Below are 107,212 nucleotides of genomic sequence, written 5' to 3'. Positions count from 1 at the left end.
GTTTGACGGCGCCGAAGCCTGCCGACGCATCAAGGCGACCTATGGCGCTGCGGCGCCCAAGGTGGTGCTGGTCAGCGCCAAGCCCGAGTCGGCCATCCAGGAGGCTGTGGCCGCCTGCGGCGCCGACCTGTACATCCGCAAGCCCTTTGGCCCCGCCACGCTGGTGGAAAAGCTCTCAGCGCTGTACGCCGCCAAGCAGCCCTATCTCTGACGCGGACAGAAACCGCTCCACCCACCCGATCTGCTCGGCCGTGTTGAGGGCCGGCGCATGCCCGCAACCGGGCACGGTGATCAGCTCGGCCAGAGGCCCGCGCGTGCGCATGGCCTCGGCGGTGGTGGCGCTCAGCAAGCTGGAATCAGCCCCCCGCAGGCACAGCACGGGCAGACGCAGACGGTCCCAGGCGTCCCAGAGCAGGTAGTCGTCGGTCGCCCGCTCGAACTGCTGGACGATGCGCGGGTCGTAGTGCGGCGTGACGCGGCCATCGGGCAGGCGGCGCAGCGAGGTCTCGGTGAGCTGGCGCCATTGCGCGTCGGTCAGCACGCCGAAGGACGCGTAAATCTCGCGGAAGTAGGCCTCCAGCTCGGTCACCGTCGCAAAGGCGGGCGGCGCCCCGGCATAGGTGCGGATGCGCGCCACGGCGGCCGCCTCGATCTCGGGGCCGATGTCATTGAGCACCAGGCGGCGGATGCGCCCCTGCAGCCGGGTGGCTGCGCCCAGCAGGCCGATGGCACCGCCCATCGAGGTGCCGAGCCAGTCGCACTGGGTGAGCCCCAGCTGGTCGAGCAGGCTCTCGGCCAGCGCGACGTAGGCGCCCAGGTGGTACTCGGCGGCCGGGTCCTCGGCCCATTGCGACAGGCCCCGGCCCACGGTGTCGGGACAGATGACGCGCCAGCGGTCGCACAACTGGCGGGCCAGCACATCAAAGTCGCGCCCGCTGCGCGCCAGGCCATGCCAGGCGACCAGCACCGGAGCGTCGGGGGCAAGACCCGGCGCCGCCCACTCGGTAAGGTGGATCTCGCGGCCCAGGCACACGAGATAGCGCGACGTCATGCCTTTCATGTTTGGCAATGTACGTGCACGCGCAGGGGCAAAGCGCGCGCCGCTATCCTGCGCGGCATTCTTTGGAGACACCGCCATGCGCCACACCCTTGCCGCCCTCAGTGCCCACGCCGCCGGCCCTCAGCTCAAGGGCCAGGCCCCGGGCTGGTATCGCATGCCACTGGGCAGCTTCGAGGTCACCGCGCTGTCCGACGGCACGCTCGACCTCAACCCCGAACAACTGCTGCAAGGCGCCCAGCCCGGCCAGGTGGCCCGCGCGCTGCAGCACCGCTACCTTGGCGTCCCGCTGGAGACCTCGGTCAACGGCTACCTCGTCAACACCGGCACCAAGCTCGTCCTCATCGACACCGGCGCCGCCAGCCTCTTCGGGCCCACGCTCGGCCGCCTGCTCGCCAACCTCAAGGCCAGCGGCTACAGCCCGGAGCAGGTGGACGAGATCTACATCACCCACCTGCATGGCGACCACATCGGCGGCGCCACGGCGGAGGGCAAGACCGTCTTCCCCAATGCCGTGCTGCGCGTGGACCAGCGCGATGCCGACTTCTGGCTCAGCGAGGCCGAGATGGCCAAGGCGCCCGACTCGGCCAAGGGCTTCTTCATGGGCGCCATGGTGTCCGTCAAACCCTACAAGGACGCCGGTCGCTTCAAGCCCTTCACCGGAGCCAAGGACGGTGTCGAGCTGGTGCCCGGCGTCAAGGCCTTCCCCACCTACGGCCACACCCCCGGCCACAGCGTCTACGTGGCCCAGAGCGGCGCGCAGAAGATGGTTTTCTGGGGCGACCTGATGCACGTCGCCGCCGTGCAGTTCCCGGACCCCAGCATCACCATCGCCTTCGACAGCGACCCCAAGGCCGCCGCCCCCCAGCGCCAGGCCGCCTACGCCGCTGCGGCGACTGAAGGGCACTACGCTGCCGCCACCCACCTCGCCTTCCCCGGCATCGGCAAGCTGCGCGCCGATGGCAAGGGCTATGAGTGGATCCCGGTGAACTACTCGGCGAACCGCTGATCAGCCAGCGAGCAAGCGCACTCGCACCTGCCAGGGCCCAAGCTCGGGGAAGGGCGACATCACCGGCTCGGCCAGCAGCTCCAGCCGTGTGGTGGCGGCGAGCAGCTCCTCCAGCAGCACGCGCACCTGCAGCCGCCCCAGGGCGGCGCCGGCGCAGTAGTGGGCGCCGCGGCCAAAGGCGATGTGGTCCTTGATGTTGGGGCGGTCGAGGATGAATTCGTCGGGCCGCTCGAACACCGCTTCGTCGCGGTTGGCCGAGGCGTAGACCAGGGCGATGGCCTCGCCCGCACGGATCTGCCTGCCACCGAGTTCGACGTCGCGGTTGGCGGTGCGAGCAAAGCCGCGGTAGGGCGTGTAGAGGCGCAGGAACTCCTCGAGCGCGGCAGGCACGAGCGCAGGGTCGGCCTTGAGCTGCGCATGCAGCGCGGGATGCTGGGCCAGGTGGACGGCGACATTGCCCGTCATCACCAGCGGCGCCACGATGCCCACCACCAGCACCTGGCGCACCATGCCGATGGCCATGGCGTCGGGCACGGGCTCGCCATTGATGCGCGCGGCCAGGATGGCGCTGGTGGGGTCGCTGTCGGGGTCGAGCGGCTCGCGGTGGCGCAGCGCGATCAGCTCGCGCGCCATGTCGTAGAGCGCCAGGCTGGTGGCCTTCATGGCCTCGGGGTCGTTGGCCTCGACGGCGCGCACAAAGGCCGGGCCGGCGTCCATCAAGGCGGCCTCCAGCGGCGCGGGCAGCTGCATCCAGGTGGCAAACACCTTCACGGGCACCTGGCCCCCCACCACCTCGCAGATGTCGCCGCTGCCGGCGTCCAGCAGCTGCTTCAGATGCTCACGGGTGAGCCGGCGCACCGTGGGCTCCAGCAGGGCCACGCGCTCGGGTGACAGCAGGGGGTTGAGCACCGCGCGGTAGGGCGTGTGCTCGGGCGGGTCCAGGTGCAGCGGCGGGCGCCGGCCGGTGAAGGCCACCTTGGGCACCACGTTCTGCACCGAGGTGATGTAGGTCTCGGGCTCGCCCAGCACTTGCAGTACATCGGCATAGCGCGTCACGGCCCAGAAGCCGCCGAGCGAATCGGTGTGCGCCACCGGGCAGCGCGCGCGCAGCTCGGCGTACTGGCGGTGGGCGCTGCCAAAGCTCTCGTCAGCGTCGACGCGGAAGTCGACGGGAAGGGCGACCGGGCAGGTGGGAATGTCGTTGCTCATGCTCAGGACTCGGCGGTGAAGCCAATGCGTTGGATCAGGCCGCGCCACTCGGCGGCATCGGCTTGGATCAGGGCGGCCAGGCGCTCGGGGCCGGCGGGTGTCAGCTCCAGGCCAAAGCGCGCCAGCAGGGCGCCGGCCTCGGGGCTGTCGAGTGACTTCAGCAGCGCGCTAGCACTGCGCGCCACCACCTCGCGCGGGGTGCGGCCCGGCGCAAAGAAGCCGTACCACTCGCGCGCCGTCAGCTTGAAGCCCAGCTCGCGCCAGGTGGGCACGCTGGGCGCAAGCTGGCTGCGCGCCTCGCCCGACACGGCAAGCAGCCGGATCTGGCCCGAGGCCATGTGCGGCAGGAAGATGCCCAGCGGTGCGCTCAAGCTGGGCAGCGAGCCGCCGCGCAGGTCACCCACGGCCTGCGCGCCACCGCGATAGGGCACGTGCACCAGCGGTGCGCCACTGGCCTGCGCTACGGCTGCCGCCTGCAGGTGGGCGATGGAGCCCGAGGCCGGTGAGCCATAGCTGGCCTGCTGCGGGTGGGCCTGGGCCCAGGCGAGGAAGTCGGCAAAGCTTTTCACCGCCGCCGGCACGGCCGGCCCGACGCCAAAGGCCAGCGGCGAGTGCGCCACCAGGGCCACCGGCTGCAGGTCGGTCTCGACGCGGTAGGGCAGGCGCGCGTAGGTGAAGGGGTAGATCGACACCACGGACGAAGGCACCAGCAGCAGCACGCTGCCATCGACCGGCGCGTCCTTCAGCGCCGCCACGGCCAGCTGGCCACCGGCGCCACTGCGGTTCTCCACCACCACGGCTCGGGCGTGCTCGCCGCGCAGGCGCTCGGCCAGCTGGCGCGCCATCAGGTCGCCCGGGCCGCCGGCCGGTGCGCCCAGCAGCAGGCGCAGCGTGGCCAAGGGTTCGGCACGCCCGGTGCCCGGCAGGCTGGCCGCTGCCACCAGGGCGAGCAGGCCCCGCCGCATGGGGTCGGCACGGCCCATAAACAGGGGACGAAGCAAGGGTGGCGAAGGCATGGCGGGGGGCGTTTGCGGCCAAATATACGTTTGCCTGTGCGACCGTCATTCCTAGCGTTTGTCTGGATGCGAGATCGCGCAATATCGTTCAGTCTGTGAACCACTTTCGAGGCTATTGATGAGCACCCCGACGCGCAATCGCGAGACCAACGGCACCCAGTCCCTCGTCCGGACGCTGCTGGGCGACTACACCTGGGCCGACGCTGGCGGGCCGATCCCGGCCGGCGTCTTCACGCGTGTGCTGGCGGAGTTCGGCATCTCGGACATGGCGGCGCGGCTGGCGCTGGAGCGCGTGGCCGGCCACGGCTTCCTGATGCGCGACATGCTGGGCCGCGCGGTGCTCTACCGCCTGAGCGACTGGGCGCTGGCCCACCACCAGGAGCGCTTTGCGCGCCTGCTGGGCACCGACACCCAGCCCGCCCCCTGGGACGGCCAGTGGACGCTGGTGCTGGCCTCGGTGCCCGAGGCCCAGCGCGAGCTGCGGGCCCAGCTGCGCACCCGGCTGCTGGCGGCGCGCTTTGCGCGGTTCTATGACGCCGCCTGGCTACGGCCGGGTGCGGCTGGGGTGCAGACAGCGCGCGAAGTGCTCGATTCGCTCGGCGCGCCCGAGCCCCTGCAGGTCACGGTGCTGTGCGCGCGGCACGAGGCCGGCTTTGGCGGGCGCAACCCGCTGGAGGCCTACGACCTCGACACCGTCGCAAGCCACTACACGGCGTTCATCGAACAGTACGCCCCGCTGGTCAAGCGCGCCCGCGAGGGCCGGGTGCCCACCAGCGATGCCCTGGTCCGCCGCACCCAGCTGATGGACGCCTGGCGCAGCGCCGTGCGCAACGACCCCCTGCTGCCCACCGAGCTGCTGCCGGCCAACTTCCCGCGCGAGCAAGCCCGCGCGCTCTTCATCGAGGCCTACGACCACCTCGGCCCGCCCGCCGCTGAGCAACTGCGCCGCCTCGTGGCCAGCGTGCGCCCCGAGATCGCGCCCCATCTGCGCCACCGCCAGAGCAGCTACGCCGAACCCCGGCCCCCATCCCCACCCTGCCCCCCCAAGCACCGATAGAGGAGACCCCGTTGAAGCCTTCCGCATCCCTCACGCCCGGGCGCTCAAGCGCCATTGCCGCCGCTTGCGTGGCGCTCTTGTCAGCAGCCCCCGCGCTGGCCCAGGAGCAGCCGCAGCAGATGGACGCCGTGGTCGTCACCGGCACCCTGATCCGCGGCACACGCACCGTCGGCTCGCCGGTCGTGAGCCTCTCGCGGACGGACCTTGAACGCTCTCCCGCCGCCACCGTGGTGGACCTGCTGCGCGACCTGCCGCAGATCGCCAACCTCGGTGCCAGCGACACCCACCTCAGCACCACGCAGAACGCCAACCAGAACGTCACGGCCGGCTCAGGCATCAACCTGCGCGGCCTCGGGCCCGAATCGACCCTGGTGCTGGTCTCGGGCCGGCGCATCGCCCCCGGCGGCGTGGCCGGGCAGTACACCGACCCCTCCAGCATCCCCGCGCTCGCCGTCGAACGCCTGGAAGTGGTGACCGACGGCGCCTCGGCCACCTATGGCTCCGACGCCGTGGGTGGCGTGGTCAACCTGCGGCTGCGGCGCAACTTCAGCGGGGCCGAGGCCATGCTGCGCTACGGCAGCGCCGACGGCATGCACCAGAAGCAAGCCGGCCTGATCGTGGGGTCGCAGTGGACCGGCGGCAGCGCCATGCTGGCCCTGGACGGCAACAGCCGCAGCGAGCTCAACGCGACGAGCCGCCCCTTCTTCACCGACGACTTGCGCCCCTGGGGCGGGCCTGACCTGCGCGGCTTCAACGCGGCGCCGGGCAATGTGCAGATCGGCAGCACGCGCTACGCCATACCCGCCGGCCAGAACGGCATTGGCCTGGCCGCCTCGCGCCTGGTGGCCGGCACGGCCAACAAGCAAAGCGCCCACCAAGGTGTGAGCGTGCTGCCCGCGCAGGAGCGCAACGGCGGCGTGTTCAATGTCGTGCAGGAGCTGAACGACAGCGTCACGCTGACGCTAGAGGGCTTCTGGAGCCAGCGCCGGTTCGATCGCAGCATCAGCGCCGTCTCCGGCAACTACACGGTGCGCGCGACCAACCCCTTCTTCGTCACGCCGGTGGCGGGCGGCACCTCGGAAGTCATCAACTACTCGTTCTATGGCGACACCGGCGCAGCCAAGTCCATCGGCTTCGAGCGCTCGCAGCAGTTTGCCGCCGTGCTGGACTTTGACCTGCCTGCGCGCTGGAGGGGCAACTTCCACGTGGCCCACAGCACCACGCAGAACCGCAACCTGATCGACATCGTCAACAACAACGCGGTCAACACCGCGCTGGCCGATACCAACGCCGCCACCTCGCTCAATCTCTTCTGCGACGGCGCGGCCTTCAAGTGCAACAACCCGGCCACCATCGCCGGCCTCATCGGCTACCAGGACCGCAACGCCAAGTTCTCGATGCTGGACTTCGCGGCGCGCGCCGATGGCCCGCTCTTCAGCGTGCCGGCCGGCACCGTGCGTGCCGCCGTGGGCCTGCAGTCACACCAGGACAAGCTGCCCTACTTCGTCATCAACAACACCACCACGCCCACCACCGCCACCACGCGCAGCGTGGACAACGCCGCCTCCAACCCCGAGCGCAAGGTGCAGGGCGTGTTTGCCGAGCTGAACGTGCCGCTGGTGTCGGCCGGCATGCAGGTGCCGCTGGTGCAGCGGCTCGACATGGCCCTGGCTGGCCGCGTCGAGCACTACAGTGACTTCGGCTCCGCCAAGACCCCGAAGGTGGGCCTGAGCTGGGTGCCGCACGACGGGCTCGAAGTGCGCAGCACCTACAGCCGCGCTTTCCGCGCGCCCACCATGGGCGACATCGACCCCGTGCAAGGCGTCGTCAACGTGGTGGACCGCGTCGATGCCAACGGGACCACCTCGCTGCGCGGCTTGCTCTACCTGGGCGGCAACCCCTCGGGCCTCAAGCCCGAGACGGCCACCATCAAGACCTTTGGCCTCAGCTTCAAGCCGACCTCGCTGCGGGGCCTCACCGCCTCGCTGGACTGGTTCGACATCGACTACCGCAACCGCATCCTCACGCCCGGCAACGACGTGACCGTGCTGCAGCGCCCCGAGCTGGCCGCCTACGTCAACCGCGCGCCTACGGCGGCCCAGCTCGACGCCGCCAAAGCCAACCCGGTCTACTCGGGCTCGCAGGCCGAGAGCCTGAACACCATCAAGTTCATCGTCGATGGCCGGCGCCAGAACGCTGGTGCCGTGCGCCAGACCGGCATGGACCTGGCACTGCGCTACGTGACCCCCAGCCCCATCGGCCAGCTCACCGGCGGCTTCACGGCCACCTACCTGAGCAAGTACGAGCAGCAGTTCACCCCCACCACGCCGATGGTGGGCGGCCTGCTCAACACGCTCAACAACCCGCTGCGCCTGCGGGGCCGGCTGGAGCTGGGCTGGGCGATGGACGCGCTCGCCAGCGTCAGCCTCTTTGCCAACCACGCCAATGCCTACACCAACGCCTCGCTGGCCACGCGGCCCCAGGTCGCGGCGCTGACCACGCTGGACCTGAACGCTCGCCTGTCGCTCGCGAGCTGGCTGCCCAAGGAGCACATCAAGGACGCGGCGCTGACGCTCTCGGTCGTCAACCTCAGCGACAAGCAGCCGCCCTATGTGCAGAACGGCAATCTGGCCTTCGACCCGCAGACGGCCAGCGCCATCGGGCGCATGGTGTCGGTCGGCATCAACGGACGCTGGTGATGCGCACCCGGCTGCTTCTTGCTGCTTTGCTGAGTCTGGGCGCGTGGGCGGCAGAAATCCAGGCTCAGACCACTGATGGCGTGCAGGTCGATGAAGGCCGGCTGCCCAGCGGCGCCGTCTACCGCTTCGAGCGGCCGGCGCAGTGGCAGCGCGGGCCCCTGTTGGTCTACAGCAGCGGCTACTCGGCCACCCTGGGCGCGCCGCGCACCAGCCATGGCGAGGAGCGCACCGCCCTGCTGGCCCAGGGCTATGCGCTGATGGGCATCACCGCCTCACGCCCCGGCTGGGCGCTGGAGCAGGTGGTGCCCGAGCAGCTGGAGGCGCTCGACGCCTTCATCAAGCAGCACGGCCAACCCAAGCGCACCCTCGCCATCGGCACCTCGATGGGCGCGCTGGTCAGCACGCAACTCGTGGAGCAGCACCCCGCGCGCTTTGACGGCGGGCTCTTGATCTGCGGCTCCGTCGCCGGCACCCTGGCGATGATGAACCAGGCCTTTGACGCCACCTGGGCCTTTGCCACCTTGCAACCCGAGCTGGGCCTGCCCACGCGATTGCACGCCGCCGGTGACGCTGGCCGCCAGCAGCGCCAGGCCTGGTTGCAGGCCGTGGCCAGCGCGCGCCAAACGCCCCAGGGTCGCGCCCGCCTGGCCCTAGCCGCCACCCTGGCCCAAGCCCCCGCCTGGGCCGATGCCAAGAGCCCACCGCCCGCGCTGGACGACATCGACGCCCAGGCCGCCGCGCTGGCGCAGGCCTTCGCCCCTGCGTCCCTGCTGCCGCGCGACGACCAGGAGCAGCGCGCCGGCGGCAACTTCTCGTGGAACGAGGGCGTGGACTACGCCGACCTCGTGCGCCGCAGTGGCCGCGAGAACCTGCTGCGCGCCATCTACGAGCGCGCCGGCCACAAGCTGGACGACGACCTCGCCCTGCTCGCCGCCGCACCCCGCACCACCGCCGACCCTGCCGCCGTGGCCTATATGCAGCGCCACTACGTGCCTACTGCCCATCCGCCCAAGCCGCTGCTGACCCTGCAGACCACGGCCGACCCGCTGACCCTGACCGAGTTCAGCACCGCCTACGCACAAGCGGCCCAGGCCGCCGGCCAGGGCGAGCAGGTGCGCACAGCCCACGTGCGGCGCCTGGGCCACTGCGGCTTCGAGCCCGGTGAGGTGCTGGCCGCCCTGCAGACCCTGGAAGCCCGCATCGCCGGCCAGCCTTGGCAGGCCGACGCCGCCGCGCTCAATGCCCGTGCACGGAGCAGCGGTGTGCCCAGCCCCGCCTTTGTGGACCATCACCCCGCCCCCTTGCTGCGCCCTTGCTGGAACCAGCGCAGCGACCGCTGTAACGCCCCGATTCGAAAGTCGTCCCCGTGAGTTTGAAACTGAACCGCCGCCATGCCCTCGCGCTGGCCACCGCTGCTGCCTGCCCCTCGCTGCATGCACAAATCCCCGCCCAGGCTCGCCTGGTGGTGGGCTTCCAGGCCGGCGGCACCGGCGACTTCATCGCCCGCACCCTGGCCGACACGCTGCGCGCCAAGGGCTTTGCGCAGTCCGTCATCGTCGAGAACCGTGCCGGTGCCGGCGGCGTGCTGTCGGTGCAGACCGTCAAGGCCGCCACGCCCGACGGCACCACCTTGCTCTCGACCCCGGCCACCGTGCTGACCGTGCTGCCGCACACGCACCGCAAGCCGCCCTTCGACGTGTTCAAGGACCTCACGCCCCTGGGCGCCGTGAGCACCCTGGACATGGCCCTGGTGACGTCGAGCCGCAGCGGCGCGCGCACCGTCAAGGAAGCCCTCGACGCCGCGCGGCGCGACCCCTCGCTCGCCCCCTACGCCACGGCCGGCGTGGGCACCATGGCCCATGTGCTGGGCGCGCAGATCGTGCGCCGCAGCGGCGTGCCCCTGGTGCACACGCCCTACCGCGGCGGCGGCCAGGCGCTGCAGGAGCTGATCGGCGACCAGGTGCCGCTGGCCATCGTCTCCATCAGTGACCTGCTGCTGCGCGCCCAGCGCGAAGGCCGCGTGCGCATCCTCGCCACCTCGGGCCTGCGCCGCACGCGCTTCCTGCCCGAGGTGCCCACGCTCGTCGAGAGCGGCTTCGAGGGCGTGGTCGCCAGCGACTGGAGCGTGATCATGGGCCCGCCCGGCATGGCGCCCGAGCGCATCGAGCGCGTGGCCGCCACCATCACCGAGGCCGCCACGCAGCCGGCCTATGCCAAGGCGCTGGACCGCTTCTTCGTCGAAGCCCTGGCCATGCCGCGCGAGGCCGTCATCAAGCGCCTGCACGACGAGTACCAGGCCATGGGCCGCATCGTCCAGCAAGAGCGCATCACCGTGGAGAGCTGAGCATGAGCACCGAGTCCACTGACGGCGTTGACCGCCGCGCCGCCCACGACTTCGACCCCCGCGCCGAGGAAGACTTCAGCAGCGCCCACGCCATCTATGCCGACCTGCGCCAGCGCTGCCCGGTGGCGCGCAGCCAGCAGTGGGGCGGCTTCTGGGCGCTGACCCGGCATGCCGACGTCTCGGCCCTGCTCAGCGACCCGCGCTACACCACCAGCGTGCAGAACGTGGTGCCCAAGTTCGCCTTCACCGGCCGGCGCCCACCCCTGCACCTGGACCCGCCCGAGCACACCGACTACCGCGAGGTCATCAACCGCTTCTTCTCCAAGCCCAAGATGGCGCGGCTGGAGCCGCTGATCCGCCGCGACACCGTGGCCCTGCTGCAGCCCCTGATCGATAGCGGCGAGACCGACATCGCGCTCGACTTCGCGCACCGCATCCCGGCCTATGTGTTTGCCGAGTTCTTCAACCTGCCCCGCGAACTGGCCATGACCATCCGCGAGGTCACCAAGATCTATGTCACCGCCATCATGGACGTCGACGACGAGGTGGTGAAGCAGTACAGCATGCGGCTCTACGACATCGCGCGCAGCGTCATCGCCCAGCGCGAGGCCGAGCCCATGGACCCGGCCGAAGACCTCACCACCGCCCTGCTCGCCGCACGCCCGAACGGCCAGCCCCTGCCGCCCGAGATGGTGCTGGGCTGTGTGCGCCAGCTGCTCGTCACCGGCATGGTGGCGCCGGCCGTCTTCATCGGCACCATGTTTGCCCACCTGGCCGGCGACCCCGCGCTGCACCAGCAGCTGCGCGCCGACCCCAGCCTCATCCCCGCCGCGCTGGAGGAGTACCTGCGCCTCTTCACGCCCTACCGCGGCATGTCGCGCACGGCCAAGGAGGACGTCGTCCTGCACGGCCAGACCATCCGCACCGGCGAGCCCATCGCCCTCATCTACGCCTCGGCCAATCGCGACGAATCCGTCTTCCCCGACGGCGACCGCTTCATCCTCAACCGCCCCAACATCAACAAGCACATCGCCTTCGGTCGTGGCATCCACCAGTGCGCCGGCATCCCGCTGGCGCGCCTGATGCTCGGCATCGCGCTCGAAGAGTTCGTGATGCGCGCCGAGCACTGCGAACTGGCTGGGCCCGTGAAGATGGCGCGGTGGGCAGAGTGGGGGACGACCTCGGTGCCGCTGCGGGTGCGGGCCGCACCCATGGACGCGACCGCGCGGGCGTAAAAAAACCGGCTTGAAAGGCCGGTTTCCTTAGGCGCCGCTGCTGGCTTCAGCTGCGTCCGCCGTAGCCGTCCGTGCCGTAGCCGACATCGCGGCGGCTGGTGGCGCGGTAGCCCGTGGGGCTGTAGGCCCCCGGCGCGACACGGTCCTCGCGCGGCCGGGCCAGGCTCACGACGATGGTGCGGCCATCGACCGACATGCCGTGCAGGGCCGTGATCGCCGCCTGGGCCGCCTCGGCGGTCGTCATCTCGACAAAGCCGAAGCCCTTGGACTGGCCGCTGTCGCGGTCCATCATGACCTTGGCGGAGGACACGCCGCCAAACTCGGCGAAGTTGCTCTTGAGGCTGGCGTCGGTGACGGAATAGGGCAGGTTGCCCACGTAGATCTTGCTGCTCATGGTGGAGCCTTTCAGTGAATCAGCGCGCATCGTCGTGATGCACGCGTGTGTGAACAAGGGGGGTGCAGGTTGGGGTCTGCTGTGCGCAGCAGGGTCAGCACGCGGAGGGCTGGGGCATGCTGCTTTGCAGCCAGCCTTGGGTGACGGCAAACAGCTTGGCGGCATCGCGCGACGCAAACGTCGTGTCAAACCTGAAGACCCGGCAGTAGCTGCCGTTGCCTTGGGCGCGCTGGATTGCAAAGGAGGCGCGGAAGCGGCCGCAATGCGTCGGGTGTGTCGCGGGCGAGACGACGTACTTGCCCATGGAAATGGCGGTGTTGGAAATCGTGATCAATCAGGGTCACCGGCGTGGACCACGCCAGCTTGAGCAAAAAGGGCTCGGTTGGCTGCAGCTCTGCAAGCCAAAAGGGCGACGGGCGTCGCGCGACTCGGACGGCAATGGCGAGGTCTGCCACGCAAGCTGGGTTGCGTTGGGCCGGCAGATGCGGTCCCGAAGCCCCAATTATAGGGTTTTGGATATTTTGGCCGGCTTCAACATTATTTTTGGTTTTGTATGGCGGCCGATTTGCGGGCCCATCGGCCTTTTTGCGGCGGGCTGAATCCAAACGGCGGGGGGCGGCGCTCCAAGGAAGCACCATTGACCACTTCCTGACCGGAGCGACCCATGTTTCAGCCCTACATCACCCCGCTGCTCATCCCCATCCTGGCCCTGTTCATCCCCATCGTCGCCATCGTGGCGCACTACCTGGGCAAGGCCAACAGCGAGCGCCAGCGGCACGAGACCATCCGTGAGCTGGCCCGGGCCGGGCAGCCCATCCCGCCCGAGCTGCTGTCTGCCGTGCAGGACGCTGAAATCGCCCCCAAGCGCGAGGCCAACAACCCCAACCGCATCCTGGTGCCGGGCGTCATCAACATCGGCATCGGCTTCGGGCTGATGGGCATGTTCGCTGCCATGATGCCGGGCCAGTGGCTGTGGGCCATCGGGCTGATTCCGCTCTTCCTGGGCGTCGGCTTCGTGGTGATCTGGGCCGTGGTGCGCAAGCAACCTGACCCGCGCCTGTGAGCCCGCCCGCTGCCGCCGTGCCTGCGGAGGAGCGCCTGCTGGTCAGCCGCGCAGCGGCCGGTGACCGCACGGCCTTTGCTGCCCTCGTGCAGGCCCACCAGGGCTATCTGCGCAAGCTGCTGTGCCGCGTCTGCAAGGGCGACCAGGGCCGCGCCGACGACCTGGCGCAGGAGGCCTTCATCCGCGCCTGGCGGGCGCTGCCGGGCTTTCGGGGCGAGGCGCGCTTTCGCACCTGGCTGACGCGGCTGGCCTACTCGGCGCTCTCGGCCGAGCGCCCGCCGCTGCCGACACTCGCGGCCATGGACGAGCCGCCCCCCGAGCTGGGCGCGCACAGCGACTTTGCGCCCGGTGCCGACTGGCGGATGGACCTGGACCAGGCCCTCGCCACCCTGAGCGACGCCCAGCGCCACGCCCTGCTGCTTTGCTACGAGGCCGACCTCAGCCACACCGAGGCCGCCCAGGTGCTGGGCTGGCCGCTTGGCACCCTCAAGACCCATTTGCTGCGCGCCAAAGCAAAATTGCGCGAGCAGCTCCGCGCCTGGGAGCCCACGCCATGACCGATCTCCAGCACAACCACAGCCCCGACCCCATGCCGGACGCCTTCGACGCCCTGCTGCGCACGCAGCTCCACGCCGAGCCCGAGCCGCTGGATGCCGGCTTCAGCCTGCGCGTGATGGCCGCCCTGCCCACCCAGACACCCCGCCGCTTTGCCCCGCCGCCCGCGCTGGGCCGCTGGCTGCGCATCGCGCAGTGGTCGGCCACCAGCACCGCCGCCGCCGGCCTCTCGGCCGTGTTTGCGAGCCCCACCCTGCAGGCCGACCCGGCCCGCGCGCTGGCGGGCGCCTGCCTGCTGGGCCTGGTGGTGTTTTGGTCGATCCCGAGTCGGTGGAGTGGAAGCTGAGGAGATTCACGCGCCGGCCACGCCAGAATTGCGGCCTTGTGCCCACGTAGAAGTTCCCCATGCGCCACCCCGTCTTGAGCCGCTGTGCAGCAGCCCTGCTGGTTTCGATGTCCCTCGGCCTGTCCGGCCTGCCGGCCCAGGCCGCCGCGCCCGCAAGCACCGCCTCGGTGGCTTGGGTGACGGTGACGGGCGATGCCGACATGGACCGCCAGTTTGCCCAGGCCAAGGCCGAGAAAAAGCCCGTGCTGCTGTACTGGGGTGCCAAGTGGTGCCCGCCCTGCAACCAGCTCAAGGCCACGCTGTTCAACCGCGCGGACTTCATCGAGCAGTCCAAGGCCTTCGTGGCCGTGGGGCTGGATGGCGACGCGCCGGGCGCGCAAAAACTGGGCGAGCGCTTCAAGGTGAGTGGCTACCCGACGCTGATCCTCTTCAGCCCGGCGGGCCAGGAGATCACGCGGCTGCCCGGCGAGGCGGACGCGCCCCAGGTCATCAAGCTGTTGCAACTGGGCCTGGCCGGCGGGCGGCCGATCCAGGCGGTGCTGGCCGATGCTCAAGGAGGCAAGAAGCTCACGGCCAATGAGTGGCGTCTGCTGGCCTTTTACAGCTGGGAGACCGATCACCAGCAACTGATCGCGGCCAAGGACAAGGCAGCGGTGCTCGCACGCTTGGCCAAGGCCGCTGAGGGCGGTGATGCCGAGACAGCGTTGCGCCTGACGCTCAAGGCCCTGGCCACCGAGGGCTCGGCCCTCAAGCCCGATGCCGCCCTGCTGGCGCGCGTGCGCGCGGTGCTGGCCAGCCCGGCGCAAAGCCACGCCATGATGGACGTGCTGGTCAACGAAGCGCCCGACCTGGTGCGCAACCTGGCGCCCGAGGCCGGGCCGGCGCGCCAGGCCCTGGTGGCCGATTTCGAACCCGCGCTCAAGCGCCTGGAGATGGACCGCTCGCTCTCGCGCGCCGACCGCCTGGGTGCCCTGATGGCCCGCGTGGAGCTGGCCCGCATCGACGCGCCCAAGACCGAGCTCAACCCCAAACTGCCCGCTGCGTTGCAGCAGGAAAGCCGCGACGCCGCCCAGCGTGCGCACCGCGAGATCACGGACGGCTACGAGCGCCAGGCCGTGGTCACCAGCGCCGCCTACCTGCTGACCCGCGCGGGCCTGTGGAAGGACAGCGACGAGCTGCTCAAGGCCGCGCTGGCGCGCAGCCACTCGCCCTACTACCTGATGAGCCAGCTGGGTGGCAATGCGCGCAAGCAAGGCCAGAAGGCCGAGGCCCTGCGCTGGTACGAAGAAGCCTTCAACAAGAGCGAGGGCCCGGCCACGCGCCTGCAATGGGGCGCCGGTTACTTCACTGCGCTGGTGGAGCTGGCGCCCGAGGACGCCACCCGCATCGAGAAGGCCGCCAGCCAGCTCTTCACCGAAGCGGCCGGAGATCCCAGCGCCTTTTATGAGCGCAGCGAACGCTCGCTGGCCCGCGTGGCCACCCAGCTGCAAACCTGGAACAAGGACGGCAGCAAGGCCGCCGTGATCAGCCGCCTCAAGACCCAGCTCGACGGCGTGTGCGGCAAGCTCGACGCCGCCGAGACCAAGGCGCGTGCGGCTTGCGGCAAGTTGCTTAAGACATGAGTTCAGCCACGCACCACCTCGCCCCCTCGCACTGCCCCAACTGCGCCCAGGACCTCGACCCCCACGACCGCTTCTGCCGCCACTGCGGCCAGGACACGGCCAACCACCCGCCCACGCTGTTCGAGTTCGTCCACGAGTTCGTGGCCCACTACGTGGCCGCCGAGGGCGCGCTGTGGAAGAGCCTGGCCGGGCTGATGTTCCGGCCCGGCTACCTGACGCGCGAGTACCTGGCCGGCCGCAAGCAACGCTATGTGCTGCCCCTGCGCCTGCTGCTGACGCTGGGCTTGTTGTTCTTCTTCACGCTCAAGCTAGTGCCAGCCGGCGTCTCGGTGGAGGGCACGGCCAAGCCCACGGTTGCCACCGCCGCCGCTGCAGCCAGTGATGCCGCCAGCGCGCCCGCTTCAGGCGTCAACCTCGGCCTGTCCTCCGCCAACAAGGCCGTGAACTTCCAGGTGTCGAGCGACGTGGCGGACGCGCTCCCCGGCTTCCTGCAGGACCGCGCCCGCCGCGCCATCGCGCGTTGGCAGCGTGACGCCGACGGCGCCGCCCGCAGCACCATCTCCACCCTGCTGGCCTGGGCGCCCTATGCGGTGCTGGCTTCGCTGCCCTTCTTTGCCGGGCTGCTCAAGCTGTTCTACCGCCGCACGGCCTATGGCGCGCACTTCGTGTTTGCGCTGCATCTGCATGCCGCCTGGTACCTGATGCTCACCGCCCTGGTGCTGACGCCCTGGGGCTACGCACCCGCCGTCGTCATGCTCTGGGCCAGCGCCTACGCCTGGCTGGCGCTGCGCAAGGTCTATGGCGCGTCCTGGCTCGGCACCACCCTGCGGGCCATCCCGCTGGCGCTGCTGCACTGCGCGCTGGCCGCCGTGGGCTACACGGGCGTGGCCATTGCTGGGGCCTTGAGCGTGGGCTGAGGCTCAGGCGTCCACGGCCGGCAGCTTGACGAGCAGGTCGGTGACGCCGATGTCGATGCCGAGCTGTGACAGCAAGGTGCTGACCTGGCCTCGATGGTGGGTCTGGTGGTTGAAGAAGTGCAGCAGCACATCGCCGAGCCGCAGCGTCATGCGTTCGCCCGACATCCGGGCAAAGCTGAAGGAGCCGGCCAGGTGGTCGGGGCTGAGCTCATCGGCCCAGCGCAGCACCAGGGCGTCGAGCCGGGCGCGGTAGGCGCGCAGGCCGGCAAAGTCGGGCGCCATGGGCTCGCGCAGTGAGCGGGGGCTGGGCAGGCCAGCCATCTCGACCAGGCTGGCAAAGCCGGGCGGATGGGCGGCGAAGCGCTGCATCCAGACGGTGTCGGCCACGGCGATGTGGTTGAGTGTGCCAAGGATGGAGCCAAAGAAGGCGCCCCGGTCGGCCGCCAGCTCGGCTTCAGTCAGGCCGGCCGCAGCCTCGTAGAGGCGCTCGTTCATCCAGCGGTTGTAGTCGGCAAACAGGGCGATCTGCTGTGGGCTCATGGATGGGTCTGGGCGCTTGACGATGAGGGCGGCATCAGCTGCCTGCTGGGGGCTCCCAGAGTTCGAGCTTGTTGCCCTCGGGGTCGATCACCCAGCCGAACTTGCCGTACTCGGATTCGTCCACCTTCTCCAGCACCTGGCAGCCTTCGGCGCGCAGCGCGGCCAGCAGGGCGTGCAGGTCGGCAACGCGGAAGTTGATCATGAAGGGTGCGGTGCTGGGCGCGAAGTAGCCGGTGTCGTCCTTGAAGGGGCTCCAGATCGTGGTGCCGCTGGGGCTGTCGTCGGCCCATTTGAAGGCGACGCCGCCCCAGTCCTCGACCGCCAAGCCCAGGTGCTGCCGGTACCAGGCGGCGAGGGCTTGGGGGTCGCGGGCCTTGAAGAAGATGCCGCCGATGCCGGTCACGCGTTTCATGCACTCGCTCCTGAAGAGGCTGCCATCACTGGCAGACAAAAACGCTGATGTACCACTTGGTCAGCTGCATCGATTCGCGCAGGGTGGTCTGCACGCCGGCGTCGCTGATGCGCTGGGCCAGGAGTTTGGCAGCCTCCGTCTCGAGCGGCGCGTTGTAGCGGATCTCGTTGGCGGTGATGCCATAGCCCGGCTGCTGGTTGACGCTGTCGGGCAGGAAGCGCAGCCGCCAGCGGCCGGTCTCGCCGGGCTGCTGCAGCTGGAGCAGCTTGCGGGCGAGGGGCTCGGAGCTGGCCTGCTTGGCGGCGCAGTAGAAGACGTCGATGTCCATGCTGCCGATCGCGGTGCTGGCGGTGCCGGCGGCCTTGGTTGCAGCCGCTGGTGGCGGCGCCGCGTTCTGCTGTGCCAGTTGGGCCTGCACCTCGTAGAACTTGGAGCTTTCGCTGGCCGAGCGCTTGACTTCCGGCGCGGTGGCGCTGACGGCCAGCACGCTGAGCAGCTTGTAGCGGAAGGGGTCTTCGGCCAGAGACTCGATGAGCACGCGCAGGGCCTCTTCGTCCTTGGCGGTCTTGTCCTTGCGCTCGAGGATTTTGCGCACCTCCTGGTAGAGGTCGAAGCTGAGCTTGCGGCCGGACTCGGTCTCCTTGAGCCGGGCCTCGGCCTCCTTGAGGCGTCGATCGGTGTCCGCGAGCTGGATGTTCAGCTCCTTGAGCCTCTCGTCGAGGGGCAGGGCCTTCCAGGCCGCGAACACGGCGATCGCGGCGGAGGCGATGGCAATGGCTTTGGATGTGGCGTCGAGCGTGATGGGCATGGCGCGCCTCGAAGTGGTGGGTCGGGGGGGGGATCGCGCCGGATGCTGCAACAGCTGCCGGCCGGCCGCCAGCCCACATTTGACGAGCATCACACCCGCAGCAGGCGCGACGGCTTGCGCTCAGGCTGGCGGTGCTAGGCTGGCAGCCTGACACACCCTAAGGAGGACCCGCCCATGAAGACCCCCTTGATCGCCGCGGCCCTGACCCTGGCCCTGGCTGGCTTGGTGTCGCCTGCGCAGGCTCGCAGCCACCATGCGGCCGGTACATCGGCCAGCGGCCACGCACCCAGCCTGCAAGCCGCCAAGAAGGCGCACAAGAAGACCGGCAAGCACGGCAAGAAGCACGTGAAGAAAAAGGCCCACGCGGCGGACTGAGCGCCAGTAGTGCCAAGCGAAACGGGCCGCTTCGTGCGGCCCGTTTTTCATTTCAGCTTCAGTCCGCTCAGCCCTGAACTCAGCCCTTGAGCATGCAGAAAGCGTTGAGCTTGTTGCCGTCCAGATCGCGGAAGTAGGCGGCATAGAAAGGGCCGCCACGCTGGCCGGGCGCCCCTTCGTCGGTGCCGCCCAGTTCGAGGGCCTTGCTGTAGACAGCCTGGACGCGCTCGGGCGTGTCGCAGGCCAGCGCGATCATCGTGCCGTTGCCCACGGTGGCGGGCTGGCCGTTGAACGGGGTGAGCAGGCCAAAGCCCGGCTTGTCCATGCTCACACCCCAGGCGTAGCCGCGATCGAAGGTCATGGTGCGGTGGGCGCCCAGCAGGCCCAGCACGGCGTCGTAGAAGGCGGTGGCGCGGGGCAGGTCGTTGGTGCCGACGGTGGTGTAGCCGATCATGAAAACTCCTGAAGAAGAGGGCCGGAGCGCGCTGGATTCAGTGCGATTTAGGGCCGGCGGCGGACTGTAGATCGATACGCAGCACCGACTCGGGGTAGTGCTGGCGGAACTGCTTGAGCAGCTCGCCCTGGCGGATGGTCTCGGCCACGGCCCGCGCGATCTCGTCACGTTCGGCGCGCGGGATGCGCGCACGGGACAGGTAGACGCCCACTTCGATGGGCGCCATGCCGGCGATGGGGCGGTAGACCAGCGCGTCCTCGGGCCGGGGCGCAACGCTGTAGATCAAGGTGGCGGGCAGGATGGTGAAGTCAGCCCGGCCGCGCTTGAGCAAGGTGAGCACGGTGGGCAGGTCGCCCACGACCTCGATCCGGCGCTGGGCTTCAAGGCTGCGCACGAACTCGTCGTACTCGTCACCCCAGGAGTAGGTGCGCACGGTGACGAGGCGGGCCGTGGGATGGCGGCGCAGGCCATCCAGGTCGGCCGGCAGGTCGGGGCGGGCACGCAGGGTGGCCATGTGGGGCACCTGGCGCACGATGGGCACGAACTGGGCCTGCGCCTCGCGCTCGGCCTTGCGGGTGGCGGGGACGAAGGCGTCCGACTCCTGCACGTCGAAGAACAAGTAGAACTGCCGCGCCCGGGGCACGACGCGGAAGCCGAACTGGCAACCCGCCGCCGCCTGCGCCGCGCGCAGCAGGCCGGGGTAGACGCCGGACACCTCGTCGCCCTCGACGACGACGGCACGGCCCGTGGGCGCGACAGGGGTGTCGAGCACGCGGCTGCAGGCCGCATGGCCGGCCCCAGCCAGCAAGGCCAGGCCTAGGCACAGCAAAGTTTTGAGGTGGGCTGGCGACCGTGTCATGGTGCTCCGTGCGCGACCTGCGTCAGGCGGGTGCGCAAGGCGGCGATTGTGGCCCTGTGGCCGGGCAAGGTGCGGGTCAACCGCGCTCGAGCTTGAACACGGCCATGCTGGCCATCAGGTTGGGCTGCCAGCGCACGACGCGGCCGTCCTGCAGGCCAAAGCTGTCGAGCAGCCGCAACTGGTTCTTGCGCGCCAGGATCTCGAAGTCGGCAAAGGTGCCGACACGGATATTGGGCGTGTCGTACCACTCATAGGGCAGGGTGCGCGTGACGGGCATGCGCCCGGCCAGCACCTGCAGCCGGTTGGGCCAGTGCGCGAAGTTGGGGAAGCTGACGATGCCTGTGCGACCCACGCGCACGGTCTCGTGCAGCATGGCCTCGGTGTTGCGCAGGTGCTGGAGGGTCTCCAGCTGCAGCACCACATCAAAGCTCTGGTCAGCAAAGATGGACAGGCCCTCTTCGAGGTTGAGCTGGATGACGTTGACGCCGCGCCGCGCGCAGGCCAGCACATTGGCGTCGTCGAGCTCGATGCCGTAGCCGGTGCAGCCCTTGTGGCGGATCAGGTGCTCCAGCAGCTCGCCGGTGCCGCAGCCCAGGTCGAGCACGCGGGCACCAAAGGGGACGAGGTCGGCAATGGCGTGCAAGGTGCTCACGTCAGACCTCCAGCGATGCGCTCGAAGTAGGCCCGCAGCACGCCGTGGTAGCGCGGGTCGTCCAGCAAGAAGGCGTCGTGGCCGTGGGGCGCGTCGATCTCGGCGTAGGAGACATCGAGCCGGTTGTCGACCAGAGCCTTGACGATCTCGCGCGAGCGCGCGGGCGAGAAGCGCCAGTCCGTCGTGAAGCTGGCCAGCAGGAACTTGGCGCGGGCCGAGGCGAAGGCGGCGGAGAGGTCGCCGCCGTGCTCGCGCGCGGGGTCGAAGTAGTCGAGCGCGCGGGTGATGAGCAGATAGGTGTTGGCGTCGAAGTAGTCGCTGAACTTGTCGCCCTGGTAGCGCAGATAGCTCTCGATCTGGAACTCGATGTCCTGGGTGCTGTAGCCGAGCTGGCCGGTCTTCAGCTCGCGCCCGAACTTCTCGGCCATCACGTCGTCACTCAGGTAGGTGATGTGGCCGATCATGCGTGCCACGCGCAGGCCGCGCTTCGGCACCACGCCGTGCTCGTAGAAGTGGCCGCCGTGGAAGTCGGGGTCGGTGACGATGGCGCGGCGCGCCACCTCGTTGAAGGCGATGTTCTGCGCCGAGAGATTGGGCGCGGTGGCGATGGCGATGCAGTGATCGAGCCGCTCGGGGTAGCGCAGCGCCCAGTCCAGCGCCTGCATGCCGCCCAAACTGCCGCCCAGCACGGCCGCCAGGCGCGTGATGCCGAGGCGGTCGAGCACGCGCACCTGGGCATCGACCCAGTCGTGCACGGTCACCACCGGGAAGTCCGCGCCCCAGATGCGCCCCGTGGCCGGGTTGACGTGCATGGGCCCGGTGGAGCCGAAGCAGGAGCCGAGGTTGTTGACGCCGATGACGAAGAAGCGGTCGGTATCGAGCGGCTTGCCGGGGCCGACGAGGTTGTCCCACCAGCCTTCATTCTTGGCCTGGCCCGCATAGGTGCCGGCCACGTGGTGGCTGGCATTGAGCGCGTGGCAGACCAGCACGGCATTGCTGCGCGAGCTGTTCAACTGGCCATAGGTCTCGATGCGCAGCGCATAGGGGCCCAGGCTGGCGCCGCTGCGCAGCTGCAAAGGCTCGTCAAACTGCAGATCCTCGGGCGACACATCGCCCACGCTTCGGCCCGTCATCCTGGCTCCGAAAAAACAACACCGGCACCGCTGGAACGGGACGCCGGTGATCGGGGGGACGTCCGGTTTAGCGGCATTTCTTGAGCGCCCGCAATCGGGAACAAATCGGCGCTTGTCGGGCGGAAGTCTAGCCCAGCACTCACCCAGCGCTTCCCTAAACTCCCGCCCATGAGCTACTCGTTCATCTACGAAATGGCGCGCATCCACGGCCTGCTGGCCTGGGGCGCGGTGGCGCTCTTTGTGCTGCGTGGGGTGGCGGCCTTCCAGTTCGGGCGCGAGTGGGCGATGGACAGCCGCATCAAGCTCCTGGTGTTCGGGCTCTATGTGCTGCTGGGCGTGACGGGCCTGAGCCTCTGGGGCCTGCGCCACTACGACCCGCTGACCGACGCCTGGATGGCGGCCAAGCTGCTGGGGCTGCTGGCCTTTGCTGTGAGCGCCTACCGGGCCATGGCGGGCGAGCGCTTCCACCCCTGGGCCTACGGAGCGGGCCTGGTGTCGCTGGCCTACCTGATGGCGGTGTCGCTGACCCGCGAAGCCCTGCCGGGACTGTGACGCAATTGACGGCAGCCCTGAGGCTGCGGGTTGACGCGGGCATGCCAGACCCCGGGTGCCGGTGATAGGCTGACGGACTCGGCCCGCTTCATCGGTGCTCTTTCGGGACAACCGGATGTTTCTGCAGAACCTTCAAGAACTTTTGGGCGCGTACCTGATGCCCGTGCTGATCGCGATCCCGCTGGCGGTGATCGTGATCATTGCGGCGCTCAAGCGCGACGACTACCGCCGCCCCGAGCCGCCACGCGCCACCCGTCGCCCGCTGCCGCCCCGGCCCACGCCCGAGCAGCTGGGCATCAAGCGCGAGATCCCGCCGCTGCCCGACTTCGGCATGGCCAGCCCCCTGGTCACCGCGCCCACGCCCATGGCGCCGCCCCCGCCGCCGGCGCCTATCGTGCCGCCGCCCGGCCCGTCGGTGGTGGTGGTGGCCGACGACTCGGCCGTGGTGCGCACCAAGCTCAAGCGCCTGCTGGAGGCCAATGGCTATGAGGTGCTGGCGGTGAACGACGGCGTCGAGGCCTCGGCCGCCATCGAGGCCCGGCCCGAGGTGGCGGTGCTGATCACCGACCTGGAAATGCCCAACAAGGACGGCTTCGAGCTGATTGCCGACCTGCACGGCGGCCTGGCCACCGAAGACCTGCCCATCATCGCCATCACTGGCCACGACGAGCTGCATGGCCGCGTGGGCCAGATCGAGGGCGTGTTCGGCATCTTCAAGAAGCCCTGGGTGGACCGCGAGCTGCTCAAGCGCGTGGAGTCGCTCAAGCACCTGCGCCTGGCTGCCGCCCGCCGCAACCGCCGCGCCACCGACCTGCGCATGGGCTGAGCCCACAGCGGGGCGCACAACTCCGCGCACGGCCCGACGGACAATCCGGGCCCACCATGTCCCTCGACGTCCTGTACTGCGCCTCGGCCGGCTTTGAGTCCGCCTGCCGCATCCCCAGCCTGCCCGCCGGGCACCGCAGCCATGGCCTGCATGGCCACAGCTATTTCGCCACGCTGCGCACCCAGCAGGCCGCTGCCGAGTTTCGTGGCGCCGAGGTCGAGACCCTGCGCGAACGGCTGCAAGCGGTGCTGGCGCCGCTCGACCACGCCTACCTGAACGACCTGCTCACCAACCCCACGGACGAGAACCTGGCGCGCTGGCTGCGTGAGCGCCTGGCGCTTGACGACGTGCGGCAGATCGGCATCCAAAGCACCACCCACAGCGGCGTGGACCTCGACAACGCCGGCCATGCGCATGTGTGGCGGCGCTACCGCTTCCAGGCCGCGCACCAGCTGCCCAACGTGCCGGCTGGCCACAAGTGTGGGCGCATGCACGGGCATGGCTTCGAGGTCATCCTGCATGCCAACAGCGACCTGGGCGAGCGCGACCTGGCCATCGACTACGACCACCTCGACGCGCTCTGGGCACCGCTGCACTTCGAGCTCAACTACCGCTGCCTGAACGAGATCCCGGGCCTTGAGAACCCGACCAGCGAGATCATCAGCAGCTGGCTGTGGGCGCGGCTCAAGCCGGTGCTGCCCGAGCTGTCCTGGGTGACGGTCTACGAGACGGGCTCCAGCGGCGCCAACTTCAACGGCCGCGACTACCGGATCTGGAAGGAAATGACCCTGGACAGCGCGGTGCGCCTGCGCCAGGCCCCGGCCGGCCACCGGCTGGCGGCCCTGCATGGGCACACCTACACGCTGCGCCTGCACCTGGCCGCGCCGCTCGACGCGGTGCAGGGCTGGACGGTGGACTTTGGTGATGTGAAGACGCGCTTTGACCCGCTCTTCAAGGCGCTCGATCACCATCCGCTCTACGAGATTGCCGACCTGCCCGATGGCGACATCGCCTCCATCGCCAGCTGGGTGCTGCGCCATGGCGGCGAGGTGCTGCCCGAGATCGACCGGGTCGACCTCTACGAGACACGCGGCTGCGGGGCCATCGTGAGCCGCGCGGACTGCGAGGAACTGATTCCGGTCTGAGATGTATTCAGTCAAAGAACTCTTCTACACACTGCAGGGCGAGGGCGCGCAGGCGGGCCGCGCAGCGGTGTTCTGCCGCTTTGCGGGCTGCAATCTCTGGAGCGGCCGCGAGGCCGACCGTGCGAGTGCGGTCTGCCAGTTTTGCGACACCGACTTCATCGGCACCGATGGTGTGGGCGGCGGCAAGTTCGCCACGGCCGACGCACTGGCCGAGGCCATCGCAGCAGCTTGGCCAGGCGGGGGGCGGCCCTATGTGGTCTGCACCGGCGGCGAGCCACTGCTGCAGCTCGACGCACCCTTGATCGACGCGCTGCATGCGCGCGGCTTTGAGGTGGCGGTGGAGACCAATGGCACGCAGGCTGCCCCGCCGGGGCTGGACTGGATCTGCGTCAGCCCCAAGGCCGATGCACCTCTGGTGCTGACGAGCGGGCACGAGCTCAAGCTCGTCTATCCACAGCCCCTGGCGCTGCCGGAGCGCTTTGCCGGCCTCGACTTCCAGCACTTCTTCCTGCAGCCGATGGACTCGGTGCTGCAGCGCGAGCACACGCGCGCCGCCGTGGCCTATTGCATGGCACACCCGCAGTGGCGGCTGTCGGTGCAGATGCACAAGGTCGTCGGCATCGCCTGAAACAAAAAGGGAGCCACGCGGGCTCCCTGGGTCTGGCTTGCAGGCGAGATCAGAACCGATAGCCGATGCAGACCTTCAACGAGGTCGGGTCGAGCGTGGTCTCGATGGTCTGGCCGGTGGAGAGGCTGCCGGTGGTGCGCAGATAGGTCTTGGTGATGCCGGCCTCGACGGAGATGCGGTCCGTCAGATTGGCGCTGGCGCCGATCTGCAGCGTGGGCCCAAAGCCGCTCTTCATCGACAAGGTGGTGGGCTTGGCCGGGGTGCCGCCGGTGATGCCGGACAGCGTGCCCGTGGCACGCGAGTGCGAGAAGTGCGCATAGGTCACGCCCGCGCCGACAAAGGGCCGCACCAAGCTCTGGCTGGTGCCGAAGCGGTACTGCGCAATCGCGGTGGCCGGCAAGGCCTTGACGGTGCCCAGCACCCCGACGCCCTGGATCGCCCCGGCGCCGACGACCTCGTGCTTGAAGGGCGGTGCCAGCGGGATCTCAATGGAGATCGCGTCGCTCAGGAAGTAGGTGATGCCACCGGTCACCTGGCTGGCCTTGCGGACGTCGATCTTGGTGCCGACGAGGCTGGGGGCGGTGAGGTCGGCGCTGTCCACGTGGGGCGTGATCTGCGCACCGCCGAGCGAGATGATGACGCTGCCGGCTTGCTGAGCCTGCGCGAGGCCAGCAGCGCCCAGCAGGCTCGCGGCGACGAGAAGTTTGGTGTTCATGAGGGACTCCTGTGAAGACGGCGGGACATCACAGCCAGCCGCGCACGGCCAGCGCCTTGGCGATCAGCTGCTGGGTGAGCTGGTGGCCATAGGGCGTGGGGTGGAAGCCGTCGGAGAAGGCATAGCTCTTCCACCAGTCGGCACCGCCGCTGGCGCCGGCCTGGGGTGCTGCCGAGAGCGCCGTGCCGGTGCAGCTGGGGAAGTCATAGGTCGGCAAGCTGTCGCTGCCCACACCGACGATGGGGCAGGCCGGTGTCTTGACATTGCTGAGGCCGAACTGCGCCGGCATGGTGACCTGATCGTTGAAGGCGGTATAGAAGTCCACCAGCACGACACGATCATCCCCACCGACCTTGCCGGCCAGCTCGGCGTTGAAGGCGGTGATCCAGCTCTTGAAGAGCATCTCCGAGTCGTCACGCGCCTTGGCTCCGGCCGCCTCTGCAGCGGTGTCACTGGCACCCTGTGCCTTGGCGCCCGACACGGTGGCAGCCTTGATGCCGTCGAGCACCATCTGAAAGCGTGGCGTGTTGGTAATGCCGGGCATGTTGAGCAACACCACATGCGTGGCACCCTTGTCGAGCACCGAGGTCTTGATCTGGCCGTAGAACTTGCCGGCCAGGGCCTTCATGTAGTCGCCGCCAATGGCACCAGTGCTGGCCACGCCGCCCTGCAGCGCAGCGCCGATCTGGGCGGGCTGAAGCAAGGTGCCAAGCAGGGCCGAGTAACTGGCGGCCTGGTCAAACTTCGCCTTCAGGTAGGCAGTCACCAGGTCCGCCGCATCGTTACCGCCGCCATCGATGATGACCAGGTCCGAGGCCGAGAAAGCGCCCGCCGAGGCATAGGTCGCCATCTGGGTGCCGATGTTGAGCGGGTTGGCCGCGCCGCCTGCACCCGTGTAGGTGATGCGCCCGCCGCCGATGGCGAAGTTCGTGCAGCCGGCCTTGCTATTGGGTGCGAAGGTGGTGCCGGTGAAGACGAAGAAATTGCACAAGGTCTGGCCGTAGTTGGCCGCGATGCGCTCGGCATAGATCAGGTTGTCGGGCGTCTGGACGGTGAACTTGTAGCCAAAGGTGCCACTGTCCTGGATGCTGTCGCCAAACACCTTGACGGACGAGATGCTGAGGCGGGGTGTGGTGTCGGCCGTGCCGCTGCCACCGCCGCCGCAGGCGGCCAACAGCAGGGCTGCGGCAAGACTGGTGGCCGCCAGAGCGGCGCGCCGGGTACGAACAGGTTTCATGATGGATCTCCATAGCCCCGGGGCAAAGCCAGAGCAAAAACTGCGAGAGGAGCCGACTCTAGGCCTCGGCCTTTCTGGTAACCGTGCGTACTTCTCCCGGGGTGGGTGTCGGCGCGACTGGCTGACAGGCTGAAGACGGGCTGGGACAAGCCTGTGGACGGCGCATGAACAAGCCCCCGGTTGTCCACAGCAAACGGCTTGATTCCAAAGTTGTTGTCGGTTTGTCCGCCCCACTTCAAGGCCTCGGCACACAGACTTTGAGGAACGCCAAGTGGCTGACAGGACTCAGACTTTTGACCTTGTCCACAGCCAAGGCTGCCCTCTACTACTGCCACCAGACTTAAATATTCAATCTTGTTTTGAAGTCAGGGGACACTTCCCGGCATGGACCTTCACGCACTGCAAACCCGGCTCCGAGGCTTTGCCGCCGAGCGAAATTGGGAGAGCTATCTAAACCCGAAGAACCTGGCCATGGCTTTGACGGTAGAAGCCGCCGAGCTGCAGGAAATCTTCCAGTGGCTGACGCCCGAAGAGGCGGCCGACATTGCCTCCAAGCCCGAAGCCCACCAGCACCTGGGCGAGGAAGTAGCCGATGTGCTGATGTACCTGGTGCAACTGGCCGATCGCTCGGGCATCGACCTGGAAGCCGCCGTGGAGCGCAAGCTGCTGCTCAATGCCCGCAAATACCCGCCACCGCCCCAGGCTTGATGCAGACCATTGCCGTTGTTGACTTCGAGACCACGGGCCTGGCACCGGGTGGTGGTGGCCGGGCCACCGAGATTGCCGTTGTGCTGGTGCGCGGCGGTGCCATCGTGGACCGCTATGCCAGCTTGATGCAAAGCGGCGCCTGGGTGCCACCCTTCATCACCCAGCTGACGGGCATCAGCAACGAGATGCTGGCCGAGGCGCCGCCCTCCAGGCAGGTGATGCAGGAGGTGGCGGCCTTCACGGCAGGCTGCCCGCTGGTGGCGCACAACGCCTCGTTCGACCAGGGCTTCTGGCGGGCCGAGTGGGAGCTGGCCGACCTGACGCCCGACCCGGCGCACGAGTTCGCCTGCACGGTGCTGCTGTCACGCCGCCTGTGGCCCGAGGCCCAGCGTCACAACCTGGGCAGCATGGCCGAGTTCCTGGGTCTGGAATGGGAAGGCCGTGCCCACCGCGCGCTGGCTGATGCCGCCATCACCGCCGAGCTGTTGCTGCGCATCCAGCGGGAGGTGGAGAGACGCTTTGCGATGGACCTGGGCCACGCCGAGGTGGACCATGGCCTGCTGGCGCACCTGCAGCGCGTGAACGTGCGCGAGCTGAGGCGTGGGCTCAAGAGCTACCTGGCAACGGTGTCAGTACCCTGAAATTTCCTCCTGTCAAGAGCAGCGAATCTTTCGAATGCCCTCCACAATCGCGCGCTTTCGCGGTCCCGCCTTTCTCTTTCGTTCCCATGTCCCTGATCCAGGTTCGCCCCGCCACCTTGCGCGATGCCAAGGCCATCGCCGAGATCCACGTGGCCTCCAGCCAAGACGCCTACAAAGACCTGCTCCCGCGTAGCGCGCTTGACCTCTTCTCGGTGCAAAAGCGCCAAGCCTTCTGGCGCGAAGCCATCGACCTGTGCGAGCCGCAGGTGCAGGTGGCGCATCTCGACGGCCAGGTGATGGGCTTCGTTGGCTTTGACCGCTCGCGCGACAAGGGCACGCCGGCCACCACGGGCGAGATCTGGGCCTTGTTCGTCAACCCCATTCACTGGGACAAGGGCGTGGGCCTGGCCCTGTGGGACGCCGCGCGCGACGGTCTGCAGGAAGAAGGCTGCACCAAGGTCACGCTCTGGACCTATATGCGCAACGACAGGGCCATGAGCTTCTTCGAGAAGGCCGGCTTCAAGCGTGACCTGGGCAGCGCCCGCACCGCAGAGGTCGGCGGCGCACCGTTGGAAGAAATGCGCTTGTTCCGCTCGCTGGTCTGAGCGGCCTACAGGCCCAACAACAAAGCGCCCTGTGGGGCGCTTTGTGCTTTCTGGGTGGCCGAGCAGCAGGTCAGGCTGCCATCTCCGCTTGGTAGCCATGGTCGGCCAGGGCCCAGCCCTCGGTGGCCAGCTGCTTGCTGTGGCATTGCACATGGGTGGTGGCCAGGCCCTTGGCGGCGGCTCGTGCCACCAGCTGTTCGGCCTGCTCGGCGCTCAGTTGCAGCGCCCAGCGCTGCCAGCGCTTTTGCACCAGGCTCTGGCGCCAGGCGTCTTCCAGCGCCCAGCGGATCTGCTCGGGCGTGCTGAGTTTGACGGCCTCCAGCACGCGCGGGGCCAGTGCCAGCACCAGGCGATTGAAGTCGCTGCGCAGGCCATCGCTCGGCAGCAGCGCTTCCAGCCGCGCTAGGCGGGCGCTCCAGCCCGGGCGCGTGAGCTGCCGCGTGATCAAGGCTTGCAAGGCCTGGATGGGGTTGAAGAGGCGCAGTCGGTTGGGTGGCAACACCACCATCGGCAACGTGGCCGCCACCTCGTGCGGCAGCTCGGTCACATAGCTGGCCAGCACCGCCAGGCGCTCCCACTCAGTGGCGTTCAGGCCACCGATGTGGGTGATGGGGCCCAGCTCGCAGCTGCGGGCCATGGCCATCAACTCGGCGTGATCGCGGGAGCCCTTGGCGGCATTGGCCAGGGCGCTCATCACCACCAGGTTGCCTGCGGCATAGCCGGCGTCGTCACGCACGCGGTCGATGCTGCGGCTGCCTGCCTCCAGCGGGTCGCGGGTGATGGGGCAGTAGTCGGTGTCGATCTGCTGCAGGTAGTTGGGCGTGAGTTGCACGTCCTCAAAGGCGCGGCCCCGGGCCCAGGCGTGGGTGCGCAGGGCCAGCCATTGGGCGGTGTAGGCGTGGGCGTCAAGCAAGGGCAGGCGGCGTGCCCGTTGCGCCATCCAGCCGCGTTGCAGCGGCGACTGGGCGTAGAGGTGCTCGATGGGCGGCGTGATGCCATAGAGCGCGTAGTCGCGGCCCAGGGCCAGGCCGGTGGCTTCGTGACGGCTGGCCGTCGGCGTCGGTGCGGCATCGATGGCGAGCTCATACTGGGCCGAGCTGCTGTGCACCTGAGTTGGGTGAGCGAACGTGGTCGGGTGAGCGATCTGCATGGCAAGACTCCTGAAGCAACGAGGGCTGTGATGTGGCACAGTCTCGCGGCCATGTAGCTCATAGCGTGAGCCACTTAAAAATCGCGGGAAAACCATGGATCGCACCGAACGTTTCTACAAGATCGAACACCTGATCCGCCTGCGCGGCAGCGTCAGCTTTGCGGAGTTGATTGCCACCCTGGAGGTCTCGCCCGCCACGCTCAAGCGCGACCTGCAATACCTGCGCGACCGCATGGGGGCGCCCATCGAGTACGACGCCAGCAGCAATGGCTACCGCTTCGGCCAGCAATGGCGCGGCGCCGCGCATGAGCTGCCCGGCGTCTGGTTCAACGAGGCCGAGCTACATGCCTTGCTCACCATGCAGCACATGCTGGCCAGTCTGGACGACGGCGGCGTGGTGGGCCGCCACCTGCAGCCCATGTTCGACAAGATCACCCGCATGCTGGGCGTGGACGCCGACGAGGCGCGTGAGTTGACCCGGCGCGTCAAGCTCATCGCCACCGCGCGGCGGCGCTTGCAGAGCGATTGCTTCGAAACCGTGGGCAGCGCCGTGGTGCAGCGCAAGCGGCTGCGAATCCGCTACCGCAAGGCGGGCAGCAAAGAAGCGGCGAATCGGGTGAGTGAGCGCGAGGTCTCGCCCCAGCGTCTGGTGCACCACCGCAACGCTTGGTACCTGGACGCCTGGTGCCACGCGAGCGACGGCTTCCGGCGCTTTGCCCTCGATGGCATCGAGACCGCCGAGCTGCTCGACCAGGCCGCCAAGCCCATCGCGCTCAAGACCCTGGAGGCCGAGCTCGACCGCGGCTACGGCATCTTTGCCGGTGGCACGCCCCAGCAGGCCGAACTGTTGTTCTCCGCCGAGGCAGCCGCCTATGTGGCGCGCGAGGAATGGCACCCGGCCCAGACCACCGAGGCCCTACCCGACGGCCGCCTGCGCCTCAGCCTGCCCTATGTGGACGACCGCGAGCTGCTGATGGACCTGCTGCGCCATGCGGGGCAGGTGGAGGTGCTGGCTCCGGCAGCGCTGCGCAAGGCCTTCGCGCAGCGGCTGCGGACGGCAGTGGCCGGCCTAGCAGCCTAAGACCTTAGGGAGGCGCAAGCGGGTTTCCAGGAGGACCGCCTGGACAGCCGCGTCGACAAGCCGGGCGGCACCACGTTGCGCTTTGCGGTGGGGCGGCTGGGGCTGGTGTTTGCTTGATCAGCCGGCTCACTTGCAGAGGTGCTTGTACTTCGCCTGCGAGCAGGTGATGCCCGGTGCATAGACAACCAACGCGACACCGAGCAAGACGCCAGGAACGACAGCCCAGGCCTTGTGCCAACCACGCAATCTGCCGACTTCCACGTTGCCCATGCGGACGGGTAGTTCACGCGCGAAGCCACACCAAATGGCGGCGGTCGTGAAGAGACAGCCATGCAGCCTGTAGAAGCCGATCGGTCCGTACTTGAGGTCTACGAAGTAGTAGGCCGGCAAAACGATGACGATACCTAGGTACTTCCACATGTCGGTCAGTCCTCCGCCTCCATTCGCTTCAGCCGCTCACTCTGCCAGTACACGTCGTCCCCCCCTAGCCCATCCAGGTTGGCGCGGTTGAGCACGCGGGCCAGGACGAAGAGCAGGTCGGAGAGGCGGTTCAGGTAGTGGCGCACGGCGGGGCGCACGTCCTCGGCGCCGCCGAGCGTCACCACGCTGCGTTCGGCGCGGCGCGCGACGGTGCGGCAGACGTGAGCGATGGAGCTGCTGCGGGTGCCGGCGGGCAAGATGAATTCCTTGAGCCGGGGCAGGGCGGCGTTGTGGTCTTCCAGCGCCTGGTCCAGGCGCAGCAGGGCATCGTCCTTGAGCAGTTCGTAGCCGGGCATGGCCAGCTCGCCGCCGAGGTTGAAGAGGTCGTGCTGGATGGTGACGAGCAGCTCGCGCACGCCCTGCGGCAAAGGCTCGGCCAGCAGCACGCCGAGGTTGGAGTTCAGCTCGTCGGCATCGCCGATGGCCTGGATGCGCAAATCGTCCTTGGGGACGCGGCGGCCATCAGCCAGGCCGGTGGTGCCATCGTCCCCGGTGCGGGTGGCGATGGCGGAGAGGCGGTGTGCCATGGTGGAAGACGAGCCGTGGAAACGGCCCATTCTCCCAACAAGCTGGCTTGGGGTCAGAGGTTCCAGCCTAGCTGGAATGCCATCCACCACCGACGGTCATGCACATAGGGCAGAGCGCTGTTGCTGCCGACAAAGTCTTTGCCGATCAGCAGCCCCGCCACGAAGGGTTTCGCTTCGCGCGTGATGTCCACCAGCACGCCAGCAGCCATGCTGTAACCCAGGATGGAGTTCTCCTTTGTGGTCTTGCCCGGCTTGGCGGGGTCGGTGGAGTCGACCACGGTCGAGACCTTCATGGTCGCTGCACCCGCAGTGCCGACCAGGCTGATCCCGCGGTTGAAAGTGCTGATGCGGTAGCCGAGGTACATGCCCAGCGACTGTGAGGGCTCAATGCTGTGGTCGTGCATGAAGTATTTGAAGGGCACCACCATTGGGCCGTAGACCCAGCCGTAGCGCGTATGGGCCGATGCTTCGAGGGTGGCCGTCGGGACGACATAGATTTCGGCATCCTTCAGGTCGGTGTTGCTGTCAGTCTTTAGCTCCAAGCTGTGCTTGTGGGAATGGCACTTCGACCCCAGAGGCATGTCGTCGCTCTCGCGTATCACATGGGTCACGGTCTTGTCGGCGCTGATGGCGGTGATGCGCAGGCAGGTGCCGGCTGGCGCATTGGCGGTGGCTTCGCCGAGCTTGAAGTCCGTGGCGTTGGACTTGAGGCGGAGGCGATCCCCCACGCTGAACAGGGTGGGAACCTCGGTGGTGCGCTTGCCGGGTTCATCCGCAGCCCGTGCAGGGGCCAGCGCGGCAGCAAGCGTTGTGGCCGCCATCATGCGTCCGAGGGTTAGGAAGTGACGGTTATGCATACAGGTTCTCCTCGCCCCGAGCGGGCATGGTGGTTTGCATGGCGTTGAGGGACATGATCTGACGCTCAGACTAGGCGCATCGCGCAGCGGCATCGCCCCCTCGCGAGGGGGTTGAATCGCGCCGGGCTCGCCAAAGCTGTGGATCACACGGGCCGTCTTGATGCGCAAGATGTGCGGCATGGCCAACGCTGTTGCCGCCTTCACCACACTCAAGGAACTCTGTTGCCGTGGGCTGGCGCTGCCGCAATTTGCGCCAGCCTTGCTGGAGGCGCTGCATGACTGGGTTCCGAGCGCGCGCAACTTGCTGGATGTGACCGACGAGCAAGGGCGCCTGTTGACCTACTTCTTCGAAGGCCCCGTCGATCTCGACGTGGCCCGGCTCTACTTCGAGGAGTTCCACAACCGACGGGAAGTTGAGACCATGCCTGCCTTTGAGAGCTTGCGCTCGACCCCGGCCGGTGTACGGAGCGCCGGGGCCTTGAGCCAGCGAGGCTTCTATGAGTCAGCGCTCTACCGGGAGATCTGGCGTCCTCAGGGGTTGCATTCACGCATTGAGGGGGTGGTGCGAGACGGCCACAACCGGCTGTTGGGGTCGCTGGTGTTGTACCGGAGCTCTGGGGATCCGACCTTTGGGCCTGACGATGAGGCGCGTCTGGCGCAGGCTTTGCCCTGGGTGGCTCATGGCTTGCAGTTGGCGCAGCACTGCAGGGACCTGGTGCCCATGCGTCCGGCACGGGAGGCGCCGCACACGGCCCTGCTGGAGCTGGGTGGGCAGTTGCTTTTCAGTACGGCGGGCTTTGCCGGAGCCTTGGTGTCGGCCCTGCACGGGCTCAATGCCCGTTCCGTCCGGCAACCCTGGCAGGTGATCGTCAAGCAGGCTCTTGAGCGCTTGCAGCCGCAGGGCCAGTGGTCTTGGTCGGACGCGCCGCAGCGGGTCGATTTGGAAACCTCGGCGGGCCACTGGCGCCTGGAGGGTCGTGCGCTCGCGGGTGCGGGCGGTGCCCGTGCTGAGTCGTCAACCGAGGTTTTGCTTCTGAGTCTGCGGCGTTTGGAGCCCCAGGAGTGGGGCTTGGTGCGGGTGCTTCGGGAGTGGGCGTTGACGCCCGGTCAGATTCGCGTGGCGCAGGGCCTCTATGGCGGGTTACGGCACAAGGAGTTGGCCCGGCTGCTTGGTGTCTCGCCCTCTACCGTCGTTGATCACGTGCGTAAGCTCTACCGCAGCATGGAGGTCAATTCGGTCGGGGCGCTGTGTGAGCGCATTGACCAGCGATGGATGCTCACGGACACGTGAGCGCTCAGTGTCGCTTGCCCGAGCGGTGGATAGCCGGGCGCTGCACCGGCGCGGCGTGGGGGTGCATGCCTTCGCCGTGGGGTGGTGTCTGGCCGCCGCTTGAGTCCAGCGGCGCGGGCGGTGGGTTGAGCTCGCGCCAGCGGGCCAGCAGCACGTCAAAGCGCAGCACGGTCGCCGCAAAGACGACGACAACGAGCAGCAGCGCAAGCCAGGTCCAGGTGTTCATGGCGGTCTCCTTGGGGGCTATAGCCCATGCTGGCACGATGCGTGGCGGCCGACAATCGTGCGGCTTTGACGGAGATCAGCCCATGAACGCGCCCGACCCACGTTTTGCGCCCCCGGCCATGCCGGCGGCCTTGCTCGCCGCGCTGACCGAGCGTTTTGGTGCCCGCTGCTCCACCGCCCTGGCCGTGCGCGAGCAGCATGGGCGGGACGAGTCCATCTTCGACGTGCCACCGCCCCAGGCCGTGGTGTTTGCCGAGAACGAGGCCGAGGTGGCCTTTGTCGTGCAGCAGGCGGCGGCCCACCAGGTGCCGGTGATCCCGTTCGGCGCGGGCTCGTCGCTGGAGGGGCATTTGCTGGCCGTGCGTGGCGGCATCAGCCTGGACGTGAACCGCATGAACGCCCTGGTCAGCCTCAATGCCGAGGACCTGACGGTGACCGTGCAGCCCGGCATCACGCGCAAGCAGCTGAACGAGGCGATCAAGCACGAGGGCCTGTTCTTCCCCATCGACCCGGGCGCCGATGCCAGCCTCGGCGGCATGGCGGCCACGCGGGCCAGCGGCACCAATGCCGTCCGCTACGGGACCATGCGCGAGAACGTGCTGGGCCTGCGCTTTGTGAACGCGCGCGGCGAGGTGGTGCGCACTGGCTCGCGTGCCAAGAAGAGCAGCGCCGGTTACGACTTGACCCGGCTGCTGGTGGGCAGCGAGGGCACGCTGGGCGTGATCACCGAGCTGACGCTCAAGCTCTACCCGCTACCGCAGGCGGTGTCGGCGGCGATCTGCTTCTTCCCGAGCATCGACGCGGCCGTGCAGACGGCGATGCAGGTGATCCAGATGGGCGTGCCCATCGCGCGCTGCGAGCTGCTGGATGCCAATGCCATCCGCGCAGTCAACCTGCACGACAAGCTCGGTTTGCGCGAGGCGCCGATGCTGCTGATGGAGTTCCACGGCACCGAGGGCAGCGTGGCCGAGCAGGCCGCCACGGTGCAAGAGCTGGCCAGCGAGCACGGCGGCGAGGCCTTTGAATGGGCCACCACGCCCGAGGCCCGCACGCGGCTCTGGGCGGCGCGGCACCACGCCTACTTCTCGGCCTTGCAGACGCGGCCCGGCTGCCGCTCGATCACGACCGACACCTGCGTGCCCATCTCGCGCCTGGCCGAGAGCATCAATGTCTCGGTGGCCGAGGCTGACGCGGCCGGCCTGCCCTACTTCATCGTCGGCCACGTGGGCGACGGCAACTTCCACCTCGCCTACCTGCTCGACCCTGCCAAGCCCGAGGAGCGTGAGACCGCCGAGCGCTTGAGCCAGCAGATGGTGGCGCGCGCGCTGCGCCTGGGCGGCACCTGCACGGGCGAGCACGGCATCGGCCTGCACAAGCAGGGCTTCCTGGTGGATGAAACCGGCGAAGAGGCCGTGGCCATGATGCGCGCGGTGAAGGCGGCGCTGGACCCGCAAGGCCTCTTCAACCCGGGCAAGGTGTTTGCAACGCAGCCCTGACTCAAGCCGCCGGGTGCTGGTAGCGCCACTCCTGGGTGCGTCCGCCATAGCCATAGCTGGCCGCGCGCACGTCGTGCACGTGGATATAGCTCTCCTCGTGCACGGGCCCGAGCAGCTGGCATAGCGCCGCATAGGCCTCGGCCACAAAGGCGGCCTTCTCGGCCTTGGTGTTGGTCTCGTCGGTGATGCGGATGTCGAAGAAAAAGCTCTCGACCCCTTGCTCCGACAGCGGCTTGCCGCCGATGTACCAGTGGGCGGGCGAGACGAAGTCGATGGCGATGGACGTGACACGCGGGTCCTTGCCCAGCAGCCGGGTCGAGAGGGCCGAGAGCGTGTCGGCCACCTTGCGGCTGAGGGACACCGAGGCGGGCGATGAGAGCTTGACGTTGAGGATGGGCATGGTGGGCTCCTTTGGGTTGATGGTTAGCAATGCAACTATTTGGGGGTGGTGAGGGGGTTGGGCTTTGTCTGGGATGGAGGAGAGGGGCGGGCCGCGCGCTCAGTCGAGCGCCTGGCGCACCGTGCGGATCTGGCCGACGGTGGTGTCGAAGGTGGCGTCGCTCAGCACGGCGCGCAGCTGGGCGGTGACGAGGCCGCTGGCTTCGTCCAGGGCGGAGCGCAGGCGCTCGGCCTCGGGCGTGGGGTGCAGCACAGTCTCGCGGCCGTCAGCGCTGGAGGGGCTGCGCGTGACCAGGCCCTTGGCCTCCAGGCCGTCCAGCGCCCGCGTGGCCGTGGGCCGCGAGATGGCCATGCCCTTGGCCAGCTGGCCCTGCAACTGCCCAGGCTCGCGCAGCAGCGCCCGCAGCATGAAGGCCTGGGGCGGCGTGAGGTCGAAGGGCGCAAAGGCCTCGGCCCACAGCCGCTCCAGCCGGCGGGCCAGCGCGGCGGTGTTGAAGTAGAGGCAGGCGTCGAACATGGGCGCAGTATGCACTCGATTGGTTGCATGTGCAACCAATTTCGGGGGGCGGCGGCCGGGCCTCAGCGCGGCAGCGTCAAGCTGAAGCAGACGCCGTCAAGCTCGTTGCGCACCGCGATGGCGCCGCCCATCTTGGCCAGGTAGCCGCGCGCCACGAAGAGGCCCTGGCCGCGCTGCTGCTGGCTGCCGGCGTCGCTGGTGCCCAGCTCGAAGAGCGTGGCCAGGCGCTCGGGGGCGATGGTGGGGCCCTGGTTGCGCACCTCGATGCAGGCCTGCGCGTCGGTGGCTGAGAGCTGCAAGCTGATGGGCGTGCCGGGCACGCGGTAGCGCTGGGCGTTGGTGAGCAAGTGGGTCAGCGCGTCCTCCAGCTTGAGCGGGTCGGCGAGCACTTCACAGGGCGCCTCGCAGCCCAGGGCCTGCACGTTCTCGATGCCGGCATAGGGCGCGTTGGCAGCCACCTCGCGCAGGAAGGCGGCGAGGTCGAGCCGCTCGCGCTGGGCGCTGGCCTGGGCCACCGCCTCGCTGACCGAGGCCTGGCCATACAGAAGTTGCAACGCGGCCTGCATGCGCTCGAGATACCGGCGGCTGGCGTCCCCCTCGCGGCCGTGCAGGGCCAGCAGGGACTGCAGCGGGCTCATGATTTCGTGGCCCACGGCCTGCCATTGCTCGCGCTCCTGGTGGGCGCGCAGTTGCTCGGCGCGCAGGTGGTCGCGCGCACGGGCCAGCAGCTCGGCCAAGGTGGCGGCCAGGATGCCGAGCTCGTCGGGCCCGCGCAGGTCGGCCACGTCGAGCGGGGGCAGCTGGTCGGGCGCGGCTTGCAGCTGCTGCTTGAGCGCATTGGCGCGGCGCGTGAGCAGGGCCATGCGGCGCAGCAGGCCGATCTCGACGATCAGCCAGGCCAGCGCAATCGCCCCGGCCAGCGCGGCAAAGTAGGCCGAGTAGCGCGTGACGGTGGCGGCGAGCTGGGCGTCCACCAGGGCCAGGTCGCCTTGTAGCTGCAGGCGTTCGCCGCCGGGCAATCGGGCCTCGGCTTGCAGCGGGCCTTGCAGGCGGGCGGCGGGCAGTCGGCGGATCAGGCGGGTGACCCACGGCAGGGCGGTGGCGGCTTCGGGCGCGGCTTGCTGGGTCCAGTGCGCGCGGCGGGTGCTGCCGCGCCAGAGGCTGAGGCGCTCGCCGGCGTGCAGGCCGTCGAGCAGGCTGTTCAGGGCGGGGCTGGCGGGCGGGGTGGTGAGGCTGTCGAAGAGGCGCAGCTCGCCCGGGCCCAGCAGCTGCACGCGCACGCGCAGCTGAGTGAGGTCGGCCGGCGGCCAGGCCTGGCCCTGGCGGGCGGCGTCGCGCCAGGCGTCCACAGGGATGCGCAGGGACAGCAGGCTGTGGCGTTCGCAGGGTTGCGTGGCCCCTTCGGTGACGCAGGCGCCCTGCCAGAGCCAGCCGCGGAAGTCGCGGTCGGGCCGGGCGCGGCGGTCGAGGCTGTCGGCCTCGGTGACGAAGCCGGCCCACTGGCCGCGCTCCGGGGACAGCAGCTCCAGCGGCGCCAGCCAGCGCTGGGCGCGGCCACCTTGGCTCAAAGTGACGACCAGGCGGTGCACGTCCTCCAGCACGGTCTGGCCCGGCGCGCGGCCTTGCAGGGCGGCCAGCGGCAGGTGGGCGGTGGCGTAGACAAAGGCCCCGGCACTGGCGCGCTGGCCCACGGCCAGACAGGGGTCGCCGCAGGCCGTCAGCTCCACGGCGCGCTCGGCCTTGCTGGGGTCGTCAAAGTCGATGGCGCCGAGCGGCAGGCGCAGTGGGGCGGCGCCCGCGTTGTCGGGCGCGGGGTGGTCGAGGTTGAGCACGGCGAGCTGGCCGGCCGGGTGGCGCAGGCGCTCGGCCATCACATTGAGGCGGCCCAGGAAGCCGGCCTCGTACTCGCGCTGCAGGCGCTGGCGTTCTTCGGTCAGCAGCTGCAGCACCAAGAGCGCGCTGCCCGCCAGCAGGCCCAGGAAGACCAGGCGCAGCAGCGTGCGGCGCAGGAAGGCCGCGACGGGCAGCCTTGGAAGACTCAGCCGGTCCACCGGAAGCCCCGCATCGGCACGTTCTCCAGGCCTTCAAAGCCGGGGTCGATCTCGCGCAGCGCGTCGCGGATGGTGGCCACGTGCTTGCGCACGTTGTCCTTGCTGCGGCCGGTCTTGACGAGGTCGAAGAGCTGCTCGTAGCTGACCACCTCGCCGCGCCGCTCCAGCAGCACGGCGAGGATGCGCTGGGCGGTGAGTGGCAGGTTGAGCTTCTGGCCGCGCCACAAGGGGCTGCGCTGCCACAGAGGGTCGAGCGAGGGCGCGTCGTCCACCACGGCTGCCGCAGGGGCCGACTGGCGCAGCAGGGCCAGCACGGTGTCGATGAATTCGGCCTCGTCGAACTGGGTCTTTTGCAAATAGTCCCAGGCGTCCAGCGCCTTCATGATGGAGCGGTAGACGGCGGCGGGCATGGCGCTCACCACCAGCACCGGCGTGCCCAGCCCGCGCTTGTTGAGCAGGTTGATGAGGGCGATGCCGGCATGGCGCTCGCGGCCGAGTTCGAGGTCGAGGGTGACGAGGTCGAAGCGCTCGCGCGTGAGCGCGGCTTCGGCGCTGTCGCGGTCACCAAAGGTCTCGACGCGGGCATCGGGCCGCGCGGCGCGCAGCCAGCTGACGAGCTGGTCTCGGGTGGGCGGGTCGTCCTCGACGACGGCGATGCGAACGGGCATGCGGCCATGGTACGGGGCGGCTGGCGGCGGCACGCGGAAGAAAGCTTCCGAGGCCGGTATGGCGTGCTCTTGGGGGTGAGCGGGACAGTGGCCTCACCCCTTCACCGCGACCTCAGGAGGCGCACCATGGACACCCCGGAAACCATCCCCAGCATCCCGACAGCCCCGACCCCTGGCGAGCGCGCCGCTCGCTGGTTCACGACCGAGGCCCTGCCCCCGCTGCGCCGCGCGGCCGTGCCGCTGGCGGTGTTGGCAGTTCTCGGCGTGGGCCTGACCTGGCTGTCGCATCAGCGCGTGGAGGTGCCGCGTGGTGAGCAGCTGGTGCGCCGCAACACCTGGACCGATGGCGTGGATGTGCTGCCCGAAGGCACGGCCTGGGTGCTGCCCGGCATCCACACCGCGCGCCAGCTGCCGGCGCGTGACCTGCTGCTTCGCGCCACGCGCCTGGCCAGCTACCGCAGCCCGCAGGCCCTGCAGACCGTGGAAGGCCTCTCGGTGGGCCTGGAAGTGAACCTGCGTGTGGCGTTGGACGCCCGCCAGCTGCCGGCCTTGGCGCGCAAGCTGCCCGACCAGATCGGCCCTGACTTCGTTGAGCCGGCACTCGCGGGCATCCTCTACGCCGAGGTCTCGCAGCACACGGTGCGCGAGCTCTTCAGCACCCAGCGCGCCGAGATCCAGCGCCGTGTGCAAGCCGCGCTCACCACCAAGCTGGCGGCCGAGGGCCTGATCCTCAAGGACCTGCAGTTCGGCGCCATCGACCTGCCGCCCGACTACCGCAAGGGCCTCGACTCGCTGCTGTCCGAAGGCCTGGCCAGCGACAAGATGCGCTTCACGCTCGAGCTGCGTGAGAAGCAGGTGCGCGAGTCGGCCCTGGCCGCCCAGGCCGAGCGTGAGCGCCGCGAGATCCAGGCCGAGGCTGCCGCGCGCGAGCAGGTGATTGCCGCCCGCGCGCAGGAGGAGGCCATGAAGCATGTGCTGCCCTTCAAGCAACGCCAGATCGAGCAGCGCCAGCTGGAGGCCGAGGCCGAGCGTCAGTCGCGCATCAAGCTGGCGGAAGGCGCTGCGCAGGCCCGCCAGATCGAAGCCGCTGGTGAGGCCAAGGCGCGCCAGAAGCTGGCCGACGCCGAGGCCTACCGCGTGGCCGAGCTGGGCAAGGTCAATGGCGTGCAGATGGAGCGCGAAGGCCGCCTGATCAGCAAGCACCCGCTGCTGGTGCAAAAGGCGCTCATCGACAAGCTGGGCGACAAGATCCAGGTCATCGTCGCGCCCCCGGGGACCTCGGGGCAGCTGCTCTCCAGCATCGCTGGCAGGACGCCCGAGCCGGTGCAAGCCGAAGGCGCTGAGCCGCAGGAGGGCACGCAATGAAGCGCACCTGGATCGCCTTGGCCGTGGCGCTGGGCAGTGCCGTGCTCAGCGTGCGTGCCGACGCAGGCACGGGCCTCGTGCTGCAGGACCAAACCGCCCTGCGCGCCGCACCCAAGGAGGCCGCCCCATTGCTGACGCCGCTGTGGCGCGGCGAGGCGCTGGAGCTGCGCGGCCAGCGCGGCGACTGGCTGCAGGTGTGGGACCCGCAACGCCAGCGCGGCGGCTACGTGCGCCAGGCGGCCGTGATGCCGCTGGGCGAAGGTGACGCCAGCGTGCCCGAGCTGGCTGCGCAATTGCGCCTGGTGCGCCAGCAGCCCGGGGCCGAGGCACTGGGCCTGGGCCTCGCGGCGGCTTTGGTCGAGCGCGCCAGCCCCGCCTGGCTGGCCGGCCCTGGCGGCGCCGAGCTGCTGGAGGGCCTGGTCACCCTGCAAGACCGCCTGGCCGCGCGGGCCAACAGCCCGGGCTTGTCGAGCAGCCAGCAGGCCGCAGCGAGCGCCCACACCGAGGTGGCCGCGCGCTATGGCCACCCGCTGCGCAGCCTGGCGCGGGCCGATGGCAGCCAGTGGCTGTGCCCTGCCGAGGAACCTGCCCGCCTGCTGCGCGGGCACCCGGCCGCCAGCAGCGCGCAGCAGGTGCTGGCCGCGCTGCAGCTGACGCGGCCCGATTGCATCGCTGCCGACACACCAGCTATCGAGCTGCCGGCCCTGCACATCCGCCGCGCGCAGTGGCTGGATGGCATTGCCCTGCAGGCCCTGACGCCCCAACAACGCAACCGGCTGCTGCTGCGCCGCGCGGGCGTGCAGGCCAGCGTGGCCTTTGCGCGCCGCACCAGCCCTGAAGCACGCGGCGCGGCCACCGAGGCCCTGGCGGCGTGGACCCAGCTCATCCCTGCCGAGCTGACCGAGGACGACGCGCCGGCCCTGCGCGAGGCGGCGATTCGCATCGCGCCCATGCGCTGGCTGGCCAGGCCCGGCGCCCACACCCTGCCCGCCATGGGCGGCATGAGCCTCAGCCTGCAAGCCGGTGGTCCGGGCGAGAGCTGCCTGGTCGGCCTGGACCGTGACGGCAAGACCGAGCGCCTGCGCCGCTGCAGCCACGGCCTCATCCACACCGCCAGCGCGCGCCTCAGCCCCGGAGGCCGCGCCATGCTTGTGGCCGTGCAGCCGCTGGACGGCTGGACCGAGCTCTGGCGCATCGCGCAGGACGGCAGCGTGCAGGTGCTGCCACCCAGTGCCGAAGTGCCGGGCCTCGGAGTGGCCGAGCTGGCTGGCTTCCAGGGCGGGCAGATCCTCGTCGCCCGCGAGGCCGAGGCTGGCGGCAAGCTGCTGCGCCGCTTTGAGGTCTATGGCCCCGAGCTGGACGGCACGCCGCAGCGCTGGAGTGGCGAGGCGGGTTTGCTGGGCGCCTTCCAGCGCGGGGCCGATGCGGCCTGGAAGGCAGGCTCGCCGCTGGCGCGGTGAAGCGGTGGGTCAGCGCCGCTGTGCCTGGGCTTCTTTGACCATGGCCCGCAGCTCGCGGGCCACTTCGGCGGGCTGGTCCTTGTGGATGTAGTGGCTGGCGTCCTCCACGCGGCGCAGGGTGCTGCCTGGGAGGATGCGCAGCCAGTCCTGCTCCAGCTCATGGGCCATGGCCTTGAAGTCGTCGGTCTCGGTGAGGGCGTAGCGCGTGCGTGCCAGCACGCGGGTGGGGATGCCGTCGGCCAGGCGGCGCGGCGCTTCCAGGCAGCTGCCTTGGGCGTCGAACTCGGCGCGCATGGCGGGGGTGAAGGCGGCGGCGCGCAGGCCCGAGACCATGGCGGCGACGCCGGCGGCGCGGCGCTGCATCTGCGGCCAGTGGTCGGGATGGGTGGGGTCGAGCAGCAGCAGGCCGGCGACTTCACCCGGGAACAGCCGCGCGAAGGCGAACTGGTATTGCCCGCCGATGGAGTGGCCGACCAACAGATAGGGCGGCGCCAAGCCGGCACCGCGCAGGGTCTCGCGCAGCTCGGTGGCGATGACGCAGGGGCTGCGCGCAGCGGAAGGCAAACCGCCGCTGTCTCCATAGCCCGGCCGGTCGTAGGCAAAGACGCGCAGCTCGGGCGACAGCCGCTCGACCAGGGCCGCCCAGGGGCCCATGCCATCGCCGAGGCCTGACTGCAGCACCACGATCGGCGTGGCGCTGGCGGGGCCGGTCAGGCTGTAGGCGATAGGGGTGGCGCCGACCTGCACGTTGTGGCGATCCGGCAGGCTGCTGCAGCCGACGAGCAGGCCTCCGAACACAGAGGCCAGGGCGGCGAGAGCGGTGCGCAGGGGGCGGTTCATGGCCATGCAATCTACGCAGGCCCGCAGTGCCTGGCCGTTGGTCATGCCGTGGGTGCGGCGCGCTCAGCGCGGCGGCTTCATCAAGGCGCCGATGGGGATGCTGGATGTGACGGGCTCGCCCGCCTGCTGGATGCGCGGGCCGCTCGAAGGTTGGTTGCGGGCGCGCAGGCGCAGGTCGGTGGCGGCGGCGGTCACGGGCAGGCGCAGCACATAGACGGCCTCGGGCAGCCAGACCATCTCGTGGCCACGACCTGGCTCCAGCGGCGCGCGCAGCAGGCGAGGGTCGCTGACGCTGCCTTGGGCCAGCTTGCGGCCCTGGTCGTCGTGCAGCTGCCAGTCGATCAGCGGGCCGCTCGACGCGTCCATGGCGCCACCCGGCTGCTGGGGCACCTTGATGCGCTGCGCGTCTAGCAGCGTGTGCCCGGCGCTTGAAGCACGCAGTTGCAGCAACACATAGTCCTCGGCCGCGTGGGCGCTGCCGGCGACGAGCAGGACCGTCAGGGCCAGGGCGGCGCGCTTCATTGAATGCTCCCGTGTCATTGGATGCTCCAGCTGAGCGAAGCCACCACGCCCTGGTTCAGGCGCACGCGGCCGGTGAGGTCGACCAGGTCCACGCGGACCACGACGGGGATCGCGCTGAACAGCGGCAGCTGCGTAGCGCCGCGTTGGTCGGTGAGTTCCGTGTCGCCCACGTACCAGCGCGTCTCGGCGATCTTGCGGCCCATCAGCGGCGTGGCCTTGAACAGCCAGCCTTCGGCCGGCTGGGCCGTGCGCAGCAGGGGTGTCTTGGTGTCGGGCGCGCTGGCGGACCAGGCGCCGCCCTGGGCATAGACGTTGCGCGCCCAGGCCTCGCCGTTGACCGCGCCGAAGTTCCTGCCCAGGTTGCGCATGAAGCTGTCCAGGGTGGGGCGGAAGTAGCCGGCGGCGCGGTAGTAGCCGCCGTAGAACAGGCCGACGGCGTCGGGCGTCTCAGGGGGAGGCAATGAGGTGGGCACCGGCGTTTGTGGGTCGATCCACACGCGCCAGGGCACCTGCTCGCGGGCCGAGAAGGTGGTGATGTTGGGGTAGGCGCCTTCGACGTAGGCGTAGTTGATGTACTCGTCGACGTATTCGTCGGCCAAACCGGCAAAGGAGTGGCCGAGCTCGTGCACCGCGATATCGCGCGCGGAGGGCGCTAGCGAGACCGTGGAGACGACGCCACCGGCACCGGCGTAATCGGTGGTGTTGCCGATCACCAAGACCATGGTGTAGTGCGGCAGCAGCTGGGACGCCACCTGCAAGACCAGCTCGCTGTTGGGGCACAGCAGGCGGGACGTGTTTTGGCAACCCAGCACGGAGCCCAGGGGCGGCGCGACGGTGTTCAGGACGCCTGCGCGCGGGATGCCGCTGACGGCCGCATCGACGTTGCCGACATGGATGTTCCAGGCGTCCATGTGGGCGGCAATCTCGGGCTGGGAGTTGAATTTCATCAGCAGCTCGTAGGCGGCCTGATGGAACACCGGCTGCTCGGCGGCGGTGAAGCCGTCGCCGAGGATCAGCAGGTGCAGGCCGGCGCGGTCAGGCGCGCCGGCCAGGCTGCCCAGGCGGCCGCTCATGGCGCGCGACCAGATGATCACATTGCGCTCCACCAGGTCCCGCAGCCCCTTGGGATTGGTGGCCGTGATCTGGACCCCGCTCTGCCCGGTAGGCGCGGCGGTATCGACTTCGAGGCTGAGGGTGTCGCCATCCAGCTTGCACTTCAGCCGCGTGCCGCAGACCACACTCCAGGTGATCGCGCCGCCCTCGGGGTCGGTCGCCAGCAGCTTCATCTGCGCGGGGTGCGTGGCATCCAGGGCCAGGGGCCAGGCCAGCGTGCCGATCACCGGCGGCAGGACCACGGGCGTCACCACCGGCGGGTCCACCCGTGGGACCTCCGGTGTGGTGGTGGTGGTTGCGGGGCCTGACGAGCCGCCGCCGCAGGCCGACAGGGCCAGCAGCATGGCCAGCCCCCAGCAGGCCAGGGGGAGGGAGGGCCATCGGGGCAGCGGAGGTTTCATCTTCATCAGCAGCAGCGTCGACGCGGGGCCCGCAACATAGCACCGTTAGCGCGTGAGCTGCCGCGACCGCCTCAGGCCGCGCTCAACGCGGCGGCGTGGCGGGCTGCATCAAGGCACCCACCTTGAGTGTGGTGGTGGCCGGCTCCTTGGCCTCCTGGATGCGCGGGCCGCTCGTGGGGTTGGTGCGGGCGCGCAGGCGCAGGTCGGTGGCGGCGGCATTCACGGGCAGGCGCAGCACATAGACGGCCTCGGGCAGCCAGACCATCTCGTGGCCACGACCCGGCTCCAGGGGCGCGCGCAGCAGGCGCGGGTCGCTGACGGTGCCGGCACTCAGCGTGCGGCCCTGTCTGTCTTGCAACTGCCAGTCGATCAGCGGCCCGCTGGAGGCGTTGAGGCCAGCGCCCGGGAGCTGCGGCACCTGGATGCGCTTGGCGTCCACCAGTGCATGGCCGGCGGCGGTGGCGCGCAGCTGGAGCAGCACATAGTCGTCGGCGGCGTGGGCGCTGCTGGCCAGCAGCAGGGCGGTGAAGGTGATGAAGGCGGCGCGCGTCATTGAATGCTCCAGCCCCGGCCTGCCACCACGCCCTGGTCCTGCCGCACGCGGCCGGTGAGATCGACCAGGTCCACGCGCACGGTCGCGGGTTCTGCGCTGAGCAGGCGCAGCTGCGTGGCGCCGCGCAGGTCGGTGCGTTCGATGTCGTTCACATACCAGCGCGTCTCGACGATCTTGGGGCCCAGCAGCGGGGTGGCCTTGAACAGCCAGCCGCCCGCAGGCTGTGCGCTGCGTTGCAGGGTGGTGCCAGACGCCGGCTCGACGGCGGACCACGCGCCGCCCTTCAAGTAGACGTTGCGGGCCCAGGCTTCGCCGTTGACCGCGCCGATGTTCTTGCCCAGGGAGTACATGAAGCTGTCCATGGTGGGCCGGTAGTAGCCGGTGGCGCGGTAGTAGCCGCCGGGATACAGCCCAACAGCGTCAAAGTCATCGGGCGGAGGAAATGGGGTCGGGACGGGTCTGGCCGCATCAATCCACACGCGCCAGGGCACCTGCTCGCGCGTGGCGTAAGAGGTGATGTTGGGGAAGGTGCCCTCGTAGTAGGGGTAGTTGATTTGCAGGTCGGTGTACTCGTCGGCCAGGCCGGCAAAGGAGTGGCCGAGCTCGTGCACGCCCACGTCGCGGGCTTCTGGTGCGAGCGAAACCGTGGAGACATCGCCACCGGCGCCGGCGTAGTCGGTCGTGTTCCCGATCACCATCACCTTCGTGTAGTGCGGCAGCAGCTTGGCGGCCATGGGCAGGGCCAAGCCGGCGTTGGGGCACAGCAGGCGGACGATGCCTTGGCAACCGAGCTCGCTGCCCAAGGGCGGTGGCACCGGGGGGTGGTTGCCCGCGCGCGGGATGCCGCTGACCGCCGCATCGACCTCGCCGACATGGATGTTCCAGGCGTCCAGGTGGGCCGCAATCTCGGGCAGGGAGGCGAACTTCGCCAGCATGTCGTAGGCGGCCTGATGGAACACCGGCTGCTCGGCGGCGGTGAAGCCGTCGCCCAGGATGAGCAGGTGCAGGCCCGCACGGTCAGGCGCACCCGCCAGGCTGCCCAGGTGGTTGGCCACGGCGCGCGACCAGACGATCACATTGCGCTCCGCGAGGTCCCGCAGCCCCTTGGGATTGGTGGCAGTGATCTTGACCCCGCTCTGCCCGAGGGGCGCGGTGGCATCGACTTCGAGGCTGAGGGTGTCGCCCTCGAGCTTGCACTTAAGCCGCGCGCCGCAGACCACGCTCCAGGTGATGGCGCCGCCGTCGGGGTCGGTCGCCAGCAGCTTCATCTGCGCGGGGTGCGTGGCATCCAGGGTCATGGGCCAGGCCAGCGTGCCGATCACCGGCGGCTTGACCACGGGCGTCACCACCGGCGGGTCCACCCGCGGGACCTCAGGTGTGGTGATGGTCGTCGTAGGGCCTGACGAGCCGCCGCCGCCGCCGCAGGCGGACAGGGCCAGCAGCATCGCCAGCCCCCAGCAGGCCGGGTGGAGGGAGGGCCGTCGGGGCAGCAGAGGTTTCATCGGCAGCGGGGACAACATGGCTTTGTGAATACGACGGCGCAGTGTCACAAGACAGCCCACCGGGCTTACACCTTCACCATCGGCTGCCACTTGAAGAAGGTGGCCGAGCGCCACAGCCACTCCAGCGGCCCGTAGTGGAAGCGGCTCAGCCACCAGCGGCTGAAGACGACCTGGAAGGCAAAGATGCCGATGCACATCAGCGCATTGAGGCCCGGCGAGGTCTTGAGGAAGAGGGCGAGGCCGACTTGATAGAAGAGCAGCAGGCCGAAGAGGGTCTGCATCAGGTAGGAGGTCAGGGCCATCTTGCCGATGTCGGCCAGCGGCGCCAGGCGGCGGGCCCAGCGGGGCTTGTGCATCAGCAGCGCAATGCCGCAGATATAGAACACCGTGAAGGCGGCGTTGAAGGCGTCAATGGCGTACTCGCTGCACCAGTAGGCCCAGCTCTTCTCTTGCATGTTGGCGCCGAGGGCAACGGCCGCGCCGCCGATGGCCGCACCCAGCACCACGCAGAGCAGCGCCACCTGCCAGGAGCGCTTGAACAGGCGCTTGGCGATGGCGTCGCTATCGGCGCGCTCGAACCAGCCCAGGCGCCCGACCAGCATGCCGAGCAGGAAGAAGCCGAAGGTGATCCAAAGCCGGCCGCTGGTGAGCTGGTAGTCGATCTTGGTGGGCAGGGCGGCGAGGTTGCCGAGCAGCATGTCGACAAAGCCGCTGTCCTTGACGAAGTGGAAGTAGGCGTTGGCTTCGGAGACGTAGTCGCTGGCGATGAAATCAGCCTTGCCGGTGCGCAGCAGCGCCACCAGCTCGAAGAGCTTGGTGGGCAGGTTCAGCACCAGCACGGCGCCGAGGATCAGCAGCGCCTTGTTGCTGAGATGGCGCGCAAAGATCAGCAGGAAGCCCAGCGGCACGTAGATGCTGAGGATGTCGCCACGCCAGAGCGCGTGGTGGGTGATGCCCACCACGCCCAGCAGCGCGAGGCGCCAGCCAAAGCGCAGCGCCACGTTGTCGCCGCGCCGGGCCAGGCTGTTGATCTGGATGTAGAAGCTCAGCCCGAACAGGAAGGAAAAGATCGAGAAGAACTTGGCCATGACGAACACGCCATAGACCCCGAAGGCGACGCCGCTGAAGATGTCCTGGAACTTCCCCATCAGCTCCTGCGGCAGCGGGCCGGCCGTGTACCACATGATCATGTGGGCATAGAGGATGCCGAACAGCGCAAAGCCGCGCAGCACGTCCACGGTGGTGATGCGTTCGTTAGAGGAGGGTGCGTTGGCCATGGCGGTGCGCAAGGGGTTGAGTCGATGGGCAAGGCGCGCACGCTACCACCAGGCCCAGCGCGGCCAGCCAGGCGATGCGACGGGCGGCGAGAAGCGGGGGCTGAGTGGCGCCTGAGGCCCGTTTCAGCGCGGCCGGGTTTCGTCTTCCATCCACCCCAGCCAACGCATCGCCTGCTCGCGCGAGCTGCCGCACATGTCCTCGTGCGGAGTCAGCGAGAGGCAGACGGCGGGGCGCTCGGGGCGGCCGAAGAGCTTGCAGCGGTCCTCGTCGTCAAGCTGGATGCAGCGCACGCCGGCGGGCTTCCCCTCCGGCATGCCCGGGATGGCCGAGCTGATGGAGGGCGCGATGCAGCAGGCCGCGCAGCGGGGGCGGCAGGCAAAGGCGGGAGCGGCGCTGGACGATGCCATCCCGGCATTGTCCAAGGCGCCTCCTTCAACCTAGAAACGGCAGTTGGGCGCGCCCGAGGGGCTGTCGAAGCGGGCTCCGGGCAAGGCGTGACGACGCAGTGGGCTCGTTGCCCACCAGGAGGAACAACGCCGCCCGGGGCCCGAAGCGGCAGACCAGCGGGCGGGCAGCGGTGATCACCGAAGTGGTGAACGACGCATCAGCCGCAAGAAGTTGACCGCGCGAGACTTTCGATGAGTGACAAGCGGCCAACTGCCGCTTCTAGGTTCAATGGCTGATCATCCAGGGCCGTTTGCTCGGGAAGCTTTTCGCGCCGTTGGCGCCGGTGACGGTGGCGGTGCGCTTGGTGGGGGAGCAGCAGCCGCAGCCGGACGGGTGGCGCAGGCGCTGGTAGCTGCTGGAGTGCTGCGGCTCGTGGCGGGCGCGTTCGTTGAGGTCCATGGCGCGGCGCGTGTCGCCGGGTAGACAGGTCAGCCGCGGGGCGCTGACGAAGACGCGGGGCGCATCGCTGCCGCAGTCAGGGCAGCTGGCGGGGTCGTTGCGGTTGGCCAGGGTGCGAAAGGCCTCGAAGCCGCCGCAGCTGGGGCAGTCGTAGTCGTAGGTGGGCATGCGGCGGCTCCTGGTGGCGTCAGAGATCCGGCGAGAGCGGCATCTCGATGCCCTGCTTGACGGCCTGGATGGGGCCGCTGGCCGTGGGCCGGATGTCGAAGTCGAAGATCTGCGTGGGCAGCCAGAGCGTGGCGCAGGCATTGGGGATGTCGACGACGCCGCTGATGTGGCCCTGCACGGGCGCGGTGCCGAGGATGGCGTAGGCCTGGGCCTTGGAGTAGCCGAACTTGGTCAGGTACTCGATGGCGTTGAGGCAGGCCTGGCGGTAGGCGACGTGGACGTCGAGGTAGTGCTGCTTGCCGTACTCGTCGACCGAGATGCCCTCGAAGATCAGGTAGTCGTTGTACTGCGGGGTGATGGGGCTGGGCTTGAAGATGGGGTTCTTGACGCCGTACTTGGCCATGCCGCCCTTGATGAGCTCGACCTTCATGTGCACCCAGCCGGCCATCTCGATGGCGCCGCAGAAGGTGATCTCGCCGTCGCCCTGGCTGAAGTGCAGGTCACCCACCGAGAGGCCGGCGCCGTCCACGTAGACCGGGAAGTAGATCTTGGAGCCGCGCGAGAGGTCCTTGATGTCGCAGTTGCCGCCGTGCTCGCGCGGGGGCACGGTGCGTGCGCCTTCAGCGCCGATCTTGGCGGCCAGCTCGCCCTTGGCGGAACCGGGGTGCGAGGTCTTGGCAAAGGGCGGGTTGGCCAGCGGGGGCACGCGGTCGGGCTGGGTGGCGATGAAGTCCACCTCGCGCTCGTTCCACATGGCCAGCATCTTGGGGTCGGGCAGGCAGCCGATCAGCCCCGGGTGGATGAGGCCGGCGAACTTGACGTTGGGGACATGGCGGCTGGTGGTGAAGAGGCCGTGGAAGTCCCAGATCGACTTCTGCGCCTGCGGGAAGTGCTCGGTCAGGAAGCCGCCGCCGTTCTTCTTGCTGAAGAAGCCGTTGAAGCCCCAGAGGCTGTCGTCCTTGGCGCCGACGTCGAGCAGCTCCACCACCAGCAGGTCGCCGGGCTCGGCGCCCTTGACGCCGACGGGGCCGGAGAGGAAGTGCACGGTGGAGAGGTCGACGTCGCGCACGTCGTCGGCCGAGTCGTTGTTCTGGATGTAGCCGCCGGTCCAGTCGTAGGTTTCGAGGATGAACTCGTCACCGGGCTTGACCCAGGTGGCCATCGGGATGTCGGGGTGCCAGCGGTTGTGGATCTTCTCGTTCTCGTAGGGGGACTGTTTGAGGTCGACCTTGATCAGGGTTTCAGGCATGGCGGGGCTCCTAGGGAGAAGGTTGTCGGAGGGTGGGCGGTGGTGGTGAGACGCTCAGACGCTGAGGTACTGCTTGATGCGGGCGGCATCGGTGTCGGCGCGCGAGGTCTCGTGCACGAGGCGCCCGCCCTCGATGACGAAGAGGCGGTCGGCCACGTCGAGCGCAAAGGACAGCACCTGCTCGGAGACGACGATGGTGATCTCGCGCAGCTTGCGGATCTCGTTGAGCGCCTTGGCGATGTCTTTGATGATGGAAGGCTGGATGCCCTCGGTGGGTTCGTCGAGCAGCAGGACCTTGGGGTCGGTCACCAGCGCGCGGGCGATGGCGAGCTGTTGCTGCTGGCCGCCGGAGAGGTTGCCGCCCTTGCGGCGGCGCATCTCGAAGAGCACCGGGAAGAGCGCATAGATGTCGTCGGGGATGCGCTTGTCGCGGGCGTTCTCCAGGCCGGTCTGGATGTTCTCTTCCACCGTCAGGGTCGGGAAGATCATGCGGCCCTGCGGCACATAGGCGATGCCCTTGGCCACGCGGCGGTAGCTTTCATCGCGGGTCACGTCCTGGCCGGCCACGTGGATGCTGCCGCCCTTGGCAGGCAGCAGGCCCATCAGGCTCTTGAACAGCGTGGTCTTGCCCATGCCGTTGCGGCCCATGATGGCCACGGTCTCCTTGGGCGCCGCCTCAAAACTCAGGCCATGCAGCGCCTCGCTCTGGCCATAGGCGACGGTGAGGTCCTTCACGTTCAGCATGGCTGCGTCCTTCTGTGGTGCGTGTTGGTCATCGCGGGCCGAGCGCCGGGCCGCTCCCAAGCCGGCCCGGTCGGGCGATGGGCGTGCGGCTCAATGCCGCACGCATCGCCGTCCCCTCGGGGGACCGACCGGGCTGGCCCGCGTTCAGCGGGGCAAGACTGGGCGAGGGGCTTCATGTCAGTGGCCGAGGTAGACGTCAATGACCTTGGGGTCGTTCTGCACCTTGTCCATCGAGCCCTCGGCGAGGATCTTTCCCTGGTGCATGACGGTCACCTTGTGCGCGATCTGGGCGACGAAGGCCATGTCGTGTTCGATGACGATGACCGAGCGGTTCTTGCAGATGCGCTTGAGCAGCTCGGCGGTCAGCTCGCGCTCGCGGGCGCTCATGCCGGCAATGGGCTCGTCGAGCATCAGGAGCTCGGGCTCCTGCATCAGCAACATGCCGATCTCCAGCCACTGCTTTTGCCCGTGGCTCAAGAGGCCGGCCTCGGTGTCGAGCTTGTCAGCGAGGCCAATCTCCTCGGCCACCACCTGCACGCGGGCCAGGACCTCGTCGGTGCATTTGAAGAACAGCGAGCCCAGCACCGAGCGGCCGGCGGGGAAGGAGACCTCGAGGTTCTTGAAGACGCTGAGGTTCTCGTAGATGGAGGGCGTCTGGAACTTGCGCCCGATGCCGCGGCGCACACGGGCGTACTCGGGCAGGCGGGTGAGCTCTTCGTCCTTGAACTTGATGCTGCCCTGCGTGGCGCGGGTGCGGCCGCAGATGAGGTCGAGCAAGGTGGTCTTGCCGGCGCCGTTGGGGCCGATGATGACGCGCAGCTCGTTCTTGTCGATGTAGAGGTTGAGGCTGTCGATGGCCTTGAAGCCATCGAAGGAGACGCTGAGGTCTTCGATGTAGAGGGCGAATTCGGTGGCGGCCATGGCGTGCTCCTGTCAGTGACTCAGGCACCGCCGCCCACGGCGTGGCCGGGCAGCGAGGGCGTGGCGGTGCTTGCTGTGGCGGCCGTGGCAGCCGAGACGGCCGGTGCGTGGCGTGGGGGCGCTTTGGGTTCGCCCGCAGCGGGGCTGCTGCGACGGGCCCGGAAGCGCTGCCAGGCGGGCAGCAGCTTGTTCGTGACCAGGCCGGCCAGGCCTTCAGGGAAGGCCATGGTCACGCCGATGAAGAGCGCGGCCATGAGGAAGAGCCAGAGGTCGGGGAAGGTCTCGGAGAACAGGGTCTTGCCGGCGTTGACGAGCAAGGTGCCGACCACCGCGCCCACCAGGCTGGCGCGGCCCCCGACGGCGGCGTAGATGACCATCTCGATCGAGGGCACGATGCCGACGAATGTGGGCGACATGAAGCCGACCTGCAGCGTGAACATCGCGCCGCCGACGCCCGCGATGGCAGCAGCCAGGCAGAAGGCCGCGACCTTGAACATGGCCACGTCATAGCCCGAGAAGCGCACGCGGTCTTCCTTGTCGCGCATGGCAAGCAGCAAGGTGCCGAACTTGCTGCGCTGCATCCACAGGCCCACGGCGATGGAGGCCAGCAGGGTGAGCGCGCAGACGTAGTACAGCAGCACCCGGGCGCCGTCGGTGCGGATGTCCCAGCCGAGCAGGGTCTTGAGGTCGGTGATGCCGTTGACGCCGCCCGTGTAGCCCTGCTGGCCAATGATGAGCACGGTCAGGATGAGGGCGACGGCCTGCGTGATGATGGCGAAGTACACGCCGCCCACACGGCGCTTGAACATCGCAAAGCTGATCAGGAAGGCCAGCAGCGTGGGCACCAGCACCACGGCCAGCAGCGAGGCAGGCAGGCTCTTGAAGGGCAGCCACAAGCTGGGCAGGGCGGTGATCTGGTTCCAGTCCATGAAGTCGGGGATGCCCGGCGTGCTCTGGATCTTGGTGGTCTCGGGGTCGCTGGCCTCCAGCTTGAGGAACATGGCCATGGCGTAGCCGCCAAGGCCGAAGAACACGCCCTGGCCGAGCGACAGCACACCGCCCCAGCCCCACAGCACCACCAGGCCCACGGCCACGAAGGCGTAGGACAGGTACTTGCCCACCATGTTGAGGCGGAACACGTCGAGCACGGCGGGGAAGACGACGAGCAGCAACAGCGCCAGGGCGATCAGCGCGCCGATCGAGGGCTGGCGAAGCCAGGACTTGAGGGCGTTCATGGGCAACAACTCCGGGAGACGAGAAAGGGGGCGGCCTTCATTTGCGGACCTTGGCGGCGAAGAGGCCTTGGGGGCGCATCATCAAAATCAGCACGATCAGGCTCAGGGTCAGGACCTTGGCCATGGAGCCGGTCATGAAGAACTCGCTGATGGACTGCGCCTGGGCGATGCCGAAGGCCGAGGCCACGGTGCCGAGCAAGCTGGCCGCGCCGCCGAAGGTGACCACCAGGAAGGCGTCCACGATGTAGAGCGAGCCGCTGGTGGGCCCGGTGGAGCCGATGGTGGTGAAGGCCGCGCCCGCCACGCCGGCGATGCCGCAGCCGATGGCGAAAGTGAGGCGGTCGGTCCGCTTGGTGTTGATGCCGATGGCATTGGCCATGGGGCGGTTGCTCACCGTGGCCCGCACGCGCAGGCCCCAGCGGCTCTTGTAGAGGGCCAGCATCACGCCGCCGGTGACGAGGGCGGTGAGGGCCAGCACGAACATGCCGTTGATGGGGATGTCGAGGCCCTCCTTGGGCGCCCAGGAGCCCATCAGCCACTCCGGCAGCGTGGGGCTGACCTCCTTGGGGCTGATGAAGGTGCGGAAGCACTGCTGCAGCGCGAGGCTCAGGCCCCAGGTGGCAAGCAGGGTGTCGAGCGGCCGCTTGTAGAGGTGGCGGATCAGCGCCCACTCAGCCAGCCAGCCCGCAGCAAAGGCCAGCACAAAGGCCGCCGCGATGGCGAAGGGGAAGTAGGCCTGCATCAGCGAGGGCGCGAACTTCTCCGTCAGCGTGGAGCCGAGGAAGACGGTGTAGGCGCCAATGGCCATGAACTCGCCATGCGCCATGTTGATCACGCCCATCTGGCCAAAGATGATGGCCAGCCCCAGACCCATCAGCAGCAGCACCGAGAACAGGCTGATCCCGGCGAAGCCCTGCATCAGGGCGATGTTGAGCATGTCGGAGAGTTCCATGGCGGGGCCTCGTCGAGCGTGGTGCGAGCGTGGTGCGTGAAGTCGGGGAGAAATCCCCAGACAGCGCCCGAGGGCGACTGCCTGGGGCAAGACGGGCCAGGGGCGCCCGTCGCTTCGCCAACTACTGATATCCCTTGGGGAACGGGTCAGGCTCGATGAGGTTCGGGCTCTCGGCAATGAGCTTGACCTGCCCATCCAGCTGCATCTGGCCGATGCGCGCCTTGCTCCAGAGGTGGTGGTTCTTGTGGACCTTGACGTAGCCCTCGGGGGCTTCCTTGAACTCGATGCCCTCAGACGCGGCCGCGATCTTGTCGATGTCGAAGCTGCCAGCCTTTTCGACCGTGGCCTTCCACAGCCAGGGGCCGAGGTAGGCGGCCTGGGTCACGTCGCCGATCACGGACTTGTCGCCGTACTTGGCCTTGAAGGCACTCACGAACTTCTTGTTGTTCGCGTTGTCGAGGCTCTGGAAGTACTTCATGCAGGCGTAGAAGCCGTTGGCGTTCTCGCCGCCGATGCCGAGCAGCTCGTCCTCGGTGACCGAGATGGTCAGCAGGAACTGCTTGTCGGCCGTGATGCCCGCGGCCTTGAGCTGCTTGTAGAAGGCCACGTTGGAGCCGCCCACCACCACCGCGTAGATGCAGTCGGGCTTGGCGACCTTGATCTTGTTGATCAGGGAGTTGAAGTTGGTGTGGCCGAGCGGGTAGTACTCCTCGCCCACCACCTTGCCCTTGAGCTTGTTCTCGATGTGCTTGCGGGCGATCTTGTTGGAGGTGCGCGGCCAGATGTAGTCGGAGCCGATCAGGAAGAAGCTCTTGGCCTTCTTCTCGGTGTTGGCCCAGTCCAGGCCCCAGAGGATCTGCTGCGTGGCTTCCTGGCCGGTGTAGATGACGTTCTTGCTCTGCTCCAGGCCTTCATAGAAGGTCGGGTAGTACAGCATCCCGTTTTCCTTCTCGAAGATGGGCAGCACGGCCTTGCGCGAGGCGCTGGTCCAGCAGCCGAAGACGGCGGCCACCTTGTCGTTGACGAGCAGCTTCTTGCTCTTCTCGGCAAAGGTCGGCCAGTCGGAGGCGCCGTCTTCCTTGATGACCTTGATCTTGCGGCCGAGCACGCCGCCCATGGCATTGATCTGGTCGATGGCGAGCTGCTCGGCCTGGATGGAGCCGGTCTCGGAGATGGCCATGGTGCCGGTGGCCGAGTGCAGCTGGCCCACGGTCACTTCGGTGTCGGTGACGGCCAGCTTGGTGGTGTTGACCTGGGCGGTGGGCGGGGCGGCGGCGTGGGCGAGGCCGGGCATGGCGGCCAGGCCGCCCAAGGGCAATGCAGCGGCGCCTTGCAGCAGGCGGCGGCGCTGGAGTTGTTCGGGGCTCAGATCAGGCTTGCGGGACGACATGCGGTTCTCCTGCGAGGGGGTGGAGGTGGACGGTGAACATTCCAAGGGCGCGGCGCCCCGTGGGGCATCACGCTGAACACCGCATCGGGCACCACGCTTGTGCGTTGCGGGGTGGCCCCGGTGCTGTGTTGTTGGGGCCCATGGTCTGGCGCGAGGGGGGTGATTGCGAATACGTCATTCGACGTAGCAAGGCGTAGGCACCGGCTCGCCAGCTGCTGCGAGCATCACGAGCCACGCGGGATCGCTTCTTGCTGCGATGGGTTTGTTGCCCTCTTTCACCCCGTCTTTGCGAGCCCGCCCGCGTGTCTGCCACCGCCCCGCCCCAGAAGATCCTGCGCATCCGCCGTGACTACAACGGCTGGGTGGCCAATGAGACGCTGGAGGACTACGCGCTGCGCTACACGCCGCGCCACTTCCGCAAGTGGAGCGAGTTCCGCGTCGCCAACACGGCGTTCGGGGCCACGTCCTTTCTGGCGCTGGAGGCCATCGGCGGCGCCATCGCGCTGTCCTATGGCTTTGCCAATGCGCTGTGGGCCATCCTGGTGGTGGGGCTGATCACCTTCCTCACCGGCCTGCCCATCAGCTACTACGCGGCGCGCCATGGGCTGGACATGGACCTGCTCACGCGCGGTGCCGGGTTTGGCTACCTGGGCAGCACGCTGACCTCGCTGATCTACGCGAGCTTCACCTTCATCTTCTTCGCGCTGGAGGCCACCATCCTCGGGGTGGCCCTGCAGATGGTGAGCGGCTGGCCGCTGGGGCTGTGCTACCTCGTCGCGTCGCTCGGCGTGATCCCGCTGGTGATGCACGGCATCACGCTCATCTCGCGCCTGCAGTGGTGGACGCAGCCGCTGTGGATCCTGCTCTGCCTGCTGCCCTATGCGGCCGTGGCGGTGCAGGACCCGGGCAAGTTCCGCGAGTTCAGCTCGCTGGCCGGGCGGCTCTCGGGCAGCGCGGGCTTTGATGCGGTGATGTTCGGCGCGGCGGCCACGGTGGCCTTCTCGGTGGTGGTGCAGATCGGCGAGCAGGTGGACTACCTGCGCTTCCTGCCCGAGAAGACGCGCGAGAACCGCTGGCGCTGGTGGGGCGCGGTGCTGGTGGCGGGGCCGGGCTGGATCCTGCCGGGCATGCTCAAGATGCTGGGCGGGGCCTTCCTGGGCTTTCTGGTGCTGCAGGAGCAGCGGCCGGTGGAGCAGGCCATCGACCCCATGCACATGTACCTGGCGGGCTTTGCCTATGTCTTCCACGACCCGCGCTGGGCGCTGGGGGCGGCGGCGCTGTTCGTGGTGGTCTCGCAGGTCAAGATCAACCTCACCAATGCCTACGCGGGCTCGCTGGCCTGGAGCAACTTCTTCGCGCGGCTCACGCACAGCCACCCGGGCCGCGTCGTGTGGCTGGTGTTCAACGTGATCATTGCCGTGCTCTTGATGACGCTGGGCGTCTTCGAGGCGCTGGAGCGCGTGCTGGGGCTCTATAGCAATGTCGCCATCGCCTGGGTGGGCGCCCTGGTGGCCGACCTCGTCATCAACAAGCCGCTGGGCCTGAGCCCGCGTGACGTGCAGTTCAAGCGCGCCTACCTCTATGACATCAACCCGGTGGGCATTGGTGCCACCTTGATCGCGGCGGTGCTGGCGGTGGTGGCCTATGCCGGCCTGCTGGGGCCGCTGGCCCAGGCCTATGCCCCCTTCATCGCGCTGCTCACGGCGCTCGTCACGGCGCCGCTGCTGGCCTGGTTCACGCGCGGGCGCTACTACACGGCGCGTGAGGACACGGGCCGCTGGGCGCCGGGCGAGTGGGTGCGCTGCGCCGTGTGCGAGAACCGCTTCGAGTCCGAGGACATGGCCTCCTGCCCGGCCTATGGCGCGCCCATCTGCTCGCTGTGCTGCACGCTGGAGTCGCGCTGCCACGACCGCTGCAAGACCGACGCCCGCGCCGCCGACCAGGTGCGCCTGCTGCTGGCGCGGTTGCTGCCCGCGCGGCTGTCGGCGCTGGTCAACTTCCGCGTGGCGCACTACCTGGTGGTGGCGGTCTCGCTGATCGCGCTGCTGGCGGTGATCCTCGGGGTGGTCTACGACCAGCAGGAGGCCCTGCACGGTGGCGGGCCCAGCGCGTTGCGCAATGCCTTCTGGCAGGCTTTTGCCCTGCTCTCCCTGGTCGCGGCCGTGGGCGCCTGGGGCGTGGTGCTGGGCAGCGAGAGCCGGCGCCTGGCAGAAGAAGAGTCGAGCCGCCAGAACCAGCTGCTCACGCAGGAGATTGATGCCCACCGCCGCACCGATGCCGCACTGCAGGCCGCCAAGGACCTGGCCGAGGCCGCCAACGCGGCCAAGACCCGCTACGTGACCGGCATGACGCACGAGCTGCGCACGCCGCTCAACAGCATCCTGGGCTACAGCCAGATCCTGCTCAAGGACGAGCAGCTGCCCACGCCCACGCGCAGCGCCCTCGAGACCATGCACCACAGCGGCGAGCACATGCATGGCCTGATCGACGGATTGCTCGACCTCGCCCGCATCGAGGCCGGCAAGCTGCGGCTCGACATCGCGCCGCTGGCCATGCCCGAGTTCCTCGACGACCTGGCCCGCATGGTCGCGCCCCAGGCGGCGGCCAAGGGACTGCAGTTTGAGTTGGAGCGCATCGGCGCGGTGCCGGCCTTTGTGCGGGCCGACGCGCGCCGCCTGCGCCAGATCCTCATCAACCTGCTGGGCAATGCGGTGCGATTCACCGAGCGCGGCCGCGTCACGCTCACCGTGGACTTCAGCCGCGAGGTGACGCGCTTCCAAGTGACGGACACCGGCATCGGCATCGCGCCGCAGGACCTGGAGCGCATCTTCCTGCCCTTCGAGCGCGGCAGCGGCGGGCGGCGCAGCGGCGAGCCCGGCACGGGCCTGGGGCTCACCATCACGCACCTGCTCACCCAGCTGATGGGGGGCGACCTCAATGTGCAAAGCCAGGTGGGCCAGGGCAGCAGCTTCAGCGTGCGGCTCTACCTGCCCGAGACCAGCGAGCCCGCCGATGGCAGCCGCATCGCGCCGCGCCCGGTGTCGGGCTATATCGGCGAGCGCCGCACCCTGCTGGTGGTGGACGACCAACCCACGCAGCGCCAGATGCTGGCCGGCCTGTTGCTGCCACTGGGCTTCCGGGTGCGCGAGGCGGCCTCGGGCCACGAGTGCCTGGAGAGCGTGGCCCTGCAGCGCCCCGACGCCCTGCTGCTCGACATCTCCATGGACGACATGGACGGCTGGGAGACCGCCCGGCGCCTGCGCGCTTCTGGCGTGACCGACATGCCCATCATCATGGTCTCGGCCAGCGCCTTCGAGAACCAGGCCAGCAAGCTGGAGAGCGTCGGCTGCCAGGCCTTTGTCGACAAGCCCGTGATCGAGAGCGAGCTGCTGGTCGTGCTGCAAAAGCAGCTGCAGCTGGAGTGGGTGGCCGAGCTGGCCCTGCCCCAGTGGGCGCCGCCCCTGCTGCGCAGCGTGGACGACCTGCCGCCCGAGGCCGCCGCCGAGCTGGCTCACCTCGCGCGCCTGGGCCATGCCCTAGGCCTGCGCACGCTGCTGGCCCGGCTGCGCGAGACCCACCCGGCCTGCCAGGACAGCCTCGACCGCCTGGCTGCCGCCACCGAGCGCTTTGCCTGGCAGGAGCTGATCGACCTGCTGCAGCCCAGCCTGCGCGAGCTGGCCGACGATGAGGAGGGCGGCGCATGAGCCCGCAAGCTTTGCGCGAGATCGTGCTCGTGGTCGACGACGCCCCGCAGTCCCTGGGCGCGCTGTGCGCCGAGCTGGAGGCCGAGGGCTACACGGTGCTGATGGCGCCCGATGGCGAGTCTGCGCTGCAGCGGCTGGAGCTCGTCAGCCCCGACGCCATCTTGCTCGACGCGCTGATGCCCGGGCTCACCGGCTTCGAGACCTGCCGCCGGGTCAAGGCGCGGCCCGAGTGGGCGCATGTGCCCGTGATCTTCATGACCGGCCTGGCCGAGACCGAGGACATCGTGCGCGGCTTCGAGGCCGGCGGGGTGGACTACGTCGTCAAGCCCGCGCGCGCCGCCGAGGTGCTGGCCCGCCTGGCCACGCACGTGCGCAACGCCCGCGCCGTGCGCCAGGCGCGCGAGGCGGTGGACGTGGGCGGCCTCGGGGTGCTGGTGGTGGACGCGCGCGGCCGCATCGCCTGGCGCTCACCGCAGGCGCAGCGCTGGCTGCAGGAGGCGGGCTCGGCCGACGCCACCCATTGGCTGCAGGGCGAGGTGGCCAGCCAGCCCCTGCCCGATGGCCGTCGCCTGGTGGCCCGCCGCGTGGGCGAGGCCGGGCTCGGTGAGGCGCTGTGGCTGCTGCAGCCGCCTGCAACGGCCGCCGCCAGCCCCGACGCGCCCGCCAGCCGCATCGCCTCGGCAGCCCTCACCCCGCGCGAGAAAGAGGTGCTGAGCTGGGTCGCCAAAGGCAAGACCAACCGCGATGTCGCCGAGATCCTCGGCATGAGCCCACGCACGGTGAACAAGCACCTCGAACACGTGTTCGAGAAGCTCGGCGTCGAAACCCGCGCCGCCGCGGCCGCGCTGGCCAGCCGGGGCTTGGCGGGGGTGTGAGCCAGCGGCCCCCGAATTCGGATTCAGTTGACTAGCCCGTGGCGATTGGCTTGAAGTAGCCCTTGATGCAGCGCGGGTTGCGCACAGCGATCTGGATGTGGCTGCGCGCAGTGAAACCCGCTTGCGGGTACAACTCGCCGCCTTCCGGGAAGGCAGCACGGACCGTGTCGTAGTCAGGCAAACCACTTTGTTTGCGCAGTTCGTGCATGAATTCGATCACCGCCCGGTCGCGATAGCGCCCAAGGCGGTCTGGCGTGCTCCCTTTGTTCTCGGGAACGTCGGAGCCATCGGGCATTCCCAGGAGGCTCAAAATGTCCCAGGCATTTCGCAGCTCGTCCAGGGCGGCGCTGTCGAAGAGGTTGCAGCAGTTCCCGAGATCGATGATGGCGCCCACCACCGCTGGGTTTTGTACCCGGCGCGGGTTGGTGCTGGGGCGTTTTGCCATGTCCTCCGCCCATTCCATGGCGCGGTGCGGACTGGACTCCCAGAAGTACGCGCCAGTTCCTAGCCAGTCGTAGGGCTTATTGCTTTTGAGAACGTGCTCGGCGCCGGAGACGATGCAGTCGGCGATGGCTGCATCGCAGCCGTGAAACCCGAGCACAAAGGCGGGTTGGTTCTGGTAAAGGCCCCACATCAGCAGCGAAAGCCCAGGCGGGTCAACCGCCGAAGTTCTTGGTCAGCTTGCCGGTGGCATCCACGATGCCAGCCCCTTGCAATAGTTTCTTTGCAAAGGCAGGGTCAGTTTGCACGCGCTCACGCAACGCCTCCAAGGTGGGGCGCATCTCCGGGTCGCTCAAGCGCATATGCGGATTGCGCGCCAGGGCTTCGAGCGTCACCTTCGGGATAAAGCGTGGGGCGGTGGCCATGGTCCGATCCTCTCGAAGTAGAGGGCTTTTTTCGGTTCGATCCGCGACGGATCGAGGTCTGCTGGGCATTCTCTCATCATGCCCCACTGCTCACTTGAGCGAAGTTGACTAGACCGACAGTGCCAAGGGCAATGCAGGGTGTCAGTGTGCCGGGCCGCCGCCCTTACTTCATCGGGCAGGTGTTGAAGCCGAGGATCGAGTACAGCGGGCACATGCGCAGGCTGCCGGTGGCGAGTGGCACCACGCCGATATAGCCCCAGGGCCCGATCACGCCGGCCACGGCCAGGCCGATCAGGGCGAGGCCACCGACGATGCGGGCGATGCGGTCAATGCCGCCGACATTGGTCTTGAACATGCTGGGCTCCTTCAGAGTTCGATTGCGATGGACGCATGGTGCGCCGCACGGCGCCCAGCTTCAGTGACCGTGGTCACACAGGGCTTGAGCTATCGCAAGCCGCTTGCGCCTTGGGCCTGGACGGTGAGGGCCGCCGCGTCGGTGACGACCAGCTGCTCGCGGCCCAGCCGCACCCAGCCCTCGCGCTCAAAGCGGCGCAGCAGCCGGCTGACGATCTCGCGCACGGTGCCCAGCTCCTCGGCCAGCTGCTGGTGGGTGGCGTGGACCTCGGGCCCGCGTGCCAGCAGCAGGGCCGCCAGGCGCTGGTCGAGGCGCTGGAAGGCCACGGCCTCCACCAGGGCCATCAAGTCGGCCAGGCGCTCGGCCAGCAGGCCCATCACGAAGCGGCGCAAGGCGGGGTCGGTGTCGCACAGGCGCTCAAAGTCAGCGGGGCTGATGAGGCGCAGCTCGCAGTCGCTCCGCGCTTCGCCGTAGGCAGTGGCGGCACGCTGGGCAAACAAGCAGGTGGCCGAGACCACGCAGATCTCGCCCGGTTCGACACGGTAGAGCTCCAGGCTGCGGCCGTCGGGCGCGATGAGCCCCACGCGCACGCTGCCGGCCTCCACCACCGGGAAGCCCGGGCAGGGCTGGCCGGCATCGAAGAGCCGGGTGCCGGCGGGCACGCGCAGCAGCGGCGCCTGGGCGGCCAAGGCCCTGAGCGTGGCAAAGGGGGTGTCGGGCATGGCGGGATTGCAGCACGCCAGCCAAGCGCTCGGTTTGCGCCGCGTCAGCCCGTCAAGCCGACCCCGCGGAATGCTGTATTGAGCCCGCGTGACGGACCCGCTGCCTACACTCGGCCGCATGAAGCCGATCACCGTCCACCACCTCAACAACTCACGCTCGCAGCGCGTGCTCTGGCTGCTTGAAGAGCTGGGCCTGCCCTACGAGATCCAGCGCTACCAGCGCGACCCCAAGACCATGCTGGCGCCGCCCGAACTGCGCAGCGTGCACCCGCTGGGCAAGTCGCCGGTGATCACTGACGGCAAGCTCACGCTGGCCGAGAGCGGCGCCATCCTCGAGTACCTGGTGGACCGCCACGGCCAAGGCCGCTTCAAGCCCACCGACGAAGCCGACCTGCTGCGCTACCGCTACTTCATGCACTTCGCCGAGGGCTCGGCCATGCCGCCGCTGCTGCTCAAGCTGATCTTCGACAAGGTCGCCAGCGCCCCCATGCCCTTCTTCGCCAAACCCATCGCCAAGGGCATCGCGGCCAAGGTGCTGGGCACGGTGGTGCAGCCCAACATCGACGCGCAGCTCAAGTTCCTGGAAGCCGAGCTGGCCTCGCGGCCGTGGTTTGCCGGCGCCGCATTCAGCGCCGCCGACGTGCAGATGAGCTTCCCCCTCGAAGCCGCCGCTGCCCGGGGCGGGTCGATGGCGGCCTACCCCAAGCTGCGAAAGTTTCTGGACCGCATCCATGAGCGGCCGGCGTACCAGAGGGCGTTGGAGCGGGGTGGAAGGTATGAGTTGTTGAGTTGAGGGGTGAGGGACTTACGACTTCGGCCTTGATGCCGAGTTCCGTAGGCGGGCAAGCCGTCACAAGTACTTCTGACCCCTAAGCCAGCAGCGCTGCGCTGGCTGCTTGAAACGGACTCAACGCGACCACACAGATCCTTTGCAAGTGTCCATAGGATGACCTCGCTTCAAACTCTTTAGCGAGCGTCATATGTCAATCAATCGGCAAGGTCCACAGAAGACAAAAGGCTGGCTGTATCAGGGCCACCAAATGTGGGTCCGACCGTTTCTTCACGCCGATGGCACTTTCTCCGTCAGCGCCTGGGGATCAAAGAACGGCGGTTTCGTATTCCACTTGAGCAGATCTAGTCTCGACGACGCCCAGCCTACCCTTGAGGCTGCCATTCAAGAGGGGATGCGGCTGGGCCGCGAGGCTGTCTCGCTCTCCGGGAGCGCTGACCTCCCAATGTTCCACGAATGCGCCTTTGACGAGCCGCTCTCGCATTCGTGTTCGACCTAGGGCGATGGCAAGGCATGGGTACATATTGGCCGGCCATTTCTTTATACAAGCCCCCTGTCCCCGGCTGGCCGCAGGGGTGACTTATCCACACCCCCTCTCTAAAATTCGCCCCTTTTGCGACTGCCGCCTGGTCACCGGAGCGGAACCCCCTCCCCCATGCTCTATCCCAAGGAATTCGATGTCATCGTCGTCGGCGGTGGCCATGCCGGCACGGAGGCTGCGCTGGCAGCCGCGCGCATGGGCGCGCAGACCCTGCTGCTGACGCACAACATCGAGACCCTGGGGCAGATGAGTTGCAATCCGAGCATCGGGGGCATTGGCAAGGGCCACCTGGTGAAGGAGGTGGACGCGCTGGGTGGGGCGATGGCGCTGGCGACGGACGAGGGCGGGATCCAGTTCCGCATCCTCAACGCCAGCAAGGGCCCGGCCGTGCGGGCCACGCGGGCGCAGGCGGACCGCATCCTCTACAAGGCCGCCGTGCGCCGGATGCTGGAGAACCAGCCGAACCTGCAGCTCTTCCAGCAGGCGGTGGACGATCTGATGGTGGAAGGCGACCGCGTGGTAGGCGCCCTCACGCAGGCGGGCATTGCCTTCCGCGCCCGGGCGGTGGTGCTGACGGCGGGGACCTTTCTGGACGGCCGCATCCACGTCGGCCTGCAGAACTACAGCGCCGGCCGCGCGGGTGACCCGCCGGCCGTCAGCCTCTCAAGCCGGCTCAAGGAGCTGAAGCTGCCGCAGGGCCGGCTCAAGACGGGCACGCCGCCGCGCCTGGACGGCCGCACCATCGACTTCAGCCGCTGCCAGGCCCAGCCGGGTGACGGCATGCCGGGCGTGGACACACCGATGCCGGTGTTCAGCTTCATGGGCCGCGCCAGCATGCACCCCGAGCAGCGGCCCTGCTGGATCACGCACACCACGCTGCGCACGCACGAGATCATCCGCAGCGGCTTTGACCGCAGCCCGATGTTCACGGGCGTGATCGAGGGCGTGGGCCCGCGCTACTGCCCGAGCATCGAGGACAAGGTCAACCGCTTTGCGGACAAGGACTCGCACCAGATCTTCCTGGAGCCCGAGGGTCTGACCACGCACGAGTTCTACCCGAACGGCATCTCCACCTCCCTGCCCTTCGACATCCAGCTGGCCGCCGTGCGCAGCATCCCGGGCCTGGAGAACGCCGACATCCTGCGCCCCGGCTACGCCATCGAGTACGACTACTTCGACCCGCGCGAGCTCAAGAGCAGCTTCGAGACGCGGGCCATCCAGGGCCTGTTCTTTGCCGGCCAGATCAATGGCACGACGGGCTACGAGGAAGCGGCGGCGCAAGGCCTGTTCGCCGGCCTGAACGCGGCGCTGCAGGTGCGCGGTGATGCACCCTGGGTGCCGACGCGCGACCAGGCCTACCTGGGCGTGTTGGTGGACGACCTCACCACCCAGGGCGTGACCGAGCCCTACCGGATGTTCACCAGCCGCGCCGAGTTCCGCCTGCAGCTGCGCGAGGACAACGCCGACGCGCGCCTGACCGAGGTTGGCCGCCAGCTGGGCCTAGTGGACGACGCGCGTTGGGATGCCTACTGCCGCAAGCGCGACGCGGTTTCACGTGAAACAGAGAAGCTGAAGTCCACCTGGGTCCACCCCGGCATCCTGGCGGCTGCCGATGCCGAACGCCTGGTGGGCAAGGCGCTGGAGCGTGAATACAACCTGATCGACCTGCTGCGCCGCCCGGGCGTCGGCTTCGACACGATTGCCGAAGTCGTCCGCTTGGCCAAGCCTGAGATGACAGGTTCCGTCGCTGTTTCACGTGAAACCCTGGCCGCCGAGCTGGGCTCCGAGCTGGCCGACCTCGTCGCCGAGCAGCTGGAAATCAGCGTCAAGTACGCCGGCTATATCAGCAAGCAGGTGGACGACGTGGCCCGCGCCGCGCACTTTGAGCACCTCAAGCTGCCCGACGAGCTGGACTACAGCGCCGTCCATGCCCTCTCCTTCGAGGTCCGGCAGAAGCTGAACAAGCACCGGCCCGAGACCCTGGGCCAGGCCTCGCGCATCTCGGGCGTGACCCCGGCGGCCATCTCGCTGCTGCTGGTCCACCTCAAGAAGGGCAAGTTCAAGGGCTTTACCAGCAGCGCTACGCAAGCGTCGGCGGCTGCATGAGGGCGACGCTTGAAGCCGCGGCCCAGGCACTGGGCCTGGACCTCTCGCCCGCGCAAGTCGACCAACTGCTCGCCTACCTGGCCCTGCTCCAGAAGTGGAACAAGGTCTACAACCTCACGGCCGTGCGCAACCCGGCCGAGATGCTGACCCACCACCTGATCGACAGCCTCTCGGTGATCGGGCCGCTGCTGCGGCACGGAGCACCCAGCCGGTTGATGGATGTCGGGGCCGGCGGCGGTTTGCCGGGCGTGGTGATCGCCATCTGCTGCCCGGGGACTGACGTGACTTGCGTCGATGCCGTCGCCAAGAAGGCGACCTTCATCCAGCAGGTGGCGGCAGAGCTCAAGCTGCCCAATCTGCGCGGCGTCCACAGCCGGGTCGAGCAGCTGCAGGTGCCGCCCTTTGGTGTCATCACCTCGCGCGCTTTTGCCTCGCTGGCCGACTTCACCGCCCTCACCCGCCAGCACCTCACTTCGGATGCCGTCTGGATGGCCATGAAGGGCCAGCACCCGGCCGACGAGATCGCCGCCCTGCCGGCCGACGTCGAGGTGTTTCACGTGGAACAGCTGCAGGTGCCCGGGCTGGATGCCCAGCGCTGCATCATTTGGATGCGCCCAAAAGCCTGAGCCCAGGCCCAGTTTCACGGGTCAGCCCGAGCCCTCAGCGCCCGCTGCCCGGCTACGATGCCGGCTCACCGGAACCCCGCACCATGGCCAAGATTTTCTGCATCGCCAACCAAAAGGGCGGCGTCGGCAAGACCACCACCACCGTCAATCTCGCCGCCGGCCTGGCCAAGGTCGGGCAGCGCGTGCTGGTTGTCGACCTCGACCCCCAGGGCAATGCCACCATGGGCTCGGGTGTGGACAAGCGCAAGCTGGAGCTGACGGTCTACGACGTGCTGCTGGAGTCCGCCTCCATCGCCGAGGCAAAGACCCGCGCCGACAAGGCCGGCTACGACATCCTCGGCGCCAACCGCGAGCTGGCCGGGGCCGAGGTCGAACTCGTTGAGCTGGAGCGCCGCGAGGCTCGCTTGAAGAGCGCGCTGGCCGAGGCCGCCCCCGACTACGACTTCATCCTCATCGACTGCCCGCCCTCGCTGTCCATGCTCACGCTCAACGGCCTGTGCAGCGCTCATGGCGTCATCGTGCCAATGCAGTGCGAATACTTCGCGCTCGAAGGCCTGACCGACCTGGTCAACACCATCAAGCAGATCCACGCCAACCTCAACCCCGACCTGCAGATCATCGGCCTGCTGCGCGTGATGTTCGACCCTCGCATCACCCTGCAGCAGCAAGTCAGCGACCAGCTCAAGGCGCACTTCGGCAACAAGGTGTTCGACACGGTGATCCCCCGCAACGTCCGCCTCGCCGAAGCCCCCAGCTACGGCCTGCCCGGCGTCGTCTTCGACCCCAGCTCCAAGGGCGCCGTCGCCTTTGTCGAGTTCGCGAAGGAGATGGTGGCGCGCATCGGGTCGATGAAGTGAAGCTGCGCGCCTTGGCGCCAGACGACGCGCCCGCCGTAGCCGCCCTCCACGCCACCAGCTGGCGCAGCGCCTACCGAGGCATCGTGCCGGACGCCTTCTTGGATCACGACGTGGTCGCCGATCGGCAGGCGGTATGGGCCGCGCGCCTGCAGACCGACCCCTCGCCCCAAGCCTTGGGCCATGTGATCGAAGACGCCGGCACCGGGGAGCTGATCGGCTTTGCCTACGCGCTGCGCGGCCACGACCCGGTCTGGGGCACCCTGGTGGACAACCTGCACGTCCACCCTGCCCACAAGGGCCGGGGCCTGGGGCGGCAGCTGCTGCAGGCCGTGGCGCGCAGCCTGGCGCCGCCGCACAGCGCCCAGCCGCTGCACCTCTGGGTGCTCGACGCCAACGAACCGGCCAAGCGCTTCTACGCCCGGCTTGGGGCCGAGTTCGCCGAGCGGTCCATGAGTTCGCCCTTTGGCGGCGTGCCGCTGCCCGAGTGGCGCTGTGTGTGGCGTGATCCGGCCACGCTGCTTCTCAATGACTGACGCCCTCGCCCTCCGCGCCGAACTTGCCGGCCTCAACGCCAGCGCCCCGCCCCAGCAGACTGAGGTCGATGGCTGGCTGATCCGGCTCTCGCCCGGCAAGGCCAAGCGCTCGCGCTGCATCAATGCCCTGAAAGCGGGCAGCTTGCCGGTGGACGAGGTGCTGGCCCGCTGCCAGCGCAGTTTTGACGCTGCCGGCCTGCCCTTCATCGTGCGGCTCACGCCCTGGAGCCAGCCTGCGGACCTGGATGAGCGCCTCGCCGCCAAAGGCTGGGCGGCGTTTGATGCGGCCGATGTGCTGGTGCTGGAGCACCTCGTGCCCGACCCCGCGCCAGCCCGGCTCACGGCGCTCGACGCCGCCGCCTACGCCGCCACCGTGGGCGCTCTGCGCGGCTCGTCGGCCACCGCGATTGCGGCGCATGCCCAGCGCACCGCTAACGCGCCCGTCCCCTACCAGGGCTTCGGCCTTTTTGATGAAGCCGGCGAGCTGCTGGCCTGCGGCCAGATCGTGCTCGAAGGGCCGCTCGTGGGCCTCTATGACATCGCCTCAGCCCGCCCGCGCCAGGGCCATGCCGAGAGCCTGTGCCGCGCCCTCCTGGCCACGGCCTACGCCCAAGGTGCACGCGAGGCCTACCTGCAAGTCGGTTGCGACAACGACGCCGCGCAGGCGCTCTATCGCAAGCTCGGCTTCACCTGGGCCTACCGCTACCACTACCGCAGCCCGGCTGCCGTGGTGGATTGAGTGAGGCCTAACGCCCCAACGAGCTGACGTCGATCGCCTTCACGCCGGCCACCAATTGCTTCGCAAAAAAGGCCTGGGTGTGAGGCTCCTGCATATGACTCTGCAGCGCCGCTGCGCTCTCGAAGTGCTCCAACAGCACGAAATCCTCCGCCTCGCTCAGCGCCTGGAAGAGCGTGAAGGCCACGCAGCCGGGCTCGCGCCGCGTGGCGGCCTCCAGCGCCAGCAGGGCTTCGCGCAGCTCGGCCGCGCGGCCTGGGTGGCCCACGACACGGGCGAGCTTGAGGACGGGGGCGGTGCTGGACATCGGTGTCTCCCTGTAAGGCGCCCTGCGGCGCAGGACGAAGGGGCGCATGCTGTCACGGGCTGCGCTTGAGCGTTCACGGCACGGGGGCTTTCGGGAGCTGATAGGGCGTGTCCTTCAACCCGCCCAGGCCTGAGCCTGGATTGAGGGACGCCGCAACCCGCCTGCGGCCCTTGGCCTCCCACGTTTGCAGGTCGCCCCATCGCCAGGATGGCGCGTTGCTGGGCGACCATTTCTTGGCCCTTTTCTCGGCTCGTTCATGCCACCCGCTCATGACCCACCTTGCCCGTACCGCTCGCGCCGCCCTGGCCTTCTGCCTGACCCTGTCCTTCGCCGCTGCGGCTCTGGCCGCCGCACCCAAGGCCGATGTCTCGGGGGGCGCTGACCACCCCGTCCTCAAGCGCTTCACCGGCAGCGTGCTGGCGGGCTACGCCCAGCAGGACTGGGACCAGCGCAGCTTCCCCGACGCCAGCGGCGTGTCCAAGTCCGAGAGCAAATTTGCCAGCCCCGTCCAGCTGGAGGGCAAGGTGACGCGGCTCTTCTACGTGTCGCCCGTGGGCAAGAGCCCGCTGGAGGTGTTCCGCAACTACCAGCAGGCCTTGAACGGCGCCGGTTTCAAGACCACCTGGCAGTGCGAGAGCGAGGCCCAGGGCTGCACCAAGGCCTACTTCGCGCTCAATGGGTACGAGCGTGCCAAGGGCATGGCCTGGGCGGCCGGCGACCTGCCCTCGGCCGAACCCGGCAGCCGCAGCGCCTGGCCGCTGGCGATGTCGATCAGCCATGACCAGGCGCGCATGCTGGTGGGCACGCTGCAAAACGCCGGGCGCTCGCTGCACCTGCTGCTCTTCACCTCGGTGGCCAGCGTGGCCGAGACCCAGCGCGCCGTAACCTACATCGAGATCGTCGAGCCCAAGGCCATGACCACGGGCCAGGTCACCGTGGACGCCAAGGCCATGGCCAGCGGCCTGCTCGCCGAGGGGCATATCGCCCTCACCGGCCTTTACTTCGACACCGGCAAGACCGAGCTCAAGCCCGAGTCCCAGGCCCAGCTCGACGCCATGCTGGCCCTGCTCAAGACCCAGCCCGCGCTCAAGGCCTATATCGTCGGTCACACGGACAACGTCGGCAGCTTCGATGCCAACGAGAAGCTCAGCCAGGGCCGCGCCCAGGCCGTGGTGGCCGCACTCGTCAAGGCCGGCGTCGATGCCAAACGCCTGCAAGCCAAGGGTGTGGCCAGCCTGGTGCCCGTGGCCGCCAATGCCGACGACGCTGGCCGCGCGCGCAACCGGCGCGTGGAGCTGGTGGCGCAGTAAGACTCAGGCCGCGCGCAGCACCTGCTCGCGCAGGTAGCTAGGGCCAGTAGCGATGCGCTGGCCGTAGGAGCGCTCGGCGTCAGACCCCGCCGGCCAGCAGCTGGCAAAGCGTTGCGCCCAGCGGGCGGTGTCGTAGGCGATGCGGCACAGGCTCAGGTGCAAGCCCTGGGCGTTGACGCTGGCCAGCGTGGCGCTGGGGCCAAGCGGCGCGGTGGCGATGCGCGTGCACAGCCCCGTCAGCTCGCCAGCCACGTTAGGCATGCCGGCCGCGCCGTTGTTCAGCAGCCAGTGCTCGTCGCCCAGGGCCTGCATCACGGGCAGGCAGCTGTGGCTGCTGGCCCAGTGCTGCACGCCGGCCTCGGTGCAGGCCGCACGCGCGGCGCGTCGGGCGTCGGGCTGGCTAAGCGCCTCCTGCGAGAAGCTCCAGCCCGCCAGCGAATGCGCATCGCCGTGCACGATGCCGATGGGCACGCCGCCCACCTCGGCGCGCAAGAACGGCGGCAGCGCCGCCAGCTGCGCCCGCGTGCCCTCGGGCACCACGCCATGCAGGCGCTGGATGATGCGGTTGCTGTAGTCCACGGTGGCGTCGCCCACCCAGTCGGGGTAGCCACAGCCGCAGCCGTTGTCGGCCAGCTGGTCGCGCGCCAGTTCGGTCTCGACATTGCCGCGCGTGGCGTGGTGCTGCGCCACGCCGGCCTGGAGGGTGGCGAACCACGCAGGCTCGGCGTCAAACCAATGGAAGTCGCCATTGAAGACCAGCGCCTTGCGCGGCGCGGGGTCGGCATCAAAGGCGGCCTGCAGCGCGGCCAGCGCGTCCAGGTTGCCGTAGAGCCCACCCACCACCCAGAGCGCATCAAGGCCTTGCAGTGCGGGCCGCAGCGGCGCGACAGCGATGTCGCGGGGCTGGTAGCGGTAGTCGAGGGGGCAGCTGCGTCCGGCGGTCATGGGGTGGAGGGCGTCAACAAGGGGTGGAAGTTGTGCGGCGCATCGGCGGCGGCCGTCGCGTCGTCAGCCGGTGCAGCGCGGTAGAGCGCACGCAGCGCCTGCTGCAGGGCGGGGCTGTCGTCCACCGCCGCGTCCAGCACGATGCGGCCGTCGCGCAGCCCGATCACGCGGGTGGCCACCAGGGGCAGCAGCTCCAGCTGGTGCAGCACGGTGACGAGGGCGCCCGACCCTGCGGCCTGCTGCAGCCAGGCACAGGCCTGTTCGGCGGCGCGGGGGTCGAGCTGGGCGGTGGCTTCGTCAGCCAGCAGCAGCAGCGGGCGTTGCAGCGCGGCGCGTGCGATGGCCACGCGCTGGCGCTCGCCGCCCGAGAGCTTGTCGGCCCGCGTGTGCGCATGGCGGCGCAGGGCCAGGCGGTCCAGCCAGGCGTCGGCCTCGGCTTCGATGCTGGCCGGATAAAAGCCCCAGGCGCCCCAGGCACCGCAGCGCGCCAGCGCGCCGGTCAGTACGTTGTCACGCGCGCTCAGGCGGCCCACCAGGGGCGCGCCCTGCGGCACCACGGCCAGGCGGGCACGCTCGCGCAGCAACTGCGTGGGGGCCAGGGCTTGCCCGAGCAGCTCAACCCGGCCCTGCCAGGGCGCCGGGGCCTGGCCGGCCAGCACGCGCAACAGCGTGCTCTTGCCCGCACCGTTGGGCCCTACCAGGGCCACGCGCTCCTGGGCGCCGATGCGCAGCGTGGCAATGTCCAGCAGCCGCCGGGGCCCGAGCTGCAGTTGCAGGCCTTGGATGTCGATCACAGCAGGCGCTCCCGCAGTCGGTGTGAGACGCTGTCGAACACCGTGACCAGTGCGATCACCACCAACAGCAGCGTCGCCAGGCGCGGCCACTGGAAGAGGCTCACCGCCTCGCTGATCAACAGGCCCAGGCCGCCTGCGCCAATCAGGCCCAGCACCGTCGAGTCGCGGAAGTTGAACTCCCACAGGTAGAGGTGGTGGCTGACGAACTGCGGCGCCACCTGCGGCAGCACCGCGCGGCCAAACACCTGCAGCGGCGTGGCGCCGGTGGCGCGCACGGCCTCGATGGCCTCGCCGTCGAGCGACTCGATGCTCTCGGCAAACAGCTTGCCGTAGGTGCCCAGGCTGTGCAGCGCAATGGCCAGGATGCCCGCCATCGGCCCCAGCCCCACGATGCCCACGAGCAGCAGGCCGAACACCAGCGTGTGCACCGCGCGCGTGGCGCCCAGCAGGCCCCGTGCGGCGCGCTGTGCCCACAGCGGCGCGTGCAGCCGGCGTGCCGCCAGCAGGGCCAGCGGCAGCGCCAGCACCGCGGCGAGCAGCGACCCCAGCGTGGCGATCTGGAAGGTCGTCCACGCACCGCGCGCCACAGCCAGCAGGAAGCTGGCTTCGGTGGCGCGCGCATCGTCCACGCGCAGCAGCCGGCCATCGTCGCTGCGGTACTCGATGCGCTCGGGGCCCCACCACAGGTCCAGAAAACTCGGCCGCGCCAGCTCGCCCACGGTGCGCGTGAGGTTGGCCCAGGGCGCGCGGCCGAAGTTCAGCTCCGATTGCGCAGCCAGGCCGCCCAAGCACAGGGCCAGCAGCAGCACGTAGGCAGCAGTGAACCAGCGCAGGCGCACGTCAGTGCCCCTCCCCGCTGAATCGCGTGAGCAGTGCGTGCTTTGGGCCGAGCGCCGGGCCGCCCCAAGCCGGCCCGTTGGAGGCTGTCAGCGGCTCAATGCCGCTGACAGCCGCATCCCCTCGGGGGATCGGCCAGGCTCGCCCGCGTTCAGCGAGGCGCGAGTGGACGAGGGGCGAACTCATCGCTTTGGTGTGAGCTTGCCGGTGGCCAAGCCGGCGTCGCGGATGGGCTTGTAGAAGGCGTTCTCCGCCGTGACAAAGCCCGTGTAGCGCGCGGGCAGCAGCGCCGGTTGCTTGGCCAGCAAGGGGCCTACCTCCACCAGCGCGGCTTGCAGCTTTTGCACAAAGGCGCGGTCAGTGAAGAGCCCCGCGCGCACGGCCACTGCGTCGTTGGGCAGCGGGGGCGATTGCCAGATCACGCGGCTCTGCTCGGCCTTGATCAGACCCTGGTCGATCATGGCGTTGCGGTTGCGGTTGTAGTCGGCCCCGGCGTCGAGCTGGCCGGCGGCCACTTGGGTCTCGATGGCTTGGTGCTTGGTGTAGAGCACGCGGGCGAAGTGCTTCTCGGGGTCCAGCCCCTGCTGCAGGAAGAAGTGCAGCGGGATCAGGTAGCCCGAGGTCGAACCCTTGTCGCCAAAGGCAAAGGAGAGGCCCCGGCCCTTGGGGCCGGTCAGGTCTTGCGCGCTGCTGAGGCCTGAGCCCGGGTGCGTGACGATGAGCGCGTGGTACTCGGGCTTGCCTTCGTAGAGGATGGTGGCCACCGCCTGCGCGCCGGCCTCGTGGTTGGCAAGCACATAGCCCCAGGGGCCCATCAGCGCGATGTCGGTCTCGCCGCTGGCCAGGCTCTTGGCCAGGCCCTCCCAGGTGTCCACGGTGCGCAGCTGCACGGGCCGGCCCAGGCGCGCGGCCAGGTGCTCGGCCAGCGGGCGGTAGGTGGCGTCGTTCTTCTCGCGGTCGGGCTGGAACAGGCCCACGCCAAACACCAGCGGGGCCGGCGCAGTGGGCGCTTGGGCCCAGGTGCTGAGTGAGGAGCTGAGCGAGGCGCCTGCGAGCAGCAGGCCGGCAAAGAGGCGGCGAGTCAAGGTCATGGTGCTTGATGAGCGATGGATGAAAAGCGGTGCATGAAGCGGTGGTCCAGCCAGTCCTTCCACCAGCCCACGGCGCGGCCTTGCGCGGCCAGCCAGTGGCCACGGCTCGCAATGGCACGGCCATCGGGCAGGGCCAGCAGGGCGAGCGTGTCGCGCTGGGGTTGGTGGGCCTGGAGCGGCTGGCCGCGCACGGCGGCGCGCAGGTTGTGCGCCAGCGTGGGCGCCATGCGCACGGCGCGCACGCCGGACTTGCCGAGCGGCGGCGTGAAGGCGGCGCTGTCACCGGCCGCGAAGACGTTGTCGTGCGAGGTGGACTGCAGGCTGGGGCGCACGGCCGCATAGCCGTCCGCGCTCAGTTGCAGACCGCATTGCGCCAGCCAGTCGGGCGGCTCCGCCCCGGCGGCCCACAGCAGCCAGCTACCGGGGGCGCTGTCGCCCAGCTGCCAGCGTGTGCCGGCCTTGAGCTGCACACCGGCGCGCTGCAGCGCAGCCTCGGCGCGGCGCACCACGCCAGCGTTGTGGCCGGGCAGCAATCGCGCGCTGCTGCAAAAGAGGCGCGGTGTGACGGCCCTATCAGGCCGCAGCGTGCGTAGCCGGTGCAGGGCGGCCAGCATCACCTCCACGCCCGCTGCGCCGCCGCCCACCAAGTCGAGCGCGATCGGGCCTTCGCCCCGTTGCCACTCGGCCAGCCGCATGGGCCATTCGGCCAGCAGGCGCGGCAGCGGGCGCAGCGCCAGCACTGGGCCTGCGTGCGCCGGGGCGTGCAGGGTCGAGCCGGTGTTGATGGACAGCAGGTCGTAGCGCAGCGCGCCGGCGTGGGCGAGCATCAGCACGCGCCGATCGGGGTCCAGGCCGGTGGCCTCGTCGATCACGAGGCGCGCGCCGGCCGCGTGGCACAGCGCGGCGAGATCCAGCGTCAAGGCTTCCGGCGCGATGCGGCCTGCCAGCCAGGCCGGCACCAGGCCCGAGTAGCAGGCCTCGCGCTGCGGGCTGATGAGCACGACGTCCAGCCCCGCCATCGGGGCCCAGGCCAGCAGCGTCAAGGCATGCGCATGCCCGCCGCCCAGCAGCACGAGGCGCGCGGGGGTTGCGACTGTCATGCCAGCCATCCTTCAGGCAGGTGGGCCAGGTCGGTCGGCTCGTCGATGTCCGACACCGCCGGCAGCTCGTGCCAGCGCAGGCCCAGGCGCTGCAGGCGCGCGCGGGTGTCGGCCATCACGCGGTCGGTGCTCCAGGTCATGCCCTCAAAGAGTTCGGGCCAGCTGCGCCCGCGCAGGCCCACCAGCGCATAGCCGCCGTCCAGCGCGGGCACAAACACCGCGTCGTGTCGCAGCAGGGCCTTGGCTGCGCTGCGCAGCAGGCTGCGGTCGAGGGCCGGCGCGTCGGTGCCCACCAGCAAGGCCAGCGGGTGTGTGGCCAGCGCGTCGGACAGGGCCGTGTGCATGCGCAGGCCCAGGTCGCCGCTGGACTGCGCGCCCAGGCGCAGGCTCGCCGCATAGCCCTTGAAGGCCGGGTGCGTGGCGTCGGGCGCGCCTAGCAGACGCACTTCACCCAGGCCTGCGGCCAAGGCTTCGGTCACCGTGTGGTCGAGCAACTGCATGGCCACAGCTGCCGCTCCTGCAGGCCCCAACGCCGGGATGAGGCGCGTCTTGGCAAAGCCCGCGACCGGGGCCTTGGCCAGGATGGTGATGCTGGCGTCCTTCACCGGTACGCCTCCCAAAGGCTTTGGGCCGACGCGCCGCGCCAGTAGCGCCAGCGCAGCAGCCACATCAGCACGATGGTGCGCAGCGGCCCGCGCTCGTCCCAGCGGCGGCCCGAGGTGGTGACGCGCGCGCGCAGGCAGGCCGGGCGGTGGCCGGCGGCGAGCAGGCGCTTGCTGAGTTCGATGTCCTCCATCAGCGGCTGGCCGGGGAAACGGCCGAGCTTCTCGAACACCGCCCGCCGCACAAACATCGCCTGGTCGCCCGTGGCGATGCCGGTCCAGCGCGAGCGCAGGTTCATCAAGAAGCCGACGACGGGCAGCCAGCGCGAGCGGCCGTCGATGCGCACATCAAAGCGGCCCCAGGCCGCGCCGCTGGCCAGGGCCTGGGTGATCAGGCGGTCAGCATCCGGCGGCAGCGTCGTGTCAGCGTGCAGGAAAAGCAGCACCTCGCCCCTCGCCACCGCAGCCCCCGCGTTCATCTGCCGCGCGCGGCCGCGTGGGGCTTCGATCACGCAGTCCACAAACGGCGCCGCCAGCTCGCGGCTGCAGTCCCCCGACCCACCGTCGGCCACGATCAACTCCACGCCGCGTGTGCGCAGTGGTTGCAGGGCCGCCAGCAGCGCGGGCAGGCGTGCGGCTTCGTTCAGCGCCGGGATGACGATGGCGATCTGCATCACCCGCGCTCCCAGTCGTGGAAGCGCTTGATCCAAGCCAGCAGCTTCTCGGGCGCATGCGCGCGCTTCCAACTGCCGGCCGCGTACTTGTTGGCCTCGACCCAGGTGGGGTAGGCGTGGATGGTGCCAAGGATCTTGGAGAGGCCCAGGCCGTGCTTCATGGCGAGCACGAACTCGGCGAGCAGCTCGCCCGCGTGCGCGCCCACGATGGTGGCGCCGAGGATGGTGTCGCTGCCCGGCGCGGTGAGCACTTTCACAAAGCCCTGCGTGGCGCCCTCGGTGATGGCGCGGTCCAGCTCGTGCAGCTCGAAGCGGGTCACTTCAACGGCGATGTGCTGCTCGGCCGCCTCGGCCTCCGACAGCCCGACGCGGGCGACCTCGGGGTCGGTGAAGGTGACCCAGGGCACCACGCGGTAGTCCACCGCGAAGCGTTTGAAGCGGCCGAACAGCGCGTTCACTGCCGCGTACCAGGCCATGTGCGCGGCGGTGTGCGTGAACTGATAAGGCCCGGCCACGTCGCCCACTGCGTAGAGGTTGGGGTACTTGGTGGACTGCAGCTGCGCGTTGACGTCGACCGTGCCGCGCTTCGTGAGCGGCACACCGAGTTCTTCGAGGCCGAAGCCGGTGACGCGCGCCTGCCGGCCCACGGCCACCAGGATCGCGTCGAACTCCAGTGCCAGCTCATGCCCGGCGTGCTCGACCCACAGGCGCTGCACGTCGCATGCGCGGTCGGCCCGCAGCGCGCGGTGGCCGCACAGCACTTGCACGCCGTCGCGTTCGAGCTGCGCCTGCACGAGGTTTGAGACCTCGGCGTCCTCGCGGCCCATCAGGCGCGGCGCCATCTCTACCTGCGTGACGGCCACGCCGAGCCGCGCAAAGGCCTGCGCCAGCTCGCAGCCAATCGGCCCGCCGCCCAGCACCAGCAGGCGGCGCGGGGCCTCGGTCAGTTGCCAGACGGTGTCCGAGGTCAGCACGCTCACGTTGGCCAGGCCGGGTATGGGCGGGACAAAGGGCTGTGCGCCGGTGGCGATGACGATGTTGGGCGCGGTGAGGCGCGTGCGGCCGTCGATCTCGACCGTCCAGGGGTCCACGAGGCGCGCATGGCCGGGCACCACGTCCACGCCCAGGGCCGTGTAGCGCTCGACCGAGTCGTGCGGCTCGATGTCGGCCACCACGCGGCGCACGCGGGCCATCACGGCGGCGAAGTCCACCTGGGGCGTGGCCGGTGCAAGCCCAAAGGCGGACGCCTCGCGCAGCGCCTGCGCGGCGTGCGCCGAGCGGATCAAGGCCTTGCTTGGCACGCAGCCGGTGTTGAGGCAGTCGCCACCCATGCGGTGGCCTTCGATCAGCGTGACCTTGGCCTTGACGGCGGCGGCGATGTAGCTGGTGACCAGGCCACCGGCACCGGCGCCGATGACGATGAGGTTGCGATCGAAACGCCGGGGCCGCTTGAAGCCCGCATAGGCGCGGCGTGCCTCGATGCTGCGCATCACCGCCTTGGCGATCAGCGGGAAGAGGCCCAGCAACACGAAGGACGCGAGCAGCCCGGGCGAGAGCACGTCGGCCGGCCGCGCAATGCCGGCCAGCTGCGTGCCCGCGTTCACGTAGACGGCCGTGCCGGGCAGCATGCCAAGCATCGAGACCCCGGCATAGGGCAGCGCGCGCATGGGCGTGAGGGCCATCAAGAGGTTGACGAGCCAGAACGGGAACAGCGGCACCAGGCGCAGGCTCAGCAGGTAGACCCAGCCCTCCTTCTTGAAGCCCTCATTCAGCGCCTTGAGCCGCTCGCCAAAGCGGCGCTGCACGGCATCGCGCAACAAGTAGCGCGCAGCCAGGAAGGCCAGCAGCGCGCCCAGCGTCGATCCCACCGACACCAGCACCAGGCCGTGCGCAAAGCCAAACAGCGCGCCTCCCGCCAGCGTCAGCACCACGGCGCCGGGCAGCGAGAGGGCGGCTGCTGCCACGTAGATGGCGACAAAGACCAGGCTGCTCAGCAGCGGCTCGGCCGCCACGCGCGCTTGCAGCGCAGCCTGGCGGGCCTTGAGGGCGTCGAGGCTCAGCGCATCGGCCACGCCCAAGTGCCGCGCCAGCAGCCATGCCGCGAACAGCGCCGCGACGACGAGCAGCAAGCGCTTCATCACGCCGCCAGCGCGCCGCCGCAGCTGGAGCCCTGCCCGGCCGTGCAGCCGTAGCAGTGCTGCGCCACGCGGATGGCATCGCCCGCGTTGTCGGCCGTCAGCAGCTCGCGCAGGTGGCGGCGCGCGGCGGGCAGCTTGAGCATCTGGTTGAAGTCGCAGTCGTAGAGGTCGCCCTGGTAGTCCACGCTCACCAGGCTGCGGCACATCACCGTGTCGAGGTTCTCGGGCCGGTAGGCGTCCTGCAGCAGCTGCAGGTAGCCACGGAACTTGCCCTGGCTGATCAGCATGCTGCCGAAGCGCTGGATGGGCATGTTGGCCAGCGCAAAGAGCTGGTTGAAGACGATGCCGAAGTGCGCGCCCAGCTCGCGCTTGTAGTCCGCCTCCAGCGGGCCTTGTGCGGGCGGCAGGCTGGGGCCTTGGGGGTTGTAGACGAGGTTGAGTGTGAGGCCCGTTTCAGGCTGGCCATAGCCCAGGGCATTGAGCCTTTGCAGCCCGCTGATCGAGCGGTCAAACACGCCGTCGCCGCGTTGGCGGTCCACCCGCTCGGCGCTGTAGCAGGGAAGTGAGGCGGTGACCTCGACGCCCTGCGCGGCCAGGAAGTCGGCCAGGTCTTCGTAGCCGGGCTCCGAGAGGATGGTCAGGTTGCAGCGGTCGATCACGCGCACGCCGCGTGCCCGTGCGGCCTCAACGAGGCGACGGAAGTGCGGGTTCATTTCGGGCGCGCCGCCGGTGAGATCCAGCAGCGCGACGCGACGTGCCACCAGCACCTCAATGACCAGGTCCACGGTCTCGGCGTCCATCATCTCGGTGCGCTGCGGGCTGGCCGCCACGTGGCAGTGCACGCAGCTTTGGTTGCAGCGATAGCCGAGGTTGACCTGCAGGGTGTCGAGCGGGCGGCGGCGCAGGGCCGGGAAGTCGGTGGCTTGCAGCAGGGGCAGCGTGGCGTGCATGGCGGTGCGATCAGCAGCGTGAGGTGCCAACAAGTACGCACGGCCGGGCCGATTGGTTACCGACTCCTAGAATCTTTTTGCCCCCTCGTTCGCGTGTAACCCTTTTGCGCCCCTCGTCGTACTTGCATGTCGTCTGCCACCCCAGAAGCCTTTGAGGCCGAACTCCGGCCCTGCTGGGACCGTGGCCAGGCGGGTGACGAGGCGGCCTACCGGCAGGCCTTGACGCTCATTGCGCAGCGGCTGCGCGGCTATCTGCGCCGCCGCATGTTGGACACACCGGACGAGGTCGAGGACATGGTGCAAGAGGTGCTGCTGTCGCTGCATGCCCACCGCGGCAGCTATGACGGCTCTGTGCCGCTCAGCGCCTGGGTGCAGGCGATTGCGCGGCACCGCCTCATCGACCACTGGCGCCGCCAGGGCCGCCGGCCCGAGATGCAGACCTTGCCCGACGACGAGGCTGCCTGGGGCGAGCTGGCCGTCGATGCCCAGGCCCCGCAGCACGAGGCGCGGCGTGACCTGCGCCAGCTGCTCCAGACCCTGCCCGACGCCCAGCGCCGGTCCATCGAACTCGTCCACCTGGCCGGCATGACCCATGCCGAAGCGGCCACCGCCACCGGCGCCACCGAGGCTGCCGTCAAGGTGCAGGTGCATCGCGGGCTCAAGCGCCTGGCCGCGTGGGTGAAAGGCTCCGCATGAAGACCGACCAGCTCATCGCCCAGCTCGCCCAAGGCGCCGGGCCAGCACCGCGCGAGTCGCTCACGCGCCTGGTGCCCGGCATGCTCGCGGGCCTGCTCGTGGCGGCGGCCGTCACGGTCGGCCTCGTCGGGCCGCTGCCGGCCCATGAGTTCGCCACGCCGCTTCCGTGGATCAAGCTGGGGCCCGCCTTCCTGCTGCTGGCCCTGGCCTGGGCTTGGGTGCAGCGCAGCGCGCGGCCGGCCAGCCGGGTGCTGCCGGTGCGGCGCCGCGTGCTGGGCTGCTGGGCCCTGCTCATCGTGCTCGGCCTGCTCAGCCTGACGCGCCTGCCCGAAGGCGCGCGGATGAAGGCCCTGATGGGCGCCACCTGGTATGTCTGCCCCTGCATGCTGACCATGCTCTCCGTGCCGGGGCTGCTGCTGATGCTGCGTGCCGCGCGCGGGCTGCCCGCCGGCAACGCGCGGCAAACGGGCGCGGCGCTCGGCTTCCTGGCGGGCTGCATCTCGGCCATCGGCTACTCGCTCGCCTGCCCCGAGGCCAGCCCCGCCTTCGTGGCCCTGTGGTACTCGGGCGGCCTCGTCTCCACCACGGTGCTGGGCGCCCTGCTCGGGCCCCGCTGGCTGCGATGGTGAGCCTGGCCCTGCTGCTCGCCGCCCAGCTGGTGGCGGCGTCCTGGGGCGAGGACGCCGGCTGGCGCGAGGTGAAGTTCGGCTCGCTCAAGGGCAACCGCTTCGAGGCGCGAGCGGCCAGCGGCGACGAGCCCGCGCGCCTCGTCATCGACTCGCAGGCCAGCATGTCGCTGTGGGCTCGGCCCGTCAGCGTGGACCTGGCGCAGACGCCCGTCCTGTGCTGGCGCTGGCGTGTCAGCCATGCGCTAAAGAGCGCCGACATGGCCACCAAGGCGGGCGACGACTACGCCGCGCGCGTCTACGTGGCCTTCAGCCTGCCGCGCGAGTCGCTCGACTGGGGCACCCGCACCAAGCTCGCGCTGGCGCGCAAGATCTATGGCGACACCGTGCCCGATGCCGCCCTCAACTACGTCTGGGACAACCGGAACGCAGAGGGCCACAGCGCCCCCAATGCCTACACCGCCCAGACCCGCATGGTGGTGCAGCGCACGGGCGCCGCGCAGGCCGGCCGCTGGGTGCACGAGTGCCGCGACCTGCGGGCCGACGCCGCCAAGTGGCTACCGCCCGGCGCCAAGCCCGTGATGCTGGCCGTGGCGGCCGACACCGACAACACCGGTGAGCAGGTGACGGCCGAGTTTGCCGAGATCAGCCTGCACGCGGCCGATCCGCGCGCCGGTCAGCCTTAGACCAGGCCCAGGCTTTCCTCGACGCCCAGATGCACGTTCATGCTCTGCACCGCCGCGCCGCTGGCGCCCTTGCCGAGGTTGTCGAGCCGCGCGATCAGCAGCACTTGCGTGTCGGAGGCGAAGGTGAACACGTCCACCCGGTTGGTGTCATTGCAGGCCTGCACGTCGAGGAAACCGCCCTCCAGCGTGGCCGCATCGCGCAGCGGCATCACGTTGATGAAGCGCTCGCCCGCGTAGTGCGCGGCCAGGGCGGCTTGCACCGCCTCCGGCGTGGTGCCGGGCTTGAGCTGGCTCAGGTGCAAGGGCACGCTCACTGCCAGGCCCTTGTAGAAGCTGCTCACGATGGGCATGAAGACCGGCGGCGTGGCCAGGCCTGTGTGGGCGGCCATCTCGGGCAGGTGCTTGTGCTTGAGCGCCAGGCCATAGGGCCGGGGCGCGGTCAGGTGGGCCGGCAGCGGCTGCTGCTGGTACTCGGCAATCATGCTTTTGCCGCCGCCGGAGTAGCCGGTGATGGAGGTGGCGCTCACCGCCGCCTCGCGCGGCAGCAGGCCGGCGTCCACCAGCGGCCGCACCGCCAGGATGAAGGCGCTGGCGTGGCAGCCCGGGTTGGCAATGCGCTTGCTGGCGCGGATGGCGTCGCGCTGGCCCCGGGCCAGTTCGGGCAGACCAAAGGCCCAGCCGGGCACCGTGCGGTGGGCGGTGCTGGCGTCGATCAGGCAGGTGTTGGGGTTGGTCGTCAGCTGCGCGGCCTCGCGCGAGGCGGCGTCGGGCAGGCACAAAAAGGCCACGTCGGCGGCGTTCAGCAGCCGGGCGCGCTCGGTGGCGTCCTTGCGCTTGTCGGGGTCGATCTTCAAGACCTCGATGTCGCGGCGCGCGGCCAGATACTCGTGAATGCGCAAGCCCGTCGTGCCTTCCTGGCCGTCCACGAACACCTTGAAAACCATTTCCGCCACTCCTCAAGAACAAGGCCCAAAGGATAAGGGAAGACCATGACAAACCCCCTTCGTGTTTTGATCCTGCCCGGTTGGCAGAACTCCGGCCCCGCCCACTGGCAAAGCCGCTGGGAGGCGCTTTACGGCGACACCCGCGTCGAGCAGGCCGACTGGATGACCCCGCGCCGGGGCGACTGGATGGCCCGGCTCGACGAGGTGCTGCTGGAGACCGAAACGCCCGCCCTGCTCGTTGCCCACTCCCTCGGCTGCCAGCTGGTGGCCGCCTGGGCTGACCACTCCCAGCACACCGCCCGCGTCGCCGGCGCCCTGCTCGTGGCCCCGCCCGATACCGAGCGGCCCGACATGCCGCCCCAGCTCCACAACTGGAAGCCCATCCGCCGCCCGCGCCTGCCCTTTGCGAGCATCGCCGTCGTCAGCACCGACGACCCCTACTGCAGCCTGGAGCGCGCCACCGAGATGACCCAGGCCTGGGGCAGCCGCGTCGTCGTCGCCGGGCCGCGTGGGCACCTCAATGGCGACTCGGGCCTGGGTGACTGGCCCGAAGGACGCGAGCTGCTGGACGCCCTGCGCACCTGAAGCCGAGGCTGACTCCCCCGCAGCTGCGGGGGCCGGGCCTGCACCATGAGCTTCCGGGCAGTGCCGGGCGGCGTATCCAGGTATCTCGACCCATATTGCCTGGAGCCTCCCCATGCCCTCCCACAGCCTGTCCGCCCGCACCTGGCGCGCCGCCCTCTGGACGCTGAGCAAGGCCAGCGCCGTCTCCGTCGCCCTGGTGGCCGGCGTCAGCTTCTTTGGTGCCGCACCGGCCCACGCGCTCGACCTCACCACCCTACCCGCCGCCACCGCCACGGCCGGCAGTTGCTACCTGGGCTGCGGGCACGCGGCCTACGACGCCAGCAACATCCTCGACGACGACCGCGGCCTCAGCGGCAACACGGGGCTCAACAGCTGGAACAGCGGCTTCTACGGCGGCTGGGTGCAGGTGGACTTCGGCAGCGCCTATGTGCTCGACCGCATCGAGCTCTACGGCGGCACCAACTACTACAACCCCTTCAGCTTGTCGGCCAGTGTTGACGGCAGCAGCTGGACGGCCATCGCCACCGGCGGCTACCACTTTGAGTCCCAGCTCAGCCAGCCCGGCCTCAGCGGCCAGAAGTACGGCGCCGTCTACGACGTGAGCCTCAGCGGCGGCAACGCGCTGGCCAGTGGCATCGAGGCCCGCTACCTGCGCTACACCGTGGGTGGCGGCTCGCCGCAATGGGGCCATCTGTTCGAGGTCGAAGCCCAGGGCCACCTGGCCGCCGCCCCCGTGCCCGAGCCCTCGGGCTCCCTGATGGCTGCGGCGGGCCTCGGCGTGCTGGGCTGGCTGTCGCGCCGCCGCCGGGCGGGCTGAACAGGGTGGGCTTGGCGGGGCGGCCTGAAGGAGAATCCCCGCCCATGGTCACCAAGAAACCCAAAGGCCTCGGCCTCGGCCTCGAAGCCCTGCTCGGCCCCAAAGTCAGCGACGCGCCGACCGCCGCCCCCGAGGGGCTGCCCACCACGCTCAAGCTCGACCAGCTCCAGCCCGGCAAGTACCAGCCGCGCACCCGCATGGACGAAGGTTCGCTCTACGAGCTGGCCGAGTCCATCAAGGCCCAGGGCGTCATGCAGCCCATCCTGGTCCGCCCCGTGGGGGCCGCCGGCAGTGGCCGCTACGAGATCATTGCCGGCGAGCGCCGCAGCCGCGCCGCCAAGCTCGCCGGCCTGCGTGAGGTGCCCGTCCTCGTCAAGGCCGTGCCCGACGAGGCCGCCGCCGCGATGGCCCTCATCGAGAACATCCAGCGCGAAGACCTCAACCCGCTCGAAGAAGCCCAAGGCCTCAAGCGCCTGACCGAAGAGTTCGGCCTCACCCACGAGCAAGCCGCCCAGGCCGTGGGCCGCTCGCGCAGCGCCGCCAGCAACCTGCTGCGCCTGCTCAACCTCGCCGCCCCCGTGCAGAACATGCTCATGGCCGGCGACCTCGACATGGGCCACGCCCGCGCGTTGCTCGGCCTCGACGGCGCCCTGCAGATCACCACCGCCACCGAGATCGCCGCCAAGAAGCTCTCCGTCCGCGAGGCCGAAAAGCTCGTCGCCAAACACCAGGGCGCAGCCCGCCAGACCCCGCTGCTGCGCGTCAAGAACGACAAGACCCGCGACGTGCTGCGGTTAGAGGAAGAACTCTCCGACCTCCTCGCCGCCACCGTCGAGATCCGCGTCAAGAAGCGCACCAAGCGCGGCGGCCAGAGCGGCGAGCTGGCGGTGCAGTTTGCGTCGCTGGATGAGTTGTCGGGGCTGCTGGACAAGCTGCGCGGCTGAGGCTGCGTCGCCCTTTAGCCCTCCAAACAGCCTCACGCACGTGAGGTCGATGCGAATGGTGGTCGATCGCCTTCACTTCGACCACACAACCTCTTGACGACGAACCCAAGAATTGCTCTCACCCGGCATGGTGCCGAGAGGAGATCAACTGTGAACATCGTCAATTCGTCGGGATGGAGTATTGAAACTCCGCAACTTGATTGGGCGCCCGGGCATTGGGATGCCTTCCTAGTTGCCTGGCCAGGGGGGCGTAACCGAAATTTTGTCGGCACCTTTGGCTCAAAGAAGGAGGCGCTGTCTGCTGCCAAGGCAGAGCTTGAGCGACGCGATTCGTTGACCCGCCGAATTCAACGCAGGGCACTACCTCATGGCTACTGTTGCTGTGCCTACCGCTCAACCCACACGGCCGCCGCCGAACCCGCGCAAGCCTTCGTCGATCACGTCGCCCAGAGGCACTTCGCATCGGGCCAGTAGCTCTCCGCAGTTCAAAGCGCCACGGCTGAGCACGGTCTTGCAATGCGGACAGGGGCGGTTGCCGGCCCCGTCCGAAAACACGTAGGGCGGTGCCGCAATCACTTCTGCACCGCGCCGAGTGATCCAGCAATCGCACTCTGCGCAGATCAGCCACTCGCCGCTGCAATGCGAGCAGCGCAAGGCATGGATTTCGGGGGCATCGCAGCAAGCCGTGGAGCGCATGTGGGTTGCACGCTCAGGCCGGCTGCGCATGCAGCCGAACGCCCAGCGCACGTGCGACGCCGGAGACGTCATCTGGGGCCTCTTCGAGCCAGGCATCCAGGTAGGCGGCCATCTCCTCGGGCGTGCGCAGGTGCTCGGCCAGGTCGTACCGGGGCTTGGGAGCGGTTTTGCGCGGTGTGTTGGCCATGGCTGCGCCGGAGCGTAGTCGATGGGCTACACGAGCGGCAATCGTCCCAACGGGGAGCGACGGCAGCGACATCAAGCGCCCCGCAACCACCTCATCAAATGCCCCGCCACCGCCGCGCTTGAAAGCAGCTCCAGATGCCCGGTGTCCGGCACGATGGCCTGGTGGTCGGGGGGGAACAGCAGGCGGCGCGCAGGGTCGCGGTGGTGGCCGAGGGCGCTGTTGAGGGGCACGAGGCCGTCGCCGAGCAGGCGGCTCTTGACGCTGCTGGTTTCGGGGCCGAGGTGGGCGGCCACGGTGTAGCAGCGCACGCCGGTGGGCAGGGGCACGGTGGGGTGCGGGCCATCGTCGCCAGGGGCGGTAACGCTGCCGTGGCGCAGGTCGGTGATGCCGGCGCTGCGCACCTTGCCCAGGCGGGCCAGCGGGGCGGCGTAGGGGGTGGCGCCGAGCAGCTGGTCTACGCCGTGGCCGATGCGTTCGAGCGGCGCGCCGAGGTGGGGGGTGCCGAGGCAGACGAGGTGGGTAGCGAGGCCGGGCCAGCTCAAGCTGGGCTGGCCTTCGGTCTGGTGCAGGGCGCTGCGGGCCACCAGGCCGCCCATGCTGTGGCCCAGCAGCACGAGGCGCTCGATGGGCACGGGCCAGGCCTGCACCAACTGCTCCAGCAGCGCGGCCAGTTGCCGGCCGTTGTCGGCGATGTGCAGGCCGGTGTTGTAGTGCAGGTAGACGGAGGTGTAGCCCGCTTCGCGAGCCAGCGTTTGGCCATGATCTTGCTGGTCGTGCCGCCACTGCAGGTCGTTCATGCACAGGCCGTGCAGCAGCACCAGTACGCGGGGCGTGGCGCCGGGCAGGCGGGCGCGCAGGGCGGCGGGGTCCAGCGCCAGTGCGCGCCCCTCGGTGCGGAGCGACATCTGGATGGCCAGCGGGTTGCGCGTGGCGGCGAGGTGGTCGCCCAGCACGCCATTGAGCGCAGCGATGAGGGCTTCGCGCTCGGGTTGGGTGGCATCTGCCTCGGGCGCCAGCAAGGCCGGCCCCAGCCAGCCCAGCAGGGCCTCGGCGCTGCCGCCGACCACACGGGTCACGCCGCGCACCGTTTTGTAGACGAGCCCGGTGAGGCCGCCGGTCTGCTCAGCGCCTGGCGTGGTGGGCAGGCTGGCGATGCGGGCATGCAGGGCCTCGACCAGCCCGGTCAGGCCCAGCACGGCATCGGTGGTGAGCCGCGCGGCACCGCGCAGGTCGGTGGGGCGGAGCAGGTCTTTGGGCATGCCCCAGTGTGGACCTGATGGGGGCGGTGCGCACCTCTAATCGACAGGGCCGTCTGCTGATGCGGAATGGCGGGTTGCGCCTGCGGCTCAACCCGCCCTACGGTTGCTGGATGCCTTTGCCGGTCGCGGCCCAATAGATCCCGCCCCACAAGTGGCCGAGGTAGTTCGGGTCCTTGTACATCTCGGCGTTATGGCCCAAGGCGCTGACAAAGACGCGGGCGCCTTCGTGGGTGTGAGACCAGGCGACCGGGTGGTCGGCGCCCATGCCGGTGGCGGTTTGGCCGGGCCAGATCTTGGTGGGGTCGTAGCTGCGCTCGTCGACCTTGAGGATGGGGTGGATGCTGACGCCGTGTGGGTTGGTGAACTCGTACCACTCGTCGCTCCAGATCCACTGCGCGGGCAGCGCGAAACTGGCGGGGTGGCTGGCGTCGGCCTTGGTGACGACGGCGCTTTGCAGCATGGGGTGGATCTTGAAGGAGCGGCCCACCAGCTGCTCGTACCAGGGCCAGAGGCCCGGCTTGCTGATGATGGCGCGGTGCACGATGACGGCGTTGCCTCCGCGCTGCTTGCCGTCGCCCTTGATGTAGGCCTCGACACCGCGCCGCTGGGCCTCGTTCAGCTCCTCGCCCGAGGTGTTGAGAAAGACGATGGCGGCGTACTTGCTGAGGTCGCCCTCCAGGGCCTGGAGCTGGGCGGTCCAGACCATGTCGAAGGCATGCAGCTTGGCCATGCGCTCAAAGCTCTCGCGCGCCACGGGGATGTACTCGTAGTGGTAGCGCGTGGGGATGGCGAGCACGAGGACGCTGAACTGCGCGTCAGCGTGGCTGACGATGGGCGCGAGCGCAGCGGTGGCGAGCAGGAGCTTGGCGAGGAGTTTCTTCACGGGCAGTGGTCTGTAGTGCTGGCCTATAGAGATGGCCTGTAGTGCGGGCCGATTCTGGCAGCGCGCCACCTGCGAACATGCGCACCTCGACAAAAGCGACTCCTATGCGCCCACTCTTGAAATCCGCCGCCTGGCTGCTGGCCACCACCCTGTCCACCGCAGCGTGGTCGGGGACTGACACCATCCAGGTGGACGCCCAGGGCGCCATCCACACCGCCGCCGGCGAGCGCCTGGTGATGCGCGGGCTGAACGAGATGTTCGTGTGGTCGCACGACCCGCTGGGCCAGACGCTGATCCCGCAGATCGACCAGACCGGGGCCAACAGCCTGCGCCTGGTGTGGGACCACAAGGTGGGCAGCAAGGCGGACTTGCTGAGGCTCATCGACGCCACCATCTCGCGCAAGATGGTGGCCATCCCCGAGTGCCACAACGCCACCGGCAAGTGGGGCGAGGCGCTGCAGGGCTGCATCAACTTCTGGAACGACCCGATGCTGATCCAAGGCATCGAGGCGCAGCGCCGCTGGACCATCCTCAACATCGCCAACGAGGCGGGCGATGGCCGCATCACGGACGAGGACTACCTGGCCACCTATGGCGCGGCCATCGAGTCCCTGCGCCGCTGGGGCTACACCGTGCCCCTCATGGTGGACGCCGCCGGCTGGGGCCAGAACCTGGACCAGCTGCTGCGCGTGGCGCCCGCGCTCTTGAAGCGCGACCCGCTGCGCAAGCTGATCTTCTCGGTGCACTCGTACTGGTCGCCCGACAAGGCGCTGGACAACTACCGCAAGGTGGCCGGTGCCGCCAAGGCTTTGGGCGTGGCCGTGGTGGTGGGCGAGGGCCCGTCGGTCACCAAGGTGGGCCAGTGCGACGACCCCAAGCCACTGCCGTATCTCGAAGGCATGCAGATCCTGCAAGAGGCGGGCGTGGGCTGGCTCAACTGGTCCTGGGGCGGCTGGCCCAATGGCGATTGCAACAACTTCAAGTACTTCGACATCGCCGATGGTGGCGTGTTTGGGCGCTGGCCCCACGAGCCCGGCGCGCAGATCGTGGCGCTCAGCCCCCACGGCCTGATGCAAAGCTCGCAGCGGCCCGCTTCGTTTTACGCCGACGGCATCGTCCGCCCCTCGGGCGTGGTCGTGCACGTGGCCAAGCCCATGCTGAAGGTGGGCGAGACCACGGCCATCAGCGTGGTGGTGGCGCCGGCCAATGCGGCCACCAAGGCCTTCAACCTCAAGCTCAGCGACGGGGGCGTCGCGCGGCTCGACCTTGAGGGCCGCCAGCTGACCGCGCTGAAGCCCGGCAAGGTGCGCCTGGTGGCGACGACGCAGGACGGGGGCTTGAGCTGGGCCACCGAGATTGACGTGAAATAGCCGCTGCCGGCAGCAGCCCGGGAAAGGCCTCTGTGCGGGCCGGCTCGGGCCTCGGCATGCTCTTGGCTGTGTTTCAAGGGCGCCTGACGCGCCCGTTTTGCAAAGGACCTCACCGCATGATTGCCCGCCTCGCCCATCTCTGCATCCATGTGCAGGACGTGAACCGCTCCATCGATTTCTACTCCCGCCAGCTGGGCCTGCCGGTCAAGTTCACCTTTGAGAAGAACGGCAAGCTCAACGGCGCCTACTTCGGCTGCGGCAACAACAGCTACATCGAGATCTTTGAAAAGCCGTACGCCGAGCGCATCAACACCTCGCTGCAGCACTTCTGCTTCGAGACCGAGGACATCGACGCCTTCATCGCCGACGTGCGCTCGCGCGGCGTGAGTTGCACCGACAAATCGCTCGGCTGCGACGAGACCTGGCAGGCCTGGATGGAAGACCCCGACGGCAACAAGTTCGAGGTCCACCAGTACACGCCGCGCAGCTTCCAGCACCAGGGCGGCGTGGCGGTGGTGAACTGGTAGGCCGTCATGAACAGTTCGAACGGTTCAACACGACGACAGCTGCTGCAAGCGGGCTTGCTTGGGCTGACGGTGGTGCCCGCCGTGCAGGCTGCTCCCGCTGTTCCTGCTGTTTTTGCCGACGGGCCGCCCGAAGCTGCGCCCCAGCGCGTGGGCCTGCGCCTGGCCGAGAACTTGCTGCGGCGCGAGCACTTCCTCTACCCCAACCAGACCCTGCACTACGCCGAGGTCGTCACTTGGCTGGGCGCACTGCAGCTGGCGGCCAGGCTCAAGGACACGGCCTTGCAGGCGCGCCTGGCGCAGCGCTTTGCGCCCCTGATGCAGCCCGGCCACGCGCTGGTGCCACCGGCCAACCATGTGGACTTCAGCGTCTTTGGCGTGCTGCCGCTGGAGCTCTACCGCCAGACGGGCGACGCCCGCTACCGACTGCTTGGCCTCGCCTTTGCCGATGCGCAGTGGGACCGCCCGGTGCCTGGCGGCCTGACGAACCAGACGCGCTTCTGGGTCGACGACATCTACATGATCACGGCCCTGCAGGGCGCTGCCTTCCGGGCCACGGGCGATGCCAAATACCTGGACCGCGCGGCGCTGCAAACCACCGTCTACCTGCAGGTCTTGCAGCAGCCGAATGGCCTCTTCCACCACGCCGAGAACGCGCCCTTCTTCTGGGGCCGGGGCAATGGCTGGTATGCGGCCGGCATGGCCGAGCTGCTGCGCTTGCTGCCGGCCGAGCACCCGCAACGCGCGCCCATCCTGCAGGGCTATCGCCGCATGATGGACGCGCTGCTGGGCCTGCAAGGCGAGCAGGGGCTGTGGCGCCAACTCGTGGACCGGCCGGCCTCCTGGGTCGAGACCTCGGGCTCGGCGATGTTCTGCTTTGCTTTTGTCGTCGGCGTGCAGCAGGGCTGGCTGCCGGCTGAGCGTTTTGGCCCCGCCGCGCGCAAGGCCTGGTTGGCGCTGTGCGCGCAGTTGACCGACACGGCCGACCTGCGCGAGATCTGTGTTGGCACCGGCGCTGCCAACGACGAGCAGCACTACATCGATCGCCCGCGCGCTGTGGGTGACCTGCACGGCCAGGCGCCGATGCTGTGGGCCGCAGGGGCTTTGCTGGGTGAGATGAAGGCATGAAGCGCCGAGGGCTGGTCAGCGGTCTGCTGCTGGGTGGCGTCGTGCCCGCGCGGTTCGCGCATGCCGCCCAGCCCTTCGTCAATGCAGGCGTGGTGCTGCTGCAGCCCGAGGCCGTGCTGGCTCAGCGCATTGCCGATACCGAACGCTTTGCCGCCTATATGCAGCAGGTCGAGGCCGCTGCCGGGCAAGCGGCCGAGGGCGTGTTCCAGCGCACGCCGGCCGGGGGCTTCCTCGTGCTGGCGCTGCGCCCGGGCGGCCGCTCGCGTGTGTGGCTCGATCTCGACACGCCCCCGCCAGAGGCCACGCAAGCCGCCATCCGCAGTCGCATCGAGGCTGTGCCGGCGGCCGAGGTGAGCGGGCTGGTGGTCGTCAGCCTGCATGCCAGCTTTTGGGGTGGCCGCCCCACCCAGCGCAAGGCCCCCGCCCCCCAGGCCTGGAAGGCTCACGCCGCCAAGTCTGGCGGCCCGCTGCCGCTGGAGGCCCTGGTCGAGGCCGTGTGGGACGAAGCGCCATGACCACGCACACACTCACCCGCGCCGAGGTCGAGGCGCAATTGCAGATCGAGCGCCGTGGGCTCAGCGCCACCGGCGAGCTCACGCTCGGGGTGTCGGGCTGGGGGCGTAGCTTCCGTGTCGTGATCGAGCTGCGCGAAGGCGCCGCCAGCGTGTCTGACAAAACCGTGCAGGCCCTGGCCGACCTGCAAGCCTTGTCGCCCGAGGCCGTGGTGCGCATCCGCGAGCTGATGTTCGAGGACCTGCAGCGTGCCTCGCACGACCACGTGGGCTATGTGCCGCTGCCGCCACCCGCGCCGCCGCCGGGCTTCTGGCAACGCCTGTTCTGGCGCGCACCGCCGGCGCAGTTCGTCGAGATCCCGCTCGACGACCCGAGGCACCCGTGCCACCTGGCCCACGGCATCGCCTCGCTCGACGCACAGATCGACTGGCAGTACGCGCGCATCGACGAGAACGAGGCCACAGAGCACCGCTTTGTACTGCTCGACGCCATCACCTGCTGGGAGCCCGAACACGGCGTGACCGTCGTCATCCGCGACGGTGCGCCCTGCGCGGTGGCTGACTACTTTGTGGACCTGGCTGAGTACGACGACGACCACGACGGCGCGTGAGGCCCGGCCCCTTGGCAAGCCAAACCGCTAGCCTTGCCAAATTTTGCCAAGCCTCCTAAGCTCCCCGCCATGAGCACCATGAACGTTTCCCTGCCCGAGGGCCTCAAGTCCTTCGTTGACGAGCAGGTCAGCCAGCGCGGCTATGGCACCAGCAGCGAGTACGTGCGCGAGCTGATCCGGCGGGACCAAGACCGGCAGCAACTGCGCCGCTTGCTGATGGCTGGTGGGCAGTCTGCTCCTGCCGTGGCCGCCGACAGTGCCTACTTCGACGCGCTGCGTGCCCGTGCCGGCAAGCCAGGTCCGCGCACTTCAACGCGCCGCAAGCCTTGAAGCACTGGCCTGCTGCGCTGCGCCAGCTGGCGCAGCAAGACGTGGACGATGCCCTGGCCTACTACCTGGCAGAAGGAGGCGAGGCGACGGGCCTGGGGTTCATCGACGCGCTGGAGCAAGCCTTGACGCACCTCTCGCGCCAGCCCGCTACCGGGTCGCCGCGCTATGCCCACGAGTTGAACCTGCCGGGCTTGAGGTCTTGGCCGCTGACGCGTTACCCCTATCTCGTTTTCTACGTTGTCCAGAGCGACCATGTCGATGTGTGGCGCATCTTGCAAGCCCAGCGCGACATCCCGGCCTGGATGCAGGACGGCGATAGCCTCTGACCCCACAAGGAGCCTTGCCATGCCCACACGCCGCCGCCACCTGATCACCCTCAGCAGCCTGGCCCTGCCCACCGCCAGCCGCGCCTTCAACCTGAGCGAGGGCGATGCCGCCGGCGGCGTGCGAGCGGCGCTGGAGCGCGGCGCGCTGGCGGCCGTGGCGCAGCTGGGCCGCACGGGTGGGTTCTTGGACCACCCGCAACTGCGCATCCCGCTGCCCGGCGCGCTGGAGAAAGCTGCCAAGCTGCTCAAGGCCACCGGCCAGGGCAAGCGGGTGGATGAACTCATCACCGCCATGAACCGCGCCGCCGAGCAGGCCGTGCCGGCTGGCAAAGACGTGCTGGTGCAGACGGTGAAGCAGCTCAGCGTCGAGGACGCGCTGCAGCTGGTGCGCGGCCGGGGTGACGACGCGGTGACGCGCTTCTTCGAGACCAAGACCCGCGCGCCGCTGGGCGAGCGCTTCCTGCCCATCGTGACCCGCGCCACCGAGAAGCAGGCGCTGGCCGACAAGTACAACGCCCTGGCCGGCAAGATCTCTGGCCTTGGCCTCGTCAAGGACGAGGACGCCAACATCCAGCAGTACGTGACACGCAAGACCCTGGACGGGCTCTACTGGATGATCGGCGAGGAAGAAAAGAAGATCCGCCAGGACCCGATCGGCACTGGCAGCGCGATCCTGAAGAAGGTGTTTGGCGGGCGCTGAATTGCGCCCAACGCATCGTTGTTGCCGTGGACGGCGTAGGAGCCCCAGATCAGCGGGATGCCCCGACGTGGCATTGCGTTTGGTGCCCGACCGGCCGGATGCCGCCGATCCCGGGCCCGTATAGGGGTGGGGTTCTGCCCCAGGACCGCGCTGTCCCGCCTTGACTCACAATGCGCCGCACCCCGGCATCCAGGGTGCCCGGCCCGCAGTTTTTGGAGATGTTCACTTGACCCGCCCGAACCTTCGCCGCCTTGCTGTTGCGGCCACGCTTGCGCTCTCAGCCGCCCTGCCTGCCCTCGCGCAGACCAAGGTCGAAGTCATCCATTGGTGGACCTCGGGCAGCGAGGCCGGTGCCATCAAGGCGATCGCCGACGCCTACCGCGCCACGGGCGGCGTGTGGGTGGACACCTCGGTGGCCATCTCCGAGCAAGCGCGCGCGGTGGCGGTGAACCGCATCGTCGGCGGCAACCCGCCGGCCGTCGCGCAGTTCAACACCACCAAGCAGTTCCATGACTTGGTCGAGGAAGGGCTGCTCGCGCCTATCGACGACGTGGCCAACCGCGAGGGCTGGGACAAGTTCCTGCCCGAGCTGGTGCTCAATTCCATCCGCGTCAAAGGCCACTACTACGCGGCGCCGGTCAACATCCACAGCACCAGCTGGTTCTGGTTCTCGATGCCGGCGCTCAAGAAGGCCGGCGTGGCCGAAGTGCCCACGACGTTTGACGACCTCTTCGTCGCGCTCGACAAGCTCAAGGCGGCCGGCCTGATCCCGCTGGCCCACGGCGGCCAGACCTGGCAGGACGCCATGATGTTCACGACCACGCTCAGCAACGTGGGCGGCAAGGAGCTCTACCTCAAGGTGCTGCGCGACCGCGACCCCAAGGCCATCCTGGGCGAGGACCTGAAGAAGGTGCTGCTGAGCTACAAGCGCCTTCAGTCCTACACCGACCGCGGCGCGCCGGGGCGCAACTGGAACGACGCCACCGCCCTCTTGATCGCCGGCAAGGCCGGCGTCCAGGCCATGGGCGACTGGGCCAAGGGCGAGTTCCTGCTGGCCAAGCAAGTGCCCGGCAAGGACTACGCCTGCCGCGCCGGCATCACCGGCAAGGGCGCCTACGTCGTGCAGGGCGATGTGCTCGTCTTCCCCAAGAACAAGGACGCGGCGGTCAGCAAAGCGCAGCAGCAGATTGCCAGCATCGCGCTCAACCCGACGGTGCAGGTGGCCTTCAGCGCCAAGAAGGGCTCGGTGCCCGTGCGGCCCGATGTGGACGCCAGCAAGCTAGACCCCTGCGGCCAGGAGGGCGTCGCCATCCTGCGCGACAAGACCCGCCTCGTCGGCAACCCCGAGATGTACCTCTCGCCCGACGAGAACGGCGCCATGGTCGACGTGCTGACCAACTACTGGAACCGCAACATCCCGGTCGAGAAGGTGCAGAAGGACCTGCTGAACGCGCTGGCCAAGCGCTGAGGCGGCGGCGATGAAACGCGGAGGTCTCACCGCCTGGGCTGCGTTGCTGCCGCTGGCGGTCGTCGTGATCGTGGCCTACCTGGGCTCGGTGCTCTGGACGCTGCGCATCTCGCTGTCCAGCTCGCGTGCGCTGCCGCGTGACGACTTTGTCGGCATGGAGCAGTACGTGCGGCTCTTCGAGAGCGAGCGCTGGCAGCAGGCGGTGCACAACATCGCGCTCTATGGCGTGCTCTACGTCAGCACCGTGGTGGTGCTGGGCTTCTTGCTGGCGGTCTTCATCGACCAGAAGGTGCGTGGCGAGAGCCTGCTGCGCACGACCTTTCTCTACCCCTATGCGATGAGCTTTGTGGCCACCGGCCTGGTCTGGCAATGGGTGCTCAACCCCGAGAGCGGGCTGCAGGGTGCGGTGCAGGCGCTGGGCTGGCAGGACTTCCAGTTCGAGTGGATCGTGGACCAGGACATGGTCATGTACTGCGTGGTGTTTGCCGGCGTGTGGCAGGGCTCGGGCCTGGTGATGGCCTTGATGCTGGCCGGCCTGCGCGGCGTGGACGAAGAGATCTGGAAAGCCGCCAAGCTCGATGGCATCCCGACCTGGCGCGTCTACGTCTCCATCGTGCTGCCCATGATGACGCCGACGCTGGCGACCGTCTTCGTGCTGCTCTCGATGGGCGTGATCAAGCTCTACGACACCGTGGTGGCCATGACGCAAGGCGGCCCTGGCACCGCCAGTGACGTGCCGGCCAAATTCATCATGGACTACCTGTTCGCCCGCTCCAACCTCGGCCTCGCGTCGGCCGGCGCCGTTGTGCTGCTGCTGTCGGTGGTGGCCATCGTGGCGCCGCTGGCCTACTGGCGCAGCCGCGTGTCGGCCCGGGGGGCGGCGGCATGAAGACGCGCAGCCTCGCCCGCCTCGGCGTCTATGGCTTTTTGCTGTCGGCAGCGGCTTTCTTTTTGGTGCCGCTCTACGTGATGCTCACCACCTCGTTCAAGAGCATGGACGAGATCCGCGCGGGCTCCATCTTTGCGTTGCCGCTGGCACCCAGCCTGGACGCCTGGCGCGCCGCCTGGAGCGAGGCCTGCACGGGCGTGGACTGCGGCGGCGTGAGCGTGGGCTTCTGGAACTCGGTCACCATCGCCATCCCGTCCGTGGTGCTGCCGTTGCTGCTCGCGGCCATCAACGGCTATGCGCTGGCCTGGTGGAAGCCGCGCGGCGCCAACTGGCTCTTCGGCGCGCTGATGGTGGGCGCCTTCATCCCCATGCAGGTGATGGTCTACCCGCTCGTCAAGCTGCTCGCGGCGGTGGGCCTCTACAGCAGCTTGCCTGGCATCGTGCTCGTGCACCTGGTGTTCGCGATGCCGGTGATGACCCTGCTCTTCCGCAACTACTACGCCGGGCTGCCGATGGAGCTCTTCAAGGCCGCGCGCATCGACGGCGGCGGCTTCTGGCGCATCTTCTTCCAACTCGTGCTGCCTATGTCCACGCCCATCCTGATCGTGGCGGCCATCATGCAGATCACGGGCGTGTGGAACGACTACATCATGGGCCTGACCTTCGCCGGCCGCGAGCACCAACCGATGACCGTGCAGCTCAACAACATGATCAACACCGTGACGGGCGAACGCCTCTACAACCTCAACATGGCCGCCACCATCCTGACCTCGGCCGTGCCACTGGCCGTCTACTTTTTGTCCGGCCGCTGGTTCGTGCGCGGCATCGCAGCAGGTGCAGTGAAATGAGCGGCGTCAACATCCAGCAGCTGAGCATCCGCTTCGGCAGCAACGAGGTCATCAAGGGCCTGGACCTGCAGGTCCACGAGGGGGAGTTCCTGGTGCTGCTCGGCCCCTCGGGCTGCGGTAAGTCCACACTCCTGCACGCCATCGCGGGCCTGATCGACGTGAGCGGTGGGCGCATCGAGATCGGCGGCCAGGACATGACCGAGGCCGAGCCCTCGGCGCGCGGCATCGGCATGGTGTTCCAGTCCTATGCGCTCTACCCAACCATGAGCGTGGAGCGGAACCTGTCCTTCGGGCCGCGCGTGTCGGGGGTCCCGAAGGACGAGATCGCACGTCGCGTGCAGCGCGCCGCGCAGATGCTGCACCTGGAGCCTTTGCTCGACCGCAAGCCGGCGCAGCTGTCTGGCGGCCAGCGCCAACGCGTGGCCATCGGCCGCGCCATCGTGCGCGAGGCGGGCGTCTTCCTCTTCGACGAGCCGCTCTCCAACCTCGACGCCAAGCTGCGCGCCGAGCTGCGGCGTGAGCTCAAGCTGCTGCACCGGCAGCTCGGCAACACCATGATCTACGTGACCCACGACCAGGTCGAGGCCATGACCCTGGCCAGCCGCATCGTGGTGATGAAGGCCGGCGTGATCCAGCAGATCGGCACGCCGACCGAGGTCTACGAGCGGCCGGCCAATCTCTTCGTGGCGGGCTTCCTGGGGGCGCCGTCGATCAACCTGGTGCCGGCCAAGGTCACGCTGGCTGGTGGCACCGCGCAGCTCGACGGCGCCCTGCCCGTGCAGCTGCCGGCGGCCGGCTTGAGTGATGGCCAATCCGTAGTGCTGGGCATCCGTCCCGAGCATGTGAACCTGCTTGATGACGGCGCCTACAGCGGCGTGGTCGAGCTGGTCGAGCCCATGGGCAACCACCAGGTGGTGTGGCTGCAATGTGGCGGGCAGACGCTGGCTGTGCTGGTGCACGACGGCCGGCATGTGGCGGCGGGCGCCACGCTGCGGTTTGGCGTGCAGGTGGGCCAGCTGTCGGTCTTTGACCAGGCCAGCGAGCAGCGCATCGATCTCGCCTGATCGCCCCGGGGGGGCGCGCACAGCCGTGCCTGTCTCGTCCGACATACACCCCATGCCGCGAGGTGTGAGGCTTGGCACGGACGCGTGCGCCCGGTGCGTCCGGTGCATGTGGCGGCTCGGCCTGCGCCCTATATTCGGCCGGCGGCGCTGAGGCAGTCTGGCGCCGGTTTGGTCCTGACAACCTTGCCTTGAGAAGCCTCCCCCGGAGACGACCCCTCCGGCGCGGGCTCACGCACGCACCCCCCCACCCATGAAACCCTACGACAAGCATCTGGGCATCTGGCGCTTTGGCATCACGCTGGCGCGGCGCTTTCGCTTCTCGGTCAAGCTGGGCGCGTTGACGCTCCTGCTCGTCCTGCCCATCCTGGCGTTGACCTTGGCCCTGGTGCAACGCCAGAGCAAGGAGCTGGCCTCGGCCCAGGCCGAGGTGCAGGGCCTGATGCTTGAGCGCGCGGTGCTGCAGCTGCTGCAGGGCGTGCAGGAGCAGCGGGTGCAGGTGCTGCGGGCCGAAGCGGGTGGTGCTGCGGCGTTGGAGGCCGCGCGCAAGCAGCAGGCCGAGGCGCAGCAACGCATCGAGACGGCGGTGGCCGGCTCGGGCCAGGCCGACCTGAAGCGCGCCTGGGCATCCGCCAGCAAGGCGCTGGAGCGCCTCAGCACGGAGGGCAAGGGCGCTGATGCCGCCACCAGCGCCGTGCTGCACGCCAGTGCCGTGCGCACGCTGCGTTCCTTCCAGGGCGTGGTGGACACCGAATACGCGCTGCGCCTCGACCCCGATGACGCGGTGCAGGCGCTGACCCAGTCGCTGGGCGCGGCGCTGTCGGCAGCCGATCAGGTCTCGCTGCTGCGCGCGGCGCGCGTGGCCAAGGCCGACGAAGTACCCGGCGCCGCGCTGCTGCTGCCCTTTGGCCAGGCCATGGACGAGCTGGCGACCCAGCGCGAGCGCCTCGCAGCCCAAGGCCTGACGGGCCTCGGCCTGCAAGCGGCCATCGACGCCGCAGAGACCCTGCGCCAGGCGGTGAAGGACGCCGCCGGTGACCCGAGCAGCTTTGACGCGCGCGGCGAAGTGGCCGCTGCCGGCTTCAAGGCCCTGCAAGACCACCTGGTGGCCGCGCTGGCCACCCAGCTGGACGCCCAGGCCCAGCGCTATGCGACGCGCCGCAACCTGATGGCCGGCGGCGCCCTCGTGCTGCTGCTGTCGCTGACCTACCTGCTGGTCACCTTCTACAAGAGCTTCACCATCGACATGCGCCGCCTCAGCTACGCGCTGCGCGAGGTGGGGCACGGCAACCTGCGCGTGATCTGCACGGTGCGGGGCCAGGATGAGCTGAACGACCTGGCCGAGCTGCTGCGCCGCATGGTGGCCGACGTGTCTGCCATGGTGGCCGCCGTGGGCAGCGATGCGGCCCTGGTCGCGCACGTGGGGCGCGACCTCTGCGAGGGCAATGAGGAGCTGTCGGCCCGCACCGAACAGCAGGCCGTCAACGTGGCACAAACCACCGGCCGCGTGCGCGACCTGGCCAGCACCGTGACGCAGAACGCCCAGGCAGTGGCCAGCGTCAACGACCAGGCCGTCACCGTGCGCGACGTGGCCGAGGCGGGCGCTGGGGCGATGGAGGAATCCATCCGCTCGGTCGAGGCCATCCAGGTCACCGCGCACCGCATGAACGAGATCATTGGTGTGATCGACATGCTGGCCTTCCAGACCAACATCCTCGCGCTGAACGCCGCCGTCGAGGCGGCCCGCGCGGGCGAGCAAGGGCGCGGCTTTGCCGTGGTGGCTACCGAGGTGCGCACGCTGGCGCAGCGCTCGGCCACGTCGGCCAAGGAGATCCGCTCGCTGATCCAGTCGTCGTCGTCCCAGGTCGAGACCAGCGTGGCGCTGATCAAGTCGGCCGGCGAGGGCATGGCGCGCATCGTCGGTGGCATCCGCTCGGTGTCCGACGGCGTGGGCCATATCTCTTCGTCCAGCCGCGAGCAAAGCGCCGGCATCGGCGATATCTCGGGCGCGATGGCGCGGCTCGACGAAATCACCGGCCAGAACTCGCAGATGGTGGTGCGCGCCGTCGAGCAGACGCGTGGGCTGGAGGCGCGGGCCTCGTCGCTCTCGCACGCGATTGGCAACTTCAAGCTCCAGCAGGGCGTGGCCGACGAGGCCATGGAGCTGGTCACGCGGGCGCTCGACTTCCGCCGCCGCTGCGCCTCGCGCGACGACTTCCTCAAGGGCCTGACCGACAAGGACAACGCCTTCTTCGACCGCGACATGTACGTCTTCGTGCTCGACACCGGCGGCACCTACCGCGCCTTTGGCGGCAATCCCGCCAAGGTCGGCACCCGCGTGCAGGACATCCCCGGCGTCAAGGGCCAGCAACTGCTCGACGACATCCTGGCCCAGGCCGCGCGCGGCACCGGCTGGGTCGAGTACGACATCGCCAACCCCACCACCGGCGTGGTGCAGGCCAAGATGTCCTACGTCAGCGCGATCCCGGGCTTTGAGGGCCTGGCCCTGGGCTGCGGCGTTTACAAGAACCTCATCGCGAGCTAAGGCAACGCTGAACAAATCCCTCGCGCGCAGCGCATCCCTGCTTTGGGCGGCCTGCGGCGTTGCAAATCCTCGCCATAGCTCAGGCTATGGCTGCGGTTTGCGCCTAGCAGGCCATCCCAAACCAGGGCGCGCTGCATCGCGGGGACTCATTCAGCGTCGCCCTGATTGGGGTCCAATGGCCGGGCTATGACCCAGCCGCCCCCCATCACTGACGCCACGCCGCCTGCCAGCAGCCTGCTGGCCGCCGTGCAGGCCGAGCGCCGCGCGTTTGCCGATGCCTACTGGCTGGACCACCCGGGTCCCGCCGTCGAGTTGGCCGCCTTCGTCGAGGCCTTCTACACAACGCGGCTCTTCAAGCTGGAGCGCCTGGTGCTGCGCCTCGCGGGCCTGCCCTCGTCGGACGCAGGCGCCCGTGCCGTGGCGCGCGGTGAGACTGAGCGTTTTGCCGCCTGGCGCGTGCAAGATCGGCGTGGGCGGCGCGAGCCCGAGCTGCTGCTGATCGACGTCCACGCGCGCACCTGTTCGTGGTTCCAGGCCGAGCCACTGGCCAGCGGCGGCACGCGGCTGTGGTTCGGCTCCGCCGTGATCCCGGCGCGGCTCTCGGCCTCAGGCGAGCCAGAGATGGGCTGGCTGTTTGACGCGCTGCTGGGGTTTCACCGGCACTACTCGCGCGCTTTGCTCAAAGCCGCAGCCGTCAGGCTGTCCAAAAAGCGCTGACGCTGCGCCCGCAGCCCGGCGGCGATGCGGTCCCAGATGCGCGCCGGGAAGCTCGCTGGCAGCAGCGGCTCCACCTGCGCCAGCGCGGGCTCCACGCGCTCGACCAAGGCCAGCATCTGCGCCCACACCGCCGGCCCACCTGCGCGCGCCGCCAGCGCCTGCCAGTGCCGGGCCTGGATGCCCGACAGCGCGTAGTGCACGTTCTTGCCGCGCAAGGCCATGGCCAGTTCAGCCTGCCGCCAGCGGATCTGTCCGGGCCCGTCGCCCACGTAGGGGTGGATGGACAGCACGTCATAGAGCGGCGTGCTGACGTAGCGGCCCCCGGGGCGCAGGAAGATCGAGAAGTTCTTGGCGTGCCCGTCGGTGGCCGCCAGCAACCAGAAGGTGAGCTGGGTGAGCGCAAAGCCGGTGCGGTCGGTCGTGTCCTGGCTGCCGGCCAGCAGGCGCAAGCAAGCCTCGATGCCGGGGCCACCGTCCTGCTCGTACTTGCGGGTCGGGGGCAGGCCAAAGGCCTGGCAGAAGTCCTCCTGCGGCAGCCGCACGATCCAGCCCTGGCCGGTTTGCGGGTGCTGCTGCAGGGCTCGATCAAAGCGCGAGACGGCGAGTGCCTTCTGGTCCTCAAAGTGCCAGATCTCGGCCGGCGCCACAGGCAGGCCCAGCGCGTGGCAGAGCAGCGCACAGAGCCACTCGTTCTCGACCGAGTCGGTCAGGTCAACGCGGCGGTTGCCACCCGCCAGGCCCAGTGGCAGCTTCAGGATGTGGGTGGTGGGCGTGGCACCGAGCGGGCGTTGCCAGCGCCCTTGATGCCGCAGCAAGGCCGTCTTCTCCTGAGCGCCGGCGAGTGACAAGCGCAGCGCATCGGCCGGCCGGCCCATCGGGGCGTTGTCTGCAACCCCGCGCAATAGCGCGGCAATCTCAGCCTCAGTCAGCGGGGTGCTGTCGATGCGATCCCAGCCCTCGGGTTCGGCGCCGTCGGGCAGCAATTGCACGGCGCCTACGCAGTCGCGCCCGATGGCCTGAAGCAGCTCAAACGCCGCCGTGGAGCCCGTGCGGTAGCGCGCGGCGATCCGCTCCCGGATACGCGGGTTGTCCGGCAGCAGGTTGTCGAAGTAGTTGGCGACAGCCGGGCCGCGCAGGGCTTGCGTGGCCGTGAGAGGCAGCGACACCGAGAGCGCCCGCCCGCGCGCCGAAGCTGCCCAGGCCGGGTCATAGGCCAGGTGGTGCTGGCCGCGCTCTACGTACCAGCGGCCCACATGCTCGCCATTCATCCAGATGCTGAGCGCCTTGCCGATCACCACTCACCCCGCTTCTCCTCGGCACGCAGCGGGGGTGATGCGGTATCGATGCTGTAGCTCAAAGGGTTGGTGCGCACCACCAAGCTGGCGCCCAGCAGCTGCAGCACTTGCAGGATCTGCTGCAGGCTCACAGCCCCTGGGTTGGCTTCGATCTCGACCACCCTGGCCTGACTGACGCCCAGCATCGCGCCCAGCTGCGCCTGCGTGAGGCCACGCTGCTTGCGCAGGGCCTTGAGCTGCGGGCGGAGTTGCTCGGCCAGGGCGAGGGGGTAGTCCATGGCCCCGCAAGGTACTTGCTCAAACTTGTATTGTCAATAAACAAGACCAAGCATGTTTTTGCCAATTACAAGACAAAGCAAATAATGTGGGCTACCTCGCCACCGCTCCGCGCATCGACCGCGCCACATAGGCCAGGCCTGCCGCCGTCATCACGGCGCCGACGATGAAGGTGGGCAGCACCTGGCCCCAGCGCAGGGCCTCGCCCTTGAGCACCAGCAGCATCAGCGCGTTTTGCCCCAGGCCGGGCACCCAGTAGTGCCAGGGCGCTTCCGCGCCGGGGTTCATGATGGTGACCAGGGGCGTCAGGCTCACGGCCATCATCACGAGGGAGCTGCCGGCCTGGGCTTCCTTGAAGGTCTTGCTGCGGATGGCAAAGGCCATCAGCACGGCCGAGATGCCCGCAGCCATCGGGATCTGCAGCAGCCAGAAGGCCAGCGCCTCCCACCAGCCGAACTGGAACATCGCCTGCAGGCTGTCGCTGCGGATCAACCACTGCGCGGGGATGAAGCCCACGCTGGTCAGCGCCGCCACGGCCAGCCCCAGCAGTGCCACGGCGCCCCATTTGCCCAGCACCAAGGCACCGTGCGGGACGGGGTTCATCAGCAGTGGCTCCAGCGAACCGCGCTCGCGCTCGCCGGCCGTGCTGTCCAGCGCGGCGGTCAGGGCGCCATAGAGCACCGCCATCATCACGAACATGGGCAGCATGCCGGTGATCTGCGAGGCCCGGGCCTGGATGCTGGCGAGGTCGCGCTCCTCGATGTCGAGCGGGGTCAGCATCTCGCCCGACACGCCGCGCAGCATCAGGGTCAGCGCGGCGCGCTCGTGGTTGAAGGCGTAGAGCAGGCCCTTGACGCTGCCCACGCCAGCCCGGGCACGCTGGTTGGCGCTGTCACTCACCACTTCGACCACGGCGGGCTCGCCGCGTGCGATGGTGGCTTCAAAGTCCTTGGGCAGCACCAGCACGGGCTCGGTGATCTGGCTCTTGCGCAGCTGCTGCTCGTAGTCGGCCGGGGCCGCCTTGATGGTGTAGTTCTGGCGCTCGATGAAGTTAATGAGGCTGGGCGCTTGGTCCATGCCGGCCACCATCACCTCGCGGCGCTCGGCCTGGGCCTCGAAGCTGGCAATGAGGCCCGAGATCACGGCCAGCATCAGCGGGCCGGTCAGCAGTGCTGGCAGCGCGAGGCGCAGCAGCGTGCGGTGGTCACGCACCGCGTCGCGCAGCTCTTTGAAGAAAACAATGAGCGCCTGATTCATGCGGCCTCCTGTTGTGCGGGGAAAGCCAGCGTCACAAAGGCATCTTCAAAGCGCGTGGCACCCGCCATGTCGAGCAGCTCGGGCACGCTGCCGCGCGCCACGCTCTTGCCGTGGGAGATGACGACGACCTCGTCGCACAGCAGCTCCACCTCTTGCATGATGTGCGTCGAGAACACGATGCACTTGCCGCCGCCCTCGGGGCTGCGCAGCCAGCGCAGCGCCTCACGCAGGCCGCGCGTAGCCAGCACGTCGAGGCCATTAGTGGGCTCGTCGAGCACGATGTTGGCGGGGTCGTGCACCAGGGCGCGCGCGAGGGCCGTCTTCATGCGCTCGCCTTGGCTGAAGCCGTCTGCCCGGCGGTCGAGGATGGCCTTCATGTCGAGCAGCTGCGACAGCGATTCGGCGCGGCTACTTGCGGCGTCCTCGTCCATGCCTTGCAGGCGGCCGAAGTAGACGATGTTCTCGCGCGCGGTGAGGCGCGGGTAGAGGCCGTGCGCATCGCCGAGGATGCCCATGCGGGCCAGGGCGGCACGAGGCTGCTGCAGCACGTCGATATCGTCCACGCTGATGCGCCCGGCATCGGGCGGGAAGAGCCCGGCCAGCATGCGCAGCGTGGTGGTCTTGCCGGCGCCGTTGGCGCCGAGCAGGCCGGTGATGCGGCCGTTGCCGGCGTGCAGGTTCACGCCGTGCACGGCTTGCACCTCGCGGCGGCCCTTGCGCTTGAGGGCGCCGGTGCCGGGCACGACGAAGCGCTTGTGGAGGTCGTCGATGTGGATCATGGTGTCGGCAGCTTGAAGTCCAGCGGGCGGGGCGTGCGGGTCGCGCAGGCGGCGTCTTGCGGCAGGGCCTCAGCGTCCTGCTTGGCGTCGATGAAGCGGAAGACGACGTCCTTCATGCAGGGCAGCGCCGTCACGCCATGGCCGGCCTCGGGCACGACGACGTGCTGCACGCGGGACTTGTCCTGCGCCGCCAGGCGGGCGGTGACGCTCTCGCCGTGGCGCGGCGGGGTCACGGGGTCGGCGCCACCGCTGAGCACGAGCACGGGGCTGGGCGCGGGCGGCACGTCGTAGAAGGCTTCAGGCACCGTGCCGCGCGGCCAGGTCTTGCAGACCTCGCGGTACATCTGCTGCGTGTCGGCGCCGAAGTCGGCGCCAGGGCGGTCAGCCGCGGCGTCGAGGCGGGGCATGTCTTCGGCGCAGATGACCGAGAAGTGCATGCCGGTGGCCAGCTTCATCCCCTTGCCGGAGCCCAGGCCGCCAGCCAGGCCGAGCAGGCCCTCAAAGCGGTTCTGAGCCACGGCCAGATCGATGGCTTCGGGCAAGGCGGCGGCCAGGGCGGGCGCATAGAGCGGGCCGCGCACGGCGCTCATCAAGAGCCGGCGGTCGAGCGTGAAGCGCTCGGGCTTGCCCGACACCGGGTGCGCTACCGTCACGCTGCGGGGCAGCGAGGCCAGCAGCGCCTGCCACTGCGCGCGCAGCTGCGGCCGGGTCTTGGCATGGGCCTCGAAGAGGCCATCGAGCGCGGCCTGCGCGTCGGCCGACATCGTGGCCGGCAGCGCCATGTCGGGCGGGGCAATGCCGTCGATGACCGTGCGCCGCACTTTGGATGGGAACTGCCGCAGGTACTCCAGCGCCGCACGCGTGCCGTAGCTCGCGCCGATCAGGTTCCACTGCGGCACGCCGAGCTGCTCGCGCACGGCTTCCAGGTCCTGCATGGCAAGCGAGGTGGTGAAGAAGCGCAGGTCGCCATAGGGCAACTTTTGCAGCGCATCGCGGCAGGCCAGCAGGCGCTGCATCTGCGCGGCCGGATCGAGCTGGTCGGCCACGGGCAGCTTGCGCTCGTCGGGGCACTCCAGCGGCGCAGACTTGCCGGTGCCGCGTTGGTCGATGAAGACGAGGTCGCGCCGGTTGCCGAGGCGGTTCAGGCGCTGCAGCACCTTGGGCGCGATGTCGATGGCGCTCTGCCCAGGCCCGCCTGCCAGGAAGAGCACCGCATCGGGCCGCTTGTTGCGCGCCATCGCGGGCACGACGAGGTAGTGCACGTCGATCTGTGGGCCGTCGGGCCGGGCCGGGTCGAGTGCGCGTCGGACGCTGCCGCACTGCAACTCGTTGGGCACGCCTTCAACCCGGCAGGGCTTGAGCGGCGGGGGCGCCGCGACGGCGCTGCCAGCGGCGCCCAGCAGCAGGGCTGCGGCGAGAGAAGAAAGAGGCAAGAGCTTCATGCGGCGCATTGTGGACACGTGCCGCAGCCCGTGCGCACCGCCAGGGGCTGAATCGACGATGGGGCCGACGAATGGAGGCGGGCGGCGGCGGCTGGGGGTGGGTGGCTTGCGGCCAGCGGCAGCGCCTTGCCGTCAAGGACTGCCGAAGAGCGCGTTGTAGATGTCGGGCCGGAAGGCGTGGGCGACCGGGTCGTAGACGCCAAAGCCCGAGGCCAGCTCCCAGTACATCCACGAGAGACCCCGCTCGGCCGCCAGGCTGCGGAAGGCCTTCACATAGCGCACGCGCGCGGCCATTGCGGCCTTGCTGTAGGCGCCAAACTCGCCGATGAAGATCGGGTAGCCCAGGCGCTTGGCCTCAGCAACGGCCGTGTCCATGGGGCCCCGGATGGCGGCGAGCTGCGTCGCATCGCAGCAGTCCAGCCCGATGGGCAGGATGGGGCTGATCCAGTCGGCCCCCTGGTGCGTGAACGTGAAGGGCTCGTAGTGGTGGACGGTCAGCACCAGGTGGGCATCAGCCGGCAGCACGAGCTTGGGCAGCTGGCTGGCGTTGTTCCAGCCCACCGGGCCGACGACGACGATGCGGTCGGGGTTTGTCTCGCGGATCACGCGCAGCACGCGGGAGAACAGCTCGTTCCAGCCGGCCTCCAGCGTGCCGTGGGGCTCGTTGTAGAGCTCGAAGATCAGGTGCTGCTTGTCGGCGTTGGCAAAGCGGGTGGCGATCTGCTTCCACATCGCCAGGAAGCGGGGCTTGACCAACTCGCCGGCCACCATGCCTTCGCTCGCGGGCGGTGCATCGCCGTCGAGCTGGGCGTAGTGGTGCATGTTGAGCACGACGGTGGCGCCACGTGCCAGCAGCTTGTTGACGACGCTCTCGACGCGGGTCAGGAAGACCGGGTCGATGGTGGCGGCGGCGTCCTTGCTGGCGTGGGCGCTCCAGCGCACCGGCAGGCGCACGGCTTTGCTGATGCCACCCGTGCCCCCAGTCGCGCCGACGAGGTTGATGAACTCATCGTCGGCCTTGAGACCCCATTCGCCTTCGGTCGGGGCTTCGAGCATGTTGCCGAAGTTGATGCCGCTGGCCAGGGCTGCTGCGGCTGCCTTGGCGGCCGCTGAGGCGCCCGGCGCCGTGCCGGCCGGCGTGGGCGGGTAGGCGTCCATGGGGTCGCTGCTCAGGGGCACATTGGGGCTGGCCATGGAGCCGCTGCTGCCGCCGCCGCCTCCGCAGGCCACCAAAAGACTCAGGGCCAAGGAGGCCAAC

General features: G+C 69.1%; 115 protein-coding genes (2 of these 115 only partly in view). 54 read left to right on the top strand and 61 right to left on the bottom strand.

Features of this window, described 5'->3' with window-relative positions:
• Positions 1–211, top strand: the 3' portion of a protein-coding gene (locus ABDJ85_RS03395) for a response regulator transcription factor (protein WP_347703325.1). 176 nt of this gene lie to the left of the window's left edge; the window shows 211 of its 387 coding nt (coding positions 177–387); its start codon lies off the left edge, out of view; its stop codon occupies positions 209–211.
• On the opposite strand, the gene ABDJ85_RS03390 is transcribed toward ABDJ85_RS03395, so the two are convergent.
• A complete protein-coding gene (locus ABDJ85_RS03390) occupies positions 176–1,060 on the bottom strand; it encodes an alpha/beta fold hydrolase (protein WP_430765510.1) in 885 nt (294 codons plus the stop codon). The genes ABDJ85_RS03395 and ABDJ85_RS03390 overlap by 36 nt on opposite strands.
• A gap of 76 nt (positions 1,061–1,136) precedes the next feature.
• On the opposite strand from ABDJ85_RS03390, the gene ABDJ85_RS03385 reads away from it, so the two are divergent.
• Positions 1,137–2,066 (top strand): MBL fold metallo-hydrolase, encoded by a 930-nt coding sequence (locus ABDJ85_RS03385; RefSeq protein WP_347703324.1) that lies wholly within the window; start codon positions 1,137–1,139, stop codon positions 2,064–2,066.
• Here ABDJ85_RS03385 and ABDJ85_RS03380 read toward each other — a convergent pair whose 3' ends face one another.
• Positions 2,067–3,275 carry a cytochrome P450 gene (locus ABDJ85_RS03380; protein ID WP_347703323.1) on the bottom strand — a complete coding sequence of 403 codons (1,209 nt, stop codon included), beginning with the start codon at positions 3,273–3,275 and terminating at the stop codon, positions 2,067–2,069. It abuts the gene before it with no gap.
• Positions 3,276–3,277: 2 nt separating this feature from the next.
• Positions 3,278–4,276 (bottom strand): tripartite tricarboxylate transporter substrate-binding protein, encoded by a 999-nt coding sequence (locus ABDJ85_RS03375; protein ID WP_347703322.1) that lies wholly within the window; start codon positions 4,274–4,276, stop codon positions 3,278–3,280.
• 133 nt (positions 4,277–4,409) lie between these two features.
• Between ABDJ85_RS03375 and ABDJ85_RS03370 the strand changes: the two genes are divergently transcribed.
• The 5 genes from ABDJ85_RS03370 to ABDJ85_RS03350 are packed head-to-tail and all read left to right on the top strand — an operon-like array spanning position 4,410 to position 11,626.
• Entirely contained in the window at positions 4,410–5,348 is a 939-nt protein-coding gene (locus ABDJ85_RS03370) for a PaaX family transcriptional regulator (RefSeq protein WP_347703321.1), read from the top strand.
• An 11-nt stretch (positions 5,349–5,359) separates the two neighbouring features.
• Positions 5,360–8,047, top strand: a complete 2,688-nt coding sequence (locus tag ABDJ85_RS03365) for a TonB-dependent receptor plug domain-containing protein (RefSeq protein ID WP_347703320.1) — start codon at positions 5,360–5,362, stop codon at positions 8,045–8,047.
• Positions 8,047–9,417 (top strand): alpha/beta fold hydrolase domain-containing protein, encoded by a 1,371-nt coding sequence (locus ABDJ85_RS03360; RefSeq protein ID WP_347703319.1) that lies wholly within the window; start codon positions 8,047–8,049, stop codon positions 9,415–9,417. Before ABDJ85_RS03365 ends, ABDJ85_RS03360 begins: the two co-directional genes overlap by 1 nt.
• Positions 9,414–10,391: a Bug family tripartite tricarboxylate transporter substrate binding protein gene (locus tag ABDJ85_RS03355; protein WP_347703318.1), complete on the top strand. Its 978-nt coding sequence runs from the start codon at positions 9,414–9,416 to the stop codon at positions 10,389–10,391. Before ABDJ85_RS03360 ends, ABDJ85_RS03355 begins: the two co-directional genes overlap by 4 nt.
• Before the next feature lie 2 nt (positions 10,392–10,393).
• Complete coding sequence (locus ABDJ85_RS03350; RefSeq protein WP_347703317.1) at positions 10,394–11,626, top strand: cytochrome P450; 1,233 nt, start codon at positions 10,394–10,396, stop codon at positions 11,624–11,626.
• A gap of 46 nt (positions 11,627–11,672) precedes the next feature.
• On the opposite strand, the gene rbp is transcribed toward ABDJ85_RS03350, so the two are convergent.
• Positions 11,673–12,020 (bottom strand): RNA-binding regulator, encoded by a 348-nt coding sequence (gene rbp / locus ABDJ85_RS03345; RefSeq protein WP_347703316.1) that lies wholly within the window; start codon positions 12,018–12,020, stop codon positions 11,673–11,675.
• Between the two features lie 94 nt (positions 12,021–12,114).
• Positions 12,115–12,324, bottom strand: coding sequence for a hypothetical protein (locus tag ABDJ85_RS03340; RefSeq protein WP_347703819.1), 210 nt, complete (start codon positions 12,322–12,324; stop codon positions 12,115–12,117).
• 360 nt (positions 12,325–12,684) lie between these two features.
• On the opposite strand from ABDJ85_RS03340, the gene ABDJ85_RS03335 reads away from it, so the two are divergent.
• From ABDJ85_RS03335 to ABDJ85_RS03315, 5 genes are read left to right on the top strand one after another with little or no spacing between them, the layout of a single operon-like run.
• Positions 12,685–13,083, top strand: coding sequence for a DUF6249 domain-containing protein (locus tag ABDJ85_RS03335; protein ID WP_347703315.1), 399 nt, complete (start codon positions 12,685–12,687; stop codon positions 13,081–13,083).
• Positions 13,080–13,640, top strand: a complete 561-nt coding sequence (locus tag ABDJ85_RS03330) for an RNA polymerase sigma factor (RefSeq protein WP_347703314.1) — start codon at positions 13,080–13,082, stop codon at positions 13,638–13,640. Before ABDJ85_RS03335 ends, ABDJ85_RS03330 begins: the two co-directional genes overlap by 4 nt.
• On the top strand, positions 13,637–13,984 hold the full coding sequence (locus ABDJ85_RS03325; protein ID WP_347703313.1) for a hypothetical protein: 348 nt from the start codon (positions 13,637–13,639) through the stop codon (positions 13,982–13,984). Before ABDJ85_RS03330 ends, ABDJ85_RS03325 begins: the two co-directional genes overlap by 4 nt.
• 59 nt (positions 13,985–14,043) lie before the next feature.
• Positions 14,044–15,606, top strand: coding sequence for a thioredoxin family protein (locus tag ABDJ85_RS03320; RefSeq protein WP_347703312.1), 1,563 nt, complete (start codon positions 14,044–14,046; stop codon positions 15,604–15,606).
• On the top strand, positions 15,603–16,523 hold the full coding sequence (locus ABDJ85_RS03315) for a DUF3667 domain-containing protein (RefSeq protein ID WP_347703311.1): 921 nt from the start codon (positions 15,603–15,605) through the stop codon (positions 16,521–16,523). Before ABDJ85_RS03320 ends, ABDJ85_RS03315 begins: the two co-directional genes overlap by 4 nt.
• A gap of 3 nt (positions 16,524–16,526) precedes the next feature.
• Here ABDJ85_RS03315 and ABDJ85_RS03310 read toward each other — a convergent pair whose 3' ends face one another.
• The 3 genes from ABDJ85_RS03310 to ABDJ85_RS03300 are packed head-to-tail and all read right to left on the bottom strand — an operon-like array spanning position 16,527 to position 18,283.
• The gene (locus ABDJ85_RS03310; protein ID WP_347703310.1) at positions 16,527–17,063 is read right to left on the bottom strand and encodes a DinB family protein; all 537 of its coding nucleotides are present in this window, start codon (positions 17,061–17,063) and stop codon (positions 16,527–16,529) included.
• A 34-nt stretch (positions 17,064–17,097) separates the two neighbouring features.
• A complete protein-coding gene (locus ABDJ85_RS03305) occupies positions 17,098–17,475 on the bottom strand; it encodes a VOC family protein (RefSeq protein WP_347703309.1) in 378 nt (125 codons plus the stop codon).
• Between the two features lie 25 nt (positions 17,476–17,500).
• Positions 17,501–18,283 (bottom strand): hypothetical protein, encoded by a 783-nt coding sequence (locus tag ABDJ85_RS03300; RefSeq protein ID WP_347703308.1) that lies wholly within the window; start codon positions 18,281–18,283, stop codon positions 17,501–17,503.
• A gap of 174 nt (positions 18,284–18,457) precedes the next feature.
• Between ABDJ85_RS03300 and ABDJ85_RS03295 the strand changes: the two genes are divergently transcribed.
• Positions 18,458–18,658 (top strand): hypothetical protein, encoded by a 201-nt coding sequence (locus ABDJ85_RS03295; protein WP_347703307.1) that lies wholly within the window; start codon positions 18,458–18,460, stop codon positions 18,656–18,658.
• Between the two features lie 79 nt (positions 18,659–18,737).
• On the opposite strand, the gene ABDJ85_RS03290 is transcribed toward ABDJ85_RS03295, so the two are convergent.
• From ABDJ85_RS03290 to metX, 4 genes are all read right to left on the bottom strand, one after another.
• Positions 18,738–19,112, bottom strand: a complete 375-nt coding sequence (locus ABDJ85_RS03290) for a VOC family protein (RefSeq protein ID WP_347703306.1) — start codon at positions 19,110–19,112, stop codon at positions 18,738–18,740.
• A gap of 37 nt (positions 19,113–19,149) precedes the next feature.
• Positions 19,150–19,971, bottom strand: coding sequence for a type 2 periplasmic-binding domain-containing protein (locus ABDJ85_RS03285; protein ID WP_347703305.1), 822 nt, complete (start codon positions 19,969–19,971; stop codon positions 19,150–19,152).
• A gap of 76 nt (positions 19,972–20,047) precedes the next feature.
• Positions 20,048–20,623, bottom strand: a complete 576-nt coding sequence (gene metW / locus ABDJ85_RS03280; protein ID WP_347703304.1) for a methionine biosynthesis protein MetW — start codon at positions 20,621–20,623, stop codon at positions 20,048–20,050.
• Positions 20,620–21,756 carry a homoserine O-succinyltransferase MetX gene (gene metX / locus ABDJ85_RS03275; protein ID WP_347703303.1) on the bottom strand — a complete coding sequence of 379 codons (1,137 nt, stop codon included), beginning with the start codon at positions 21,754–21,756 and terminating at the stop codon, positions 20,620–20,622. Before metX ends, metW begins: the two co-directional genes overlap by 4 nt.
• Before the next feature lie 168 nt (positions 21,757–21,924).
• Between metX and ABDJ85_RS03270 the strand changes: the two genes are divergently transcribed.
• The 4 genes from ABDJ85_RS03270 (at position 21,925) to queE (ending at position 24,907) form a co-directional block, all read left to right on the top strand.
• Positions 21,925–22,308 carry a SirB2 family protein gene (locus ABDJ85_RS03270; RefSeq protein WP_347703302.1) on the top strand — a complete coding sequence of 128 codons (384 nt, stop codon included), beginning with the start codon at positions 21,925–21,927 and terminating at the stop codon, positions 22,306–22,308.
• A gap of 163 nt (positions 22,309–22,471) precedes the next feature.
• Positions 22,472–23,134 (top strand): response regulator, encoded by a 663-nt coding sequence (locus ABDJ85_RS03265; protein WP_347703301.1) that lies wholly within the window; start codon positions 22,472–22,474, stop codon positions 23,132–23,134.
• 56 nt (positions 23,135–23,190) lie between these two features.
• Positions 23,191–24,279, top strand: a complete 1,089-nt coding sequence (locus ABDJ85_RS03260) for a 6-pyruvoyl trahydropterin synthase family protein (protein WP_347703300.1) — start codon at positions 23,191–23,193, stop codon at positions 24,277–24,279.
• A 1-nt stretch (position 24,280) separates the two neighbouring features.
• Positions 24,281–24,907, top strand: a complete 627-nt coding sequence (gene queE, locus ABDJ85_RS03255; protein WP_347703299.1) for a 7-carboxy-7-deazaguanine synthase — start codon at positions 24,281–24,283, stop codon at positions 24,905–24,907.
• A 49-nt stretch (positions 24,908–24,956) separates the two neighbouring features.
• Here the strand turns inward: queE and ABDJ85_RS03250 are convergent, their stop codons facing one another.
• Entirely contained in the window at positions 24,957–25,622 is a 666-nt protein-coding gene (locus tag ABDJ85_RS03250; RefSeq protein WP_347703298.1) for an OmpW/AlkL family protein, read from the bottom strand.
• A 28-nt stretch (positions 25,623–25,650) separates the two neighbouring features.
• The gene (locus tag ABDJ85_RS03245) at positions 25,651–26,859 is read right to left on the bottom strand and encodes an SGNH/GDSL hydrolase family protein (RefSeq protein WP_347703297.1); all 1,209 of its coding nucleotides are present in this window, start codon (positions 26,857–26,859) and stop codon (positions 25,651–25,653) included.
• A 384-nt stretch (positions 26,860–27,243) separates the two neighbouring features.
• Here ABDJ85_RS03245 and ABDJ85_RS03240 point away from each other — a divergent pair, with 384 nt between their 5' ends.
• The 3 genes from ABDJ85_RS03240 to ABDJ85_RS03230 all read left to right on the top strand — a co-directional run bounded on the left by ABDJ85_RS03240 (position 27,244) and on the right by ABDJ85_RS03230 (position 28,813).
• Positions 27,244–27,567 (top strand): nucleotide pyrophosphohydrolase, encoded by a 324-nt coding sequence (locus tag ABDJ85_RS03240; RefSeq protein ID WP_347703296.1) that lies wholly within the window; start codon positions 27,244–27,246, stop codon positions 27,565–27,567.
• The gene (locus ABDJ85_RS03235) at positions 27,567–28,208 is read left to right on the top strand and encodes a 3'-5' exonuclease (protein WP_347703295.1); all 642 of its coding nucleotides are present in this window, start codon (positions 27,567–27,569) and stop codon (positions 28,206–28,208) included. Before ABDJ85_RS03240 ends, ABDJ85_RS03235 begins: the two co-directional genes overlap by 1 nt.
• A gap of 86 nt (positions 28,209–28,294) precedes the next feature.
• On the top strand, positions 28,295–28,813 hold the full coding sequence (locus ABDJ85_RS03230; RefSeq protein ID WP_347703294.1) for a GNAT family N-acetyltransferase: 519 nt from the start codon (positions 28,295–28,297) through the stop codon (positions 28,811–28,813).
• 70 nt (positions 28,814–28,883) lie between these two features.
• Here the strand turns inward: ABDJ85_RS03230 and ABDJ85_RS03225 are convergent, their stop codons facing one another.
• Entirely contained in the window at positions 28,884–29,963 is a 1,080-nt protein-coding gene (locus ABDJ85_RS03225; RefSeq protein WP_347703293.1) for a hypothetical protein, read from the bottom strand.
• Positions 29,964–30,057: 94 nt separating this feature from the next.
• On the opposite strand from ABDJ85_RS03225, the gene ABDJ85_RS03220 reads away from it, so the two are divergent.
• The gene (locus ABDJ85_RS03220; RefSeq protein WP_347703292.1) at positions 30,058–31,044 is read left to right on the top strand and encodes a helix-turn-helix transcriptional regulator; all 987 of its coding nucleotides are present in this window, start codon (positions 30,058–30,060) and stop codon (positions 31,042–31,044) included.
• Between the two features lie 126 nt (positions 31,045–31,170).
• Here the strand turns inward: ABDJ85_RS03220 and ABDJ85_RS03215 are convergent, their stop codons facing one another.
• Genes ABDJ85_RS03215 through ABDJ85_RS03205 form a run of 3 tightly spaced genes read right to left on the bottom strand, consistent with a single transcriptional unit; the run spans position 31,171 to position 32,875 of the window.
• A complete protein-coding gene (locus ABDJ85_RS03215) occupies positions 31,171–31,464 on the bottom strand; it encodes a hypothetical protein (RefSeq protein WP_347703291.1) in 294 nt (97 codons plus the stop codon).
• Between the two features lie 5 nt (positions 31,465–31,469).
• Positions 31,470–32,051 (bottom strand): cob(I)yrinic acid a,c-diamide adenosyltransferase, encoded by a 582-nt coding sequence (locus ABDJ85_RS03210; RefSeq protein ID WP_347703290.1) that lies wholly within the window; start codon positions 32,049–32,051, stop codon positions 31,470–31,472.
• A gap of 53 nt (positions 32,052–32,104) precedes the next feature.
• A complete protein-coding gene (locus ABDJ85_RS03205) occupies positions 32,105–32,875 on the bottom strand; it encodes a hypothetical protein (RefSeq protein ID WP_347703289.1) in 771 nt (256 codons plus the stop codon).
• A gap of 211 nt (positions 32,876–33,086) precedes the next feature.
• Between ABDJ85_RS03205 and ABDJ85_RS03200 the strand changes: the two genes are divergently transcribed.
• Positions 33,087–34,199, top strand: a complete 1,113-nt coding sequence (locus ABDJ85_RS03200) for a helix-turn-helix transcriptional regulator (RefSeq protein WP_347703288.1) — start codon at positions 33,087–33,089, stop codon at positions 34,197–34,199.
• A 4-nt stretch (positions 34,200–34,203) separates the two neighbouring features.
• Here ABDJ85_RS03200 and ABDJ85_RS03195 read toward each other — a convergent pair whose 3' ends face one another.
• Positions 34,204–34,425, bottom strand: a complete 222-nt coding sequence (locus ABDJ85_RS03195; protein ID WP_347703287.1) for a hypothetical protein — start codon at positions 34,423–34,425, stop codon at positions 34,204–34,206.
• Between the two features lie 82 nt (positions 34,426–34,507).
• On the opposite strand from ABDJ85_RS03195, the gene ABDJ85_RS03190 reads away from it, so the two are divergent.
• On the top strand, positions 34,508–35,920 hold the full coding sequence (locus ABDJ85_RS03190; RefSeq protein WP_347703286.1) for an FAD-binding oxidoreductase: 1,413 nt from the start codon (positions 34,508–34,510) through the stop codon (positions 35,918–35,920).
• Between the two features lies 1 nt (position 35,921).
• Here ABDJ85_RS03190 and ABDJ85_RS03185 read toward each other — a convergent pair whose 3' ends face one another.
• The 4 genes from ABDJ85_RS03185 to ABDJ85_RS03170 all read right to left on the bottom strand — a co-directional run bounded on the left by ABDJ85_RS03185 (position 35,922) and on the right by ABDJ85_RS03170 (position 39,555).
• A complete protein-coding gene (locus ABDJ85_RS03185; RefSeq protein WP_347703285.1) occupies positions 35,922–36,320 on the bottom strand; it encodes a tautomerase family protein in 399 nt (132 codons plus the stop codon).
• Positions 36,321–36,419: 99 nt separating this feature from the next.
• Positions 36,420–36,836, bottom strand: a complete 417-nt coding sequence (locus tag ABDJ85_RS03180) for a MarR family winged helix-turn-helix transcriptional regulator (protein WP_347703284.1) — start codon at positions 36,834–36,836, stop codon at positions 36,420–36,422.
• 62 nt (positions 36,837–36,898) lie between these two features.
• Positions 36,899–38,887 carry a sensor histidine kinase gene (locus tag ABDJ85_RS03175; protein WP_347703283.1) on the bottom strand — a complete coding sequence of 663 codons (1,989 nt, stop codon included), beginning with the start codon at positions 38,885–38,887 and terminating at the stop codon, positions 36,899–36,901.
• Positions 38,875–39,555: a response regulator transcription factor gene (locus ABDJ85_RS03170; protein WP_347703282.1), complete on the bottom strand. Its 681-nt coding sequence runs from the start codon at positions 39,553–39,555 to the stop codon at positions 38,875–38,877. The genes ABDJ85_RS03175 and ABDJ85_RS03170 overlap by 13 nt, the downstream gene beginning before the upstream one ends.
• A 126-nt stretch (positions 39,556–39,681) precedes the next feature.
• On the opposite strand from ABDJ85_RS03170, the gene ABDJ85_RS03165 reads away from it, so the two are divergent.
• Positions 39,682–40,920: an SPFH domain-containing protein gene (locus ABDJ85_RS03165; RefSeq protein ID WP_347703281.1), complete on the top strand. Its 1,239-nt coding sequence runs from the start codon at positions 39,682–39,684 to the stop codon at positions 40,918–40,920.
• Entirely contained in the window at positions 40,917–42,380 is a 1,464-nt protein-coding gene (locus ABDJ85_RS03160; RefSeq protein ID WP_347703280.1) for an SH3 domain-containing protein, read from the top strand. The genes ABDJ85_RS03165 and ABDJ85_RS03160 overlap by 4 nt, the downstream gene beginning before the upstream one ends.
• A 9-nt stretch (positions 42,381–42,389) precedes the next feature.
• Here ABDJ85_RS03160 and ABDJ85_RS03155 read toward each other — a convergent pair whose 3' ends face one another.
• From ABDJ85_RS03155 to urtA, 14 genes are all read right to left on the bottom strand, one after another.
• The gene (locus tag ABDJ85_RS03155) at positions 42,390–43,220 is read right to left on the bottom strand and encodes an alpha/beta fold hydrolase (RefSeq protein WP_347703279.1); all 831 of its coding nucleotides are present in this window, start codon (positions 43,218–43,220) and stop codon (positions 42,390–42,392) included.
• Positions 43,221–43,283: 63 nt separating this feature from the next.
• A complete protein-coding gene (locus ABDJ85_RS03150; protein ID WP_347703278.1) occupies positions 43,284–43,742 on the bottom strand; it encodes a hypothetical protein in 459 nt (152 codons plus the stop codon).
• A gap of 14 nt (positions 43,743–43,756) precedes the next feature.
• Positions 43,757–45,262 (bottom strand): M64 family metallopeptidase, encoded by a 1,506-nt coding sequence (locus ABDJ85_RS03145; protein WP_347703277.1) that lies wholly within the window; start codon positions 45,260–45,262, stop codon positions 43,757–43,759.
• 76 nt (positions 45,263–45,338) lie between these two features.
• A complete protein-coding gene (locus ABDJ85_RS03140) occupies positions 45,339–45,809 on the bottom strand; it encodes a hypothetical protein (RefSeq protein WP_347703276.1) in 471 nt (156 codons plus the stop codon).
• Positions 45,806–47,311 (bottom strand): M64 family metallopeptidase, encoded by a 1,506-nt coding sequence (locus ABDJ85_RS03135; RefSeq protein ID WP_347703275.1) that lies wholly within the window; start codon positions 47,309–47,311, stop codon positions 45,806–45,808. Before ABDJ85_RS03135 ends, ABDJ85_RS03140 begins: the two co-directional genes overlap by 4 nt.
• A 65-nt stretch (positions 47,312–47,376) precedes the next feature.
• Complete coding sequence (locus ABDJ85_RS03130; protein WP_347703274.1) at positions 47,377–48,588, bottom strand: DUF418 domain-containing protein; 1,212 nt, start codon at positions 48,586–48,588, stop codon at positions 47,377–47,379.
• A 123-nt stretch (positions 48,589–48,711) separates the two neighbouring features.
• Positions 48,712–48,996, bottom strand: a complete 285-nt coding sequence (locus ABDJ85_RS03125) for a YkgJ family cysteine cluster protein (protein WP_347703273.1) — start codon at positions 48,994–48,996, stop codon at positions 48,712–48,714.
• A gap of 265 nt (positions 48,997–49,261) precedes the next feature.
• Positions 49,262–49,603 (bottom strand): FmdB family zinc ribbon protein, encoded by a 342-nt coding sequence (locus tag ABDJ85_RS03120; protein ID WP_347703272.1) that lies wholly within the window; start codon positions 49,601–49,603, stop codon positions 49,262–49,264.
• Positions 49,604–49,622: 19 nt separating this feature from the next.
• Complete coding sequence (gene fmdA / locus ABDJ85_RS03115) at positions 49,623–50,852, bottom strand: formamidase (protein WP_347703271.1); 1,230 nt, start codon at positions 50,850–50,852, stop codon at positions 49,623–49,625.
• A 54-nt stretch (positions 50,853–50,906) separates the two neighbouring features.
• Positions 50,907–51,596 carry an urea ABC transporter ATP-binding subunit UrtE gene (gene urtE / locus ABDJ85_RS03110; protein ID WP_347703270.1) on the bottom strand — a complete coding sequence of 230 codons (690 nt, stop codon included), beginning with the start codon at positions 51,594–51,596 and terminating at the stop codon, positions 50,907–50,909.
• A gap of 177 nt (positions 51,597–51,773) precedes the next feature.
• Complete coding sequence (urtD, locus tag ABDJ85_RS03105) at positions 51,774–52,517, bottom strand: urea ABC transporter ATP-binding protein UrtD (protein WP_347703269.1); 744 nt, start codon at positions 52,515–52,517, stop codon at positions 51,774–51,776.
• Positions 52,518–52,537: 20 nt separating this feature from the next.
• On the bottom strand, positions 52,538–53,752 hold the full coding sequence (gene urtC, locus ABDJ85_RS03100; protein WP_347703268.1) for an urea ABC transporter permease subunit UrtC: 1,215 nt from the start codon (positions 53,750–53,752) through the stop codon (positions 52,538–52,540).
• A gap of 37 nt (positions 53,753–53,789) precedes the next feature.
• Positions 53,790–54,704 (bottom strand): urea ABC transporter permease subunit UrtB, encoded by a 915-nt coding sequence (urtB, locus tag ABDJ85_RS03095; RefSeq protein ID WP_347703267.1) that lies wholly within the window; start codon positions 54,702–54,704, stop codon positions 53,790–53,792.
• A 121-nt stretch (positions 54,705–54,825) separates the two neighbouring features.
• Positions 54,826–56,094: an urea ABC transporter substrate-binding protein gene (gene urtA / locus ABDJ85_RS03090; RefSeq protein ID WP_347703266.1), complete on the bottom strand. Its 1,269-nt coding sequence runs from the start codon at positions 56,092–56,094 to the stop codon at positions 54,826–54,828.
• A 302-nt stretch (positions 56,095–56,396) separates the two neighbouring features.
• Between urtA and ABDJ85_RS03085 the strand changes: the two genes are divergently transcribed.
• Positions 56,397–59,798 (top strand): hybrid sensor histidine kinase/response regulator, encoded by a 3,402-nt coding sequence (locus tag ABDJ85_RS03085; RefSeq protein ID WP_347703265.1) that lies wholly within the window; start codon positions 56,397–56,399, stop codon positions 59,796–59,798.
• Positions 59,795–60,673, top strand: coding sequence for a response regulator (locus tag ABDJ85_RS03080; RefSeq protein WP_347703264.1), 879 nt, complete (start codon positions 59,795–59,797; stop codon positions 60,671–60,673). The genes ABDJ85_RS03085 and ABDJ85_RS03080 overlap by 4 nt, the downstream gene beginning before the upstream one ends.
• A gap of 31 nt (positions 60,674–60,704) precedes the next feature.
• On the opposite strand, the gene ABDJ85_RS03075 is transcribed toward ABDJ85_RS03080, so the two are convergent.
• The 4 genes from ABDJ85_RS03075 to ABDJ85_RS03060 form a co-directional block, all read right to left on the bottom strand.
• A complete protein-coding gene (locus tag ABDJ85_RS03075; RefSeq protein WP_347703263.1) occupies positions 60,705–61,307 on the bottom strand; it encodes a hypothetical protein in 603 nt (200 codons plus the stop codon).
• 22 nt (positions 61,308–61,329) lie between these two features.
• Positions 61,330–61,539, bottom strand: coding sequence for a hypothetical protein (locus tag ABDJ85_RS03070; RefSeq protein WP_347703262.1), 210 nt, complete (start codon positions 61,537–61,539; stop codon positions 61,330–61,332).
• A 163-nt stretch (positions 61,540–61,702) separates the two neighbouring features.
• Entirely contained in the window at positions 61,703–61,894 is a 192-nt protein-coding gene (locus tag ABDJ85_RS03065) for a YgaP family membrane protein (protein ID WP_347703261.1), read from the bottom strand.
• Positions 61,895–61,983: 89 nt separating this feature from the next.
• The gene (locus ABDJ85_RS03060) at positions 61,984–62,616 is read right to left on the bottom strand and encodes a Crp/Fnr family transcriptional regulator (protein ID WP_347703260.1); all 633 of its coding nucleotides are present in this window, start codon (positions 62,614–62,616) and stop codon (positions 61,984–61,986) included.
• A 118-nt stretch (positions 62,617–62,734) separates the two neighbouring features.
• Between ABDJ85_RS03060 and ABDJ85_RS03055 the strand changes: the two genes are divergently transcribed.
• The 6 genes from ABDJ85_RS03055 (at position 62,735) to ABDJ85_RS03030 (ending at position 68,808) form a co-directional block, all read left to right on the top strand.
• The gene (locus ABDJ85_RS03055; protein ID WP_347703259.1) at positions 62,735–63,409 is read left to right on the top strand and encodes a glutathione S-transferase family protein; all 675 of its coding nucleotides are present in this window, start codon (positions 62,735–62,737) and stop codon (positions 63,407–63,409) included.
• 652 nt (positions 63,410–64,061) lie between these two features.
• Positions 64,062–66,053, top strand: a complete 1,992-nt coding sequence (gene mnmG, locus ABDJ85_RS03050; protein ID WP_347703258.1) for a tRNA uridine-5-carboxymethylaminomethyl(34) synthesis enzyme MnmG — start codon at positions 64,062–64,064, stop codon at positions 66,051–66,053.
• The gene (gene rsmG / locus ABDJ85_RS03045; protein ID WP_347703257.1) at positions 66,050–66,679 is read left to right on the top strand and encodes a 16S rRNA (guanine(527)-N(7))-methyltransferase RsmG; all 630 of its coding nucleotides are present in this window, start codon (positions 66,050–66,052) and stop codon (positions 66,677–66,679) included. Before mnmG ends, rsmG begins: the two co-directional genes overlap by 4 nt.
• A gap of 83 nt (positions 66,680–66,762) precedes the next feature.
• A complete protein-coding gene (locus ABDJ85_RS03040; protein WP_347703256.1) occupies positions 66,763–67,536 on the top strand; it encodes a ParA family protein in 774 nt (257 codons plus the stop codon).
• Positions 67,537–67,547: 11 nt separating this feature from the next.
• The gene (locus ABDJ85_RS03035; RefSeq protein ID WP_347703255.1) at positions 67,548–68,069 is read left to right on the top strand and encodes a GNAT family N-acetyltransferase; all 522 of its coding nucleotides are present in this window, start codon (positions 67,548–67,550) and stop codon (positions 68,067–68,069) included.
• Positions 68,062–68,808: a GNAT family N-acetyltransferase gene (locus ABDJ85_RS03030; protein ID WP_347703254.1), complete on the top strand. Its 747-nt coding sequence runs from the start codon at positions 68,062–68,064 to the stop codon at positions 68,806–68,808. The genes ABDJ85_RS03035 and ABDJ85_RS03030 overlap by 8 nt, the downstream gene beginning before the upstream one ends.
• Before the next feature lie 7 nt (positions 68,809–68,815).
• Here ABDJ85_RS03030 and ABDJ85_RS03025 read toward each other — a convergent pair whose 3' ends face one another.
• Positions 68,816–69,112, bottom strand: coding sequence for a putative quinol monooxygenase (locus ABDJ85_RS03025; protein ID WP_347703253.1), 297 nt, complete (start codon positions 69,110–69,112; stop codon positions 68,816–68,818).
• Positions 69,113–69,381: 269 nt separating this feature from the next.
• On the opposite strand from ABDJ85_RS03025, the gene ABDJ85_RS03020 reads away from it, so the two are divergent.
• Positions 69,382–70,422 (top strand): OmpA family protein, encoded by a 1,041-nt coding sequence (locus ABDJ85_RS03020; protein ID WP_347703252.1) that lies wholly within the window; start codon positions 69,382–69,384, stop codon positions 70,420–70,422.
• Between the two features lie 3 nt (positions 70,423–70,425).
• Here the strand turns inward: ABDJ85_RS03020 and ABDJ85_RS03015 are convergent, their stop codons facing one another.
• From ABDJ85_RS03015 to arsS, 9 genes are all read right to left on the bottom strand, one after another.
• Positions 70,426–71,367 (bottom strand): hypothetical protein, encoded by a 942-nt coding sequence (locus ABDJ85_RS03015; RefSeq protein WP_347703251.1) that lies wholly within the window; start codon positions 71,365–71,367, stop codon positions 70,426–70,428.
• Complete coding sequence (locus ABDJ85_RS03010; protein WP_347703250.1) at positions 71,364–72,161, bottom strand: phosphonate ABC transporter ATP-binding protein; 798 nt, start codon at positions 72,159–72,161, stop codon at positions 71,364–71,366. Before ABDJ85_RS03010 ends, ABDJ85_RS03015 begins: the two co-directional genes overlap by 4 nt.
• The gene (phnE, locus tag ABDJ85_RS03005; RefSeq protein ID WP_347703249.1) at positions 72,158–73,000 is read right to left on the bottom strand and encodes a phosphonate ABC transporter, permease protein PhnE; all 843 of its coding nucleotides are present in this window, start codon (positions 72,998–73,000) and stop codon (positions 72,158–72,160) included. Before phnE ends, ABDJ85_RS03010 begins: the two co-directional genes overlap by 4 nt.
• A gap of 180 nt (positions 73,001–73,180) precedes the next feature.
• Positions 73,181–74,089 (bottom strand): phosphate/phosphite/phosphonate ABC transporter substrate-binding protein, encoded by a 909-nt coding sequence (locus tag ABDJ85_RS03000; protein WP_347703248.1) that lies wholly within the window; start codon positions 74,087–74,089, stop codon positions 73,181–73,183.
• Positions 74,086–75,189: an FAD-dependent oxidoreductase gene (locus tag ABDJ85_RS02995; RefSeq protein WP_347703247.1), complete on the bottom strand. Its 1,104-nt coding sequence runs from the start codon at positions 75,187–75,189 to the stop codon at positions 74,086–74,088. Before ABDJ85_RS02995 ends, ABDJ85_RS03000 begins: the two co-directional genes overlap by 4 nt.
• Positions 75,186–75,794, bottom strand: a complete 609-nt coding sequence (locus ABDJ85_RS02990; protein ID WP_347703246.1) for a TIGR04282 family arsenosugar biosynthesis glycosyltransferase — start codon at positions 75,792–75,794, stop codon at positions 75,186–75,188. The genes ABDJ85_RS02995 and ABDJ85_RS02990 overlap by 4 nt, the downstream gene beginning before the upstream one ends.
• Complete coding sequence (locus tag ABDJ85_RS02985; protein WP_347703245.1) at positions 75,791–76,465, bottom strand: TIGR04283 family arsenosugar biosynthesis glycosyltransferase; 675 nt, start codon at positions 76,463–76,465, stop codon at positions 75,791–75,793. The genes ABDJ85_RS02990 and ABDJ85_RS02985 overlap by 4 nt, the downstream gene beginning before the upstream one ends.
• The gene (locus ABDJ85_RS02980) at positions 76,465–78,603 is read right to left on the bottom strand and encodes a dihydrolipoyl dehydrogenase family protein (RefSeq protein ID WP_347703244.1); all 2,139 of its coding nucleotides are present in this window, start codon (positions 78,601–78,603) and stop codon (positions 76,465–76,467) included. Before ABDJ85_RS02980 ends, ABDJ85_RS02985 begins: the two co-directional genes overlap by 1 nt.
• A complete protein-coding gene (arsS, locus tag ABDJ85_RS02975) occupies positions 78,603–79,553 on the bottom strand; it encodes an arsenosugar biosynthesis radical SAM (seleno)protein ArsS (protein WP_347703243.1) in 951 nt (316 codons plus the stop codon). The genes ABDJ85_RS02980 and arsS overlap by 1 nt, the downstream gene beginning before the upstream one ends.
• Before the next feature lie 126 nt (positions 79,554–79,679).
• On the opposite strand from arsS, the gene ABDJ85_RS02970 reads away from it, so the two are divergent.
• The 3 genes from ABDJ85_RS02970 to ABDJ85_RS02960 are packed head-to-tail and all read left to right on the top strand — an operon-like array spanning position 79,680 to position 81,561.
• The gene (locus tag ABDJ85_RS02970) at positions 79,680–80,249 is read left to right on the top strand and encodes a sigma-70 family RNA polymerase sigma factor (protein WP_347703242.1); all 570 of its coding nucleotides are present in this window, start codon (positions 79,680–79,682) and stop codon (positions 80,247–80,249) included.
• Positions 80,246–80,878: an NrsF family protein gene (locus tag ABDJ85_RS02965; protein ID WP_347703241.1), complete on the top strand. Its 633-nt coding sequence runs from the start codon at positions 80,246–80,248 to the stop codon at positions 80,876–80,878. Before ABDJ85_RS02970 ends, ABDJ85_RS02965 begins: the two co-directional genes overlap by 4 nt.
• Positions 80,872–81,561 (top strand): DUF3047 domain-containing protein, encoded by a 690-nt coding sequence (locus ABDJ85_RS02960; protein ID WP_347703240.1) that lies wholly within the window; start codon positions 80,872–80,874, stop codon positions 81,559–81,561. Before ABDJ85_RS02965 ends, ABDJ85_RS02960 begins: the two co-directional genes overlap by 7 nt.
• Here ABDJ85_RS02960 and argC read toward each other — a convergent pair.
• Positions 81,558–82,505, bottom strand: a complete 948-nt coding sequence (argC, locus tag ABDJ85_RS02955) for an N-acetyl-gamma-glutamyl-phosphate reductase (protein ID WP_347703239.1) — start codon at positions 82,503–82,505, stop codon at positions 81,558–81,560. The genes ABDJ85_RS02960 and argC overlap by 4 nt on opposite strands.
• A gap of 45 nt (positions 82,506–82,550) precedes the next feature.
• Between argC and ABDJ85_RS02950 the strand changes: the two genes are divergently transcribed.
• The 3 genes from ABDJ85_RS02950 (at position 82,551) to ABDJ85_RS02940 (ending at position 84,851) form a co-directional block, all read left to right on the top strand.
• Positions 82,551–83,090, top strand: coding sequence for an RBBP9/YdeN family alpha/beta hydrolase (locus ABDJ85_RS02950; RefSeq protein ID WP_347703238.1), 540 nt, complete (start codon positions 82,551–82,553; stop codon positions 83,088–83,090).
• 112 nt (positions 83,091–83,202) lie between these two features.
• Positions 83,203–83,907 (top strand): discoidin domain-containing protein, encoded by a 705-nt coding sequence (locus tag ABDJ85_RS02945; protein WP_347703237.1) that lies wholly within the window; start codon positions 83,203–83,205, stop codon positions 83,905–83,907.
• A gap of 44 nt (positions 83,908–83,951) precedes the next feature.
• Positions 83,952–84,851, top strand: coding sequence for a ParB/RepB/Spo0J family partition protein (locus tag ABDJ85_RS02940; RefSeq protein ID WP_347703236.1), 900 nt, complete (start codon positions 83,952–83,954; stop codon positions 84,849–84,851).
• Positions 84,852–85,560: 709 nt separating this feature from the next.
• Here ABDJ85_RS02940 and ABDJ85_RS02935 read toward each other — a convergent pair.
• The 3 genes from ABDJ85_RS02935 to ABDJ85_RS02925 form a co-directional block, all read right to left on the bottom strand.
• Entirely contained in the window at positions 85,561–85,734 is a 174-nt protein-coding gene (locus ABDJ85_RS02935; protein ID WP_347703235.1) for a hypothetical protein, read from the bottom strand.
• 71 nt (positions 85,735–85,805) lie between these two features.
• On the bottom strand, positions 85,806–86,993 hold the full coding sequence (locus ABDJ85_RS02930) for a PGAP1-like alpha/beta domain-containing protein (protein WP_347703234.1): 1,188 nt from the start codon (positions 86,991–86,993) through the stop codon (positions 85,806–85,808).
• Between the two features lie 97 nt (positions 86,994–87,090).
• Positions 87,091–87,876 carry a ThuA domain-containing protein gene (locus ABDJ85_RS02925; RefSeq protein ID WP_347703233.1) on the bottom strand — a complete coding sequence of 262 codons (786 nt, stop codon included), beginning with the start codon at positions 87,874–87,876 and terminating at the stop codon, positions 87,091–87,093.
• Positions 87,877–87,980: 104 nt separating this feature from the next.
• On the opposite strand from ABDJ85_RS02925, the gene ABDJ85_RS02920 reads away from it, so the two are divergent.
• From ABDJ85_RS02920 to ABDJ85_RS02855, 14 genes are all read left to right on the top strand, one after another.
• Positions 87,981–89,246, top strand: a complete 1,266-nt coding sequence (locus ABDJ85_RS02920) for a cellulase family glycosylhydrolase (protein WP_347703232.1) — start codon at positions 87,981–87,983, stop codon at positions 89,244–89,246.
• A gap of 116 nt (positions 89,247–89,362) precedes the next feature.
• Positions 89,363–89,773 (top strand): VOC family protein, encoded by a 411-nt coding sequence (locus ABDJ85_RS02915; RefSeq protein WP_347703231.1) that lies wholly within the window; start codon positions 89,363–89,365, stop codon positions 89,771–89,773.
• A gap of 6 nt (positions 89,774–89,779) precedes the next feature.
• A complete protein-coding gene (locus ABDJ85_RS02910; protein WP_347703230.1) occupies positions 89,780–90,898 on the top strand; it encodes a glycoside hydrolase family 88/105 protein in 1,119 nt (372 codons plus the stop codon).
• Entirely contained in the window at positions 90,895–91,413 is a 519-nt protein-coding gene (locus ABDJ85_RS02905; RefSeq protein ID WP_347703229.1) for a hypothetical protein, read from the top strand. The genes ABDJ85_RS02910 and ABDJ85_RS02905 overlap by 4 nt, the downstream gene beginning before the upstream one ends.
• Positions 91,410–92,021 carry a hypothetical protein gene (locus ABDJ85_RS02900; protein WP_347703228.1) on the top strand — a complete coding sequence of 204 codons (612 nt, stop codon included), beginning with the start codon at positions 91,410–91,412 and terminating at the stop codon, positions 92,019–92,021. Before ABDJ85_RS02905 ends, ABDJ85_RS02900 begins: the two co-directional genes overlap by 4 nt.
• Before the next feature lie 69 nt (positions 92,022–92,090).
• Positions 92,091–92,351, top strand: coding sequence for a type II toxin-antitoxin system ParD family antitoxin (locus ABDJ85_RS02895; RefSeq protein WP_347703227.1), 261 nt, complete (start codon positions 92,091–92,093; stop codon positions 92,349–92,351).
• Positions 92,348–92,677 carry a type II toxin-antitoxin system RelE/ParE family toxin gene (locus ABDJ85_RS02890; protein WP_347703226.1) on the top strand — a complete coding sequence of 110 codons (330 nt, stop codon included), beginning with the start codon at positions 92,348–92,350 and terminating at the stop codon, positions 92,675–92,677. The genes ABDJ85_RS02895 and ABDJ85_RS02890 overlap by 4 nt, the downstream gene beginning before the upstream one ends.
• 19 nt (positions 92,678–92,696) lie before the next feature.
• Entirely contained in the window at positions 92,697–93,377 is a 681-nt protein-coding gene (locus tag ABDJ85_RS02885; protein ID WP_347703225.1) for a DUF4197 domain-containing protein, read from the top strand.
• 226 nt (positions 93,378–93,603) lie between these two features.
• Positions 93,604–94,845 carry an ABC transporter substrate-binding protein gene (locus ABDJ85_RS02880; protein WP_347703224.1) on the top strand — a complete coding sequence of 414 codons (1,242 nt, stop codon included), beginning with the start codon at positions 93,604–93,606 and terminating at the stop codon, positions 94,843–94,845.
• 10 nt (positions 94,846–94,855) lie between these two features.
• Positions 94,856–95,734, top strand: coding sequence for a carbohydrate ABC transporter permease (locus ABDJ85_RS02875; protein ID WP_347703223.1), 879 nt, complete (start codon positions 94,856–94,858; stop codon positions 95,732–95,734).
• Entirely contained in the window at positions 95,731–96,582 is an 852-nt protein-coding gene (locus tag ABDJ85_RS02870; protein WP_347703222.1) for a carbohydrate ABC transporter permease, read from the top strand. The genes ABDJ85_RS02875 and ABDJ85_RS02870 overlap by 4 nt, the downstream gene beginning before the upstream one ends.
• Positions 96,579–97,646 carry an ABC transporter ATP-binding protein gene (locus ABDJ85_RS02865; RefSeq protein WP_347703221.1) on the top strand — a complete coding sequence of 356 codons (1,068 nt, stop codon included), beginning with the start codon at positions 96,579–96,581 and terminating at the stop codon, positions 97,644–97,646. Before ABDJ85_RS02870 ends, ABDJ85_RS02865 begins: the two co-directional genes overlap by 4 nt.
• Positions 97,647–97,896: 250 nt before the next feature.
• Complete coding sequence (locus ABDJ85_RS02860) at positions 97,897–100,188, top strand: methyl-accepting chemotaxis protein (protein WP_347703220.1); 2,292 nt, start codon at positions 97,897–97,899, stop codon at positions 100,186–100,188.
• A 186-nt stretch (positions 100,189–100,374) separates the two neighbouring features.
• A complete protein-coding gene (locus tag ABDJ85_RS02855) occupies positions 100,375–100,905 on the top strand; it encodes a hypothetical protein (protein WP_347703219.1) in 531 nt (176 codons plus the stop codon).
• Here the strand turns inward: ABDJ85_RS02855 and ABDJ85_RS02850 are convergent.
• The 6 genes from ABDJ85_RS02850 to ABDJ85_RS02825 form a co-directional block, all read right to left on the bottom strand.
• Positions 100,851–102,173 carry a type II toxin-antitoxin system HipA family toxin gene (locus ABDJ85_RS02850; RefSeq protein WP_347703818.1) on the bottom strand — a complete coding sequence of 441 codons (1,323 nt, stop codon included), beginning with the start codon at positions 102,171–102,173 and terminating at the stop codon, positions 100,851–100,853. The two genes, ABDJ85_RS02855 and ABDJ85_RS02850, sit on opposite strands and share 55 nt — an antisense overlap.
• 23 nt (positions 102,174–102,196) lie before the next feature.
• Positions 102,197–102,478 (bottom strand): helix-turn-helix transcriptional regulator, encoded by a 282-nt coding sequence (locus tag ABDJ85_RS02845; RefSeq protein WP_347703218.1) that lies wholly within the window; start codon positions 102,476–102,478, stop codon positions 102,197–102,199.
• A 91-nt stretch (positions 102,479–102,569) separates the two neighbouring features.
• The gene (locus ABDJ85_RS02840) at positions 102,570–103,733 is read right to left on the bottom strand and encodes an ABC transporter permease (RefSeq protein WP_347703217.1); all 1,164 of its coding nucleotides are present in this window, start codon (positions 103,731–103,733) and stop codon (positions 102,570–102,572) included.
• Entirely contained in the window at positions 103,730–104,512 is a 783-nt protein-coding gene (locus ABDJ85_RS02835) for an ABC transporter ATP-binding protein (protein ID WP_347703216.1), read from the bottom strand. Before ABDJ85_RS02835 ends, ABDJ85_RS02840 begins: the two co-directional genes overlap by 4 nt.
• Positions 104,509–105,954 (bottom strand): alpha/beta fold hydrolase, encoded by a 1,446-nt coding sequence (locus tag ABDJ85_RS02830; protein WP_347703215.1) that lies wholly within the window; start codon positions 105,952–105,954, stop codon positions 104,509–104,511. Before ABDJ85_RS02830 ends, ABDJ85_RS02835 begins: the two co-directional genes overlap by 4 nt.
• Before the next feature lie 132 nt (positions 105,955–106,086).
• On the bottom strand, positions 106,087–107,212 hold the 3' portion of the coding sequence (locus ABDJ85_RS02825) for a glycoside hydrolase family 5 protein (protein ID WP_347703214.1). 26 nt of this gene lie beyond the right edge of the window; 1,126 of the gene's 1,152 nt are visible here — the last part of the coding sequence; its start codon lies off the right edge, out of view; the stop codon is at positions 106,087–106,089.

The sequence above is a fragment of the Roseateles paludis genome, from assembly GCF_039872745.1.
GTDB lineage: Bacteria > Pseudomonadota > Gammaproteobacteria > Burkholderiales > Burkholderiaceae_C > Pelomonas > Pelomonas paludis.
The sequence above is the reverse complement of the archived record's forward strand: the minus strand, read 5'-3'. Positions and strand labels throughout refer to the sequence as shown.

Bases quoted from the DNA above. Each gene is read 5' to 3' on its own strand.
- ABDJ85_RS02910 (WP_347703230.1), top strand. From the start codon at position 89,780: ATGAACAGTTCGAACGGTTCAACACGACGACAGCTGCTGCAAGCGGGC.
- ABDJ85_RS02860 (WP_347703220.1), top strand. From the start codon at position 97,897: ATGAAACCCTACGACAAGCATCTGGGCATCTGGCGCTTTGGCATCACG.
- ABDJ85_RS03145 (WP_347703277.1), bottom strand. From the start codon at position 45,262: ATGAAGATGAAACCTCCGCTGCCCCGATGGCCCTCCCTCCCCCTGGCC.
- ABDJ85_RS03125 (WP_347703273.1), bottom strand. From the start codon at position 48,996: ATGGCATCGTCCAGCGCCGCTCCCGCCTTTGCCTGCCGCCCCCGCTGC.
- ABDJ85_RS02970 (WP_347703242.1), top strand. From the start codon at position 79,680: ATGTCGTCTGCCACCCCAGAAGCCTTTGAGGCCGAACTCCGGCCCTGC.
- ABDJ85_RS02900 (WP_347703228.1), top strand. From the start codon at position 91,410: ATGACCACGCACACACTCACCCGCGCCGAGGTCGAGGCGCAATTGCAG.
- urtB (WP_347703267.1), bottom strand. From the start codon at position 54,704: ATGGAACTCTCCGACATGCTCAACATCGCCCTGATGCAGGGCTTCGCC.
- ABDJ85_RS02935 (WP_347703235.1), bottom strand. From the start codon at position 85,734: ATGGCCAACACACCGCGCAAAACCGCTCCCAAGCCCCGGTACGACCTG.
- ABDJ85_RS02875 (WP_347703223.1), top strand. From the start codon at position 94,856: ATGAAACGCGGAGGTCTCACCGCCTGGGCTGCGTTGCTGCCGCTGGCG.
- ABDJ85_RS02855 (WP_347703219.1), top strand. From the start codon at position 100,375: ATGACCCAGCCGCCCCCCATCACTGACGCCACGCCGCCTGCCAGCAGC.
- ABDJ85_RS03390 (WP_430765510.1), bottom strand. From the start codon at position 1,060: ATGAAAGGCATGACGTCGCGCTATCTCGTGTGCCTGGGCCGCGAGATC.
- ABDJ85_RS02865 (WP_347703221.1), top strand. From the start codon at position 96,579: ATGAGCGGCGTCAACATCCAGCAGCTGAGCATCCGCTTCGGCAGCAAC.
- ABDJ85_RS03200 (WP_347703288.1), top strand. From the start codon at position 33,087: ATGGCCAACGCTGTTGCCGCCTTCACCACACTCAAGGAACTCTGTTGC.
- ABDJ85_RS03215 (WP_347703291.1), bottom strand. From the start codon at position 31,464: ATGTGGAAGTACCTAGGTATCGTCATCGTTTTGCCGGCCTACTACTTC.
- ABDJ85_RS03245 (WP_347703297.1), bottom strand. From the start codon at position 26,859: ATGAAACCTGTTCGTACCCGGCGCGCCGCTCTGGCGGCCACCAGTCTT.
- ABDJ85_RS03250 (WP_347703298.1), bottom strand. From the start codon at position 25,622: ATGAACACCAAACTTCTCGTCGCCGCGAGCCTGCTGGGCGCTGCTGGC.
- ABDJ85_RS03370 (WP_347703321.1), top strand. From the start codon at position 4,410: ATGAGCACCCCGACGCGCAATCGCGAGACCAACGGCACCCAGTCCCTC.
- ABDJ85_RS03320 (WP_347703312.1), top strand. From the start codon at position 14,044: ATGCGCCACCCCGTCTTGAGCCGCTGTGCAGCAGCCCTGCTGGTTTCG.
- ABDJ85_RS03385 (WP_347703324.1), top strand. From the start codon at position 1,137: ATGCGCCACACCCTTGCCGCCCTCAGTGCCCACGCCGCCGGCCCTCAG.
- ABDJ85_RS03000 (WP_347703248.1), bottom strand. From the start codon at position 74,089: ATGACCTTGACTCGCCGCCTCTTTGCCGGCCTGCTGCTCGCAGGCGCC.
- ABDJ85_RS03335 (WP_347703315.1), top strand. From the start codon at position 12,685: ATGTTTCAGCCCTACATCACCCCGCTGCTCATCCCCATCCTGGCCCTG.
- ABDJ85_RS03220 (WP_347703292.1), top strand. From the start codon at position 30,058: ATGGATCGCACCGAACGTTTCTACAAGATCGAACACCTGATCCGCCTG.
- ABDJ85_RS03300 (WP_347703308.1), bottom strand. From the start codon at position 18,283: ATGCCCATCACGCTCGACGCCACATCCAAAGCCATTGCCATCGCCTCC.
- ABDJ85_RS02995 (WP_347703247.1), bottom strand. From the start codon at position 75,189: ATGACAGTCGCAACCCCCGCGCGCCTCGTGCTGCTGGGCGGCGGGCAT.
- urtD (WP_347703269.1), bottom strand. From the start codon at position 52,517: ATGGCCGCCACCGAATTCGCCCTCTACATCGAAGACCTCAGCGTCTCC.
- rbp (WP_347703316.1), bottom strand. From the start codon at position 12,020: ATGAGCAGCAAGATCTACGTGGGCAACCTGCCCTATTCCGTCACCGAC.
- ABDJ85_RS02895 (WP_347703227.1), top strand. From the start codon at position 92,091: ATGAGCACCATGAACGTTTCCCTGCCCGAGGGCCTCAAGTCCTTCGTT.
- ABDJ85_RS03190 (WP_347703286.1), top strand. From the start codon at position 34,508: ATGAACGCGCCCGACCCACGTTTTGCGCCCCCGGCCATGCCGGCGGCC.
- ABDJ85_RS03310 (WP_347703310.1), bottom strand. From the start codon at position 17,063: ATGAGCCCACAGCAGATCGCCCTGTTTGCCGACTACAACCGCTGGATG.
- ABDJ85_RS03165 (WP_347703281.1), top strand. From the start codon at position 39,682: ATGGACACCCCGGAAACCATCCCCAGCATCCCGACAGCCCCGACCCCT.
- ABDJ85_RS03180 (WP_347703284.1), bottom strand. From the start codon at position 36,836: ATGTTCGACGCCTGCCTCTACTTCAACACCGCCGCGCTGGCCCGCCGG.
- ABDJ85_RS03040 (WP_347703256.1), top strand. From the start codon at position 66,763: ATGGCCAAGATTTTCTGCATCGCCAACCAAAAGGGCGGCGTCGGCAAG.
- fmdA (WP_347703271.1), bottom strand. From the start codon at position 50,852: ATGCCTGAAACCCTGATCAAGGTCGACCTCAAACAGTCCCCCTACGAG.
- ABDJ85_RS02940 (WP_347703236.1), top strand. From the start codon at position 83,952: ATGGTCACCAAGAAACCCAAAGGCCTCGGCCTCGGCCTCGAAGCCCTG.
- ABDJ85_RS02980 (WP_347703244.1), bottom strand. From the start codon at position 78,603: ATGAAGCGCTTGCTGCTCGTCGTCGCGGCGCTGTTCGCGGCATGGCTG.
- ABDJ85_RS03295 (WP_347703307.1), top strand. From the start codon at position 18,458: ATGAAGACCCCCTTGATCGCCGCGGCCCTGACCCTGGCCCTGGCTGGC.
- argC (WP_347703239.1), bottom strand. From the start codon at position 82,505: ATGGTTTTCAAGGTGTTCGTGGACGGCCAGGAAGGCACGACGGGCTTG.
- ABDJ85_RS03235 (WP_347703295.1), top strand. From the start codon at position 27,567: ATGCAGACCATTGCCGTTGTTGACTTCGAGACCACGGGCCTGGCACCG.
- ABDJ85_RS02845 (WP_347703218.1), bottom strand. From the start codon at position 102,478: ATGGACTACCCCCTCGCCCTGGCCGAGCAACTCCGCCCGCAGCTCAAG.
- ABDJ85_RS03030 (WP_347703254.1), top strand. From the start codon at position 68,062: ATGACTGACGCCCTCGCCCTCCGCGCCGAACTTGCCGGCCTCAACGCC.
- ABDJ85_RS03290 (WP_347703306.1), bottom strand. From the start codon at position 19,112: ATGATCGGCTACACCACCGTCGGCACCAACGACCTGCCCCGCGCCACC.
- urtC (WP_347703268.1), bottom strand. From the start codon at position 53,752: ATGAACGCCCTCAAGTCCTGGCTTCGCCAGCCCTCGATCGGCGCGCTG.
- ABDJ85_RS02930 (WP_347703234.1), bottom strand. From the start codon at position 86,993: ATGCCCAAAGACCTGCTCCGCCCCACCGACCTGCGCGGTGCCGCGCGG.
- ABDJ85_RS02840 (WP_347703217.1), bottom strand. From the start codon at position 103,733: ATGAATCAGGCGCTCATTGTTTTCTTCAAAGAGCTGCGCGACGCGGTG.
- ABDJ85_RS03020 (WP_347703252.1), top strand. From the start codon at position 69,382: ATGACCCACCTTGCCCGTACCGCTCGCGCCGCCCTGGCCTTCTGCCTG.
- ABDJ85_RS03315 (WP_347703311.1), top strand. From the start codon at position 15,603: ATGAGTTCAGCCACGCACCACCTCGCCCCCTCGCACTGCCCCAACTGC.
- ABDJ85_RS03185 (WP_347703285.1), bottom strand. From the start codon at position 36,320: ATGCCCATCCTCAACGTCAAGCTCTCATCGCCCGCCTCGGTGTCCCTC.
- ABDJ85_RS02965 (WP_347703241.1), top strand. From the start codon at position 80,246: ATGAAGACCGACCAGCTCATCGCCCAGCTCGCCCAAGGCGCCGGGCCA.
- ABDJ85_RS02830 (WP_347703215.1), bottom strand. From the start codon at position 105,954: ATGAAGCTCTTGCCTCTTTCTTCTCTCGCCGCAGCCCTGCTGCTGGGC.
- ABDJ85_RS02915 (WP_347703231.1), top strand. From the start codon at position 89,363: ATGATTGCCCGCCTCGCCCATCTCTGCATCCATGTGCAGGACGTGAAC.
- ABDJ85_RS02850 (WP_347703818.1), bottom strand. From the start codon at position 102,173: ATGAATGGCGAGCATGTGGGCCGCTGGTACGTAGAGCGCGGCCAGCAC.
- ABDJ85_RS03350 (WP_347703317.1), top strand. From the start codon at position 10,394: ATGAGCACCGAGTCCACTGACGGCGTTGACCGCCGCGCCGCCCACGAC.
- ABDJ85_RS03195 (WP_347703287.1), bottom strand. From the start codon at position 34,425: ATGAACACCTGGACCTGGCTTGCGCTGCTGCTCGTTGTCGTCGTCTTT.
- ABDJ85_RS02960 (WP_347703240.1), top strand. From the start codon at position 80,872: ATGGTGAGCCTGGCCCTGCTGCTCGCCGCCCAGCTGGTGGCGGCGTCC.
- ABDJ85_RS03380 (WP_347703323.1), bottom strand. From the start codon at position 3,275: ATGAGCAACGACATTCCCACCTGCCCGGTCGCCCTTCCCGTCGACTTC.
- metX (WP_347703303.1), bottom strand. From the start codon at position 21,756: ATGACGGGCCGAAGCGTGGGCGATGTGTCGCCCGAGGATCTGCAGTTT.
- ABDJ85_RS03160 (WP_347703280.1), top strand. From the start codon at position 40,917: ATGAAGCGCACCTGGATCGCCTTGGCCGTGGCGCTGGGCAGTGCCGTG.
- arsS (WP_347703243.1), bottom strand. From the start codon at position 79,553: ATGCACGCCACGCTGCCCCTGCTGCAAGCCACCGACTTCCCGGCCCTG.
- ABDJ85_RS03055 (WP_347703259.1), top strand. From the start codon at position 62,735: ATGAAGCCGATCACCGTCCACCACCTCAACAACTCACGCTCGCAGCGC.
- ABDJ85_RS03070 (WP_347703262.1), bottom strand. From the start codon at position 61,539: ATGGCCACCGCCCCACGCTTTATCCCGAAGGTGACGCTCGAAGCCCTG.
- mnmG (WP_347703258.1), top strand. From the start codon at position 64,062: ATGCTCTATCCCAAGGAATTCGATGTCATCGTCGTCGGCGGTGGCCAT.
- ABDJ85_RS03080 (WP_347703264.1), top strand. From the start codon at position 59,795: ATGAGCCCGCAAGCTTTGCGCGAGATCGTGCTCGTGGTCGACGACGCC.
- queE (WP_347703299.1), top strand. From the start codon at position 24,281: ATGTATTCAGTCAAAGAACTCTTCTACACACTGCAGGGCGAGGGCGCG.
- ABDJ85_RS03135 (WP_347703275.1), bottom strand. From the start codon at position 47,311: ATGAAACCTCTGCTGCCCCGACGGCCCTCCCTCCACCCGGCCTGCTGG.
- ABDJ85_RS03140 (WP_347703276.1), bottom strand. From the start codon at position 45,809: ATGACGCGCGCCGCCTTCATCACCTTCACCGCCCTGCTGCTGGCCAGC.
- ABDJ85_RS02835 (WP_347703216.1), bottom strand. From the start codon at position 104,512: ATGATCCACATCGACGACCTCCACAAGCGCTTCGTCGTGCCCGGCACC.
- urtE (WP_347703270.1), bottom strand. From the start codon at position 51,596: ATGCTGAACGTGAAGGACCTCACCGTCGCCTATGGCCAGAGCGAGGCG.
- ABDJ85_RS03130 (WP_347703274.1), bottom strand. From the start codon at position 48,588: ATGGCCAACGCACCCTCCTCTAACGAACGCATCACCACCGTGGACGTG.
- ABDJ85_RS03230 (WP_347703294.1), top strand. From the start codon at position 28,295: ATGTCCCTGATCCAGGTTCGCCCCGCCACCTTGCGCGATGCCAAGGCC.
- ABDJ85_RS02870 (WP_347703222.1), top strand. From the start codon at position 95,731: ATGAAGACGCGCAGCCTCGCCCGCCTCGGCGTCTATGGCTTTTTGCTG.
- ABDJ85_RS03240 (WP_347703296.1), top strand. From the start codon at position 27,244: ATGGACCTTCACGCACTGCAAACCCGGCTCCGAGGCTTTGCCGCCGAG.
- ABDJ85_RS03120 (WP_347703272.1), bottom strand. From the start codon at position 49,603: ATGCCCACCTACGACTACGACTGCCCCAGCTGCGGCGGCTTCGAGGCC.
- ABDJ85_RS03340 (WP_347703819.1), bottom strand. From the start codon at position 12,324: ATGGGCAAGTACGTCGTCTCGCCCGCGACACACCCGACGCATTGCGGC.
- ABDJ85_RS03270 (WP_347703302.1), top strand. From the start codon at position 21,925: ATGAGCTACTCGTTCATCTACGAAATGGCGCGCATCCACGGCCTGCTG.
- ABDJ85_RS02905 (WP_347703229.1), top strand. From the start codon at position 90,895: ATGAAGCGCCGAGGGCTGGTCAGCGGTCTGCTGCTGGGTGGCGTCGTG.
- ABDJ85_RS03305 (WP_347703309.1), bottom strand. From the start codon at position 17,475: ATGAAACGCGTGACCGGCATCGGCGGCATCTTCTTCAAGGCCCGCGAC.
- ABDJ85_RS03150 (WP_347703278.1), bottom strand. From the start codon at position 43,742: ATGAAGCGCGCCGCCCTGGCCCTGACGGTCCTGCTCGTCGCCGGCAGC.
- ABDJ85_RS02985 (WP_347703245.1), bottom strand. From the start codon at position 76,465: ATGCAGATCGCCATCGTCATCCCGGCGCTGAACGAAGCCGCACGCCTG.
- ABDJ85_RS03075 (WP_347703263.1), bottom strand. From the start codon at position 61,307: ATGTGGGGCCTTTACCAGAACCAACCCGCCTTTGTGCTCGGGTTTCAC.
- urtA (WP_347703266.1), bottom strand. From the start codon at position 56,094: ATGTCGTCCCGCAAGCCTGATCTGAGCCCCGAACAACTCCAGCGCCGC.
- ABDJ85_RS02920 (WP_347703232.1), top strand. From the start codon at position 87,981: ATGCGCCCACTCTTGAAATCCGCCGCCTGGCTGCTGGCCACCACCCTG.
- ABDJ85_RS03155 (WP_347703279.1), bottom strand. From the start codon at position 43,220: ATGAACCGCCCCCTGCGCACCGCTCTCGCCGCCCTGGCCTCTGTGTTC.
- ABDJ85_RS03205 (WP_347703289.1), bottom strand. From the start codon at position 32,875: ATGATGGCGGCCACAACGCTTGCTGCCGCGCTGGCCCCTGCACGGGCT.
- ABDJ85_RS03015 (WP_347703251.1), bottom strand. From the start codon at position 71,367: ATGACCGCCGGACGCAGCTGCCCCCTCGACTACCGCTACCAGCCCCGC.
- ABDJ85_RS02885 (WP_347703225.1), top strand. From the start codon at position 92,697: ATGCCCACACGCCGCCGCCACCTGATCACCCTCAGCAGCCTGGCCCTG.
- ABDJ85_RS03210 (WP_347703290.1), bottom strand. From the start codon at position 32,051: ATGGCACACCGCCTCTCCGCCATCGCCACCCGCACCGGGGACGATGGC.
- ABDJ85_RS03025 (WP_347703253.1), bottom strand. From the start codon at position 69,112: ATGTCCAGCACCGCCCCCGTCCTCAAGCTCGCCCGTGTCGTGGGCCAC.
- ABDJ85_RS03060 (WP_347703260.1), bottom strand. From the start codon at position 62,616: ATGCCCGACACCCCCTTTGCCACGCTCAGGGCCTTGGCCGCCCAGGCG.
- ABDJ85_RS03325 (WP_347703313.1), top strand. From the start codon at position 13,637: ATGACCGATCTCCAGCACAACCACAGCCCCGACCCCATGCCGGACGCC.
- rsmG (WP_347703257.1), top strand. From the start codon at position 66,050: ATGAGGGCGACGCTTGAAGCCGCGGCCCAGGCACTGGGCCTGGACCTC.
- ABDJ85_RS02945 (WP_347703237.1), top strand. From the start codon at position 83,203: ATGCCCTCCCACAGCCTGTCCGCCCGCACCTGGCGCGCCGCCCTCTGG.
- ABDJ85_RS03065 (WP_347703261.1), bottom strand. From the start codon at position 61,894: ATGTTCAAGACCAATGTCGGCGGCATTGACCGCATCGCCCGCATCGTC.
- ABDJ85_RS03285 (WP_347703305.1), bottom strand. From the start codon at position 19,971: ATGACACGGTCGCCAGCCCACCTCAAAACTTTGCTGTGCCTAGGCCTG.
- ABDJ85_RS03360 (WP_347703319.1), top strand. From the start codon at position 8,047: ATGCGCACCCGGCTGCTTCTTGCTGCTTTGCTGAGTCTGGGCGCGTGG.
- ABDJ85_RS03170 (WP_347703282.1), bottom strand. From the start codon at position 39,555: ATGCCCGTTCGCATCGCCGTCGTCGAGGACGACCCGCCCACCCGAGAC.
- ABDJ85_RS03225 (WP_347703293.1), bottom strand. From the start codon at position 29,963: ATGCAGATCGCTCACCCGACCACGTTCGCTCACCCAACTCAGGTGCAC.
- ABDJ85_RS02950 (WP_347703238.1), top strand. From the start codon at position 82,551: ATGACAAACCCCCTTCGTGTTTTGATCCTGCCCGGTTGGCAGAACTCC.
- ABDJ85_RS03260 (WP_347703300.1), top strand. From the start codon at position 23,191: ATGTCCCTCGACGTCCTGTACTGCGCCTCGGCCGGCTTTGAGTCCGCC.